This is a genomic window from Curtobacterium sp. VKM Ac-2865 (genome assembly GCF_015350905.1).
Taxonomy (GTDB): Bacteria; Actinomycetota; Actinomycetes; order Actinomycetales; family Microbacteriaceae; genus Curtobacterium.
This window is the reverse complement of sequence record NZ_JADKRZ010000006.1, coordinates 169,641-282,215: the sequence shown is the minus strand read 5'-3', so window position 1 is coordinate 282,215 and position 112,575 is coordinate 169,641. Positions and strand designations below refer to the sequence as shown.

Annotated in this window: 104 protein-coding genes and 1 riboswitch (1 of these 105 cut by a window edge); of the genes, 48 read left to right on the top strand and 56 right to left on the bottom strand. The window is 71.5% G+C overall.

The genetic code is table 11. The annotated features are described in order from the left end of the window. Positions 1–53 precede the first annotated feature (53 nt). Entirely contained in the window at positions 54–1,214 is a 1,161-nt protein-coding gene (locus ITJ54_RS15560; protein WP_194629785.1) for a peptidoglycan DD-metalloendopeptidase family protein, read from the bottom strand. Positions 1,215–1,485: 271 nt separating this feature from the next. On the opposite strand from ITJ54_RS15560, the gene ITJ54_RS15555 reads away from it, so the two are divergent. The 6 genes from ITJ54_RS15555 to ITJ54_RS15530 all read left to right on the top strand — a co-directional run bounded on the left by ITJ54_RS15555 (position 1,486) and on the right by ITJ54_RS15530 (position 9,275). Next, the gene (locus tag ITJ54_RS15555; protein ID WP_194629784.1) at positions 1,486–3,144 is read left to right on the top strand and encodes an ABC transporter substrate-binding protein; all 1,659 of its coding nucleotides are present in this window, start codon (positions 1,486–1,488) and stop codon (positions 3,142–3,144) included. Next, positions 3,141–4,094, top strand: a complete 954-nt coding sequence (locus tag ITJ54_RS15550) for an ABC transporter permease (protein ID WP_194629783.1) — start codon at positions 3,141–3,143, stop codon at positions 4,092–4,094. Before ITJ54_RS15555 ends, ITJ54_RS15550 begins: the two co-directional genes overlap by 4 nt. After that, positions 4,091–4,978 (top strand): ABC transporter permease, encoded by an 888-nt coding sequence (locus ITJ54_RS15545; RefSeq protein ID WP_194629782.1) that lies wholly within the window; start codon positions 4,091–4,093, stop codon positions 4,976–4,978. The genes ITJ54_RS15550 and ITJ54_RS15545 overlap by 4 nt, the downstream gene beginning before the upstream one ends. A 76-nt stretch (positions 4,979–5,054) precedes the next feature. Further along, the gene (locus ITJ54_RS15540; protein WP_194629899.1) at positions 5,055–6,881 is read left to right on the top strand and encodes a gamma-glutamyltransferase family protein; all 1,827 of its coding nucleotides are present in this window, start codon (positions 5,055–5,057) and stop codon (positions 6,879–6,881) included. After that, on the top strand, positions 6,865–8,538 hold the full coding sequence (locus ITJ54_RS15535; RefSeq protein WP_416354914.1) for a dipeptide ABC transporter ATP-binding protein: 1,674 nt from the start codon (positions 6,865–6,867) through the stop codon (positions 8,536–8,538). The genes ITJ54_RS15540 and ITJ54_RS15535 overlap by 17 nt, the downstream gene beginning before the upstream one ends. A 35-nt stretch (positions 8,539–8,573) precedes the next feature. Beyond that, positions 8,574–9,275 (top strand): GntR family transcriptional regulator, encoded by a 702-nt coding sequence (locus ITJ54_RS15530; protein ID WP_323741754.1) that lies wholly within the window; start codon positions 8,574–8,576, stop codon positions 9,273–9,275. Positions 9,276–9,321: 46 nt separating this feature from the next. Here ITJ54_RS15530 and ITJ54_RS15525 read toward each other — a convergent pair whose 3' ends face one another. Then, positions 9,322–10,365, bottom strand: coding sequence for an NAD(P)-dependent alcohol dehydrogenase (locus tag ITJ54_RS15525; RefSeq protein ID WP_194629781.1), 1,044 nt, complete (start codon positions 10,363–10,365; stop codon positions 9,322–9,324). A 159-nt stretch (positions 10,366–10,524) separates the two neighbouring features. Here ITJ54_RS15525 and ITJ54_RS15520 point away from each other — a divergent pair, with 159 nt between their 5' ends. The 3 genes from ITJ54_RS15520 to ITJ54_RS15510 all read left to right on the top strand — a co-directional run bounded on the left by ITJ54_RS15520 (position 10,525) and on the right by ITJ54_RS15510 (position 12,902). After that, positions 10,525–10,965, top strand: a complete 441-nt coding sequence (locus ITJ54_RS15520; RefSeq protein ID WP_194629779.1) for an OsmC family peroxiredoxin — start codon at positions 10,525–10,527, stop codon at positions 10,963–10,965. Positions 10,966–11,059: 94 nt separating this feature from the next. Continuing rightward, the gene (locus tag ITJ54_RS15515) at positions 11,060–11,314 is read left to right on the top strand and encodes a hypothetical protein (protein WP_194629777.1); all 255 of its coding nucleotides are present in this window, start codon (positions 11,060–11,062) and stop codon (positions 11,312–11,314) included. A gap of 70 nt (positions 11,315–11,384) precedes the next feature. Further along, entirely contained in the window at positions 11,385–12,902 is a 1,518-nt protein-coding gene (locus ITJ54_RS15510) for a threonine/serine ThrE exporter family protein (protein WP_194629775.1), read from the top strand. Positions 12,903–12,949: 47 nt separating this feature from the next. On the opposite strand, the gene ITJ54_RS15505 is transcribed toward ITJ54_RS15510, so the two are convergent. Further along, a complete protein-coding gene (locus ITJ54_RS15505) occupies positions 12,950–13,144 on the bottom strand; it encodes a DUF2795 domain-containing protein (protein ID WP_194629772.1) in 195 nt (64 codons plus the stop codon). Between the two features lie 96 nt (positions 13,145–13,240). After that, positions 13,241–13,918, bottom strand: coding sequence for a TetR/AcrR family transcriptional regulator (locus tag ITJ54_RS15500; RefSeq protein ID WP_194629770.1), 678 nt, complete (start codon positions 13,916–13,918; stop codon positions 13,241–13,243). Positions 13,919–14,147: 229 nt separating this feature from the next. On the opposite strand from ITJ54_RS15500, the gene ITJ54_RS15495 reads away from it, so the two are divergent. The 4 genes from ITJ54_RS15495 (at position 14,148) to ITJ54_RS15480 (ending at position 18,430) form a co-directional block, all read left to right on the top strand. Next, positions 14,148–14,471 (top strand): hypothetical protein, encoded by a 324-nt coding sequence (locus ITJ54_RS15495; protein ID WP_194629768.1) that lies wholly within the window; start codon positions 14,148–14,150, stop codon positions 14,469–14,471. A 63-nt stretch (positions 14,472–14,534) separates the two neighbouring features. Beyond that, positions 14,535–15,368, top strand: coding sequence for an ABC transporter ATP-binding protein (locus ITJ54_RS15490; RefSeq protein WP_194629766.1), 834 nt, complete (start codon positions 14,535–14,537; stop codon positions 15,366–15,368). Further along, complete coding sequence (locus ITJ54_RS15485; protein WP_194629764.1) at positions 15,365–16,339, top strand: iron-siderophore ABC transporter substrate-binding protein; 975 nt, start codon at positions 15,365–15,367, stop codon at positions 16,337–16,339. The genes ITJ54_RS15490 and ITJ54_RS15485 overlap by 4 nt, the downstream gene beginning before the upstream one ends. Positions 16,340–16,342: 3 nt before the next feature. Then, complete coding sequence (locus ITJ54_RS15480) at positions 16,343–18,430, top strand: iron ABC transporter permease (RefSeq protein ID WP_194629762.1); 2,088 nt, start codon at positions 16,343–16,345, stop codon at positions 18,428–18,430. Positions 18,431–18,578: 148 nt separating this feature from the next. Here ITJ54_RS15480 and ITJ54_RS15475 read toward each other — a convergent pair whose 3' ends face one another. After that, complete coding sequence (locus ITJ54_RS15475) at positions 18,579–19,490, bottom strand: SDR family oxidoreductase (protein WP_194629761.1); 912 nt, start codon at positions 19,488–19,490, stop codon at positions 18,579–18,581. A gap of 91 nt (positions 19,491–19,581) precedes the next feature. Continuing rightward, positions 19,582–20,460, bottom strand: a complete 879-nt coding sequence (locus tag ITJ54_RS15470; RefSeq protein ID WP_194629760.1) for a helix-turn-helix domain-containing protein — start codon at positions 20,458–20,460, stop codon at positions 19,582–19,584. Positions 20,461–20,619: 159 nt separating this feature from the next. Here ITJ54_RS15470 and ITJ54_RS15465 point away from each other — a divergent pair, with 159 nt between their 5' ends. Continuing rightward, the gene (locus tag ITJ54_RS15465) at positions 20,620–21,360 is read left to right on the top strand and encodes an SDR family oxidoreductase (protein ID WP_194629759.1); all 741 of its coding nucleotides are present in this window, start codon (positions 20,620–20,622) and stop codon (positions 21,358–21,360) included. A 35-nt stretch (positions 21,361–21,395) separates the two neighbouring features. Here the strand turns inward: ITJ54_RS15465 and ITJ54_RS15460 are convergent, their stop codons facing one another. From ITJ54_RS15460 to ITJ54_RS15445, 4 genes are all read right to left on the bottom strand, one after another. Further along, entirely contained in the window at positions 21,396–22,346 is a 951-nt protein-coding gene (locus ITJ54_RS15460; protein ID WP_194629758.1) for a PfkB family carbohydrate kinase, read from the bottom strand. Then, the gene (locus tag ITJ54_RS15455; RefSeq protein WP_228509492.1) at positions 22,346–23,839 is read right to left on the bottom strand and encodes a purine-cytosine permease family protein; all 1,494 of its coding nucleotides are present in this window, start codon (positions 23,837–23,839) and stop codon (positions 22,346–22,348) included. The genes ITJ54_RS15460 and ITJ54_RS15455 overlap by 1 nt, the downstream gene beginning before the upstream one ends. 120 nt (positions 23,840–23,959) lie before the next feature. Beyond that, positions 23,960–24,955 carry an ADP-ribosylglycohydrolase family protein gene (locus tag ITJ54_RS15450; RefSeq protein ID WP_194629756.1) on the bottom strand — a complete coding sequence of 332 codons (996 nt, stop codon included), beginning with the start codon at positions 24,953–24,955 and terminating at the stop codon, positions 23,960–23,962. After that, a complete protein-coding gene (locus ITJ54_RS15445; protein WP_194629754.1) occupies positions 24,952–25,692 on the bottom strand; it encodes a GntR family transcriptional regulator in 741 nt (246 codons plus the stop codon). The genes ITJ54_RS15450 and ITJ54_RS15445 overlap by 4 nt, the downstream gene beginning before the upstream one ends. Positions 25,693–25,860: 168 nt before the next feature. Here ITJ54_RS15445 and ITJ54_RS15440 point away from each other — a divergent pair, with 168 nt between their 5' ends. Next, positions 25,861–26,574, top strand: a complete 714-nt coding sequence (locus tag ITJ54_RS15440) for a hypothetical protein (RefSeq protein WP_194629752.1) — start codon at positions 25,861–25,863, stop codon at positions 26,572–26,574. Between the two features lie 70 nt (positions 26,575–26,644). Here the strand turns inward: ITJ54_RS15440 and ITJ54_RS15435 are convergent, their stop codons facing one another. From ITJ54_RS15435 to ITJ54_RS18160, 4 genes are all read right to left on the bottom strand, one after another. After that, positions 26,645–27,427 carry an endonuclease/exonuclease/phosphatase family protein gene (locus tag ITJ54_RS15435; protein WP_194629751.1) on the bottom strand — a complete coding sequence of 261 codons (783 nt, stop codon included), beginning with the start codon at positions 27,425–27,427 and terminating at the stop codon, positions 26,645–26,647. 16 nt (positions 27,428–27,443) lie between these two features. Then, a complete protein-coding gene (locus ITJ54_RS15430) occupies positions 27,444–28,934 on the bottom strand; it encodes an LCP family protein (RefSeq protein WP_194629750.1) in 1,491 nt (496 codons plus the stop codon). Between the two features lie 82 nt (positions 28,935–29,016). After that, on the bottom strand, positions 29,017–29,667 hold the full coding sequence (locus tag ITJ54_RS15425; protein WP_194629749.1) for a GntR family transcriptional regulator: 651 nt from the start codon (positions 29,665–29,667) through the stop codon (positions 29,017–29,019). Positions 29,668–29,679: 12 nt separating this feature from the next. After that, on the bottom strand, positions 29,680–31,821 hold the full coding sequence (locus ITJ54_RS18160; RefSeq protein ID WP_323741753.1) for an MMPL family transporter: 2,142 nt from the start codon (positions 31,819–31,821) through the stop codon (positions 29,680–29,682). 85 nt (positions 31,822–31,906) lie between these two features. On the opposite strand from ITJ54_RS18160, the gene ITJ54_RS15415 reads away from it, so the two are divergent. Together ITJ54_RS15415 and ITJ54_RS15410 are read left to right on the top strand one after the other, a co-directional pair. Continuing rightward, a complete protein-coding gene (locus ITJ54_RS15415; protein WP_194629747.1) occupies positions 31,907–32,305 on the top strand; it encodes a MarR family winged helix-turn-helix transcriptional regulator in 399 nt (132 codons plus the stop codon). 78 nt (positions 32,306–32,383) lie between these two features. Further along, positions 32,384–33,403, top strand: a complete 1,020-nt coding sequence (locus ITJ54_RS15410; protein WP_194629746.1) for an LCP family protein — start codon at positions 32,384–32,386, stop codon at positions 33,401–33,403. 70 nt (positions 33,404–33,473) lie between these two features. On the opposite strand, the gene ITJ54_RS15405 is transcribed toward ITJ54_RS15410, so the two are convergent. The 6 genes from ITJ54_RS15405 to ITJ54_RS15380 all read right to left on the bottom strand — a co-directional run bounded on the left by ITJ54_RS15405 (position 33,474) and on the right by ITJ54_RS15380 (position 39,476). Next, a complete protein-coding gene (locus tag ITJ54_RS15405; RefSeq protein ID WP_194629744.1) occupies positions 33,474–34,160 on the bottom strand; it encodes a transglycosylase family protein in 687 nt (228 codons plus the stop codon). A gap of 367 nt (positions 34,161–34,527) precedes the next feature. Next, complete coding sequence (gene rlmC / locus ITJ54_RS15400; protein WP_194629742.1) at positions 34,528–35,679, bottom strand: 23S rRNA (uracil(747)-C(5))-methyltransferase RlmC; 1,152 nt, start codon at positions 35,677–35,679, stop codon at positions 34,528–34,530. Between the two features lie 49 nt (positions 35,680–35,728). Then, complete coding sequence (locus ITJ54_RS15395) at positions 35,729–36,601, bottom strand: SMP-30/gluconolactonase/LRE family protein (RefSeq protein ID WP_194629740.1); 873 nt, start codon at positions 36,599–36,601, stop codon at positions 35,729–35,731. A gap of 2 nt (positions 36,602–36,603) precedes the next feature. Further along, complete coding sequence (locus ITJ54_RS15390) at positions 36,604–37,425, bottom strand: aldo/keto reductase (RefSeq protein WP_194629738.1); 822 nt, start codon at positions 37,423–37,425, stop codon at positions 36,604–36,606. 21 nt (positions 37,426–37,446) lie between these two features. After that, positions 37,447–38,568 (bottom strand): PQQ-dependent sugar dehydrogenase, encoded by a 1,122-nt coding sequence (locus ITJ54_RS15385; protein ID WP_194629735.1) that lies wholly within the window; start codon positions 38,566–38,568, stop codon positions 37,447–37,449. 110 nt (positions 38,569–38,678) lie between these two features. Beyond that, positions 38,679–39,476, bottom strand: coding sequence for an SDR family oxidoreductase (locus ITJ54_RS15380; protein ID WP_194629733.1), 798 nt, complete (start codon positions 39,474–39,476; stop codon positions 38,679–38,681). A 58-nt stretch (positions 39,477–39,534) separates the two neighbouring features. On the opposite strand from ITJ54_RS15380, the gene ITJ54_RS15375 reads away from it, so the two are divergent. The 9 genes from ITJ54_RS15375 to ITJ54_RS15335 all read left to right on the top strand — a co-directional run bounded on the left by ITJ54_RS15375 (position 39,535) and on the right by ITJ54_RS15335 (position 48,204). Next, entirely contained in the window at positions 39,535–40,284 is a 750-nt protein-coding gene (locus tag ITJ54_RS15375; RefSeq protein WP_194629731.1) for an SDR family NAD(P)-dependent oxidoreductase, read from the top strand. A 143-nt stretch (positions 40,285–40,427) separates the two neighbouring features. Then, a complete protein-coding gene (locus tag ITJ54_RS15370; RefSeq protein ID WP_194629729.1) occupies positions 40,428–43,310 on the top strand; it encodes a Na+/H+ antiporter subunit A in 2,883 nt (960 codons plus the stop codon). After that, positions 43,307–43,777: a Na(+)/H(+) antiporter subunit C gene (locus tag ITJ54_RS15365; protein ID WP_194629727.1), complete on the top strand. Its 471-nt coding sequence runs from the start codon at positions 43,307–43,309 to the stop codon at positions 43,775–43,777. Before ITJ54_RS15370 ends, ITJ54_RS15365 begins: the two co-directional genes overlap by 4 nt. Beyond that, the gene (locus ITJ54_RS15360; protein ID WP_194629725.1) at positions 43,774–45,441 is read left to right on the top strand and encodes a Na+/H+ antiporter subunit D; all 1,668 of its coding nucleotides are present in this window, start codon (positions 43,774–43,776) and stop codon (positions 45,439–45,441) included. Before ITJ54_RS15365 ends, ITJ54_RS15360 begins: the two co-directional genes overlap by 4 nt. Continuing rightward, positions 45,438–46,022 (top strand): Na+/H+ antiporter subunit E, encoded by a 585-nt coding sequence (locus ITJ54_RS15355; RefSeq protein WP_194629723.1) that lies wholly within the window; start codon positions 45,438–45,440, stop codon positions 46,020–46,022. Before ITJ54_RS15360 ends, ITJ54_RS15355 begins: the two co-directional genes overlap by 4 nt. Then, positions 46,019–46,354: a sodium:proton antiporter gene (locus ITJ54_RS15350; protein WP_194629721.1), complete on the top strand. Its 336-nt coding sequence runs from the start codon at positions 46,019–46,021 to the stop codon at positions 46,352–46,354. Before ITJ54_RS15355 ends, ITJ54_RS15350 begins: the two co-directional genes overlap by 4 nt. Next, positions 46,351–46,707 carry a monovalent cation/H(+) antiporter subunit G gene (gene mnhG, locus ITJ54_RS15345; protein WP_194629719.1) on the top strand — a complete coding sequence of 119 codons (357 nt, stop codon included), beginning with the start codon at positions 46,351–46,353 and terminating at the stop codon, positions 46,705–46,707. The genes ITJ54_RS15350 and mnhG overlap by 4 nt, the downstream gene beginning before the upstream one ends. A gap of 307 nt (positions 46,708–47,014) precedes the next feature. Beyond that, a complete protein-coding gene (locus ITJ54_RS15340; protein ID WP_194629716.1) occupies positions 47,015–47,575 on the top strand; it encodes a hypothetical protein in 561 nt (186 codons plus the stop codon). 467 nt (positions 47,576–48,042) lie between these two features. Further along, positions 48,043–48,204, top strand: coding sequence for a hypothetical protein (locus ITJ54_RS15335; RefSeq protein WP_228509491.1), 162 nt, complete (start codon positions 48,043–48,045; stop codon positions 48,202–48,204). Positions 48,205–48,286: 82 nt separating this feature from the next. On the opposite strand, the gene ITJ54_RS15330 is transcribed toward ITJ54_RS15335, so the two are convergent. Further along, positions 48,287–49,501, bottom strand: coding sequence for an MFS transporter (locus ITJ54_RS15330; protein ID WP_194629714.1), 1,215 nt, complete (start codon positions 49,499–49,501; stop codon positions 48,287–48,289). A gap of 304 nt (positions 49,502–49,805) precedes the next feature. Then, on the bottom strand, positions 49,806–50,849 hold the full coding sequence (gene mgrA, locus ITJ54_RS15325; protein ID WP_194629712.1) for an L-glyceraldehyde 3-phosphate reductase: 1,044 nt from the start codon (positions 50,847–50,849) through the stop codon (positions 49,806–49,808). A 106-nt stretch (positions 50,850–50,955) separates the two neighbouring features. Between mgrA and ITJ54_RS15320 the strand changes: the two genes are divergently transcribed. Together ITJ54_RS15320 and soxR are read left to right on the top strand one after the other, a co-directional pair. Continuing rightward, positions 50,956–52,002: a YdcF family protein gene (locus tag ITJ54_RS15320; protein ID WP_323741752.1), complete on the top strand. Its 1,047-nt coding sequence runs from the start codon at positions 50,956–50,958 to the stop codon at positions 52,000–52,002. A 74-nt stretch (positions 52,003–52,076) separates the two neighbouring features. After that, on the top strand, positions 52,077–52,577 hold the full coding sequence (gene soxR / locus ITJ54_RS15315; protein WP_194629710.1) for a redox-sensitive transcriptional activator SoxR: 501 nt from the start codon (positions 52,077–52,079) through the stop codon (positions 52,575–52,577). Here soxR and ITJ54_RS15310 read toward each other — a convergent pair. Then, positions 52,574–53,032 (bottom strand): MarR family winged helix-turn-helix transcriptional regulator, encoded by a 459-nt coding sequence (locus ITJ54_RS15310; protein WP_228509490.1) that lies wholly within the window; start codon positions 53,030–53,032, stop codon positions 52,574–52,576. The genes soxR and ITJ54_RS15310 overlap by 4 nt on opposite strands. Positions 53,033–53,100: 68 nt before the next feature. On the opposite strand from ITJ54_RS15310, the gene ITJ54_RS15305 reads away from it, so the two are divergent. Further along, a complete protein-coding gene (locus ITJ54_RS15305) occupies positions 53,101–54,345 on the top strand; it encodes a multidrug effflux MFS transporter (protein ID WP_194629708.1) in 1,245 nt (414 codons plus the stop codon). A gap of 105 nt (positions 54,346–54,450) precedes the next feature. Here ITJ54_RS15305 and ITJ54_RS15300 read toward each other — a convergent pair whose 3' ends face one another. Then, positions 54,451–55,167, bottom strand: a complete 717-nt coding sequence (locus tag ITJ54_RS15300; RefSeq protein ID WP_194629707.1) for a phosphatase PAP2 family protein — start codon at positions 55,165–55,167, stop codon at positions 54,451–54,453. Positions 55,168–55,294: 127 nt separating this feature from the next. Between ITJ54_RS15300 and poxB the strand changes: the two genes are divergently transcribed. Beyond that, on the top strand, positions 55,295–57,019 hold the full coding sequence (gene poxB / locus ITJ54_RS15295) for a ubiquinone-dependent pyruvate dehydrogenase (RefSeq protein WP_194629706.1): 1,725 nt from the start codon (positions 55,295–55,297) through the stop codon (positions 57,017–57,019). 134 nt (positions 57,020–57,153) lie between these two features. Here the strand turns inward: poxB and ITJ54_RS15290 are convergent, their stop codons facing one another. Then, the gene (locus ITJ54_RS15290; RefSeq protein WP_194629705.1) at positions 57,154–57,960 is read right to left on the bottom strand and encodes an SDR family NAD(P)-dependent oxidoreductase; all 807 of its coding nucleotides are present in this window, start codon (positions 57,958–57,960) and stop codon (positions 57,154–57,156) included. 87 nt (positions 57,961–58,047) lie between these two features. Here ITJ54_RS15290 and ITJ54_RS15285 point away from each other — a divergent pair, with 87 nt between their 5' ends. Genes ITJ54_RS15285 through ITJ54_RS15270 form a run of 4 tightly spaced genes read left to right on the top strand, consistent with a single transcriptional unit; the run spans position 58,048 to position 64,152 of the window. Continuing rightward, the gene (locus ITJ54_RS15285; protein ID WP_194629704.1) at positions 58,048–58,902 is read left to right on the top strand and encodes a helix-turn-helix transcriptional regulator; all 855 of its coding nucleotides are present in this window, start codon (positions 58,048–58,050) and stop codon (positions 58,900–58,902) included. A gap of 53 nt (positions 58,903–58,955) precedes the next feature. After that, positions 58,956–60,464, top strand: coding sequence for a pyridoxal phosphate-dependent decarboxylase family protein (locus ITJ54_RS15280; protein WP_323741751.1), 1,509 nt, complete (start codon positions 58,956–58,958; stop codon positions 60,462–60,464). Next, positions 60,461–61,813: a lysine N(6)-hydroxylase/L-ornithine N(5)-oxygenase family protein gene (locus ITJ54_RS15275; RefSeq protein WP_194629703.1), complete on the top strand. Its 1,353-nt coding sequence runs from the start codon at positions 60,461–60,463 to the stop codon at positions 61,811–61,813. Before ITJ54_RS15280 ends, ITJ54_RS15275 begins: the two co-directional genes overlap by 4 nt. Then, positions 61,810–64,152: a GNAT family N-acetyltransferase gene (locus ITJ54_RS15270; RefSeq protein ID WP_194629702.1), complete on the top strand. Its 2,343-nt coding sequence runs from the start codon at positions 61,810–61,812 to the stop codon at positions 64,150–64,152. The genes ITJ54_RS15275 and ITJ54_RS15270 overlap by 4 nt, the downstream gene beginning before the upstream one ends. Before the next feature lie 117 nt (positions 64,153–64,269). Here ITJ54_RS15270 and ITJ54_RS15265 read toward each other — a convergent pair whose 3' ends face one another. The 4 genes from ITJ54_RS15265 to ITJ54_RS15250 form a co-directional block, all read right to left on the bottom strand. Beyond that, complete coding sequence (locus ITJ54_RS15265; protein ID WP_194629701.1) at positions 64,270–65,157, bottom strand: SDR family oxidoreductase; 888 nt, start codon at positions 65,155–65,157, stop codon at positions 64,270–64,272. Positions 65,158–65,272: 115 nt separating this feature from the next. After that, positions 65,273–66,004, bottom strand: coding sequence for a S1 family peptidase (locus tag ITJ54_RS15260; RefSeq protein ID WP_194629700.1), 732 nt, complete (start codon positions 66,002–66,004; stop codon positions 65,273–65,275). A gap of 118 nt (positions 66,005–66,122) precedes the next feature. Then, positions 66,123–66,782, bottom strand: coding sequence for a response regulator transcription factor (locus ITJ54_RS15255; protein ID WP_194629698.1), 660 nt, complete (start codon positions 66,780–66,782; stop codon positions 66,123–66,125). Continuing rightward, entirely contained in the window at positions 66,779–67,765 is a 987-nt protein-coding gene (locus tag ITJ54_RS15250; RefSeq protein WP_194629696.1) for a sensor histidine kinase, read from the bottom strand. Before ITJ54_RS15250 ends, ITJ54_RS15255 begins: the two co-directional genes overlap by 4 nt. Positions 67,766–68,052: 287 nt before the next feature. Between ITJ54_RS15250 and ITJ54_RS15245 the strand changes: the two genes are divergently transcribed. The 3 genes from ITJ54_RS15245 to ITJ54_RS15235 are packed head-to-tail and all read left to right on the top strand — an operon-like array spanning position 68,053 to position 70,303. Then, positions 68,053–68,859 carry a hypothetical protein gene (locus ITJ54_RS15245; RefSeq protein ID WP_194629694.1) on the top strand — a complete coding sequence of 269 codons (807 nt, stop codon included), beginning with the start codon at positions 68,053–68,055 and terminating at the stop codon, positions 68,857–68,859. Further along, positions 68,856–69,536 carry a DedA family protein gene (locus ITJ54_RS15240; RefSeq protein WP_194629692.1) on the top strand — a complete coding sequence of 227 codons (681 nt, stop codon included), beginning with the start codon at positions 68,856–68,858 and terminating at the stop codon, positions 69,534–69,536. Before ITJ54_RS15245 ends, ITJ54_RS15240 begins: the two co-directional genes overlap by 4 nt. A 29-nt stretch (positions 69,537–69,565) precedes the next feature. Further along, the gene (locus ITJ54_RS15235; RefSeq protein ID WP_323741750.1) at positions 69,566–70,303 is read left to right on the top strand and encodes a hypothetical protein; all 738 of its coding nucleotides are present in this window, start codon (positions 69,566–69,568) and stop codon (positions 70,301–70,303) included. Positions 70,304–70,321: 18 nt separating this feature from the next. Here ITJ54_RS15235 and ITJ54_RS15230 read toward each other — a convergent pair whose 3' ends face one another. The 3 genes from ITJ54_RS15230 to pcp form a co-directional block, all read right to left on the bottom strand. Beyond that, complete coding sequence (locus ITJ54_RS15230; protein WP_228509488.1) at positions 70,322–70,600, bottom strand: PDDEXK nuclease domain-containing protein; 279 nt, start codon at positions 70,598–70,600, stop codon at positions 70,322–70,324. A gap of 179 nt (positions 70,601–70,779) precedes the next feature. Beyond that, positions 70,780–72,288 carry an AAA family ATPase gene (locus ITJ54_RS15225; RefSeq protein WP_194629688.1) on the bottom strand — a complete coding sequence of 503 codons (1,509 nt, stop codon included), beginning with the start codon at positions 72,286–72,288 and terminating at the stop codon, positions 70,780–70,782. 46 nt (positions 72,289–72,334) lie between these two features. Continuing rightward, positions 72,335–72,985 (bottom strand): pyroglutamyl-peptidase I, encoded by a 651-nt coding sequence (gene pcp / locus ITJ54_RS15220; RefSeq protein ID WP_323741749.1) that lies wholly within the window; start codon positions 72,983–72,985, stop codon positions 72,335–72,337. Positions 72,986–73,067: 82 nt separating this feature from the next. On the opposite strand from pcp, the gene ITJ54_RS15215 reads away from it, so the two are divergent. Continuing rightward, on the top strand, positions 73,068–74,522 hold the full coding sequence (locus tag ITJ54_RS15215) for a protein kinase domain-containing protein (protein ID WP_194629683.1): 1,455 nt from the start codon (positions 73,068–73,070) through the stop codon (positions 74,520–74,522). A 121-nt stretch (positions 74,523–74,643) separates the two neighbouring features. Here ITJ54_RS15215 and ITJ54_RS15210 read toward each other — a convergent pair whose 3' ends face one another. The 11 genes from ITJ54_RS15210 to typA form a co-directional block, all read right to left on the bottom strand. Next, positions 74,644–75,564, bottom strand: a complete 921-nt coding sequence (locus tag ITJ54_RS15210) for an ROK family protein (RefSeq protein WP_323741748.1) — start codon at positions 75,562–75,564, stop codon at positions 74,644–74,646. Beyond that, positions 75,561–77,264: a dipeptide ABC transporter ATP-binding protein gene (locus tag ITJ54_RS15205; protein ID WP_194629681.1), complete on the bottom strand. Its 1,704-nt coding sequence runs from the start codon at positions 77,262–77,264 to the stop codon at positions 75,561–75,563. Before ITJ54_RS15205 ends, ITJ54_RS15210 begins: the two co-directional genes overlap by 4 nt. Beyond that, positions 77,261–78,157: an ABC transporter permease gene (locus ITJ54_RS15200; protein ID WP_194629679.1), complete on the bottom strand. Its 897-nt coding sequence runs from the start codon at positions 78,155–78,157 to the stop codon at positions 77,261–77,263. Before ITJ54_RS15200 ends, ITJ54_RS15205 begins: the two co-directional genes overlap by 4 nt. Then, the gene (locus tag ITJ54_RS15195; RefSeq protein ID WP_194629677.1) at positions 78,154–79,113 is read right to left on the bottom strand and encodes an ABC transporter permease; all 960 of its coding nucleotides are present in this window, start codon (positions 79,111–79,113) and stop codon (positions 78,154–78,156) included. Before ITJ54_RS15195 ends, ITJ54_RS15200 begins: the two co-directional genes overlap by 4 nt. Before the next feature lie 913 nt (positions 79,114–80,026). Next, positions 80,027–81,325 carry a citrate synthase gene (locus ITJ54_RS15190; RefSeq protein ID WP_194629889.1) on the bottom strand — a complete coding sequence of 433 codons (1,299 nt, stop codon included), beginning with the start codon at positions 81,323–81,325 and terminating at the stop codon, positions 80,027–80,029. Between the two features lie 163 nt (positions 81,326–81,488). Beyond that, positions 81,489–82,607 carry a succinyldiaminopimelate transaminase gene (gene dapC / locus ITJ54_RS15185; protein WP_194629675.1) on the bottom strand — a complete coding sequence of 373 codons (1,119 nt, stop codon included), beginning with the start codon at positions 82,605–82,607 and terminating at the stop codon, positions 81,489–81,491. Between the two features lie 13 nt (positions 82,608–82,620). After that, a complete protein-coding gene (gene fdxA / locus ITJ54_RS15180; protein WP_194629673.1) occupies positions 82,621–82,938 on the bottom strand; it encodes a ferredoxin in 318 nt (105 codons plus the stop codon). A gap of 38 nt (positions 82,939–82,976) precedes the next feature. Next, positions 82,977–84,173: a PIG-L family deacetylase gene (locus tag ITJ54_RS15175; RefSeq protein ID WP_194629670.1), complete on the bottom strand. Its 1,197-nt coding sequence runs from the start codon at positions 84,171–84,173 to the stop codon at positions 82,977–82,979. Between the two features lie 31 nt (positions 84,174–84,204). Next, positions 84,205–84,750, bottom strand: a complete 546-nt coding sequence (locus tag ITJ54_RS15170) for a hypothetical protein (protein WP_194629668.1) — start codon at positions 84,748–84,750, stop codon at positions 84,205–84,207. Positions 84,751–84,850: 100 nt separating this feature from the next. Next, on the bottom strand, positions 84,851–86,041 hold the full coding sequence (locus ITJ54_RS15165; RefSeq protein ID WP_194629666.1) for an amidohydrolase: 1,191 nt from the start codon (positions 86,039–86,041) through the stop codon (positions 84,851–84,853). A 132-nt stretch (positions 86,042–86,173) separates the two neighbouring features. Next, complete coding sequence (gene typA, locus ITJ54_RS15160) at positions 86,174–88,096, bottom strand: translational GTPase TypA (RefSeq protein WP_194629664.1); 1,923 nt, start codon at positions 88,094–88,096, stop codon at positions 86,174–86,176. A 136-nt stretch (positions 88,097–88,232) separates the two neighbouring features. On the opposite strand from typA, the gene ITJ54_RS15155 reads away from it, so the two are divergent. Beyond that, positions 88,233–88,982, top strand: a complete 750-nt coding sequence (locus ITJ54_RS15155) for a CPBP family intramembrane glutamic endopeptidase (RefSeq protein ID WP_194629662.1) — start codon at positions 88,233–88,235, stop codon at positions 88,980–88,982. Between the two features lie 119 nt (positions 88,983–89,101). Here the strand turns inward: ITJ54_RS15155 and ITJ54_RS15150 are convergent, their stop codons facing one another. The 3 genes from ITJ54_RS15150 to ITJ54_RS15140 are packed head-to-tail and all read right to left on the bottom strand — an operon-like array spanning position 89,102 to position 93,300. Then, positions 89,102–91,276: an ABC transporter ATP-binding protein gene (locus tag ITJ54_RS15150; RefSeq protein ID WP_194629660.1), complete on the bottom strand. Its 2,175-nt coding sequence runs from the start codon at positions 91,274–91,276 to the stop codon at positions 89,102–89,104. Positions 91,277–91,304: 28 nt separating this feature from the next. Beyond that, positions 91,305–92,315, bottom strand: coding sequence for an ABC transporter permease (locus ITJ54_RS15145; protein WP_194629658.1), 1,011 nt, complete (start codon positions 92,313–92,315; stop codon positions 91,305–91,307). Position 92,316: 1 nt separating this feature from the next. Beyond that, positions 92,317–93,300: an ABC transporter permease gene (locus tag ITJ54_RS15140; protein ID WP_194629656.1), complete on the bottom strand. Its 984-nt coding sequence runs from the start codon at positions 93,298–93,300 to the stop codon at positions 92,317–92,319. Positions 93,301–93,444: 144 nt separating this feature from the next. On the opposite strand from ITJ54_RS15140, the gene ITJ54_RS15135 reads away from it, so the two are divergent. The 3 genes from ITJ54_RS15135 (at position 93,445) to ITJ54_RS15125 (ending at position 96,340) form a co-directional block, all read left to right on the top strand. Beyond that, positions 93,445–95,130, top strand: a complete 1,686-nt coding sequence (locus ITJ54_RS15135; protein WP_194629654.1) for an ABC transporter family substrate-binding protein — start codon at positions 93,445–93,447, stop codon at positions 95,128–95,130. A 139-nt stretch (positions 95,131–95,269) separates the two neighbouring features. Next, positions 95,270–95,749 (top strand): peroxiredoxin, encoded by a 480-nt coding sequence (locus tag ITJ54_RS15130; RefSeq protein WP_194629652.1) that lies wholly within the window; start codon positions 95,270–95,272, stop codon positions 95,747–95,749. A gap of 42 nt (positions 95,750–95,791) precedes the next feature. After that, on the top strand, positions 95,792–96,340 hold the full coding sequence (locus ITJ54_RS15125) for a PH domain-containing protein (protein ID WP_194629650.1): 549 nt from the start codon (positions 95,792–95,794) through the stop codon (positions 96,338–96,340). 162 nt (positions 96,341–96,502) lie between these two features. On the opposite strand, the gene ITJ54_RS15120 is transcribed toward ITJ54_RS15125, so the two are convergent. The 7 genes from ITJ54_RS15120 to gcvT all read right to left on the bottom strand — a co-directional run bounded on the left by ITJ54_RS15120 (position 96,503) and on the right by gcvT (position 106,798). After that, positions 96,503–98,245: a dipeptide ABC transporter ATP-binding protein gene (locus tag ITJ54_RS15120; protein WP_194629648.1), complete on the bottom strand. Its 1,743-nt coding sequence runs from the start codon at positions 98,243–98,245 to the stop codon at positions 96,503–96,505. After that, positions 98,242–99,192, bottom strand: a complete 951-nt coding sequence (locus ITJ54_RS15115) for an ABC transporter permease (RefSeq protein ID WP_194629646.1) — start codon at positions 99,190–99,192, stop codon at positions 98,242–98,244. Before ITJ54_RS15115 ends, ITJ54_RS15120 begins: the two co-directional genes overlap by 4 nt. Beyond that, a complete protein-coding gene (locus ITJ54_RS15110; protein ID WP_194629644.1) occupies positions 99,182–100,111 on the bottom strand; it encodes an ABC transporter permease in 930 nt (309 codons plus the stop codon). The genes ITJ54_RS15115 and ITJ54_RS15110 overlap by 11 nt, the downstream gene beginning before the upstream one ends. A 246-nt stretch (positions 100,112–100,357) precedes the next feature. Beyond that, positions 100,358–102,001, bottom strand: coding sequence for a peptide ABC transporter substrate-binding protein (locus ITJ54_RS15105; protein ID WP_194629642.1), 1,644 nt, complete (start codon positions 101,999–102,001; stop codon positions 100,358–100,360). A gap of 372 nt (positions 102,002–102,373) precedes the next feature. Beyond that, positions 102,374–105,301: an aminomethyl-transferring glycine dehydrogenase gene (gcvP, locus tag ITJ54_RS15100; protein WP_194629639.1), complete on the bottom strand. Its 2,928-nt coding sequence runs from the start codon at positions 105,299–105,301 to the stop codon at positions 102,374–102,376. Continuing rightward, a complete protein-coding gene (gcvH, locus tag ITJ54_RS15095) occupies positions 105,298–105,675 on the bottom strand; it encodes a glycine cleavage system protein GcvH (RefSeq protein WP_071272241.1) in 378 nt (125 codons plus the stop codon). The genes gcvP and gcvH overlap by 4 nt, the downstream gene beginning before the upstream one ends. A 4-nt stretch (positions 105,676–105,679) precedes the next feature. Then, complete coding sequence (gene gcvT / locus ITJ54_RS15090; RefSeq protein ID WP_194629887.1) at positions 105,680–106,798, bottom strand: glycine cleavage system aminomethyltransferase GcvT; 1,119 nt, start codon at positions 106,796–106,798, stop codon at positions 105,680–105,682. A gap of 70 nt (positions 106,799–106,868) precedes the next feature. Further along, a riboswitch (glycine riboswitch) is annotated at positions 106,869–106,992 on the bottom strand. 203 nt (positions 106,993–107,195) lie between these two features. Between gcvT and ITJ54_RS15085 the strand changes: the two genes are divergently transcribed. The 4 genes from ITJ54_RS15085 to ITJ54_RS15070 all read left to right on the top strand — a co-directional run bounded on the left by ITJ54_RS15085 (position 107,196) and on the right by ITJ54_RS15070 (position 109,147). Further along, complete coding sequence (locus ITJ54_RS15085; protein ID WP_194629637.1) at positions 107,196–107,570, top strand: BlaI/MecI/CopY family transcriptional regulator; 375 nt, start codon at positions 107,196–107,198, stop codon at positions 107,568–107,570. A gap of 13 nt (positions 107,571–107,583) precedes the next feature. After that, entirely contained in the window at positions 107,584–108,321 is a 738-nt protein-coding gene (locus tag ITJ54_RS15080) for a M56 family metallopeptidase (RefSeq protein ID WP_194629635.1), read from the top strand. Positions 108,322–108,410: 89 nt separating this feature from the next. Beyond that, positions 108,411–108,893: an FBP domain-containing protein gene (locus ITJ54_RS15075; protein ID WP_194629633.1), complete on the top strand. Its 483-nt coding sequence runs from the start codon at positions 108,411–108,413 to the stop codon at positions 108,891–108,893. After that, positions 108,890–109,147 (top strand): hypothetical protein, encoded by a 258-nt coding sequence (locus tag ITJ54_RS15070; RefSeq protein WP_194629631.1) that lies wholly within the window; start codon positions 108,890–108,892, stop codon positions 109,145–109,147. Before ITJ54_RS15075 ends, ITJ54_RS15070 begins: the two co-directional genes overlap by 4 nt. 63 nt (positions 109,148–109,210) lie before the next feature. Here the strand turns inward: ITJ54_RS15070 and ITJ54_RS15065 are convergent, their stop codons facing one another. Then, positions 109,211–110,092: a LysR substrate-binding domain-containing protein gene (locus ITJ54_RS15065; RefSeq protein WP_194629629.1), complete on the bottom strand. Its 882-nt coding sequence runs from the start codon at positions 110,090–110,092 to the stop codon at positions 109,211–109,213. Positions 110,093–110,160: 68 nt separating this feature from the next. Between ITJ54_RS15065 and ITJ54_RS15060 the strand changes: the two genes are divergently transcribed. Continuing rightward, the gene (locus tag ITJ54_RS15060) at positions 110,161–110,643 is read left to right on the top strand and encodes a GNAT family N-acetyltransferase (RefSeq protein WP_194629627.1); all 483 of its coding nucleotides are present in this window, start codon (positions 110,161–110,163) and stop codon (positions 110,641–110,643) included. Between the two features lie 60 nt (positions 110,644–110,703). Next, positions 110,704–110,907: a hypothetical protein gene (locus ITJ54_RS15055; protein ID WP_194629625.1), complete on the top strand. Its 204-nt coding sequence runs from the start codon at positions 110,704–110,706 to the stop codon at positions 110,905–110,907. Between the two features lie 3 nt (positions 110,908–110,910). Here ITJ54_RS15055 and ITJ54_RS15050 read toward each other — a convergent pair whose 3' ends face one another. After that, positions 110,911–111,288: a hypothetical protein gene (locus ITJ54_RS15050; RefSeq protein ID WP_194629624.1), complete on the bottom strand. Its 378-nt coding sequence runs from the start codon at positions 111,286–111,288 to the stop codon at positions 110,911–110,913. A gap of 394 nt (positions 111,289–111,682) precedes the next feature. Then, positions 111,683–112,575: the 3' portion of a MalY/PatB family protein gene (locus ITJ54_RS15045; RefSeq protein WP_194629623.1), read on the bottom strand. It continues 295 nt past the right edge of the window; the window shows 893 of its 1,188 coding nt (coding positions 296–1,188); the start codon falls outside the window, past its right edge; its stop codon occupies positions 111,683–111,685.

The following is a 112,575-nucleotide window of genomic DNA, read 5'->3' as shown; positions in this document are numbered from 1 at the left end:
CCTCCAGTTCTCCCGGGGCACGCTCTCGCTGGCCGGGCATCCGGACCCCAGCGTCAGCGGAAGTGCAGCAGCGAGATCGGGTCCTTGAGCGTCCCGTTCACGCGGGTCTCGACGTGCACGTGGGGTCCGGTGGACTGCCCGGTGTTGCCCGACTTCGCGATCTCGGTCGACTTCGCCACGTTCTGGCCCTTCTTGACCTCGATGACGCTGAGGTGCGCCGTCAGGACCGTGGTCAGGCCGTACTTCACGACGACGTAGTTGCCGTAGGACGGGTGGTTCGCGACGGCCTCGGTGACCGTGCCGCTGCCCGAGGCGTAGACCGCCGTGCCCGAGCCGACCGCGGCGTCCGTACCCTGGTGGTAGCGCGGTGTGTGGCCGGCCCCGCGGTCGTCGCCGTAGCGCCCCGAGATCTTGATGGAGGCGACGGGCCAGAGCAGGCCGGTGACCGCGCGCGTGGACCAGACGCGGGTGCTCTGGCCGCCGTAGAGCACGACGTTCGAGTCGAGCTGCACGAGGAGCTGCCCGGCGCCGGCCGTGCTGGTGCGCGAGGACCACAGCGCCCGCTTGTCGGTGCCGTAGACCACGAGGTTGCCGTCGGTCTGCAGCGCCGCCCACGCTCCCGGGTGGCCGCTGGTGCTCGACGACCACGCCGCCTTGCCGCTCAGGTACTGCACCAGGTTGCCGTCGGCCTGCATGGTGAACGTGCGGCCGTTGCCGTTGTCGGAGCGCAGCACGGTGCCGGGCAGGATGACGGCGCCCGCGGTGATGCGGTCCTGGTAGGAGTTGATCGCCCAGAGGACCTTCTTCGCGGTGCTCATCGACCGCATGGTGCCGTCGGGCCGGACGCCGAAGTCGAGCCCGCGCTGGCCGCCGGTGCCCCACTGCTTGAACGCCTTCCCCGCGAGCCGGAGCGTCAGGACGCCGTCGGTGCCGAAGACCGCGGTCGCGCCGGCCTTGCCAGCGGTGCCCGAGGCGTACATGACGGTGTTGCCGATCCCGTACTGCACGAGGTTGCCGTCGCCCTGCATCACCAGGCGGTACTGCCCGTTGTTGGAGGTCACCTGGTCACCGGCGACGAGCGTGGTGCCCGCCTTCATCGTGCCGACGTAGGTGGCGGCGGCGTGGGCCGGCGCGGCGAGGGCGATCCCGCCGCCGACGGCGACCGCAACCGCGGTGATGACGGCGGCGAGCCGGGTCCTGATGGAGCTGCGCAAGTGTGGTTCCCCTGGTCGGAGTGGTCCGTGGTCAGCGGTCCGCCCTGAACGTGCCGCCGAACGATGTTCGCCGGGCAGGTCGGCATGACACAACCCCAGTCGTGGGGGGTGTACGCGACGGCCGTCGTGTGCAGGAGAACAGCCTCGGTTTTACATGATCGAAACAGATTGTGTACAAGAACCGCCTGTCATCCGTGATTGTATGCAATCAACCCCGCTCCTGAGCGCGTTCTCACGAGGAACGCCACGACCTCCATCGCATCAGGAACACATGTCCTCGACCACTCCCCGACGTCGCCGCGTCCTCGTCGCCCTGCCCGCCATCGTCATCGCCGCCACGCTCGCGCTGACCGCCTGCGTGCCCGTCCAACGCTCGAAGGCCGGCGGCACGACCGCCGGCACCGTCACCACCGCACCGATCGGCGACCGGCAGGTCCGCGAGGGCGGTGACCTCGTGATGGCCCTCTCCGCGGAGCCGGACCGCCTCGACCCCACGACCTCGTCGTCGCTGTACACCCGGTACGTCATGGAGACGATGTGCCAGAAGCTCTACGACATCGACGACGAGGGGGCGATCGTCCCGATGCTCGCGACGGCGCTGCCGACGGTCTCCGACGGCGGGAAGACGGTCACGTTCCCCGTGCGCACCGGCGTCCGGTTCGCCGACGGCACCCCGTTCGACGCGGCGGCCGTCGTGACCACGCTCGACCGGAACCTCACCAAGGCCGACTCGAGCCGGAAGAGCGAGATGGGCCCGGTGTCCGACGTCACGGCGGTCGACGACCACACCGTGCGGCTGCGCTACGACACCCCGTTCGCGCCGATCACCGCAGCGCTCGCGGACCGTGCCGGCATGGTGATGTCGCCGACCGCGCTCGAGCGTGAGGGCGACGCGTTCGGGGACGCCCCGGTGTGCGTCGGCCCGTACAAGTTCGTCAAGCGCGTGCCGCAGACCTCGATCCAGGTCGAGAAGGACCCCGCCTACTACGACACCGAGTCCGCGCACTTCGACACGATCACCTACCGGATCATCACGGACGCCAGCATCCGCGCCGCGAACCTCCGGTCGGGCGACGTGCAGGTCGCGGACACGATCTCCACCCAGGACGTCGACGACCTGCGGAAGCGGGAGGACCTCACCGTCCTGCGCACCGGGTCGCTCGGGTACCAGGGCATCACGGTGAACATCGGCAACCAGGACGGCGTCGGCACCGACCCGCGGCAGATCGACACCCCGCTGGCGGAGCGCGCGGACGTCCGGCGAGCGCTGTCCATGTCGATCAACCGCGCCGAGCTCGTGCAGAGCGTGTTCCACGGCTGGGCGGACGTCGCGTGCTCCCCGGTGCCGGACACGAGCATCTTCGCGAGCGACGCCAGCAAGGCCTGCCCCGCCTACGATCCGGACGCCGCGAAGGAGATCCTGCGGAAGGCCGGCGTACAGCAGCCGTTCCCGATCGAGATGGAGGTGACGAACACCCCCGACACGGTCCGGTTCGCCCAGGCGCTGCAGGCGCAGACCCGGGCCGGCGGCTTCGCGATCACGATCACCCCGGTGGAGTACACGACGCTGCTCGACGACCAGACCCGCGGCGACTTCCAGGCGCTGCAGCTCGGCTGGTCGGGTCGTGTGGACCCGCACGGCAACATCGGCGGGTTCCTGGCGACCGGCGGCGGCAACAACTACGCCGGCTACAGCGACCCCGAGGTCGACGACCTGATCGACCGGGCCGCACAGGCCACCGACGAGCAGGAGCGCGCCGACCTGTACGGGCAGATGACCGAGCTGGTGCAGCGCGACGACCCGATCATCTACCTGTACCGGACCCGGAGCATCACCGGGGTCCGGGACGACGTCGCGGGCGTCTCGACGTACGCGGACGGCGTGGTCCGGCTCAGCCAGGCCGCGTTCGTGGAAGGGACCGACAAGTGATCCGCTACGTGACCACCCGCCTCTGGCAGGCGGTGCTCACCCTCGTGCTCGCGTCGATCGTGGTGTTCGTCGGCGTCCGGCAGCTGCCGGGCGACCCGGCACTCGCCCTCGCCGGGGAGGAGGCGAGCCCCGCCCGCCTCGCAGCGGTCCGGGCGTCCCTCGGCCTCGACGACTCGATCGTCGTGCAGTACTGGCGGTTCGTCGTCAACGCGCTGCAGGGCGACCTCGGCCGCTCGACCCGCACCGGCACCCCCGTCACCGAGCTCCTCGGGGCGACGCTCCCGGTCACGCTGTGGCTCGCGCTCTACGCGATCGTCGTCGCGGTCGTGGTCGGTGTCGCCCTCGGCACCCTGGCCGAGCGGTACCGCGGCCGCTGGCCCGAGTGGATGGCGAACGCCGCGGCACTCGTCGGCCTGTCGGTGCCGAACTTCTGGCTCGGCATCCTGGCGATCGTCTGGCTCGCGGCCGGGCTCGGGTGGTTCCCCGCCTCGGGCTACGTCGCGATGACGACGAACCCACTCAGTGCGCTGTACCACCTGACGCTCCCGGCGCTCATCCTCGGCACGTCCCTGGCGGCCGTGATCATGCGGCAGACCCGGGCGTCGATGATCGAGACGATGAAGACCGACTTCGTCCGGACCGCCCGGGCGAAGGGCCTCTCCCGTGGCCGGGTGCTGTTCCGGTACGGCCTGCGGAACTCGATGATCGTGGTCGTCACGATCGTCGGCCTGCAGCTCGGCGGGCTCATCTCGGGCGCCGTCGTCACCGAGCGCATCTTCGCCCTGCCCGGGTTCGGCAAGCTCACGCTCGACTCGGTGTTCACCCGCGACTACCCGGTGATCCAGGCCGTCGTCCTCGTCATCACGCTGGGCTACGTGCTCATCAACTTCGCCGTCGACGTCCTCTACTCCGTCATCAACCCGAAGATCCGCGTGGGAGGGACCGCATGACCACGCTCACCCCGACCGAGGCCGCCGCGTTCGACCTCGGCTCCAGCCGTGGCCGTGTCTGGCGGCAGGTCCGCGCGAACCGCCTGGGCCTGACCGGGGGCGTCATGCTCGCGGTCGTCGTCCTCGCCGCGGTCACCGCACCGCTCGTCGCCCCGCACGACCCCACCGCCACGCACTTCGACCTGCCGTTCCAGGTGCCGTTCACGGTCGGGTTCGGCCTGGGCACCGACGACCTGGGACGCGACATCCTGTCCCGCACGCTCTACGGCGTGCAGGTCTCGCTCGTCGTCGGCGCCCTGTCCGTCCTGGTGTCCGTCGTCATCGGCACGCCACTCGGCCTGCTCGCCGGGTACTGGAAGTGGCTCGACGCGGTCATCTCCCGCCTGACCGACGTGGCCCTCGCGTTCCCGTTCCTGATCATCGCCGTCGGGCTCGCCGCGATCAGCGGTCCGAGCCTGTCGAACGCCGTGATCGCGATCGGCGTCTCGCACGTGCCGGCGATGATCCGCATCGTCCGTGGCGAGACCCTCCGCATCACGAGCGCCGACTTCGTCACGAGCGCGAAGACGCTCGACGCCGGCGGCGCCCGGATCATCGCGCAGCACGTGCTGCCGAACTGCGTGTCGGCGATCATCGTGCAGGCGACGGTGATCATGCCGGTCGCCGTGATCGGCGAGGCGCTGCTGTCCTTCCTCGGCCTGGGCATCCAGCCGCCCACCCCGAGCCTCGGCATCATGCTCTCCGACGCGCAGCAGTACCTCGGCCAGGCGCCGTGGGCCGCCGTCGTCCCCGGCATCGCCATCGCCGTGATCTGCCTCGGCTTCAACCTGTTCGGGGACGCCCTGCGCGATGCCCTCGACCCCACCGCCTCCGACCGGAAGTGACACCGTGAGCACCAACCCCGCCTTCGTCGAACCGAGCGTCGAGACCACCCGCCCGGACCTCCTGGGCACGTTCGGCATGGCCGCGTCGACCCACTGGACCGCGACCGCCACCGCACAGTCCGTCCTGGAGCGCGGCGGCAACGCCTTCGACGCCGCCGTCGCCGGCGCGTTCGTCCTGCACGTCGTGGAACCGCACCTGAACGGTCCCGGCGGCGACATGACGGCGGTCTTCGCGACCGCGGACGACCCGACCCCCACCGTGCTGTCCGGTCAGGGTCCGGCACCTGCCGGCGCGACACCGGAGCACTTCCGTGCCGAGGGCCTCGACCTGGTCCCCGGCGCCGGGGCACTCGCCGCCGCCGTCCCGGGCGCCGTCGACGCCTGGCTCCTGCTGCTCCGCGACCACGGCACGTGGGAACTCGCCGACGTCCTCGCGCCGGCCGTCGGGTACGCCCGCGACGGCCACCCGGTCGCGCCGCGCGTGGCCGCGACGATCGCGACGGTGCAGAGCCTGTTCCGCGACCACTGGCCGTCCTCCGCCGACCGGTGGATGCCGGGAGGCTCGGTGCCGGTCGCCGGGGACGTCGTCCGGAACGAGACGTGGGCCGCCGTCCTCGACCGCCTCGTCGACGCCGGCTCCGGTCAGGACGGGGCAGACGCGGACGGACGCGTCCGCCGCATCGACGCCGCGCGGGTCGCCTGGGCGACCGGGTTCGTGGCCGAGGCGATCGACCGCTTCGTGCGGACCCCGCACCGCCACGCCTCGGGCACCGACCACGCCGGGGTCATCCGGGCCGACGACCTCGCCGCGTTCCGGGCCTCGTACGAACAGGCGACGACGGCCGAGTTCCGCGGCTGCACGATCGCGAAGACCGGACCGTGGGGGCAGGGGCCGGCGCTGCTCCAGACGCTGCGGCTGCTCGACCCGCTCGACGACGCCCTGCTCGACCCGTCCACCGTCGCCGGTGCTCACACGATCGTCGAGGCGCAGAAGCTCGCCATCGCCGACCGCGAGGCGTACTACGGCGACGGCGACGTCCCGATGGCCGAGCTGCTCTCCGACGCGTACTCCGACGAGCGCCGCGCCCTCATCGGCGAGCGCGCTTCGCACGAGCTCCGTCCAGGGTCGGTGTCCGTCCCCGCCGGGGCGCTCCCGCCGCTCCGCGAGACGTACACGCCGAGGGGCGAACCGGTCGCCGGCGTCGGGGAGCCGACCGTGCCGGGCGCACGTGGGACCGCGGTCGCGGCCCCGGCCGAGGACGACGCCCTGACCGAGGACCGCGGCGAGCCGATCGTGATGGAGACCGGTGAGACCCGGGGCGACACGGTCCACATCGACGTCGTCGACCGCTGGGGCAACATGATCAGCGCCACCCCGTCCGGCGGCTGGCTGCAGTCCTCGCCGACGATCCCCGAGCTCGGTTTCTGCCTCGGCACCCGCCTGCAGATGGTCTGGCTCGAGGAGGGCACCGCGTCGACGCTGCGCCCCGGCCAGCGTCCGCGGACGACCCTCACGCCGACCCTGGTGCTCCGCGACGGCGCACCCGTCATGGCGCTCGGCTCCCCGGGTGGTGACCAGCAGGACCAGTGGCAGCTGCTGTTCCTGCTCCGCACGATCGTCGGCGGGTACAGCCCGCAGCAGGCCATCGACGCCCCCGCGCTGCACACGACGTCGTTCCCGGGCTCGTTCTGGCCGCGCACGTGGACGCCCGGTGGCCTGGTGGTCGAGGACCGCCTCGGCGACGAGGTGATCGCCGGCCTCGAGGCGCTCGGCCACGTCGTCACCCGCGCCGGCGACTGGTCGCTCGGCCGCCTGTCCTGCGTGACGCGGGACCCCGCCACCGGCGTCCTCGGCGCCGCCGCCAACCCGAGAGGAGCCCAGGGACATGCCACGGGACGCTGACGCACCGATGACCGACCGGACGACGACCGACGGACGCGAGCCGAGCCTCCCGGCCGTCCCCGGTGACCCCCTGCTCTCCGTGCGCGACCTGCGGGTCGCGTTCGGCGGCACCGAGGTGCTGCACGGGGTCGACCTCGACGTCCGCCGCGGCGAGCGCGTCGCGATCGTCGGCCAGTCCGGCTCGGGCAAGTCGACGCTCATCGCAGCGGTGCTGCGGCTGCTGCCGGGCGCCGGACACGTCACGGGCGGGTCGATCCGGCTCGGGGACCTCGACGTGGCGGGTGCCGACGAGTCGGCGATGCGACGGGTGCGCGGCGGCCGGATCGGACTCGTGCCGCAGGACCCGTCGACGAACCTGAACCCCTCGATGCGGGTCGGGGCGCAGATCGCGGACACGCTGCGTGCCGGCGGGATGCGCGGGCGGTCCACGCTCCGCGAGCGCGTCGTGGCGCTGATGACCGAGGCCGGCATCCCGGAGGCGAGCCGGCGCGCGGACCAGTTCCCGCACGAGTTCTCCGGTGGCATGCGGCAGCGCATCCTCATCGCGATCGCGCTGGCCCGCCAGCCGGAGCTGCTCATCGCGGACGAGCCGACGAGCGCGCTCGACGTGACGGTGCAGCGGCAGATCCTCGACCACCTGCAGACGCTCGTCGACCAGCACGGCACGACGCTGCTGTTCGTCACGCACGACCTCGGGGTCGCAGCGGACCGGACCGACCGGGTGGTCGTGATGCTCGACGGCGAGGTCGTCGAGCAGGGCGCGCCGGGGGACATCCTGCGGAACCCGCAGCACGAGTACACCAAGCGGCTCATCGCGGCCGCACCGGCCCTGTCCGGGCTGCCGCCGGCGCCGACCGTGACCGGGGAGCCGATCCTCGTCGTGTCGGACCTGGTGAAGGAGTACCGGATCCGCGGTCGTGGCGCGGGGACGCTGCGGGCGGCGGACGGGGTGTCGTTCGCGGTCCGCCGTGGGACGACCACCGCCGTCGTCGGGGAGTCCGGGTCGGGGAAGACGACCGTGGCCCGGATCGTGCTCGGCCTGGAGGCACCGACGTCCGGCAGCGCCCTGGTCGACGGGCTGTCGATCGGCAGCGCTCGCGGGGCCGAGCGGCGGGGCGTCCGTCGTCGGGTGCAGCCCGTGTTCCAGGACCCGTACGGGTCGCTCGACCCGACGTCGACCATCGAGCGGGTCATCGACGAACCGCTGCGGGTGTTCGGCATCGGCGACCGGGCGGCGCGCACCGAACGCGTGGCCACCCTGCTGGACCAGGTCGCCCTGCCCCGCAGCGTCGCCCAGCTCCGGCCGAACGAGCTCTCCGGCGGGCAGCGGCAGCGTGTCGCGATCGCCCGGGCGCTGGCGCTCGAACCGGAGCTGCTCATCCTCGACGAGGCCGTGTCCGCGCTCGACGTGCTCGTGCAGGAGCAGATCCTCGCGCTGCTCGACGACCTGCAGGACCGACTCGGGCTGAGCTACCTGTTCATCACGCATGACCTCGGGGTGGTCCGACGGATCGCGGACGACGTCGTGGTGATGCGGCGCGGACAGGTCGTCGAACGGGGCTCGGTCGCCGCGGTGTTCGACGACCCGCAGCAGCAGTACACGAAGGACCTGCTCGACGCGATCCCGGGCCGGTCCCTCGCGGAGAGCGCGGTGTGACGAGCGTCCCGGCCGGTTGTGGGACGCTTGGCCCCGTGCTGAACGGAGCCGGGGTCCTCGACGCGATCCGCCGCGACATCGTGGCGGGCGACCTGCTGCCCGGCACCCGGGTGACCGAGGCGTTCCTGGCCGAGCGCTACGGCGTCTCCCGGGTGCCGGTGCGCGAGGCGCTGCGCGGGCTCGAGGGCGAGGGCTTCGTCGTGTCGCAGCCGAACGTGGGCTCGCGCATCGCCGCGATCCCCTTCGACGAGGCGGACGACCTGTTCGCGGTGCGGGAGTCACTCGAGGTCGCCACGGCCCGGCGTGCAGCGACCCGCGCCAGGACACTGTTCGACGGCGACGCCCTGCCCGAGGACTGGTGGCGGGTCCGCCGGGAGCTCGGCGAGGTGCTCGACGCCGGGGACGCCGCCGTGGAGCACGACGAGCTCGAGCTGCTCGTCGACCTCAACGAGCGCTTCCACCTGCTCGTCGCCGAGCTCTCCGGCAGCACGACGCTCGCCACCCTGCTGCGGCAGCTCTCGCGCAAGATCGAGTGGCTCTACGCGATGGACACGTTCTCGCGCGGGGCACGGCTCTGGCCCGAGCACCGACGGATCCTGTCCGCGATCGACGCCGGGGACGTGGACGCCGCCGCGGCCACGATGGCGTCGCACGTCCGGCAGAGCCGCGTCGGCTACGCGGCCCGGTCGTCGGACCGGGCCAGCGCGGTCGTCAGCAGCAGCGCTGCACCGTCCTGACGGGCGTCGCGCCGCTGACCCGAGCCGGGGCGCAGGGCGCGGGGCGTCAGAGCGTCGGCACGACCACCGCACGCCCAGACAGCTCTCCGGCCTCCAGCTTGCGGTACGCCTCGAGCGCGTCGTCGAGGGAGTACCGCTCGATGTCCGGCACGATCTGGCCCGCGCGGTACATCGCGACGACGTCGTGCAGGTCCTCGATCGTGCCCCAGTACGTGTTCGTGATCGTCGACTCGTAGGGCGTCGAGAAGAAGTTCCACTCGGTGGTGCCACCCGCGATGCCGACGACCGTGAACCGGCCACCGACGGCCATCGACGCCTGCGCGAGCTTGACGGTCGGGGTCGCACCGACGAAGTCGAACGCCGCGTCGACGCCCTTGCCGCCCGTGATCTCCCGGATCCGGTCCGCCTGGTCCGGACCGCCGGGGACCGTCACGGCGCCACGCTCGGCAGCGCGGGCCATCGCGTCCTCCTTCATGTCCGTCGCGATGACGGTCGCGCCGGTCAGCGCGGTGAGGATCTGGACGGCGATCTGCCCGAGGCCGCCGAGGCCGACGACCAGCGCGTGCTTCCCGCCGCCCGCCAGGTTCGGGAGCGCGTTCTTGATCGCGTGGTACGGCGTCAGGGCCGCGTCGCTGAGGGGGGCTGCGGCGACCGGGTCCGCTTCGCCGAGCGGCACGAGGTTCCGGGCCGGGACCGTCACGTACTCCGCCATGCCGCCGTCGCGACCAAGGCCGATGGCCATGTACGGGTTCGTCGCGGCGTTCTCGCAGTAGGTGTCCTGCCCCTTCGAGCAGTACCGGCAGTGCCCGCAGCCGACCGGGCCGTAGACCAGGTAGGCGTCGCCCGGGGTGAAGCCCGAGACGCCCTCGCCCACGGACTCGACCCAGCCGGAGTTCTCGTGGCCGAGCGTGAACGCGGGGGCCTGCGCGCCCGGTTGCCCCGCCTGGAACTCGCGGTACACGGCGACGTCGGAGTGACACGCGCCGGCTCCGGCGACCTTGAGCAACACCTCCCCCGGACCCGGCGTGGGCTTGGGGACGTCCTGCAGGGACGGGAAGGTCTGGTACTGCTCGAACACGACGGCGCGCATGATCCAAAGCTACACCTGTTGCTCATCTGCCTTCCCGCCCCCGTCGCACTCCTCCCGATGCTGCGTCTTCCCCGAGAACGGTTGCGAGAACGACCGTTCTCCGATTGACTCGGCTCCGGCGGGTCCGATCGGCCCCACCCCCACGACGAAAGGACTGCCATGCCCACGCGCACCGCTCGCACCGCCTGGAACGGCGGACTGAACGACGGCTCCGGCCAGGTCGAACTCTCCAGCTCCAAGGTCGGCACCTACGACGTCTCCTTCCCGAAGCGCGCCGCCGAGGACGCCGACGGCACCACCAGCCCCGAGGAGCTCATCGCCGCAGCGCACTCCGCCTGCTACGCGATGCAGTTCTCCGCGATCCTCGGCGAGGCCGGCGGCACCGTCGAGGCCCTCGACGTCAAGGCCGACGTCTCGCTCGGCCCGGACAGCGCCGGCGGCTTCAAGCTCACCGGCATCGTCCTCACCGTCAACGGCGAGATCTCCGGCGTCGACGAGGCCACCTTCCAGAAGGCAGCGCAGGACGCCAAGGCGACCTGCCCCGTCAGCAAGGCGCTGACCGGTGTCGAGATCACGCTGAACGCGACGCTCGAGCAGTAGTCCGCACCACCCCCACGGACTGGAGGCTCGGTGCCAGCTGGCACCGGGCCTCCAGTCCGTCCTGGGGTCGCCCCCGGCGGCTACGCTCGTGGCCGTGACTGGACCGCGGCAGACCTGGACGCACGTCGCACTGTGGCTCGGCCTGGTGACCACGGTCGTCGGGACCGTGGTGGCCGTCACGCATCGTCGGATCCCGACCGGGTGGTTCGCCTACGCCCCGCTGACCGACTACGCCTTCGTGGCCGGCACGACCAACTGGCCGGTCGTGATCGGGGTGACCGTCGCCGTGACGGGCGCGGTCGTCGCTGCCTTCGCGGCCGGCCGACTCAGCGTCCGTCGCCGACGCTGACGCAACCGGACTGCGCAGCCCGTCCAGCGGACGTGCGGACTCGCGTCCGTCGGCCAGGCACAATGGCGTGATGCCCGACCCGCTCCACCCTGCTCCCCGGACGGGCCGCCCTCCGCGTCCTCCGCACCGCCCCCGTGCCAGGAGCGTCGCCCAGCACGACCTCCGCGACATCCGCGCCCGGCTCCGTGGCTCGATCTACGAGCACGTCGAACCGGACCGCCAGGCCGCCGCGCAGTACACGGCCGTGCAGATCGTCGACTTCTGCCTCGACGTCGCCGAGGTGATGCTGGCCTCCGGCGCCGACACCAGGAGCGTCGAGATCGCGCTGGTCGCCGTCGCGACGAAGTGGAACCTCGCGCCGCTGGAGCTCGACTTCACCGGCAGCTCGGTGACGATCCAGTACGCACCGTCCGACGGCCCGGTGCTGGTCAAGATGCGCACCGTGCGGTCCGACGGCTCCGACCTGAACCGGCTGGCGTGGGCGAACCAGATCGTGGACGACGTCATCCACGACGAACGCGACATGACCTCGGCCGTGAGCGCGCTCGTCGCCGTGCTGCGGATGCCCTCGCGGTGGCCGACGTGGATCGCCGACGTCGGGCTGTCGATCCTCGGGACCTCGATCGCGATGCAGGCCGGCGGTGGCTGGCGTGCCGGCGTCGGGGCGTTCGTGCTGATGCTCGGCATCATCGTCTCCGGACGGTGGCTGACCGGCCGGGGCTACCCGCAGTTCTTCGTGTCCGGAGCGCAGGGCGCGGTCGCGTCGGTGATCGGCACGCTCGCCATCGGCGCCGGGGTCCTGCAGCCGACGGGCGCTGCCACGATGGTCGCGGCCCTCGTGGTGCTCCTGCTGCCGCACGTGTCGCTCGTGACCTGGGCGCAGGACGCGATCTCCGGCTTCCGGGCGATGGCCGTCGCCCGCGCGTTCTACATCGGGCTGGTCATCGCCGCGATCGTCGTGGGGGTGCCGGCGGGCATCGCGATGACGAAGTGGCTGCACCTCGAGGTGGACCCGTCGGGCATCGTCACGCAGACCCTGCCGCTCTGGGCGTCGCTGTCGCTGACCGTCGTGTCGGCAGCGGCGAACTGCTTCGTGCAGCAGGCGAGCGCGCGGGTGATCCCGGTCGCCGTCGTCTTCTCGGTGGCCGCGGCGGCGGCGCTGTGGGGGCTGCGCCAGCTCGGGCTGCCGCTGCTCGGGGCGACCTTCGTGGCGGCGGTGCTGCTCGGCGTGCTGTCGACGTACGCCGCGGTCCGGATGCGGACGGCGGTCTCCGCGATCTCCGTGCCGGCGTTCTGCGGGGCGCTGCTGCCCGGTGTCGCCGTGTCGAACGCCCTGCTGAACTTCATGTCCGGCACGTCGAGCGCCGCACTGGACTTCGTCGCGGCCGTCTCCGTCGCGCTCGGCATCGGCGCCGGACTCGTGCTCGGGTCGCTCTTCGCGACGCCCGGCGCACGACGGGCACTCCGGCGGTCGCGGCGGGTGCACGTGCAGTCGGTGCACAGCGACACCACGGCGATCCGGGTGCTGCGCGACACGGGCTACGACCCCGGGAACGGGACGGTCCCCCGGGGGTCCCGGACACCCTGACAGCGGGCGACGGGACCCGCGGAGGACCGTCCGTGGGGTGACGCTGGTCAGCCGGCGTCGGAGACGGCCTTCGACACGGCCGTCGGGCCGTCGTACTCCTGGTCCGGGAGCTGCTTGAGGGCGTCGAGGACGTCGGAGTCCGCACCCTCCTCCTCGGCCGTCGTGACGATGTCGTCCTTCGACGCCGGGTACTCGATGCCGCTCAGGAACTTCTGGACCTGGATCGGGTTCGGTGCTGCCATGGCGGTTCCTTCCGTTGGAGGTCCCGTCGTACCCGGCGCACCCTCGTCGCCCTGCCAGCAGCGCGTCCTGCGGCCAGTGGCGCTCGGGGTGTCGCGTCAGATGTCCCAGCCGTCGTCGGCCCAGGTCGACAGCCGGCGGGCGGCCTGGGGCTCGTACCGCTCCATCCACCCGCGTTCGAGCCGCGCCACGGAGCGGTCGAACGCCGGCACCAGGTCGAGGTCGGCACGCAGCAGGGCCTGCAGCTGCAGCCCCTCGTAGAGCGCGATGAGCTGTTCCGCCCCGCGGCGCGGGTCCATCGTGTGCGGCGCACGGCCGACGGCGATGTCGTGCTCGAGCCCGCGCTTGATCTGCAGGAAGAAGAGCTGGTAGCGGGAGCGCAGGTAGGTCGACATCGGGTGCGCGGGGTTGCCGGCGACCGAGAGCAGCGCGACGAGCAGGCGCATGAGCGCGGGGTCCTCGGCGTTCGACGCGACGATGGCGCGGAGGAGCTCGACGGTCGTGCCGTTCCTCCCGACGTCCTGGGTGACGTCGTCCATCCGCGTGCCGTTCCAGCGGTCGAGCGCGGCGAGCACGAGGCCGTCCCACGACGGGAAGTGCTGGCGCAGTTCGTCCACGCTGATCGCGAGCCGGTCGGCCACGTCGTCGGGACGGGCCTCGTGGAAGGGGACGTCCCGGAGCAGGTCGACGGTGGCACCCACGATCGTGATCCGCAGGTGCAGGGTCGCGGCCGCGGCGGCAGCTGCCGCGGTGTCCGCGCTGGTGTCTTCGAGCATCGTGCCCTCCGTCGATCCGGGACACCGAGCCGACGTCGTCGTGGCCCGTGTCCGATCCGCGGACGTCCTGTCCGCATGGCCGACCCAGGACGGGCGGCTGGGCAAGTCAACCGCGTTCCGGGGCCGAGCAGCATCCCCGGTCCGGGGGGCGTGCGGAAGGAGGACAGCACCGTGCACGACCCCGTCAGGGTCCTGGCGGGTCCCCGGACGGGTGTGTGAGCATGCCGACATGACCCCGATCGACCCCATCGCCCAGGGACTGGCCACCATGGCGTCCGCCGGCTTCGAGTTCGGCGGCGACTCCGACCAGGTCGCGCACGACGTCCGCACCATGTGGGAGCAGCTCGGCCGACCGCACGGTGCGTTCGAGGCCGCCGCCCACGCGATCGCCGTGCTGCCGCAGCGGCCCGAGGTGCCCGTGGCCGACCAGGCACGCCGCCGCGAGCTCGAGCGGGCGTTCGGGATCAACCCGGTCGAGATCGAGCTGGCTGCCGCGATGTCCGCCCGCGAACTGCTCGAGGCCATGGCGCGGACCTGCGGTGTCTCGGGCTGAGACCAGCACGTCCGAGCAGCCCGCGCTTGCGGGGCGGCGGGAAGGTTAGGCTAACCTTACTGCGTGGTCGATCTCCGAGCTGATGCCGTCACCGTGGCCTACCAGGGTGACGCGGTCGTGCACGGCGCGTCCCTGGAGCTCGTCGCCGGCCGCGTGACCGCCCTCGTCGGACCGAACGGGTCGGGCAAGTCCACCCTGCTGCGGACGATCGCACGACTGCAGTCGGCGCGGAGCGGCTCCGTGACGCTGCACGACGGCGCGACCGAGGCCGCCGTCGACTGCCTCGCGCTCTCGCCGAAGGCCTTCGCGCAGCGCGTCGCGCTCCTCACCCAGGGCCGGCCGACGCCCGGCGGCCTGCGCATCCGCGACGTCGTCGCGTTCGGCCGCCACCCCTACCGCTCGCGCTTCGGCGGGTCCGACCCCGACGGGGCGGCGGTCGTCGAGCACGCCCTCGACGTCACCGGCCTGCGCGACCTCGCCGACCGCCACGTCGACCAGCTCTCCGGCGGACAGCTGCAGCGCGTCTGGCTGGCGAGCTGCCTGGCGCAGGAGACCGGCGTCCTGCTGCTCGACGAGCCGACCACCTACCTCGACCTCCGCTACCAGGTGGAGCTCCTCGACCTGATCCGCGACCTGGCCGACGAGCGGCACATCGCCGTCGGCGTGGTCCTGCACGACCTCGACCAGGCCGCAGCCGTCGCTGACCGCGTCGTCCTGCTCGAGGCCGGGGTCGTCGTCGCCGAGGGCACCCCGGCGGAGGTCCTCACCTCCGACGGGCTGTCGGCCGTCTACGGCATCCGGATCGACGTCGACCACGACCCCTCCACCGGACGCCTGCGCACCCGCGCGGTCGGCCGGCACCACACCCGCACCGAAAGGCTCCACAGCAGCTCATGAAGCGCCTCCTCACCGCCACCGCCGTCGCCGTCTCCGTCGCGATCGGCCTGACCGCCTGCGGCGCGACCCAGGCTGCGACCGACCCGACCTCCGCGGCGTCGAAGATCACCGTCACCGACGCCACGGGCACGAAGGTGACGCTCGACGGCGCCGCGAAGAAGGTGGTCGGGACCGAGTGGAACGTCGTCGAGGACCTCGAGACCCTCGGTGTCGCACCGGCCGGGGTGGCCGACGTCAAGGGCTACTCGGCGTGGGACTCCGCCGTGCCGCTCACGGGTGACCCGGAGGACATCGGCACGCGCGGTGAGCCGAGCACGGACACCATCGCCTCGATCGCACCCGACCTCATCGTGGCGACGACCTCGCTGAAGTCCTCGGTCATCACGCAGCTCCGGAAGATCGCCCCGACGCTCGTGGTGGAGTCCGCCGAAGGCAAGGACCAGCTCGCGAACATGAAGAAGACGCTCGACCTCATCGCGACGGCGACCGGCACCACCGCGAAGGCGACGACGGTGTGGAAGGGGTTCGAGTCGAAGCTCGAGGACGCCAAGAAGAAGCTCGCCGACGCGGGCAAGGCCGACACGAAGGTGGCCTTCGCCGACGCGTACGTGCTCTCGAACCAGGTGACGATCCGTCCGTACACGAAGACCTCCGCGATCGGCGCCGTGAACACCGCGATCGGTCTCGAGAACGCGTGGACCATCACCGGCGACGCGGCGTACGGCCTCGGGTCGACCGACGTCGAGGGCCTCACCGCGCTGCCCGACGACACCACGTTCCTGTACATCGGCAACGACGTGGACGGTGACGACGTCTTCGCGAAGACCCTGGCGTCGAACGACGTGTGGAAGTCGCTGCCGTTCGTCGAGCGGGGCGCCGTCCACCGCCTGGACGACGGCATCTGGATGTTCGGCGGCCCCGGCTCGATGGAGGCCTACGTCGACGCCGCCGTCACCGCGGTCACGAAGTAGCGGGTGGTCGAGACCTCGGCGCCGGTCCGCGCCGTCCAGCGCGCCGGTCGTCCCGCAGGCGGCCCGACCCGGCGCGTCCCACTCGGTGTCGCGCTGCTGCTCGGCGGCCTCGTCGTCGTCGCGCTCCTCGCGGCGATCGACGTCACGCAGGGAACGGCGGACGTCGGGCCGGGTGCGCTGTGGAAGGCCGTCACGGGCAACGCCGACCGCGCAGACGCATCGGTCGTCGTGGCCTCCCGCCTGCCGCGGATGGTCGCGGGGCTCCTGGTCGGCGTGGCCCTCGGCGTGGCCGGCGCCGCGATGCAGGCCGTCACCCGGAACGTCCTCGCGTCCCCCGACACGCTGGCCGTCAACGCGGGCGCCTACCTCGCGCTCGGGCTCGGGTCCGTCTCCGGCATCGGGTTCGGCGTCCTGGCGCAGTCCGGCCTGGCGTTCCTCGGCGGCCTCGGCGCCGCGGCGGTCGTGCTCGCGCTCTCCGGGCTCGGCAGCGGGACCGTCCGGTTGGTCCTCGCCGGGTCGGCCCTGGCGCTCGGACTCGGTGCGGTGACGAACGCCCTCGTCCTGCTGTTCCCGCAGGAGACGCAGGGGATGTACGCGTGGAGCCAGGGCGGGATCGCGCAGAACGGCTTCGGCGGGCTCGTGCCCATGCTGCCGTTCCTGGCCGTCGGCGTCGCCGGCTTCGTCCTCGTGTCCCGCCGGGTGGACGCCCTGGCGCTCGGCGACGACACGGCGCGCGGACTCGGCGTCCCCGTGCACGGCACCCGCGTCGTCGCGATCGTGCTCGCCGTCGTGCTGTCGGCGGCGGCGGTCACCATCGCCGGCCCGATCGGCTTCGTCGGTCTCTCCGCCCCTGCGCTCGTCCGGCCGCTCGCCCGGCGCTTCCCGACCCTGCACCGGTCGTGGGCGGCGTTCCCGGTCGCCGGGCTCGTCGGCGCCGGCATCGTGCTCGCGTCCGACGTCCTGCTCCGGGCGGTGGTCCACGGCGACGCGGCGACCGCGGTGCCGACCGGCGTCGTGACGAGCGTCGTCGGTGCGGTCGTCCTGGTCGTGATGGCCCTCCGCACCCGCGACTCCGGTCAGTCCGGGCAGCTCGACGGCTCCCGCGTCCCCGGTCGGTGGACCGTGCCCGTCGTCATCGTGTCCCTCGTCGTGGTCCTGGTCGGGGTGGTCATCGCGTCGGTGCTGCTCGGCGACGCGAAGCTGCTCCTCGGCGACGTCACGAACTGGCTCACCGGGCGGGCGAACCAGGCGATCTCGTTCATCCTCGACACCCGGGTGCCACGGGTGTCGGCCGCGCTGCTGGCCGGAGCCGCCCTCGCGCTCGCCGGCACGGTCGTGCAGGCCGTCACACGGAACCCGCTGGCCGACCCCGGCGTGCTCGGGGTCTCGAGCGGCGCGGGCCTCGGCGCCGTCGTCGTCGTGACCGCGGTGCCCGTCGTCGGCACGTGGACCACGGCGGGCGGGGCGTTCCTCGGCGCCGCCGTCGCCGCCGCGGTCGTGTTCGGGCTCGCTGCCCGCGGCGGCTTCCGCCAGGACCGGCTGGTGCTCGTCGGCATCGGTGTCTCGTCCGGCCTCACCGCGATGATCAGCCTGGTCATCGTCCTGACGGACCCGTTCAACGCCACGAAGGCGCTGACGTGGCTCTCCGGATCGACCTACGGCCGCACCTGGGCGGACTGCCTGCCGGTCGCCGTCGTCCTCGTGGTGTCGCTCGTCGTCGTCGCCGTCCGCCGCCGGGAGCTCGACCTGGTCTCCCTCGACGAGGACACCCCGCGCCTGCTCGGCATCCGGCTGTCCCGCACCCGCTTCTGGTTCCTCGCGGTGTCGGTGCTGCTCACCGCGACGGCGATCGCCGCGGTCGGGACGATCGGCTTCGTGGGGCTCGTCGCACCGCACGCCGCCAGGGCTCTCGTCGGCCGGAAGCACGCCGCTGTGGTGCCGGTGGCCGTGCTGCTCGGCGCAGTGCTCGTCTGCGTCGGTGACGTCGTCGGGCGGACCGTCATCGCGCCGGCACAGCTCGGCGCGGGGATCCTCACCGCGGTCATCGGCACGCCGTACTTCATCTGGCTGCTCGTCCGCACCCCGCGCTGAGCGCCGCGGCGCCCCGAAACGCGAATGGTGCGAGGTTCCCCACCCCGTGCGGGCACAGAACCCAGCACGGCGAGTGGAACCTCGCACCATCGAGCGCCGCCGGCACGCAGCCGGCAAGCGCCGCCGGCACGCAGCCGGCGTGCGACCGCTACGGCGTCGGCATGCCGCCGTCGACGTGGAGCGTCTCCCCGACGACGTACGACGACTCGCCGCTCGCCAGGAACACGAACGCCGGCGCGAGCTCGGCGGGCTGGCCCCAGCGGCCCAGGTAGGTCTGCTCACCCGCGGACGGCAGCGCCTCCGGCGGCTGACCGCCAGCCGGCTGCAGCGGCGTCCAGATCGGCCCGGGCGCGACGGCGTTCACGCGGATGCCCTTCGGCGCGAGCTGCGCGGCGAGGCCCTTCGCGAGGTTGTTCACGGTGGCCTTCGTGGCCGCGTAGTGCACCAGGTGCGGCGACGGCGCGTAGGCCTGGATGGAGGTCGTGTTGATGATCGTCGAACCCGGCTTGAGGTGCGGGACGGCGGCCTTCGTGATGCGGAACGTCGCGTAGACGTTCGTCTTGAAGGTCTCGTCGAACTCGTCGTCGGAGATCTTCGTGATGTCGTCGACGTTCTGCTGCTTGCCGGCGTTGTTCACCAGGACGTCGAGTCCGCCGAGCTCCTGCACCGCGGTCGCGACGAGCTGCTCGCAGAACTCGAGCGACGTGATGTCGCCCGGGATCGCGACGGCCTTGCGACCGGCGGCCTCGATGAGCGAGACGATGCGGTCGGCGTCCTCCTGCTCCTCGGGGAGGTAGTTGATGGCGACGTCGGCACCCTCTCGGGCGAAGGCGATCGCGACAGCGGCTCCGATGCCGGAGTCCCCACCGGTGATGAGCGCCTTGCGGCCCTGGAGTCGGCCCGAGCCGCGGTAGGTGTCCTCACCGTGGTCGGCCGGGACGTTCTCCGCCATCTCGGCGTCCGTGCCGGCACCCTTGAGGTACTGCTCGTCGGGCGTCTTGTCGGCGTAGAGCTTCGTCGGGTCCTGCATCGTGTACTGGTCGATCTGCTGGTCCGTCATGCCGCTCACGCTACGCAGCGGGGCCGCCCCACCGCCCAGGAGGCTGTCCCCCGGTTGCGCACACCGGCCACGGTCCGTCAGGCGCGCGCCGTCACGAGCGGTCGCCGAGCGTCGTCCGTGGACCGCCGGCCCCGGCGGGTGCGTCCCCGGCACTGCCGCGCCCCGTCGTCAGCGCCGCCAGGAGGCGGACCTTCTCGGCGCTCTCGCTGTCGGTGTCCGGGTAGTACACGACGAACAGCAGCCCGTCGACCGGGAACTTCTCGCGGTGCATCCGCATGGTCCCCACCGAGGGGTGGTGGACGACGGTCGAGTTCCCCGTGAGCCGGCGGACGTCCTGACGAGCCCAGAGGGACCGGAACCGGGCGCTGGCCATCGACAGCTCCCCGACGATCTCGACCGCTCGGGCGTCGGTGACGTCGTCGCCGACCGTGTGCCGGAAGGACGCGACCGCATCGGCCGTCGCGGTCTCCCAGTCGTCGTGGAACTCGCGCTCCTGGGCGTCGAGGAGCAGGGAGCGCAACCGGTTCTCACCCGGGGTCAGGCGTGGCGAGAACGCCGTCGCGAGCGGGTTCACGGCCAGGACGTCGAAGTGGCGTCCCTCGACGAACGCCGGCACCTCGAGCGTGGCGAGCAGCTGGTGCAGGCGTGCCGGCACGCGTTCGGCCGAGTGCCGGCGTCGTGGCCGCGAGCGGGTCGCGCCGAGCCCGAGCAGGAACTCGGTCTCCACGTCGTCGAGCTGCAGCACCCGCGCCAGGGACTCCAGCACCTGCGCCGACGGGTTGCCGTCCCGCCCGCGTTCTAGGCGCAGGTAGTAGTCGAGGCTGATCCCGGCGAGCAGCGCGACCTCCTCGCGCCGGAGTCCGGTCACGCGTCGGTTCCCGCCGGGGGCGAGTCCGACCTGCTCCGGCGTGACGAGACCGCGCCGTGCGAGCAGGTACTCGCCGAGCCGGTTCGCCGTGGGTTCGTCCATGCCGCTCACGCTACTGAGCACTCCGGATGCCAGGGGTGCCCTGTCACTCCCCTGGACCACGGGGGACCTCCCGCGCTCGTGCTGACGCGCGCAGCATCGTCTCGTCCCACCACAGGAGCACCCACCACACGGGACCACCCACCAGAGGAGCACACCACCATGGACATCCACGACCGCACCGTCCTGATCGTCGGCGGCACGTCCGGCATCGGCCGCGGACTCGCAGGCCGGTTCGCCGACGCCCGCTCCACCGTCGTCGTCGGTGGCCGCGACACCAGCCGGGTCGACGACCTCGAGACCGTCTCCGTCGACGTCACCGACCCGGAGTCGGTCCTCCGTGCTCGCGACGAGGTGCTGGCGGCGCACCCCGACCTCGACCTCGTCGTGACGATGTCCGGCGTGATGCTGCTCGAGGACCTCCGCGACCCGGCGCACTCCGCGTCCACGGCGACCACGATCGACGTCAACCTGCTCGGCACGATCCGCGTGCTCGACGCCTTCACCCCGCACCTCGTCGCGCAGGGCCACGGGGACTTCATGACCGTGACCTCCGGCATCGCGTTCATGCCGTTCCCGCTCATGGCGTCCTACGGTGCCTCGAAGGCCGCGGTCCACGCCTACAGCGAGGCCCTCCGCGCCCAGCTCGCCGGCACGGGCGTCGGCGTCACCGAGCTCGTCCCACCGGCGGTCGCCACCGCCGGTCAGGAGCAGGTGAACCCGAACGCCCTGCCGCTCGACGCCTACCTCGACGAGGCCGTCGGGCTGCTCACGCAGACACCGACGCCGCACGAGGTCGTCGTCGAGCGCGCACAGGCACTGCGCTGGGCCGAGCGCGACGGCACGTACGCCGGACTGCTCGAACAGCGGTCGCAGTCGCTCGCCACCCTGCCCGGTCGCTGACGCGTCGAGCAGCGGTCACGCACGGGAGGCCCTGGTCACCCCCGGCGTTCGGCCTCTGTCCGGTGCGGGGCCAGGAACGCGTCGGTCTCGGTGCGGGTGGGCGCCGTCGCCGGCCCTGACCGCGTGACCGCGATCGCCGCGGCCGCGTTCGCGCGCCGGACCGCGCCGAGGATCCCTTCGCCACGGGCGAGCGCGGCGACGAGCACGCCACTGTGCGCGTCCCCGGCACCGTTCGTGTCGACGGCCGTCACCGGGAACCCCGGCATGAGGACGGGCCCGTCGGGCAGCGAGCGGTCGGCCACCCAGCACCCGGCACCGCCGTCGCGCACCAGCACCGTCCCTGGTGCTCCAGCGGCGATGGCGGTGACCGCCTGTCGGAGGTCGGCCGACCCCGGGGACAGCAGCCGAGCCTCCCGGGCGTTCGTGGACAGCACGTCCGCACGCGCCGTGACGGGGCCGAGCACCGCCGGGTCCAGCGTGTCGACGAGCGGCGACGGGTCGAAGACCACGCGCACCGAGGCAGGGACGGACCCGAGCCAGTCCGCGATCGCGCGCCCGTTCACGGGGTGTGCCATGCCGTAGCCGGAGACGAACAGCGTGTCGTCGTCGCGGAGCGTGACGCGGGCGAGCTCCTCGGCACCGAGCCGGCCCTCGGCGCCGACGCTCGTGACGAAGGTGCGCTCGGTGGAGGCGTCCACGAGCGCGACGCAGTACCCGCTGTCGACGTCGTCGAGGCCCGGTTGCAGGACCTCGACGTCGGCGTCGACGAGGGCGCGGCGGACGACGTCGCCGAACGGGCCGGTGCCGTACTGGCCGGCGAAGACGACCTGCATGCCGTCCCGGCGCGCGGCGACCATCGTGTTGAGCCCACCGCCGGCGGTGATGTCCGACGACGACGCGATGACGTCGCCGCCCGGCTCGGGCAGGGTGCCGATCCGCATCACGATGTCGACGATCACGTTGCCGACCGAGACGAGCCGGGGCATCAGGCGTGCTCGCGGACCGGCATCGGCGCGGACTCGTCCGCGGGCTCGTGCAGGACGCCCTTCGGGCCACCGCTGAATGCGTAGATCGCGGCGGCGACGATGAACGTGACGATCCAGCCGAGGCCGTTCGCACCGATCCACGTGGCGGAGAACGCCCCCACGAAGACCGGGTCCGCGTCGCCGACCTGTACGTTCGTGAACAGGAACCCGACGACGATCGCGACGGCCCAGGCGATGACGGCACGCCAGGCGATGCCGCCGGAGTACCAGTACCGGCCGCCTGCACGGAGGTCGAGCAGGGCCTCGGGGTCGTACCAGGTGCGCCGGACGATGTCGGCGATGAAGACGCCGAGCCAGGCGGTGATCGGGACGGCCAGCACCGAGATGAACGTGATGAACGGTGCGTAGAAGCCGTCGGCGACGAGCATGAAGTACATGGCGCCGAGCGTGGTCACGACGACGTCGACGGCCACGGCCCACACCCGGGGCACCTTGATGCCGAGGGTCAGCGTGGTGAGGCTCGCCGAGTACACGGACAGGTGGTTGGAGAGCAGGAGGCCACCGAACGCGGCGATCAGGTACGGCACGGCCATCCAGCCGGGCAGCAGGTCGCGGATCGCGGCCACCGGGTCGCCGGCCTGGGCGAGCGTCGGGTCGCCGGCGGACACGAGTGCGCCGAGCCCGACGAGCAGCACGAGCGGGATGCCGGCGCCGGCGGCGCTCGCGGCGACGAGCTTCGACGCACGGACGCTGCGCTTGGAGTACCGGGCGATGTCCGCGCCCGCGGTGGCCCAGCCGATGCCGGTGCCGGCGGCGATCGTGCCGATGCCGATCGCCATCGCGGCGAACGGCCCGGCGGGGGCGCTGCCGACGACCTGCCAGTCGACGCGGAGCACCAGGAACACGGCGACGAACAGGTTCAGCGCGCCGAACACCCACGTCGCCCACTTCTGCACGGCGACGATGAACGCGTGGCCGAGGCCGGAGATGAGCACGGTGGCGACGACGAACACCAGGATCGCGGCGATCGTCAGCAGCGGGGCGTGCTTGGCGTCGCCGTCCGTGCCGAACAGGATCGTGAAGAGCGACAGCAGCACGAACGCGGCCGTCGTCGTGTTCACCGTCTCCCAGCCGAGGCGCGAGAGCAGCGAGACGAACGTCGGGCCGATGTTCCCGCGCACGCCGAAGACCGCGCGGCTCAGGGTCAGCCCGGGCGCACCGCCGCGACGACCCGCGACCGAGATCACGCCGACGACGGCGAACGACCCGGCGGCACCGATCACGGCGACGAGCAGCGCCTGCCAGATGTTCAGGTGCTGGAAGGCCACCAGGGTCGCCCCGAGCGGCAGCCCGAGGATCGAGATGTTCGCGGCGAACCAGACCCAGAACAGCGCGCCGGCGTTCCCGGTGCGTTCGGCGGCGGGGACGGGCTCGATCCCGCGCTGTTCGATGCTGGTGAGCGTCCCGCTGGAGGGGGGAGCGGTGTCGGACATCATTCCTCTTACGTCGTCGGAAGGGCTTGCGAGGGGGTAGGGACCCGGTCGATGGCGTTGGGGGGACGCCACCGACCGGGGGCTTGGGGGGGTGGGCTGGGGGCTCTGGGGGCTTCGGGGCTACGCGGTGGGGCGCAGCGCGAGGAGCGGCGTCACGACGTCGGCGAAGCGCAGGTCGTTGACACGCTCGACCTGGTCGGGCGCGCCGTCCGGCCACGCGGACGGTCCGTGCACGGCGCCGAGCACCGCACCGGCCATCGCCGCGATCGTGTCCGTGTCGCCGCCCAGGCTGGCGGCGGTGCAGAGCGTCTCCCACGGGTCGAGGTCGAGCGACACGAGCGCGAGCGCCGCCACGACGGACTCCTGGCTCGCCACGCTGGTGCCGATGACGCCGTCCACGGTGCCGATGCGCTCGTCGGCCGGGATCGTCGGCAGGAACCCGCGCGCCCAGCTCGTCTTCGCCGCGATCGAGGCACCGGCGACCCAGTGGCCACGGCGCTCCCCGATCCGTGCGGCGGCGACCGCGACGTCGAGGGCCTCTGCCCGGGTCGCGCCGTCGATCCCGGCGCTCACCGCGGCGGCGACCGCGGCGGCACCGGCGATGCCGAGCCCGGTGTCGTGCGTGACCCGGCAGGCGTCCTGCACGGCGTCGACCAGGGCCTCGAGGTCGTCGGCTCGCGTGGTGATCCCGACCGGGGTGATCCGCATGGCGGCGCCGTTCGTGGTCCCGGTGGAGCCGGCCTCGGCCACGGGGACGCCGTCGAGGATGCGCTGCACGGCCGTCTTCGTGCTGGGGCCGAGCAGGTCGAGGGACCCCTTCGCCGCCATCTCCCGCTCCCAGGCGATCAGCGCCTCGGCGAACCGCGTCGGGTCGAGCCGCCCGCCGCCCTCGACGAGCAGCCGGGCGACGAGGACCGCCTGCTCGGTGTCGTCGGTCACGCTCGCGGCGGGCATGCCGTGCGCGATCCGCTGCCGGGGGCCGGCGTCGACGAAGCCCGTGATGCGCCCGTGGTCGGCGCGGATCTCGGCGAGGGACATCGACTGCGTGGGCATGCCGAGGGCGTCGCCGATCGCGAGGCCCTGGAAGGCGGCGAGCGCGTGGTCGTGGGGGGTCATCGGGTGGTGTCCTGTCGTGTCTTCGGGGCTGCGGACGGCTGGCCGAACCGCATGTGGATCCGGAACCGGTCGGGGTCGAGCAGGCTGTCGACGGCCTCGACGAACGCGCCCCCGGCCGACCTCGACACCCGTCGGCTGTGCAGGAAGGGCGTGCCGGCGTCGCGACCCAGCACGAGGGCCTCGGACTCGTCGAGCGGACGGACGTCGATCCACTGCTCGGCGCGGGCGGGGACGAGGCCGGCGGCGGCGATCGTGGCGCTGAGGGACCCGTCGACCAGGCCGTCCTCGACGGCTCGGTCCAGTCGGCCGACGCGTGGGACCAGGCTCCGCTCGTAGGAGACCGCCGGACCGTCGACGACCGACCGCACGCGGTCGACCGCGACCAGCTCGGGGTCGGCTCCGACGACGCTGGCGAGCTCCGGGTCGACGACCCGCTCGATCCGGAGCGTGACGGCCCGCACCTCGGCGCCGCTGCCGGCGATGGACCGCGCCCAGCCGGCACGCGGGTCGAGGGCTGCGCCGTCGAAGGTCACGACCGACCCGATGCCGCCGTGGGTGGCGATGTACTCGTCGTCGGCCAGGTCGGCGAGCGCCGCGCGGACGGTGCCTCGGCTGACCGAGAACCGCTCGGCCAGCTCGTGCTCACCCGGCAACCGCTCACCGGGGCCGTACTGACCGGTGCCGATCGCGTCGCGCAGGGCGTCGGCGACGAGGCGTCGCTTCGATGAGACGGGCATGGGGACAACGGTACATGTACAAGACCTGTCCAGTCCAGGAAGAGCCACTTCACGAGCGGTCGGGAGGCTCGTCCCGCCTCCGCCACGAAGGTCACGGTCCGGTGACGGCCCGGCTCCGATTCGGTAACACCCGTCGCGCAGTCGTCGCCCTGGTCGTACCGTCGACGGGTGACTCCTCGGACCCTGCTCGTGCTCGGCACCGCCGCGCTCGCCCTCGTGGCGGGCGTGACGTCGGCCGACCTCGCACGGGTGTCCGCCCCCGACGACCGTGCTGCCGCCGCCGAGCTCACGCCGTCGCCGAGCGCCACGTGGGTCCCCAGCAGCCGTCTCAAGCGGGTGGACGCCATCGAGCTCGACGCCGAGGCGATCACGCTCCGTGACGGCCGCCGGACCGTCGCGGTCGCCTCGATGCGAGACGCCGGCACGACGGTCCGGCTGCTCACGCGGCTGCTCGGCACACCGTCCCGCTCCCAGACCGCCGAGGGCGACGGTGGCCGCTGCTTCCCGGCCAGCACGACCTCCACGTGGGGCGGTGCCGTCCGCGTCGCCGCACTGGCCACGCCGTCACCGCTCGGCAACTCGGTGGAGGTCCGGGTCCTCCGCGACGAGGTCCGCACCCGCGCTGGCGACCTCGTGGAGCTCCGTGGCCCGCACGGCGTCCAGGTCGGCGACGACGCCGAGGACCGGATCCACGACACCGACGCCGACGCCCGCGAGTCACTCGGCTCCGACGACGCCGAGGCCTGGCAGGTCCTGCTCGAGGAGGGCTGGCACTCCGACCGCCGCGGTGCCGGCACGAACGGTGTCTCGGCACTCACCGACGGCACGACGGTCACGGTGATCGGCTCGCCGATGCCCGTGCACGCGACGCGGGGCTGCTGAGCCCACTGCCGCTCGGCGCAGGCCGAGGGGCGCGGGCCGTCAGGCGCAGGCCGTCAGGCCCGACCGTGGGTCACATGCGCAGGGTCGCGATGACCGGGAAGTGGTCGCTCGCGAACCAGGTCTCCGGCCCGTCGTGGTCGATGCGCACCCGGTCCACGCCGGCGACGTCCTTCGTCAGGACCCAGTCGATGCGCTCCCCGGAGTCCACCGGCGGCTCCCAGTCGTTGTAGGTCGCCGTCCGGTCGTCGGGGTCGCCCGCCACCGTCCAGGCGTCCGAGTACCCGGCGTCGGCGAACACGCGTGACGCGGTCCCCGTCCCGGCGGGCTCGTTGCAGTCCCCCGCGACGACGACGGGGCCGTTCACCCCGGCCAGACGTTCGACGATGAGGGCGGCGCTGCGGCCGCGGACCTCGTCGCCGTGCTGGTTCGGCTCGTGGTCGAGGTGCGTGGTCAGGAGCGTGAACGTCGGCCCCTCGGCGTCGAGGAAGCGCACGTGGTTGGCGATGCGCGGGTAGACGCTGCCCCAGGTGTTCGACGCCGGCTCGTCCGGGGTGTCGGAGAGCCAGAAGGAGCCGTCCTCGTCCGGGCGGAACCGGCTCGTGCGGAAGAAGACGGCCGCGTGCTCACCGCCCGTGCCGCCCTCGCGGCCTTGCCCGATGGCGGTGTACCCGGGCAGTCCCTGCCGCAGGTCGTCCATCTGGTGGTCGAAGGCCTCCTGCACGCACAGCAGGTCGGGGTCGTTGCGCCGGATCACGTCCAGCACCACGGGGACCCGGGCCGGCCAGTTCCGCGCCGGGTCGGGGTTCTTCACGTTGTAGGTCATCAGGGTGATCGGGCGGCCTGCGGTGTCCACCCGTCGACCGTACCCGTCAGTTGATGCAGACGCCGTCCTTGCCGTAGCTCTTGACGTCGGTCGACGACGGAGCGGGCTCGGAGGACTCCGACTGGGCGGGAGCCGGCTCGGCATCGGGCGCCGCACTGGCTGCGGGAGCCGGTGCCGCGGCGACCGGCTGCACGGTCTTGCCGTCCGTGCCGAGGACGAGCTGGACGCCGGTGACCGTCGTGGAGCGCACGGCGACCGCCCCGGGCACCACCGCGGCGACGGCCTTCGCCTGGGCCTCCATGCCCGCCGGGTACCGCACCAGGGTCGTCTTCGTGGTGTCCGACGAGCCCGGGGCCCCGACCTGGAAGCCGCGCGCGCTCAGCACGCCGCCGGCGTTCGTGGCCGCACCGGTGGTCCCGCTGCCGTTCAGCACGGTGACCGTCGTGGACGCGGGCTGCGCGGCGGCCGCCTTGGTGTAGGCCTCCGGCTCACCGACGAGGCCCTGCACGAACGCGGGGAGCCCGACGGTGTCCACCTCGACGATGGAGACGGCGTAGCCGTTCGGGTAGATGGTCGGGGTGCCGAGGGTCGGGATCGTGGCGGACTGGATGTTCGCCGGCCGCAGGTTCCGCAGCTGCGACGCCAGCGAGATGAGGTCGGTGTCCGTCTGGATGGAGCCCCCGACGGCACCGAGGATGTTCCCCATCTTCACCGGGTTGAGCAGGGTGCCGGCGGAGAGGACCTTGCGGGCCTCCTGGGACAGGAAGTACTGCTGACGGACGCTGCGGTCGAGGTCGCCGTTCGGCAGGCCCTTGCGCTGCCGGACGAAGGACAGTGCCTGCTTGGCGTCGAGCGTGGACAGACCCGCTGGCAGGTCGACGCCGGAGTCCTTGTCCTTCGCCGCCTGGTTCAGGCAGACCTGTACCGGGCCGAGTTCCTTGACCACCTGGTAGAAGCCGAGCAGCGAGACCCGGACGTAGTGGTCGATGGTCAGGCCGCTGAGGTCCTGGATCGTCTGGATGAGCAGCTTCGCCCCGCCGGTGTCGCCGCCGCCGTTGAGCGTGCCGTAGTGGAACGCGCTGTTGAGCTTGCCCTTGCCAACGCCCGGGATGTCGACCCACGAGTCCCGCGGGAAGGACATCATCGTCGCCTGCGTGCCGTCGGCGTTGATGTGCAGGACGATCATCGTGTCGGTGTTGGTCGCACCGCCGTCCGACTCCGTGCTGAGCTCCGCCATCTGCTCGGGCGTCGCGTTGTCGGGACGGTGGTCGTCGCCGACGAGCAGGATGTTCTGCGCGGTGCCGTCCACGTCGTCCTTGGCAGGCGTGTTGCCGGCGATCGCGTCGATCCGGGTCACGCCGCCCGACAGGCGGTTGTAGGCGTACGCCGCGTACCCGCCGCTGAGCAGCAGCGCCATGGTCAGCACGCCTGCGACGGCGGGGAAGACCACTCCTGCGCCACGCTTCTGGCGGCCGTGGCGGGGCGGCACGGCGCCACCACGGCGGCGCACGGTCGTCTCTCGGGGTTCGCTCGTCACTGCAGCACGATAACCGGTGACCGTGCGACGAGTGTGGGATCCGCCTGCGAACCACTCAGGCGCGGGTCCGGCGTCGGGTCGGTCAGCCGCGCGTCGGGAGCAGGTGCACGGCCTCCATGGCGAGCTCCGCTGCGATCGGGTCCTTCGCGCTCACCGCGGCCTTGAGCTTCGCCAGCTCAGGCAGGATGACCTCGGCCGGCACCAGGTCGGCGAGCTCGGGCACGCGCAGCTTGAACGCGAGCCCGTCCGTCGTGGACCGGCAGAGCTGCGCGAGCGACGGGTTGCCGCAGGCGTCGGCCCACATCGCGTAGATGTCCGTGCCGTTCTGGGCGACCGCGCCGATCTCGTCCCTGCTGATCCGCGTGGTCACGTCGTCGAGCATCCCGACGATCTTCTTCCGCTCGGAGTCGGTGAAGCGCGGCACCGCCAGGCGGACCACACCGCCGTAGATGACGCCGAGCGTCCGGTAGGCGTCGAGCAGCTCGGCGGAGGTGGGTGCTGCGACCCGGGTGTAGCGGTTCGGCGCCATCTCGATCAACCCGGCGCGTGCCAGCTCGGCGAGTGCTTCGCGGATGGGGGTGCGGGAGACGCCGAGCCAGGCGATCAGGTCGTCGTCGTTGAGCCGCTCCCCCGGCTCGAGCGTGCCGTCCATGATCGCGTCGCGGATCTTGTCCTGCACGGTGTCTCGGAGGAGCTTGCGCTCGGCTGCTGGCTGCGTCGAGGGAACTGGCATGGTCTCAGCGTGTCACATGTCACCCGGTCGGCGCGAGAGGCGCGATGGCCACCACGCGTGCCGACCGAGGTCGTGGACGATCGCCGGCACGAGCAGCGACCGGACCACCACGGTGTCGAGCAGGACGCCGAACGCGACCACGAACGCGATCTGCACGAGGAACAGGATCGGGATCACCCCGAGGGCGGCGAAGGTGGCGGCGAGCACCACCCCGGCCGAGGTGATGACACCGCCGGTGACGCCGAGCCCCCGCAGGACGCCTTCCCGCGGGCCGACGCGCAGGGACTCCTCGCGGACCCGGGTCATGAGGAAGATGTTGTAGTCCACCCCGAGCGCCACCAGGAAGACGAACGAGTACAGCGGCACGGCCGGGTCGGCCCCCGGGAAGTGGAAGACGTGGTCGAACACGAGCGCGCCGACCCCGAGCGCCGCGGCGAAGGACACGATCACGCTGCCGATGAGCACGAGCGGGGCCACCACGCTCCGGAGCAGCAGCATCAGGATGAGCAGGATCACGACCAGGACGACGGGGATGATCAACGTACGGTCACGGATGCCGGTGTCGTTCGTGTCGATCGCCGTCGCCGTCACGCCCCCGACGAGCGCTCCCGGGTCCGCCCGTTCGACCTCGGTGCGGAGGTCGCGGACGGTCTGCTCGGCGGCCGGGGAGTCCGCTGCGTCCGACAGCGTCGCCTGCAGGAGCACCTGCCCGTCGGACACCGTCGGCCGGGCATCGGCACCCGGCACCCCGGCGCCCTGGGTCCCCTGGGCCCCGTCGCCCACCGGCACCGTGCCCGTCGGCGAGTCCTTCGCGACCGCGACCACGTCGTCGACCCCGCGCACGCCCGCGACGGCCGTGGCGAGCGCGTCGAGCCGGTCCGCGTCGCCGAGCACCTGCGCCGGGCTGCCGGACCCCGCGGGGAAGTGGTCCGCGAGCACGGCCTGACCGTCGCGCGCCTGGGACTGCCCGATCACCAGGTCGCTCTGCGGGACCCCGTCGGCCCGGAGTCCGATCAGGCCGGCCCCCATCACCAACAGCCCGACCGTGCAGACGACCCACACGACCCGCGAGCGTCGTGCGACGAGGCGGCCGACCCGAGCCCAGAGCCCGCGGGCGTCGGGCCCGGTGACGACGGGGTGCTCGCTGCCGTACGCCGGTCGGAGCGGCCAGAACGCGGCCCGGCGGAACACGAGCAGGAGCGCCGGCAGCAGCGTCAGTGCGGCGAGCACGCTGAAGGCGACGCCGATCGCGGCGACCGGTCCGAGCGCCTTGTTCGAGTTGAGGTCGGACAGCAGCAGGCAGAGCACACCCACGATGACGGTGCCGCCGGACGCCAGGACCGGCTCGAGGCTGCCGCGGAGCGCTGCCTTCGTCGCGTCCCACCCGGTGCTGTGGTCGCGGAGGGCCTCCCGGTACCGGGACGTGTAGAGGAGCGCGTAGTCCGTCGCAGCGCCGATGACGAGGATCGACAGGATGCCCTGCACCTGCCCGTTGACCGTGACGACGTCGGCCTTCGCGAGCGCCCACACGACGAGGATCGACGCGGTCAGGGCGAACGTCGCCGTCCCGAGCACCAGGAAGGGCAGGAGCGGTGAGCGGTAGACGACGACCAGGATCACGAACACGGCGGCCAGTGCGACGCCGAGCAGGATGCCGTCGATGCCGGCGAAGGCCTCGGTGAGGTCGGCGGTGAAAACGGCAGGACCGGTCACGTACCCGCGCAGGCCGTCGGGCAGCGCGTCGTCCACGGTGGTCCGGATCGCCGTGACCGCGGTCCCCGTGTCGGCCGCGCTCGTCAGCGTCGCGACGATCTCGACGGCGTCCCCGTCCCTGCTCGGGATCGGTGGGCTGACCGCGTCGACGTCGGAGCGGTCGGCGAGGCGGTCGACCAGGGTCGTCGCGGCGGCGGAGTCACCGTCCCGCAGCCCGCCGTCGCGCTCGAGCACGATGACCGCGGGGGCTCCGGTCTCGTCGCGGAAGGCCGCGGCGCGTTCCTGCACCGCCGTCGCGTCCGCCGATGCCGGCAGGAACGAGGTCTGGTCGTTCGTGGAGACCTCGGAGACGCGGCCGAAGAAGGGGCCGCCGATCGCGGCCACGACGAGCCAGACGACGATCACGACTGCGGGGACCACGATGCGGAGGAAGCGGGACACGTCGGTGAGCGTACACGGATCGTCAGCATGCTGACTACTTGAGGGACGGCCCGGAACACCGACCGCGCGACCGTAGACTCCCCCCATGGACGACGCCCCCGCCGAGTGGCCCCTCGGGCGGCTGCTCGCCGCGGCAGCGCGGTCGGTCGAACGGGACTGGGACGAACGACTCCGGGCGATCGGCCTGCAGCACGCGGCGCTGATCGCGATCGACATCCTGATCCGGACCGGCCCCACCGGCGCCGACACCCTCGCCCGTGCAGCGCGGGTCCAGCCCCAGACGATGTCGCGCACCCTGGAACGGCTCGAGCGCGACGGGATGGTCGAGCGCACCGAGCACCCGGACGACCGGCGTCGTCGGGTGGTGACGGTGACGGACCACGGCCGCGCGATGTGGGACACCGCCAGGCACATCGAACGCGAGGTCCTGCCCGACGACCCGCAGCTCCGAGAAGCACTCGGGCGGATCCTCCACAGGTCCTGACCACATCACCGTTGAAATACCACATGCGATAGACTGGACTGAGTCGGCGCCAGGGCCGGCCCGAACCCAGGAGTCCGCATGTCCGGCCGCCGTTCCGCACGACCTGCCCGCCGTCGCCGTCCGTTCCTCGTCGCGCTCGTCGCCACGGTCGGGTCCCTCGTCGGGATCGCGGGCGTGATCGCCGTCGTCGCGAGCCTCTTCATCGGCGGCCTCGCCAGGAGCTACGACCGCGAGACCGAGACCATCACCGACGCCTTCCCCGGCGGCGCGCGCCCGGCCGCCACCGCGGGCGCGGAGAACGTCCTGCTCATCGGGTCCGACTCCCGCGCGGGTTCCGGAGCGGACGACGACGGGGCGCAGGGCGGTCGCTCCGACACGCTGATGCTCGCCCACGTGCCGGCGGACCGGAAGGCCGTGTACCTGATGTCGATCATGCGCGACTCGTGGGTCGACGTCCCCGGCCACGGCACGGCGAAGATCAACGCCGCCTACTCCTGGGGCGGGATCCCCCTCACGGTGCAGACCGTCGAGCAGCTCCTCGACATCCGGATCGACCACGTCGCCGAGATCGACTTCGCCGGGTTCCGGGGGATGACGGACGCGCTCGGGGGCGTCACCGTCGACTCCCCGCAGGCCTTCACGACCCGCGGACCGGACGCGCACCAGATCGTCGCCGGCCCGAACCACCTCGACGGCGAACAGGCACTGGCGTTCGTCCGGACGCGGTACGCCTTCGCAGATGCCGACCACACCCGGGTGCGCAACCAGCAGGCGTTCATGCGCGGCATCGTCGACGGGCTCCTGTCGAAGGACACCGCGACGAACCCGGGGCGGATCCAGGACTTCGTCAGCGCGACGAGCAAGTACCTGGCAGTCGACCCCGGCCTGACGTTCCGCACGCTGGTCGACCTCGGCTGGTCCCTGCGCGACGTCCGCGCCGACGACCTCCACACGTTCACGATGCCGACCGCCGGCGGCGGGACCTCGCCCGACGGCCAGTCCTACGTCACCGTCAACACCGGCGCCGTGCAGTCGCTGAGCGCGTCGCTGCGGTCCGACGACCTCGAACGCTGGCTCGCGAGCAACCCGCACGACTGACCGAGCGGACGACGAACGCCCCACGACTCACAGGAGTCGTGGGGCGTTCGTCATGGTCGATCGACCGGGATCAGGCCGGGAGCTGCAGGGTCTGCCCCGCGTAGATCAGGTTCGCGTCGTTGATCGTCGTCGTGTTGGCGGCCCAGAGCTGCATCCAGCCACCGTCGACACCGAGCTTCGTCGCGATGGTGTCGAGCGTGTCGCCCGACGCCACCGTGTAGGTCTTGCCACTGGTCTTCACCGCGGCGGGCTTCGACGGGCCAGCCGGAGCAGCCGTCGGTGCCGGCGCGGTCGCCTTCGGGGCGACCTGCTTCGCGGGCGCCGGAGCCGTGGCTGCCGGTGCGGCCGGGGCGGCAGCAGCAGGAGCCGGCGCGGGAGCCGCCTGCTGCGGGATGGCCGCCGGCGAAGCACCGGTGGTGCCGCTCAGCCCGAGCTTCGCCGAGCATGCGGGCCATGCGCCCCAGCCCTGCGACGCGAGGACGTGCTCCGCGACGGCGATCTGCGTCTCGCGGCTGGCGCTCGCCGGGCTGCCGACGCCGCCGTTCGCGGCCCAGGTGCCCTGCGTGAACTGCAGACCGCCGGAGTAGCCGTTGCCGGTGTTGATGGCCCAGTTGCCACCGGACTCGCACTGGGCGAGGGCGTCCCATGTGGAACCGGCAGCGGCGTTCGCGGGGGCCGAGAGCCCGACGCCCGCCGCAGCGATCCCAGCGAAGGCGAGACCACCGAGGACGGCGCGGGTACGGGTTTGCTTCTTCATCTGTTGCTCCACCGGGGCCGCTCGTCGGATCACGACACCCACTGCCCACCCCGACCGATCGCGGTCTGTTGAGGTGTCACCGGGGGCAGTGGTACGCGCCGGTGTCACGGTCGGCAACCATAGGAAGATCCCTGCCGTTATCAAACTGAGACCAAGCGTTCCACCCCGGGTGGATGCGCACTCCGCCGATTTCCTGTAAGCGTCGATCCCCATGCGCGCGCCGATCGCGCGGGGCGGGGTACGCCATCATGCGAGTTCCCTGGCAATGCCACCCGGTGGCCCCCAGGCGCACTGGAGGCGCGTGGCGGCGGCGCCACGGGCCTCCAGGCCGTACCGGGGTCGCCACCAGGGCGCGGTCAGCGAGCGGTCAGACGCGCGTCAGGAGGGTCACGGCTTCGAGGTGACCGGTCTGGGGGAACATGTCCAGGACGCGCGCGCGGCGCAGCCGCAGCGACGGCATCCGCGCCAGGTCCTTCGCCAGCGTCACCGGGTTGCAGCTCGAGTAGACGACGTACCGGACGTCGGAGGCCTCGAGCCAGTCGGCGTGGGCCGCGCCGATGCCCCGCCGCGGTGGGTTGACGACCACGAGTTCCGGGGTCTGCTCGGGACGCGACCGCAGCGCGTGCTCGGTCGCGTCGTCGGCTGCGAACCGGACGTCGACGAGGCCGGCCTCGCGGGCGGACTGCTTGGCGGAGCGGATGGCCTCGGCGCTCGTCTCGATCCCCGTCACGGCACGACCAGGACGGGCGGCGTGCAGGGCGAACCCGCCGACGCCGCAGTAGAGGTCCCACATCGAGGCCGGGTCCACCTCGTCGATCCACGCCGACGCCTGGGCGTAGAGGGCAGTGGCGACGGTCGTGTTCGTCTGGAAGAAGCTCTGCGGACGGAGGTGCATCGTCACGGAGCCCAGGCGCATCGGCAGGGTCTCCTGCTCGGTGAGGACGACCTCGCGCTCGCCCTCGGTGACGGCCTTGTGCTCGGGCAGCAGGTTCGCGGTCACGACGACGGCGGTCGGCAGCGCCAGGAGCAGGTCGCCGAGCCGGGAGCGCAGGCGGGTGAGCTGGCCCTCGGAGCGGAGCACGAACCGCACCATGAGCTCGCCGTCGGGCGACTCGGTGACGAGCACGTACTTCAGCTCGCCGCGGCGGGCCACGACGTCGTACGGGATCAGCCCGGCGGACGTGACGAAGTCGGCGAGGACCGGGAGCGCCCGCTGGATCCCTGGCGTGCAGATCCCGCAGTGCCGGATGTCGACCCCGCGCTGCCGGTGGTCGAGGATGCCGATCGTGGGGTGCTCGACCGATCCCCCGACGACCATCTTCGCGCGGTTGCGGTAGGCGGACTCGGGGCTGGTGATCGCCGGGGACCAGGCGACGGAGCCGGGTCCGCCCGCGGCCTCGACCGCGTCGTGGAGGAGCTCGCGGGTGCGGAGTTCCTTGTCGAGGACCTGGTCGGCGTACGGCTGCCCCATGAGCGTGCACGAGTGGCACACCCCGCGGTCGAAGTAGTCGCACTGCATGGCCGAGTCAGGATACGTCAGCGCGGGCCCGTCGTCAGTGGGCCCGCCGTCAGCGAGCGGCGGCGTCTCGCGCTGTCGTGGCGATGCGGTACACCGAGGTCGTCGCGGTCAGGAAGAGCGTCGTGCCGTCGTCGCCGCCGAAGCAGAGGTTCGACACCGTCTCCGGCACCGACACGTCCCCGATGCGGGACCCGTCCGGCGCGAACACGACGACACCGCGGCCGGACGACGACCAGACGTTGCCGTCGACGTCCACGCGGATGCCGTCGGGCACCCCTTCCCCGGGCTCGAGCGTCGCGAACACCCGGCCGTTCTTCACCCGGGCACCGTCGACGTCGTAGGCGCGGACGACCGGGCGCTCCCCGTCCGAGCTCGCCAGGTACAGCACGCGCTCTGACGGGTCGAACGCCAGGCCGTTGGGCTCGTCGACGTCGAGCACGACCGGCCGCAGGTCCGACCCGTCGGCAGCGCAGCGGAACACCCAGTGGTCGCCGTACTCGCGCTCCCCGAGGTGGCCCTCCCGCGGCTGCGTGATGCCGTAGGCGGGGTCGGTGAACCAGATCGTGCCGTCGCGGGTCACGACGACGTCGTTCGGCGAGTTCAGCCGGACGCCGTTCCACCCGTCGACGATCGCGGTCACGACGCCGTCCCGGTCGCGCTCGACCCGGCGGTTGCCGTGCGAGCACTGCACGACGCTGCCGTCAGCGTCGAGCGTGCGGCCGTTCGTGAACTCGACGGCCTCGGCGTACGCGTCGACCGCGCCCGTGTCGGCGTGCCACTGCAGGATGCGGTCGCCGGGGATGTCCGACCAGCGGAGCGTCCGCGACGCCGGGATCCAGCACGGCCCCTCGGCCCAGGTGCTGCCGGTCGCGATGCGCGCGAGCGCGGTCGGGTCGGGGACGAGGTCGGTGATCGACACCATCGTCAGTCGGTCGTGTCCTGCAGGGCGTCGAGCGCTGCGACGTCCTCGGACGCCAGCACGAAGTCGACGTCGGCGTTCTCGGCGATGCGCGACGGCGTGGTCGACTTCGGCAGCGGGAGCACGTCCTTCTCGAGCAGGTAGCGGATCGCGACCTGGGCGACGGTCTTGTCGTACTTCGCGGCGATGTCCGCGATGGCCGTGTTCGACAGCAGGCCACCGGTCGCGAGCGGCGAGTAGCCCTCGACGAGGATGTCCTGCTCGGCGCAGAACGCGGTCGTGTCGTCCTGCGTGTTGCCGATGAACCAGCGGATCTGGTCGGCGTGCGGCACGACGTCCGTCTGGCCGAGCAGGTGCTCGAGGTACGGGACGGCGAAGTTCGAGACGCCGATGGACTTCGTCTTGCCGGCGTCGTAGAGCTCCTCGAAGACCTTCCACACCTCGACGTTGCCCGCGCGGTGGTCGCTGCCCATGTCGCTCCAGGGCCACGGCGCGTGGATCAGGTACAGGTCGACGACGCCGAGGTCGAGGTTGCCCGCCGACTCCGCGAAGGCCTCGCGGGCGCCGGACGCGGTCTTGATCTCAGCCGGCAGCTTCGTGGTGATGAAGACCTCGTCGCGCGGGATGCCGCTGTCGCGGACGGCCTCGCCGACGCTGGCCTCGTTGCCGTAGGCGAGCGCGGTGTCGATGTGGCGGTACCCGGCGTCGAGCGCGGCGCGGGTGGCGTCGTACGCCTCGGACCCCGACGGGATCTGCCAGGTGCCGAAGCCGATCTGGGGGATGTGGAGTCCGTTGGACAGGGCGAAGGTGTCGGTGAGAGCGGGCATGCTGCGGACAGTACGCCCGCGTCAGTCGGACAGGCCCACGGAGAGGACCCGGTCGTCGCCGTCGCCCGGTGACCCGCGGCCGTCGGTGTTGTTCGTGACGAACCAGAGCGTGTCGTCGGGGCCCTCGAGCACGGTGCGGATCCGGCCGTAGTCGTCCGCGAACCACTCGCGCGAGGTCGACGGGTCGGACACGGGCACCGAGCGGAGCACCCGGCCCTGCAGGTTGGCGATGAAGACGGTGTCGTCGACGACGGCCAGGCCGCTCGGGCTCGCCTCGTCCGTCGACCACTGCTGCACCGGGTCGACGAAGCCCTGGTCGGTGCCGCCCCGCCCCTCGACCTCGGGCCAGCCGTAGTCGCTGCCCGGCTCGATGACGTTGAGCTCGTCGAACGTGTTCTCCCCGAACTCCGACGCGAACATCGTGCCGTCGTCCGCCCAGCCGAGTCCCTGCACGTTGCGGTGCCCGAGGGACCACACCGGGGAGCCGTCGAACGGGTTGTCGTCCGGCACGTCGCCGGTCGGCGTGACGCGCAGGATCTTCCCCGCGAGCGAGTCCCGGTCCTGCGCCTCGGACCGGTCACCGGCGTCGCCGACGGTCACGTAGAGCATGTCGTCGGGCCCGAAGGCGATCCGGCCGCCGTTGTGGAAGCTGTTCGCGGGCAGGTCGTCGATCACGGTCGTCGGGTCGCCGAGCCCGTACGAGCCGACGTCCCCGGTGAGCGGGTAGCGCTCGACGCGGTTGCCGTCCTCGCCGGTCGAGTAGACGTAGAGCTCGTCGTCGTCGTGCACCGCCAGGCCGAGCAGTCCGCCCTCGCCGCCGTGCCGGATGCCGTCGACCGTGCCGACGGTGCGCGGGGTGCCGTCCTCGGCGAGTTCGAGCACGTCACCGGAGTCGCGGAGGCTCACGAGCGGGGTGTCGTCGACGAGCACGACGGACCACGGTGCCTCGAGGTCGGTCGCGACGTCGGTCACGGCTCCCGTGGGGACGACCTCGCCGTTCGCCAGGTCGTCCGGGGCCGACGGCGCCGTCGCGCTGCCCCGCGAGGAGCGGTCGTCCTCCGCGTCGGGCCCGGCGGAACAGCCGGCGAGCGTCAGGACGAGCAGGGCGAGCGATGCGAGGGGTGCTGCGGTCCGGGTGCGCATGTCGCGGACGGTACGCGGGCGGTCAGGGGACGGACGGGAGGCTCGGCACCTGTCCGGCAGACACCCGGCGGGCCGTCAGGTGGCCGGTCGTCAGGTGGCCGGTCGGGGCGTCAGCGCTGCGCGACCGGGCTGATCACGAGCTCGTCGACGCGGACGTGCGCTGGGGCGTCGAGCACGAAGCCGATCGTGCGCCCGATGTCCTCCGGGGTGAGCATGACGGCGCGGGCCGCGGCGTCCGGCACCTGCGGGCGCTGGTCGAGGAAGTCCGTGGCGACGTCGCCCGGGCAGAGGTGGGTGGCGCGGATGCCGTGCGGCGCCTCCTGCTGGTTCAGGCTGCGGACGACGGAGGCGAGCGCGGTCTTCGACGCCGAGTAGGCGACGCCCGCCCCTGGCTGGAAGGACCACCCGGCGTACGAGGACACGACGACCACGACCCCGCCCGTCGCACTCGCACGGAGGGCCGGCAGGGCGGCATCGACGACCGAGAGCACCGCGGTGAGGTTCGTGTCGAGGACCGCGCGGACGTCGGCCATGGACTGGTCGTCCCAGCGTCGGGCCGGGGTGTTCAGCCCCGCGGCGAGCACGAGCCCGTCGAGGCGGCCGTGCCGGTCGGTGATCGTCGCGGCGGCACCCGTGACGGCGTCCGGGTCGCTCGCGTCGAGCGGCAGGACGTCGGCGATGCCGCCCGCGGACCGGACCTCGGCGGCGACCTGCTCCAGCCGGTCGACCCGGCGGCCGCTGAGGACGACGGTCCAGCCGGACGCCGCGGCGGTGCGTGCCGCGGCGGCGCCCATGCCGCTGCCGCCGCCGGTGACCCAGAGGACGCGTGCCGTGCCGGTCGCGTCCGTGCCGGTCGCGTGCCTGCCGGTCGCGTCGGTGCCGGTCGCGTCGGTGCCGCTGCTCGTCATGCCGCGATGGTATGCCTGGGGAGGTCGACGATGGCCGTCGGCCGAGAAGGAGCACCCCATGCACCTCGACCTCCGCGACCGCGTGGTCCTCATCACCGGGGCGGCGCGCGGCATCGGCCGGACCCTCGCCGACCGCTTCGCCGCCGAGGACGCCCGCGTCGTCGCCCTCGACCTGGCGTTCGACCCGGACTTCCCACTGGAGCACGTCGTGTGCAACGTCGCCGATCCCGCGTCCGTGCGGCAGGCGATCGCGTCGGTCGTGGAGTCCCACGGGACGATCGACGTGCTCGTGAACAACGCGGGCATCAACGTCGACGGGCTCGTCGCCGACCTGCAGTGGGACGCCTGGCAGCGGTGCATGGACGTCAACCTCGGTGGCACCTTCCTGATGAGCCAGGCGGTCGCACCGGTGATGCAGGCGGCGGGACGGGGGCGGATCATCAACGCGGCGTCGTTCGCGGCCATCGTGCCGAGCGTCGGGAGCGCCGCCTACGCCGCGTCGAAGTCGGCCGTCGTGGCCTTCACCCGGGTGCTCGCGTCGGAGCTCGGGCCGTGGGGCATCACCGTGAACGCGTACGCGCCGGGCATGGTGCCGACGGCCATGAACGGCTTCGCGACGATGCCGACCGAGGCGCAGGACCGGCTCCTCGACACCCTGTCGCTCCGGCGGTGGGAAACGGCCGACGACGTGGCCGACCTGCTCGTGTTCCTGGCGAGCGACGCGTCGTCGTACATCACGGGGACGCTGCTCGACGTGTCGGGCGGCAAGCTCGCGACGCAGATCCCCGCGCGGGCGTACGGGCGGTAGGGGTCGCGGGCAGAGTGGTGCTCGCAGTCTGATCCACGGCGTGCGCATCCTGTCCGGCCGCACAGGTTCTGTGCATCCGGCTCTCGGTAGCCTGTGAGCCACCCAGAGCCGGACTGTCACGCCCGACCCCGAGGAGGCGCCCCATGGTCACCGTCCTCGTCGCGTTCGCCGTCGTCGCCCTGCTGGTGCCGGCCCTCACGCCGCTCCTCGGTCGCCGGGTCTTCACCGTCGCGGCCCTCGCACCCGCCGCTGCGGCAGTGCTCACCGTCACGCAGACGGACCGCGCCCTGCACGGCGGGGTCACCGAGCGCTTCACCTGGGTGCCGGAACTCGACCTCGCCCTCGCCCTGCGCGTCGATGCCCTGTCGTGGGTGCTCGCGCTCGTGGTGTCGGTCGTCGGTGCGCTCGTGCTCGTCTACTGCGCGTCGTACTTCGGCCCGAAGGAACCGGGGCTCGGCCGGTTCGCGGGCGTCCTGACGGCGTTCGCCGGGTCGATGTACGGCCTGGTGATCGCCGACGACGTCATCGTGCTGTTCATCCTGTGGGAAGCCACCACCGTCTTCTCGTACCTGCTCATCGGCCACGACTCGGTCAAGCGGGCGAGCCGGGCTGCGGCGATGCAGGCCCTCGTCGTCACCACGGCCGGCGGCCTGGCGATGCTCGCGGGCCTGGTGATCCTGTCGGTGCGCACCGGCACCACGCAGCTCTCCGCGATCGTCGAACAGGCACCGTCGGGCACCGTCGTCACGGTCGCCGTCGTGCTCGTGCTCCTCGGGGCGCTGACGAAGTCCGCGATCGTCCCGTTCCACTTCTGGCTGCCTGCCGCGATGGCCGCGCCGACCCCGGTCAGCGCCTACCTGCACGCCGCGGCGATGGTGAAGGCCGGGATCTACCTCGTCGCCCGCCTCGCCCCGGCGTTCGCGATGCTCGAGGGCTGGCGCGAGACCATCACGGTGCTCGGCGTGCTCGGCATGCTCGTCGGCGGGTACCGGGCGCTCCGACAGACCGACCTCAAGCTCCTGCTCGCGTACGGCACCGTCGCCCAGCTCGGGTTCCTCGTGCTCGCCGCCGGCTGGGGCACGCCGGCGATCGCCCTCGGCGGGGTCGCGCTGCTCGTCGCGCACGCCACGTTCAAGTCCACGCTGTTCCTGGTCGTCGGCACGGTCGACCACGTCACCGGCACTCGCGAGCTCGGCCGGCTGAGCGGGCTCGGTCGGAGGATGCCGTGGCTCGCGACGGTCGCGGTGCTCGCCCTCGTGTCGATGGCCGGCATCCCCCCGACGATCGGCTTCGTCGCGAAGGAGGCCGTGCTCACCGGGTTCATCGAGGCCCTGCACGGTCCCGGTGCGGCCTGGGCGTGGGTGGCGCTCATCGGCGTCACGATCGGCTCGGTCCTCACCGTCGCGTACTCGCTCCGCTTCCTCTGGGGCACCTTCGGCCGCAAGCCCGGGGTCGAGCAGACCGAGCCGCACGCGCTGCACGGACTCGGCGTCGTGCCGTCGGTCCTCGGTCTCGCCGGGCTCGCACTCGGGCTGCTCACGCCGGTCGTCGCGCACGGCATCGAGCCGGCGGCAGCGGCCGCGTCACGCTCCGGGGAGCCCGTGCCGCACCTGGCGCTCTGGCACGGACTGGAGCCCGCGCTCGGCATCTCCGCCCTGACGCTCCTCGGCGGCGTCGCCCTCTTCCTCGCCCGCACCCGCGTCGAGGCCGTCCAGCACCGCCTGGCCGGTTCCCCGAGCGCCGCGGGCACGTACCGGCGGATCATGCGCGGGCTCGACCACGGTGCGACCGGTCTGACCGCGTTCGTGCAGCGCGGTTCGCTCCCCTACTACCTGACGGTCATCCTGTCGGTGTTCGTTGCCGGCGCCCTCGCCAACCTGGTGCTCGGCGGCCCGTGGGAGTTCCACGTCCGGTTCGCGGACTCGTGGGGCCAGGTGCCGGTCGTCATCGTCATGGCGATCGCCGCCGTCTCGGTCGTCACCGCGAAGACCCGGTTCGCCGCGGCGGTCCTGGTCGGCGTGACCGGGTACGGCATGTCCGTGCTGTTCGTCCTGCACGGCGCCGTCGACCTGGCACTGACCCAGCTGGTCGTCGAGACCGTCACGCTCATCGCCTTCGTGCTCGTGCTCCGTCGGCTCCCCCCGCGCATCGCCACCGCGAACCCCTCGCGCTTTCGGGTGCTCCGCGCCCTGTTCGCCGCACTGGCCGGCCTGACGCTGGCGATCGTCGTCATCGTCGCCGCCTCGGCCCGCACGGCGACGCCGATCTGGCCGGACCTGCCCGCGCTGACGAGCTCGTTCGGCCACGGCCTGAACGTCGTGAACGTCGCCCTCGTCGACCTGCGCGGCTGGGACACCCTCGGCGAGCTGACGGTCGTCGTCGCCGCGGCCACCGGCGTCGCGAGCCTGATCTTCGTGAACTCCCGCGAGGACACGCTGCCCCGCCTCCGCGACCGGCCCGAGTCCTCCGACGAACGCCGCGACGGGGAGCCCCGCGCGTGGCTGCCGACGAGCGCCGCGCTGCCGACCGGCCGGAGCGCCCTGCTCGACGTCGTCGTCCGCCTGCTGTTCCACGGCCTGATCGTGCTGTCCGTGTACCTGCTGTTCGCCGGGCACAACGCCGCGGGCGGCGGGTTCGCGGGCGGCCTCGTCGCGGGCATCGCGCTCGCGGCCCGCTACCTGGCCGGGGGCCCCGCCGAACTCGGTGCCGCCGCTCCCGTCCGGGCCGGTCGACTCCTGGGGCTCGGGGTGGCGACGGCCGCGGTCACGGCGATCGTCCCGATGTTCTTCGGCAAGGAAGCCCTGTACTCGGAGTTCTTCGAGGCCACGGTCCCGGTGCTCGGGCACGTCGAGTTCGTCACGGCGACCTTCTTCGACATCGGCGTGTACCTGGTGGTCGTCGGCCTGGTGCTCGACGTGCTGCGCAGCCTCGGCGCCGAGGTCGACCGCCAGCGCCTCGAGGACTCCCGGACGTCCACCCGCGACACCATCGAAGCCGACCGCGACCCCGAGGAGGTCTCCGCATGACCATCACACTCGTCCTCGTCATCGCGATGGCCGTGCTCTTCGCCTGCGGTGTCTACCTGCTGCTCGAACGCTCGCTCACGCGGATGCTGCTCGGGTTCCTGCTCCTCGGGAACGCGCTCAACCTGCTGCTGCTCGTGATGTCCGGCGCCGCCGGCGACCCGCCCATCGGGAAGTCCGCCGAGGGCATCACCGACCCGCTCCCCCAGGCCTTCGCCCTCACCGCGATCGTGATCACCTTCGCCGTCAGTGCCTTCCTGCTCGCCCTGATCCACCGCTCGTGGACGCTGTCCCGCGCGGACGAGGTCGAGGTCGACGAGGCCGACGTCGCCATCCGCCGCGCGCGGGGCGAGTCGACCGACGAGGACGACACCGAGACCGACACCGACCCGGACGCCGGAGTGACGCCCGACGACGGCCACGAGCGCCACCACGAAGCACCGTCCGACGAGCGCGAGGGATCCCGATGACCTTCCTCGTCCCGCTCCTCGTCCTCGTCCCGCTGCTCGGCGCGGCCGTCGCCCTCGGGCTGCTCCGGCACCAGCGCATCCAACGTGCGATCACCGTCGCCGTGCTCGTCATCGCGCTGGCCGTCGCCGCCACGCTCATGGTGCTCGTCGACCAGCACGGCACCATCGTGGTGCAGGTCGGCGGGTGGGAGGCCCCGTACGGCATCTCGCTCGTCGTGGACCGCCTGAGCGCCCTGCTGCTGACCGTGTCCGCGAGCGTGCTGCTCATCGTCCTGCTGTTCTCGATCGGGCAGGGCCTGGCCGCGGACGACAGCGAGGCCCCGGTCACGATCTTCTACCCGACGTACCTCGTGCTGGCCGCTGGCGTGCTCGACTCGTTCATCGCGGGCGACCTCTTCAACCTCTACGTCGCGTTCGAGATGCTCCTGGTGGCCAGCTACGTGCTGATCACCCTCGGCGGCAGCGAGCAGCGCGTGCGCGCCGGCACGACGTACATCGTGACGAGCCTCATCGCGTCGGCGATCTTCCTCTCCGCGATCGGCCTGGTCTACGGCGCCACGGGCACGGTCAACATCGCCCAGATCAGCGAACGCGTCGCGGGGTTGCCCGACCACGTGCAGCTGCTCCTGCACACGATGCTGCTGATCGGCTTCGGCATCAAGGCCGCCGTGTTCCCGCTGGCGTTCTGGCTGCCCGACTCGTACCCGACCGCCCCGGCGCCGGTCACCGCGGTGTTCGCCGGCCTGCTGACCAAGGTCGGCATCTACGCGATCATCCGGCTCGAGACGATCATCTTCCCGAGTCCCGACCTGAACGGGGTGCTGCTCGTCGTGGCCACCCTGACGATGGTGGTCGGTGTGCTCGGCGCGGTGTCGCAGACGGACGTGAAACGCCTGCTGTCGTTCACCCTCATCAGCCACATCGGGTTCATGGTGATGGGCGTCGGCCTGGGCTCCGTCGCGGGCACCGCCGCCGCGGTGTTCTACACGGTGCACCACATCGTCGTGCAGACCACCCTGTTCCTGGTCTCGGGCCTGATGGAGCGCATCGGCGGGACGACGTCCACGCGCTCGCTCGGCGGGCTGCTCAAGGCCGCACCCCTGCTGGCCGCGCTCTACCTGGTGCCCGCGTTCAACCTCGGGGGCATCCCGCCGTTCTCCGGCTTCATCGGCAAGCTCGGCCTGTTCCGCGCCGCCGCCATCGACGGGAGTCCCCTGGCGTACGTGACGATCGGCGCCGGGGTCGTCACCAGCCTCCTGACGCTCTACGCGCTGATGCGCGTCTGGGACGCCGCCTTCTGGCGACCGAAGCCCGCCGCCGAGCCCGCGGCCCCGCACGCCGCCGTCGCCGAGGCGCACGAGACACTCCGCGCGCCGGAACCGGCGCCGGTCACGATCTCGGAGACCGACGGCTCTGTCCTGACGGGAGGCTCGGTGACGGTCACCGACGCTGCCAGCGCAGGTGGAGCCTCCCGTCCGTCCGCCGACACCGGCGAGAAGGTGCGCCTGCCGCGCATGATGGTCGCCGTGACCACCGTCGCGGTGCTCGGCTCGGTGGCCCTGACCGTCGTCGCCGGACCGCTCTACGGCTACGCGACCCGCGCTGCCCAGTCGCTCGAGTCCCCCGTGCAGTACGTGCAGGCCGTCCTCGGGGAGCGCCCGTGAGGAACGACACCCGCCGCATCCAGAACGCCCGACGCATCGTCGTCGCGTGGCGCTACGACGTCCCCCTCGCCGCCGGGCTGACCGTCCTGTGGGCGCTGCTCTGGGGATCGTGGAGCCCGCTCACGCTGCTGTGCGGCATCGTCGTGGCGCTGCTCGTGACGCAGCTGCTGCCCCTGCCGCCGGTGCCGCTGTCCACGCGGTTCTCGCCGCTGCGGTTCCTCTGGTTCCTCGTCGTCTGGTCGGGGCTGGTGTTCCGGGCGTCGTTCCGGGTCGCCTGGGTGGCCGTCCGACCGCGCGGCGTCCGTCGCAGCTCGATCGTGCTCGTGCAGCTGCACACGACGTCGGAGATGACGTTCACGCTGGCGACGCTCGCCGTGTCGCTCGTGCCCGGGTCCTACGTCGCCGACGTCGACCTGAAGCGCCGTCGTCTGCTGCTCCACGTGCTCGACACCGAACGGGTCGAGCAGGTCGAGGCCGCCAGACAGGAAGCCCTGGGGATCGACGCCCTCGTCATCCGGGCGGTCGGGTCGAAGCAGGACGTGTCCGAACTGTCCGGCCCCCGACCGGAGGTGACCCGATGAGCGCTGCAGTCGTCGTCATGGGGATCGGCATCGCGCTGGTCCTGGCGCTCCTCGGGGCGACCCTCGCGATGGCGGTCTTCCGGATCGTCCGCGGTCCGACGATCCTCGACCGGATGATCGGCTCCGACATGGTGCTCACGACCGTGCTCGTCGTGATCGCCGCCGCGATGGTGATCCGGCAGGACCTCGCCGGCATCCCGGTGCTCGTGGTCATCGCGGCGACGAGCGTGTTCGCCACGATCGCCGTCGCCCGCGCCGTGACCCCGTCGTCCGACCCCTCCGACGAGGGCACCGACGCCACCACCCCCGAACGACGACAGGAGGGATCGTGATCGAGGTCCTCGAGTCCTTCATCGACGGTGCCGGCGTCCGCGCGTGGATCGCCCTCGGGCTGCTGCTCGTCGGGTCCCTGCTGTCGCTCGGCGCCGGCATCGGCATCGTGCGCTTCCCCGACCCGCTCGTCCGTCTGCACGCGATGTCGAAGCCGCAGGTGCTCGGGTTGGCGTTCGCCCTCGCGGCCATCGTGGTCGCCGTGTGGACCTGGACGGCGTTCTTCGTGGTGCTGCCGATCATGGTGTTCCAGTTGTTCCTGGTGCCGGTGTCGACGCACATGATCGCCCGCGCGGGGCTGCGGTCGAACGAGTACCGCCACGAGGACCTGCTGGTCGACGACACGGAGTCCTGAGGCGGGGCGTGGGGCGTGGGTGCTCGTTCCGCGCGTGGTGGGTCGTTCCGCGCGTGGTGGGTCGTTCCGCGCGTCGGGGGTCGTTCCGCGCGTAGGGGGTCGAATCGCGCGTCGGAGGTCGTTCTTTCCGACCACCTACGTGCGATCCCGCTTCCCAGCGCGGGCGTCATGGGAAAGAGTGTCCGGCCGGTTCAATCGCGGCGCGGAATCCGTGCGCATTTCACCCTTCACCGGTGATGGATCAGTCGGTAGAGTCAGACGCACCAGGTCTCCGGAGGTGGCGACCGCTCAACGACGAGGGGGAGACATGGCAGAACTTCGAACTGTGCTCACTGGGATTGCGCTCACCAGCGCACTCGTCACCGGAGGGATCGGCGCTGCTCCGCCCGCGAGCGCAGCGGAGCCCACGCACAACGTCGTCGACGGCACCCGAGCCCATCCGGAGATCACGGCCGAGACCATCCGTCAGGCGATCACTGAGGCGCGGGCAGCTGGCGCGGTGAACGAGGAGAAGGTCAACGCGGACGGCACGGAGGTCGTCGTGATCCGCGGACAGCGAGGGGTCACGCTCGAACTGCGCGACGTCAACTCCTCGTCACGCCTCGGAACCGGCTCTGACAGCTACGGCGGCATGTACGTCGCCTTCAACGCCTTCGACCAGAACCTCATCATCAGTGGTGCGATGACTGCGATCGCTGCCGGCATGTGCGCGCTCGGTCCGGCGGTCTGCGTCGTCGCCAACGTCGCGGCCGTGCTTGCGAGCACTGCGATCGGGAACGGCGGCGGCATCCGCTGCGGGACGAAGTCCCTACGCGTCTACCCGACGACGAACAAGGCTCCGCGGTGCGCGCGAGCAGTGACGTCCTGACGAAGGTCCTCACGAGCGTCACGTTCGCGGTCGTCGTCTCCGTCAGTTTGCTGGTTGCGGGCTCGGCCTACTTCGCCGCGACGCTGGGGACACCCGCGCAGTGGAGTGGGCCGCTGGCCTCGGGCCTGTCAGCCGGACTCAGCGGTGTCTACGTCGGCACGACGGCACGATGGCGTCACCGCCGCAGGACGCATCGACCACCTCAGTAGGGAGTGGAATCGCGCGTGGGAGGTCACTTCTTCCGACCACCAACGCGCGTTCCCGCTTCTCATCGCGGGCGTTGTGGGAAGGATCAGTCGCGGCGGGACAGCACGAGCTCGGCGGTACTGCGACAGGGTTTACATGTCTTATCCGACTTTTATGAGATCGAGATAAAGCGGGGAAAGGCGCCTGACATCGCGGAGCTCGGACCGGATCCTGCGAAGGCCTCTGACGTCGCACGCGTCCTGCGGCGAGAATCGACGCAGTTGGGCCCGACACGCGCAGAGCTCATCGACATGGGCCTGCTCTACACGCCAGATCACGGCTACGCGGCCTTCACCGTGCCGGACTTCGACGAGTTCATGAAGCGCGCCGTGCCAGAGCTCGTGATCCCGGAGGTCCGCCGCCGGGGGAACCAGACGGCGTAGGAGTCGAATCGCGCGTCGGAGGTTGGTTCTTCCGACCACCAACGCGCGTTCCCGCTTCTCATCGCGGGCGTTGTGGGAAGGATCAGTCGCGGCGGGACAGCACGAGGTTCACCACCGCGGCGAGCACGACGATCCCGGCCGAGATCGCGGGGAACAGCATCGCCGCCTGCGTGCCCGAGGTCTCAGCGACCTCGCCCACCACGGCAGACGTGAGCGACTGCCCGACGATGACCGCGGACCCGAGGATCGTCATCGTCGTCGCGGACCGCCCGACCGGGGAGCGGTCCGAGCCGAGGCTGTACTGCGCGACGAGCGTCGGGCCGATGCCGATGCCCATGACCGCGAGGATGATCCCGACGGCGAGGACGGAGTCTGCCGACGCGAACGCGATCGCCCCACCGAGCAGCACGACGCCGAAGACCAGCCAGCGCCAGCCGATGCCGAAGGCCCGCGGGAACGCCGCGGACCCGAGGGCCAGGCCCGCCGACCCGATGCCCATCAGGCCGTAGAGGAGCCCCGCCTGCGAGGACTCGCCGTGCGTCTCCATGAACGCGGTCAGGGACGTGAGCGTCGAGCCGAAGAAGAAGCCGATCCCGAGGATGCCGACGACGACCACGACGAGGCGCGGGCGGAGCAGCTGTCGGGCGGGCGCCTGCGCGACCTCGGTCTGCTGCCCCACGGCCAGGCGGCCGGTCGGGTGCAGGGCGAAGGCCGTGACGAAGACGAACGTCAGCACCGACGCCCCGGCGACGGCGACCCACGGCGCGATGGCGCTCGCGAGCAGTCCGACCAGGAACGGGCCGATGATGAACACCGTCTCGTCGGCCGCGGACTCGTAGGCCATCGTGCCGCTCAGGACCTTCTCCTGCCGGCCCACCGCCATGCGCTGCCGGATGATCGCGACCAACCGGGTGCGGGACATCGGGGCGACCTGCGGCGCACTGGCACCGACGAAGAACGACAGCGCCAGGACGGCGAGGTCCGGGGCACTGCTCTGCACGACGAGCACGAAGACCCCGAGCAGCACGGCGTTCGCCAGGCCGACGGGGACCAGGACCGTCCGCTGCCCGAACCGGTCGGCTGCTGCGCCGACCATCGGACCGACGATCGCCGAGCCGATGCCGACGAACGCGGAGTTGATGCCTCCGAGTGCGACCGAGTCACGGGAGGCGACGACGAGCGTCAGGACCCCGACCACCATCATCGCGAAGGGGAGCCTGGCGATGAACGCGATCGGGAAGTAGGAGCGCCCGGCGTGGGCGATCAGGGAAGCGTCTGCGGAGCGCGCCTGGAGCATGTCGTGGTGTGCCTTCTCGGCCCGCCGTGGAACTGCGGACCCATCGGGTGCCGCCGCTGTCCGCCGAGGTGCGGCGGCCGGTAGATACACACTTGCGGTCCCGAGGGTACCAGCGCGGCCGTTCCGCCCGTGGGGCGCGGACTCCCGCTCAGCGAGTCGAATCGCGCGTCGGGGGTCGTTCCATCCGACACGCAACGCGCGATCCGACCTGCCATCGCGGGTGACAGGGGTGGGAACGTGCGCCGGGACGGACTGGAGGCCCGGTGCCAGCTGGCACCGAACCTCCAGTCCGTGACGGGTCGGGTCAGGAGACGGCGCCGGAGCGCGCACCCGCCCACAGGTCGACGTCGGTGATGCCGACGGAGTGCTCGTCGATGGTGCGGAGCTCCTCGTCGGTGAAGGACAGGTTCGTCAGGGCGGCGACGTTGTCCTCGAGCTGGGACACCCGTGACGCGCCGATCACGAGCGAGGTGACGCGCTCGTCGCGGAGCGCCCACGCCAGTGCGAGCTGCGCGAGGGACTGACCGCGCGACTCGGCGAGCGCGTTCAGTGCGTTGAGGTGCTCGACGACCTCGGGCGTGATCGAGGACGGGTCGAGCGACTTGCCCGCGGCGGCACGGGAGTCGTCCGGCACCCCGTTGAGGTACTTGCCCGTGAGCAGCCCCTGCGCGAGGGCGGTGAAGCCGATCACGCCGAAGCCGAGCTCGCCGGCGGCATCGAGGAGCCCCTCGGTCTCGATCCAGCGGTTCAGCATCGAGTACGAGGGCTGGTGGATCAGGAGCGGGGTGCCGAGGTCGCGGAGGATCTCGACGGCCTCGCGGCTGCGGGCAGCGTCGTAGGAGGAGATGCCGACGTACAGCGCCTTGCCCTGCTGCACGGCGGTGTGCAGCGCGCCCATGGTCTCCTCGAGCGGCGTCGAGGAGTCGAGGCGGTGGGAGTAGAAGACGTCGACGTAGTCGAGTCCCATCCGGGTCAGGGACTGGTCGAGCGAGGCGAGGACGTACTTGCGCGAGCCGCCGCCCTGGCCGTACGGGCCGGGCCACATGTCCCAGCCGGCCTTCGTCGAGACGACCATCTCGTCGCGGTACGGGCGGAAGTCCTCGCGCATGAGGCGCCCGAAGTTGACCTCGGCGGCGCCGTAGGGCGGGCCGTAGTTGTTCGCGAGGTCGTGGTGCGTGATGCCGAGGTCGAACGCGCGACGGCTGATCGCCCGCTGGTCCTCGAAGGGCATGTCGTCCCCGAAGTTGTGCCAGTAGCCCAGGGAGAGCAGCGGCAGGTCGAGGCCGGAGCGGCCCGTCCGGCGGTACGTCATCGAGTCGTAGCGGTCGTCGCTGGCGATGTAGGTCATGCTCCGAGCCTGGCACGGGGCACCCGGGCGGGCATCGATCCGCCGTGCGAGATGTCACACGGAACCGGTACCGTGCTGGCATGACCGCGCTCCGAACGGCCACCCCGTGATCGCTGCCGCAGCGGGACTCGTCCCCGCGCTGGTGTTCCTGCTGCTCTACGTCCTGTGCCGTCGGCACGACCGGCGGATGCTGCGGAACGGGGTCTTCCTCACCGCCGCGGTCCTGTTCGGTGCTGCCGCGGTCGTGTCCATCCTGACCGCCGTCGTGCCGGGGTTCGGGGTCGTCGTCGGCCTCGTGGTGCTGCTCGTCCCGCTCGCCGTCATCGCCCTCGGGGTCGCCCTGATCGTGAACGGCGTGCAGATGCTCCGGCGCGAGGGCCGCAGCCTCGGGAACCTGCTCTCACTCGTCGCCGGCGTGCTCGTGTTCGTGCTGCCGACCGTCGCCGTCGTGGTGTTCGCGATCGCGACCGACGGGCAGCAGACCGCTGTGGGTTCCGTGGCGGTCTCCGCCGTCGTGCTGCTCGTGTTCCTCTGCGTCTACGTGGCGCTCGCCTTCGTCGCGTTCGCGGTGTACTCGGTCGTCTACGGGCGGATGCGGTTCCGCGAGGCACCGGACGCCATCGTGGTGCTCGGTTCGGGCCTGGTCCGCGGTGAGGTCCCCCCGCTGCTCCGGAGCCGACTCGACCGAGGACTCGCCCTGTACCGCAGCGAGGTCGCCGCCGGTCGCCGTCCGGTGCTGATCCCCTCGGGTGGGCAGGGCTCCGACGAGCCCCGGGCCGAGGGTGCGGCGATGGCCGAGTACCTGCTCGCGAACGGCGCCGAGGCCGGGGACGTCCTGCCCGAGACGGCGTCGCGGTCCACGCGGGAGAACCTCCGCTTCTCGCGCGCGGTGCAGACCGAGGCCGGGCGGGACGGCCACGTCGTCGTCGTGACGAACAACTACCACGTGCTCCGGGCCGCGGTGCTGGCGCGGCAGCTCGACCTGCCGGCGCAGGTGATCGGGTCACCGACGGCGCCGTACTACGTGCCGAGTGCGTTCCTGCGGGAGTTCATCGCGGTCATCGTGGAGCACCGGTGGTTGAACCTGGTGGCGTTCCTGCCGTTCGTGGCCTTCACCGGGTTCCTGCTCTGGGAGTCGTTCCAGCAGCGGTGACGGTGCGGGCGCTGCCGGCGCTGCCGCTGCCGCTGCTGCGCTCGCTCGCTTGCTCGCTCCGTAGGATCTCCACCATGGTCGAGATCCCGCAACCCAGGCCGACCGACCTGCTGACGATCGGCGAGGTCGTCGCGCGGACGGGCGTCGCCGCGTCGGCACTGCACTTCTACGAGCGCAAGGGCCTGATCCACCCCGAACGGACCGACGGCGGCACGCGGCTGTACCCACGGCACATGGAGCGGCGGATCGCCATCATCCAGGTCGCCAAGCGCCTCGGCATCCCCCTGAGCGAGGTCGCCGACCAGTTCGCGGCCCTGCCCGAGGACCGGATGCCGTCGCTGCGGGACTGGGCCCGGCTGAACGAGCGGTGGCGGGCGCGACTCCGTGCCCGGCAGCTCGAGCTCGCCCGGCTACAGGAGGAGATGACCCGGTGCATCGGCTGCGGGTGCGTCTCGCTCACCGCCTGCCTGGTCGTGAACCCCGGCGACGCGCTCAGCTCCGAGGGACACGGCGCCCGTCGGCTGCTGCCGATCGAGGACGACGAGGGCGCCGAGGGCGCGGAGGGCGCGGCCTAGGACCCGGCCGGTCGGAGCCCGTCGTCGAACCGCGTCAGCAGCGCGACGGCGTCCGTCACCCGGGTGGGGTCGTCCGTCGTCGCGTCACCCAGTGCCGCACGGAGCTTGCCGGCCCAGTGCGCGCGCAGCACCCGGATGTTGACGGCCGCCTGCTCGGTGGCGAACAGCTGCACGAGCCGGGCGTCGCGAGGGTCGGCGCGGCGGTCCACCATGCCCTTCGCGACGAGCGATCGGAGCGCTGCGCTGAGGTTGCTCCGCTGCAGTGCCGTCGCCTCGGCCGTGGCGCTCGGTGACGTGCCCGGGTGCAGGTCGACCCAGCGCAGGACGATGACCTCGGTGCCGGTGAGCGGCACGACGTCGAGGGCCGAGCTGCCGTTCGGGTCGATCTCGCGCGAGACCCGGAGCACGAGGTCCGCGAGGTCTGCGAGCGCCTCGTCGGTCACCGCGGAGTCCATGCCTGCACTGTAGCGCCGATGGGCAATGGTTATGCATTCATAACCCAATGAGTTATGGTTTCAGCATCATGACCACGGACACCGGCACCATCCGCGCGGACATCGCGACATCCACGACCCGGCAGCAGGGCATCACCACCGCCCTGCTGCTCGTGCTCGGCCTGCTCAGCGCCGTGGCACCCTTCGCCACCGACCTGTACCTGCCGGCATTCCCCGAGATGACGACCGAGCTGCAGACCTCGGCGACGACCGTGCAGCTCACCCTCACCGCGTTCCTGGTCGGTGTGACCGTCGGACAGCTCGTCTTCGGGCCGCTCTCCGACCGCTTCGGCCGCGTCCCGCCGCTCGTCGCCGGGGCTGTGCTGTGCGTCCTCGCGAGCGCGGCTGCGGTCTTCGCACCGAGCATCGGCGTGCTCATCGCTGCCCGACTGCTGCAGGGGCTCGGCGGCGCGGCCGGCATGGTCATCAGCCGTGCGGTCATCTCCGACCTGGCGACCGGCAAGCCCGCCGCCCGGGCGTTCTCGCTCATGATGATCGTCGGCGGCGTCGCCCCGGTCGTGGCACCGCTGCTCGGCGGACTGCTCACCGGTCCGATCGGCTGGCGCGGGCTGCTCACCATCGTGCTCGGCCTGTCGGTCGTCATGCTCGTGGCGGTGCTGGCCGTGATCCGCGAGACCCACCTGCGGTCCCGCCGCGACGAGCTCCGCGCGGAACGCCAGGCGACGGGATCGCCGCTGCGGGCCCTGCGCTCGCGCACGTTCCTCGGCTACACCGCGGTGTTCGGCTTCGCGTTCGCGGTGATGATGGCGTACATCTCGGCGTCGCCGTTCCTGTACCAGGAGATGATCGGCTTCGGCACGGTCGAGTACGGGATCGCGTTCGGCATCAACGCCCTGGCGTTGATGGGCGTCAGCATCCTGTCCGCCAAGCTGACCGAGCGGTACTCCGTGCGGGGCGTGCTGTCGCTCGGCATCGTGCTGGTGCTCGCGTCGACGGTGGCCTTCGCCCTGCTCGTCGCCACCAGCGCTCCCGTGGTCGCCCTGGCCGTGCCGCTCTTCACCGCAGTCGGCAGCCTCGGACTGGTGCTCGGCAACGCGACGGCGCTGGCGCTCGGAGCCGTGCCGTCCGCCGCGGGCAGTGCGTCGGCGGTGCTCGGCGCGCTGCAGTTCGGCCTCGCGGCGCTGGTCTCCCCGCTGGTGAGCATCGGCGGGTCCGCGACGGCCGCTCCCCTGGCGATCGTGATGCTCGCGGCGGCGGTCGTCGCGGTCATCGCGCTGCTGGCCGCGCGCGGCAGGTCCGTGCGCGCGGCCTGAACCGCCGAGGGGTCGGGGCGGGTACCGACTCAGAACGACACCGTGGAGGTCGTACGACAGCGACGTTGTCGTTCCGAGTCGGGCAGGCCGCCGCACCCGCACGCGTCAGCGCGCGACGGGCCTCGCCGGACGCAGCACCGGCAGCCGCGGCATCAGCCAGTCGACCCACACCAACCGCGCCGCCGGGGCCACGGCGAGTGCCCACGCCACCGAGGCCAGCGCGTCGGTCGGGTAGTGCACCGCGTCGATCGTCACCGAGAACCACACGACGACGACCGCCACCGTGCCCACGACGACGGCCACACGGTGCCACCGGGTGTCGCGCAGCACCCAGCACAGCGCGATCGTGAACGCCACCATGAACACGGTGTGCCCACTCGGGTAGCCCGGGTCCGGCTGCACGGGGAACGGGTGCGGCAGCACGCTGACGTCGGGCCGGGCGCGGTGCACGAGCTCCTTGACGATCGCCGACGGCACCCAGGTGATCGCGACCACCCCGGCGAACGCCGCCGCCGGTCGGATGTTCCGCTGCACCGCCCAGATCACGCCAGTGACGACGACGGTGACGATGATCGCCGGCACGGGGCTGATCGCGTGGTAGACGCCGTCCGTGAACGCCCGGAGCGCTCCCGTGTGCAGCTCGTTGAGGGCCTTCGCGAGGCCGATGTCGACGGTGCCCAGGAAGAACCCGACGACGGTCAGGACGAGCACCGCCGCGATGCCGATCACGAGCGTCGACAGCGGGTAGGCGGAGCGGACGAGGATGCCGTTCGCGTCGGGCTCTCGTCGGCGGGGGCGGAGCGGCGGCGCGTCGTCGATCATCCGCCCATCGTCCCAGTCCGACGGGCGAAGTCACGGCTCGGTCCGATCAGAGAACACACAGGACGCCAGAACACACAGGAGCGCGCCACCGACTAGACCGGGAGGAGTCCACCACGAGAGGAACCGCATGCCAACCGTCGCCGAGACCATCGTCGCCACCCTCCGCGAGAACGACGTCCACCGCGTCTACGGACTGCCCGGGGACTCCCTCAACGGCTTCACCGACGCCATCCGCAAGGACGGCACGATCAGCTGGGAGCACGTCCGTCACGAGGAGGCGGCCGCGTTCGCCGCGGCAGCCGAAGCCGACCTCACCGGGGACCTCGCGGTGTGCGCGGGCAGCTGCGGACCGGGCAACCTGCACCTGATCAACGGCCTCTACGACGCGAACCGATCCCGCGTGCCCGTCCTCGCGATCGCCGCGCACATCCCGACGGCGGAGATCGGCACCGGGTACTTCCAGGAGACCCACCCGCAGGAGCTCTTCCGCGAGTGCTCGGTCTACGTCGAGTACGTCGCCGACCCGGTGCAGATGCCTCGCCTGCTCGAGATCGCGATCCGCGAGGCCGTCGAGAAGCGTGGCGTCGCCGTGCTCGTCATCCCCGGCGACGTCCTGCTCGCCGAGGCGAAGGACGACCGCGCGGTCCGCATCGACCGCGCCGAACCGCGCATCATCCCCTCCGACGCGGAGCTCCGGCGCACGGCCGACCTGCTGAACGGCGCCGACAAGATCACGATCCTCGCCGGTGCCGGTGTCGCCGGCGCCCACGACGAGGTCGTCGCCCTCGCGGAGCGCCTGCAGGCCCCGATCGTGCACGCCATGCGCGGCAAGGAGCACATCGAGTGGGACAACCCCTACGACGTCGGGATGACCGGTCTGCTCGGGTTCGCGTCGGGCTACCGCGCGATGGAGGACGCCGACGTCGTCCTCATGCTCGGCACGGACTTCCCCTACCCGCAGTTCTTCCCCGCGAAGGCGAAGCACGTGCAGGTCGACATCCGCGGCGAACAGCTCGGCAAACGGCACCCGGTCGACATCGGACTGGTCGGCACCGTGAAGGACACCGCTGTCGGGCTCCTGCCGCTGCTGACCGCCTCGAAGCCGGCACACCACCTCGAGGACGCCCGGAAGCACTACCGGAAGACGCGGGAGAAGCTGGACGACCTGGCCGTGCCCGCGGGGAAGCACAAGCCCCTGCACCCGCAGTACGTCGCCCGGGTCCTCGACCAGCTCGCCGACGACGACGCCGTGTTCATCCCCGACGTCGGCTCCCCCGTGGTGTGGGCGTCGCGCTACCTGACGATGAACGGCAAGCGTCGGCTGATCGGGTCGTTCTGGCACGGCTCCATGGCGAACGCGATGCCGCAGGCAATCGGTGCGCAGACCGCGTTCCCGGACCGGCAGGTCATCGCCATGTCGGGTGACGGTGGCCTGACGATGCTGCTCGGTGAGCTCGTCACGATCGTGCAGAACAAGCTGCCGGTGAAGATCGTCGTGTTCGACAACTCCTCGCTGAACTTCGTCGAGCTCGAGATGAAGGCCGCCGGCTTCGTCAACTTCGGCACCGAGCTGACGAACCCGGACTTCGCCGCCGTGGCCGAGGCGATCGGGCTGAAGGGCTTCCGCGTCGACGAATCCGACCAGTTGGAGGATGCGCTCGCCGCCGCGCTCGCCCATGACGGGCCGGCCCTGGTGTCCGTCAAGGCGAACCGGCAGGAGCTGTCGATGCCGCCGGCGGTCACGCTCGAGCAGGCGAAGGGCTTCACGCTCTACGCGATCCGCACCGTCCTGAGCGGACGCGGAGACGAGCTGCTCGACCTGGCGTCGACCAACTTCCGGCAGTTCATCTGACGCGGGCGGGCTGGAGGACCCAGCCACAGGCGGACGGGAGGCTCGGTGCACGCTGGTACCGAGCCTCCCGTCCGCTGACGGTGCGGACCGCAGCCAGTGCGCTGCGTCAGCGGCGTCTCCGCCGCCGGCACGGATCAGGCGCCGGCACCGCCGTCGACGGGGATCATCGCGCCCGTCACCATCGCGGCACGGTCGCTCAGGAGCCATGCGGCGACCTCGGCGACCTCCTCCGGTTCCGCCATCCGCCCGAGCGGGATCGAGGCGTTGACCTGCTCGATGATCCCTGGGGTCGCCGCTTCCCAGGCGTCGATCATCTCCGTGGCGGTGCCACCCGGGGTGATCCCGTTCACCCGGATGCGGTCGGACGCCCAGGTCACGGCCGCGGTCTCGGTGATGCTGTTGAGCGCCCGCTTCATGGCACCGTACGCGGGGAGTGCCGGGTTCGCGCGCCGACTGCCGATGCTCGAGGTGTTCACGATGGCTCCGGCACCCGTCCGACGCATCAGAGCCGCCTCCGCGGTCATCGCGACCCAGTGGCCCCGGAAGTTCACGGCGAACTGCGCGTCGATGTCCTCGTCGCTCGTGGTGTCGAGCGGCCCGGGGTGCTGGATCGCCGCGCCGTTGTTGAACGCACCGTCGAGCCGTCCGTGGAGCTCGTCGACCCGTCCGACGGCAGCGCGGATGCTCTCCGGGTCGGCGAGGTCGAGCGGCACGGCATCGGCGACCCCGCCGGCAGCGCGCACCTGGGCCACGACGGCGTCGAGCGCGGCGGCGCTCCGGGCCGCGAGCACGACGGCCGCACCCTCCCGGGCGAAGAGCCGGGCCGCTGCGGCGCCGATGCCGCGGCTGGCGCCGGTGATGAACACGACCTTGCCGGTGAGCAGGCCGATCGGAGCGGTCGTGGACGTGTCGGGGGTGGACTGGATGCTGTTCTCGGTCATGGCGTCAGCGTCCCCTGGCGCCGATCGACGCAGCCAGGTACGACCGGTACCACGACGGCGGCGGCGCACCGGGCGCAGACTCCTGGCATGGACAAGCAGGAGTTGGCGGCGTTCCTCCGGTCGCGGCGGGAACGGTTGCAGCCGTCGGACGTCGGGCTGATGGCGGGTGCTCGACGGCGGACGCCCGGACTGCGGCGAGAAGAGGTGGCCGTCCTGGCCCACATCTCGACCGAGTACTACGTGCGACTCGAACAGGGCCGCGCACCACGGCCGTCCGCCGAGGTGCTCGCAGGCATCGCCGGGTCGCTCCGCCTCTCAGCCGTCGAGTCGGCGCACCTCCACACCCTGGCGGGCACGGCGCCGCTCCACCACGGACGGGTGCGCCGCGACGTCCGACCGAGCATCACCGCCCTCGTCGAGCGCCTGCCGCAGACGGCGGCGATCGTGCTGTCTGCCACGTTCGAGGTGCTCGCGTGGAACGCCCTGGCGGCCGCGCTCATGGAGGACTTCGGCGAGCGGCAACCGTCCGAGCGGAACCTCGCCCGGCGGGCGTTCCCACCCGGGTCGCACCCCGACGTCGACGTACCGCCCTACGGCATCTCCGACGGTGCCGAGTTCCGCCAGCACGTCGTCCGGCAGCTCCGTGCCGTCCGGGCGGAGTACCCGGAGGACCCGTCCGTGGTCGGGCTCGTCGAGGAGCTCCGCGCGGACAGCGGGGAGTTCGCGCGGCTGTGGGACCGTCACGACGTCCCGACGACGACCGTGCTGTCCAAGACGTTCGACCACCCCGTGGTCGGCCCGGTCACGGTCGACTGCGACAGTCTCGCCCTGGTCGACCGGGGCCAGTGGCTCGTGCTCTACACGGCGCCGACGGGATCCCCGGACGCCGACGCCCTCGCACTCCTCGGCGTTCTGGGGGTCGAGGGCGTCCGCGCCGGCTGATCGACCCGGCAGCGGGTGGCATCGAAAAAGCAGTTAGGTTAGCCTTACCTAACGTGACAGCCTCCATCGAACTGTTGACCAATGCCACTGCCGATCAGTACCGCCGGATGGTCCATGCGACCGTCGACCGGATCGCCGACCGGGTCCAACGCGTCGAGCACCCCACGACGTACACGCCAGCGGCCGAACTCCGCAGACGTGTCCGCGCGGTCGACCTCGACCAGGCACCGCTCGGCACCGACGCCGCCCTCGTCGAGCTCGACGACCTGTTCGTCCGCGAAGCGGTGTGGTTCCACGACCCCGGGTACCTCGCACACCTGAACTGCCCCGTGGCCCTGCCCGCCGTCGCCGCGGAGTCGGTGCTCGCGGCCGTGAACCCCTCGGTCGACACCTGGGACCAGTCGCGGATCGGCACCGAGATCGAGCGGCACGTCATCGAGTGGGTGGCGAGCCGGATCGGGTTCACGGGTGGCGACGGGGTCTTCACCTCCGGTGGCTCGCAGTCGAACCTGCAGGCGCTGCTGCTGGCCCGCGAAGCGACCGCCGCACAGCACGCGGGCGCCCAGCACGCGGCCGCACACCACACGGATGCCCCACATACGGACGGCCACCGCGCGCAGCCCCCGCTCCACCCCGTCGTCTTCGCCACCGCCGAGTCCCACTTCAGCGTCCGCAAATCCGCGCACGTCCTCGGCCTGCCCGCCGACGCCGTCGTGGACGTGGCCACCGACGCGTCCGGCCGCATGCTCCCCGACGCCCTGGCGACCGCCGTCGCCCGTGCACGTCGAGCGGGGCGCACCCCGATGGCCGTCGTCGCCACTGCGGGCACCACCGACCGCGGGGTGATCGACCCGCTCCAGGCGATCGCCGACGTGTGCGACCTCGAGGACGTCTGGCTGCACGTGGACGCGGCCTACGGCTGTGGCCTCCTCGTGTCGCCGACCCGGCGCCACCTGCTCGACGGGATCGAGCGTGCCAGGAGCGTGACGGCCGACTTCCACAAGTCGTTCTTCCAGCCGGTGTCGTCGAGCGCGCTCGTGGTGCGCGATCCACGCGACCTGCGCCGAGCCTCCTGGCATGCCGACTACCTGAACCCCGAGGACGCGACCGAGCCGAACCAGGTCGACAAGTCCCTCCAGACGACGCGGCGGTTCGACGCGCTGAAGCTCTGGGCGACCCTGCGCGCCACCGGCGCCGACGGGATCGGCCGGGCGTTCGACGCGGTCATCGACCTGACCGAGGCGACGCACGCCCTGGTCGCAGCGCAGCAGGACCTGGTGCTCGTCGCACCGACACAGCTCAGCACGGTGCTGTTCCGCTTCCAGCCGGAGGGCATGTCCGACGCCGAGGCGGACGCCCTGGTCGGTCCCCTCCGCGCTACGCTGCTCGCCGAGGGGCGCGTGCTCATCGCCAAGACCGTGATCGACGGCCGTCCGTGCAACAAGCTGACGATCCTCGATCCGGACACGACGACGACGCAGATGCAGGCGGCACTGGCCCACGTGGTCGCGACGGCCGAGCAGCTGGCCAGGACCACCAGCTCGACGGGAGCAGCCCGATGAGCACAGCACCCCGCACGACACCCCGCACAGCGACCCGAACGACACCCCACGACCAGCCCGTCCACGACCTCGTGGGCATCGGCATCGGCCCGTTCAACCTCGGTCTCGCCTGCCTCAGCGACCCCCTGGACGACGTCGACGCGGTCTTCCTCGACGCGGCCGACGGCTTCGCCTGGCACCACGGCATGATGCTCGACGACGCCACGATCCAGGTCCCGTTCCTAGCGGACCTGGTCACGATGGCCGACCCGACGTCGCCGTTCTCGTTCCTCGCCTGGCTCAAGGAGACCGGACGGCTCTACCCCTTCTACATCCGCGAGGACTTCCACCCCCTGCGCCGCGAGTACGACGCCTACTGCCGGTGGGCGGCGGACCGGCTCGACACCCTGCGCTGGGGTCGCCACGTCACAGCCGTCGAGCACGACGACGCCGCGGACCTGTTCACCGTGCACGCCGACACCGACCACGGTCCTGAGACCTACCTCGCCCGTCACGTCGTGCTCGGGATCGGCACGGAGCCGTCGGTGCCGGACGCACTCCGGGGGCTCGACGGTCCGGTCGTCCACTCGGCCGAGTACCTGCCGAACCGCGATGCCCTGCGCGGTGCAGCGTCGGTGGCGGTCGTCGGCAGCGGGCAGTCCGCCGCCGAGGTCTACCGCGACCTGCTCGAGGACGTCCGGCAGCGCGGCTCCCGCCTGGACTGGATCACGCGGTCGCCCCGCTTCTTCCCGATGGAGGACACCAAGCTCACGCTCGAGATGACCTCACCGGAGTACACGGACCACTTCCACGCCCTGCCGGAGGACGTCCGCGACCGCCTCGGCCGCGAGCAGCGCGGGCTCTACAAGGGCATCAGCGCCGACCTGGTCGACGACCTCTACGACACGCTCTACCGGATCAGCGCGAGCGGACCGGTCCCGGCGACGCTCCGCACCGAGACCAGCGTGGTCGACGCCACCTGGCTCGCCGACCGGCGCACGTACCGGCTGACGCTCCGGCACGAGCAGCTCGGGACGACGTACGAGCACGAGGTCGAACGCCTCGTCCTCGCGACCGGCTACACCGCTCGCCCGCCGCGGTTCCTCGACCCCGTCGAGCACCTGGTCGGACGCGACGCACGTGGTCGCCTGGCGGTCGCCCGCGACCACCACGTCGACTCGCTGGGCGGCCGGATCTGGGTGCAGAACGCCGAGGAACACACGCACGGGCTCACCGCCCCGGACCTCGGCATGGGCGCGTGGCGGAACGCGTCGATCCTGCGGTCCGTCACGGGTCGGTCCGCATACGGCCTGGAGGACCGGATCGCCTTCCAGGAGTTCGGCCTGCCCCTCTCGGGGGCGCGCCGATGAGCGCGGGCACGGATCTGCGGGACGCTGGCAGCCCGGCGGACGCGACCGCGAGCCTCCTGTCCGTCGAACCGGTGGACCCGGATCGCGACGCCGCCGTCGTGCAGTCCTGGCTCGCGCACCCCGCGTCCGCGTGCTGGGCGATGGGCGACCTCGACGTGCCGGCGGTACGCGAGTACCTGGCGTCCGTGCAGGCCGACCCGGCGCAGGCCGCGTGGCTCGGACGGCGCGACGGCGTCCCCTGCTTCCTGGTCGAGACGTACGACCCGGCGACCGTGCTGCTCACCGACGTGTGGGCGGCGGAGCCCGGCGACGTCGGCATGCACCTGCTCGTCGCCCCACCGCCCGACACCGGCCGCGTCCACGGGCTCACGAGCGCCGTCATGCGCGCCACGGTCGAGCACTGCCGGGACACGCTCGGTGCCCGGCGCGTGGTCGTCGAGCCCGACGTGCGGAACACCACCGTGCAGGCGAAGAACGCGGAGGTCGGGTTCCGCGCCCTCCGCGAGGTGGACGTCGACGGCAAGCGGGCGCTGCTGTCCGTGCTCGAGACCGACCGGATCGGCGTGCCGGACGACGACGGCCCGGCAGCGCACCTGCGACCGGAGCACCTCGAGCCGGCGCAGCGGCACCTCGTCGCGAAGGCGATCGCCGAGTTCACGCACGAGCGGCTCATCGCGCCGACCGCCGACGGTGACGCCTGGCAGGTCCGAGCCGGGGCGTCGACGTACCGGTTCCGGTCGCGGCGCCACGAGCTCGAGCACTGGTCGGTCGACGAGGCCTCGCTGACCCGGACGCACACCGCCGACGGGCTCCCCGTCCCGCTCGACGCGCAGGAGCTCGTCCTCGAGCTGGTCGACGTGCTCGGGATCCCGGAGCACCTGCTCGGCACCTACCTGGAGGAGATCGCCTCGACGCTCGCCAGCGCTGCCGCGAAGCACCGGCGCGGTGGACCGTCCGCCAGACAGCTCGCCGAGGGCCGCTCCGACGGCGACGTGGTGGCCGCGTTCCAGGACGTCGAGGCAGCGATGACCGAGGGGCACCCGGCGTTCGTCGCGGCGAACGGTCGGATCGGCTTCGGGCTCGACGAGTACCGCGCGTACGCACCGGAGCTCGGCGGTCGGTTCCGGTACCGCTGGCTCGCCGCCCGCCGTGCCCGCACGCACCTCGCGCTGGCAGCGGACCGGACCGAGGACGCCCACTGGGCCGCCGAGCTCGACCCCGCGACGGTCGCCACGTTCCGGGACACCCTGGCCCGGCGAGGGCTCGACCCGTCGGAGTACACCTGGCTGCCGGTGCACCCGTGGCAGTGGCAGCACCGCATCGCGGTGACCTTCGCGCCGGACCTCGGCCGGCAGGACCTCGTCGACCTCGGGGAGGGACCGGACCTCCACCAGCCGCAGCAGTCCATCCGCACGGCGTTCAACCGCTCCGCACCCGGGCGGTCCTACGTCAAGACGGCGCTGGCGGTGCAGAACATGGGGTTCCTGCGCGGGATGTCCCCCGCGTACATGCGTGCGACCCCCGCGGTCAACGACTGGGTGGCGGCGATCGTGTCCGAGGACGCGACGCTCCAGGCGTGCGGGTTCTCGGTGCTCCGCGAGCACGCCGCGATCGGGTACACCGGTGACGCGTACCACCGGGCGGACGTGCCGTCGCCGCAGCGGAAGATGCTCGCGGCACTCTGGCGCGAGAGCCCCGTCCCCCAGCTGGCCGCCGGGGAGCGACTCGTCACGATGGCGTCACTGCTGCACCGGGACGCCGCCGGACGGTCCGTCGTCAGCGCCCTCGTGTCGACGTCGGGCCTGGGCGCCGAGGAGTGGGTGCGACGGTACCTCGACGCCTACCTGCTGCCCGTCGTGCACTGTCTGACCGTCCACGACGTCGCCTTCATGCCGCACGGCGAGAACCTGGTGCTCGTGCTCCGGGACGGCGCCGTCGTCCGGGCGGTGATGAAGGACATCGGCGAGGAGGTCGTCGTCGTCGCGCCACGAGCGGTCCCCGCGGGGATCGAGCGCATCGTGCAACCGGTCGACGACGACGAGGCGGCGCTGTCCGTGTTCACCGACGTGTTCGACGGCGTGCTGCGGTTCGTGGCGGCGGTCCTGGACGACGACGGGGTCCTGCCGGCGTCCCGGTTCTGGGCGCTCGTCGGTGCCTGCGTCGACGCGCACGCCGACGCGCACCCGGACCGCCGGCCCCTGGACCTCCGGGCACCCGCGTTCCGGCACTCCTGCCTGAACCGGCTCCAGCTGCGGAACACCGTGTCGATGGTGGACCTGGCGGACCAGTCGGCGTCGCTGATCCACGCGGGGACGATGCCGAACCCGATCGCGCGCTGACGAACGACGATCCCGAACGCGGACGCGACGGATCCGGTCGGCGGGACACCTGTCCCGCCGACCGGATCCGTCATCGCCCGAACGCGCGATCGTCGTCGGCCGCGCGCGGGTGGTCGATCAGAAGGCGGGGGTCCCGCCGGCGATCGTGATGGTCGAGCCCGACTGGTAGCTCGACTCCGGGCTGACCAGGTGCACGTACGCGGCACCGAGCTCCGCCGGCTGGCCGGGGCGACCGAACGGCGAGTCGCCGCCGAACTGCGAGACCTTCTCGGCGTCGTCCGAACCGGGCTGCAGCGGAGTCCACACGGGGCCGGGCGCGATCGAGTTCACGCGGATGCCCTTCGGCGCGAGCTGCTGCGCGACGGCCTCGGTGAAGACCTTGATCGCACCCTTCGACACGGCGTAGTCGACCTTGTCGGGCGTCGGCGACGAGGCCTGGATCGACCCGGTCGTGACGATCGTGGACCCGGGCTCGAGGTGCGGCACGGCGGCCTTCGTCAGCCAGAACAGGGAGTAGATGTTCGTCTTGAACGTCGAGTCGAACATCTCGGTGTCGAGCGTGAGGATGTCCTCGTTGCTCTCCATGCGCCCGGCGACCATCACGAGGGTGTCGAGGCCACCGAGCTCGTCGACGGCCTTCTGGACGAGGTCCTTGCAGTACTGCTCGTCGGAGATGTCCCCGGGGACGAGCACCGCACGACGGCCTTCGCCCTCGAGCAGGTCGCGGACCTGTTCGGCGTCCTCCTGCTCGTCGGGGAGGTACGACAGCACGAGGTCAGCGCCTTCACGCGACATCGCGATCGCGGCGGCACGGCCGATGCCGGAGTCGGCGCCGGTGACGATGCCGCGGAAGCCGGTCAGCCGCTCGCGGCCGACGTAGCTCTCCTCGCCGTGGTCCGGCTTCGGGTCCATCTTCCAGGCGGCTCCCGGGAGCGACTGCTCCTGCTTCGGGAACGGCGGGGCGGGGTAGAGGCTGTTCGGGTCACGCTTGTCGTACTGGCTCATGGGCCCAGTGTCCTCACTGGTGCCGGAGCGCCCGTTCAGCCAGCGTGGTCGCGACCAGACGACGGACTGGAGGCTCGGATCCAGCTGGCACCGAGCCTCCAGTCCGTCAGGTGGTTCAGATGCCGGCCGTGGACCGGATCCAGGAGGCGGACTGCGAGAGCAGCGCGTAGTTCGAACCGGCCGACGTGTTCGCACCGGGGTCGGCGCTGTCGCCGGTCGAGCAGACGGCGACGACCTTGCCGCCGACCAGCAGCGGGCCGCCGGAGTCCCCGTGGTTGGACGCGCCGCTCACGCCCCTGACGTGCTGCGCGCGACCGCCGAAGGCGTCGGTGCTGGCGCCCGTGAGCGCGACGCTCGCCTGGTACAGGCCGTCGGACTGCACGGCGTTCGCCCGCAGACCGTAGCCCTGGATCGTGCCCGTGCCGCTCGACTTCGCCGTCGCCGTCAGGTCGAGCGGCGCGTACGAGGACAGGGCGGAGGTGCTCCGCAGGTGCACGAGGGCGATGTCCCCGGTCGGGGCCGCGCTGACCCGGTCGACCGCGACGGGGGTGCCGCGGTTCGCGGTGGAGTTGGAGTGGTAGACGTTCATCGCGCCGATGCCGTCGATGCAGTGGCGGGCGGTGAGCACCCACGAGCCGGAGACCTGTTCGCCGGTGCAGGTGCTGACGTACCCGGCGGGGATGGAGCCGCCGGAGGCCTCGAGCTGGACGGCCCAGGCGGTGGACGGGGCCTTCTCCCCGCCGACGACGTGGGGGCTGGCGGTCAGCGCCGAGGCGGGGGTGGCGGCGAACACGCCACCGGTGACGACGACGACCGCGGCGAACGCGGCTGCGATGGACTTCTTCATGTCGACTCCTCTGTCGGACGAAGCAGGGTCGTTGCAGTGTGCAACTGGTTGCATCCTGACCCTGGTCGGCACGGGGCGCCAGTCCGCACTTCGACGGACGGAGGCCGGCCAGCCGTGGTCAGGCCGGGGTGCCGAGCCGGTAGCCGACGCCGCGGATGGTGGTGATCAGGTCCCGGTCGGTCTTGCGCCGGATGTAGTGCACGTACGTGTCGACGGTGCCGACCTGCTCGCCGCGCTCGAAGACCGCGGAGAGCAGGTGCTGGCGGGTGAACGCGCGTGCTGGTTCGCTCGCGAGCACCCGGAGCATCGCGGTCTCCTTCTCCGTCAGCATCACCCTGCCCGTGTACGGGGACGTGATGCTCTGGTCGTCGGGGTGGAAGGCCCACCCGCCGATCTCGATCGTGTCCCCCGTGCCGGAGTAGTCCCGGGTCAGCGCTCGCAGTCGTGCGGTGAGCTCGTCGAAGTCGAACGGCTTCACCAGGTAGTCGTTCGCGCCGGCGTCGAGACCCGACACCCGGTCCCTGACCGCCCCGAGTGCCGTGAGCATGAGCACCGGCGTGCTGATGCGACGCTTCCGCAGGGTGGCGACCACCTCGGTGCCGTCGATGCCGGGCAGCCGCCGGTCGACGACCATCACGTCGAAGTACTGCTGGGCGGCGGCCTCCAGCGCGCTCTCCCCGTCGGCACGGAGTGTCACGTCCCACTCGTCACCCAGGACCTCGGCGACCAGGGGGCCGAGTCGCGGGTCGTCCTCGACGAGCAGCAGTCGGAGGGTCACGAGCGGTCTCCCTGGTCGTCGGCGGGTCCGCCCGGTCGCACGGGCAACCGGAGCGCGAACACGGTGCCGTCCGCGCCGGTGCGTTCCACGGTGACGTCGCCGCCGGCACGGACGGCGACCTCGCGCACCAGCGCCAGCCCGATGCCGTACCCCGTGCGCGGAGCGGCAGCGCCCGCCGGCCCCGTCGGCGTGCCGTGGGCGAACCGGTCGAACACGCGGGCGCGAGGGATCCCGGTGATGCCGGGTCCGTCGTCCGTGACACGGACCACGGCGGCGGAGCCGCTCGCACTCGTCGAGACCCGGACGTGCCCACCGGCGGGTGTGTGACCGATCGCGTTGTCCGTCAGGGCGACCAGGCACCGGTGCAACTGCGTCGCCGACACCGCCAGGGTCGCCCCGGCGAGTGCCGCGTCGACCGGCATGACCTCGAGGTGCACCTCCCGCTCCACCGCGAGGACGGTCATGTCCCGCCGCAGGGTCTCCAGGGCAACGGCGAGGTCGGCCGTCCCGCCCGCTTCGCTGTTCCCTGCAGCAGCGTCCAGCAGGTCGTTGACGATGTCGATCAGCACACGGGTGTCCCCGCGGAGCTCGTCCACGACGGCGTGCCGCGGGTCGTCCGCCGGTGTCATCATGTGCAGCCGTTGCACGCGAGCATGCAGCACCGTCAGCGGTGTCCGGAGCTCGTGGCTCGCGTCGGCGACGAACGTTCGCTGGACCCGGGCGGCCTCGGCGATGGGTCGCACCGCACGGCGCGCGATCACCCAGGACGCGATGCCGGCGAGGACGATCGAGAACCCGCCGACGCCGACCACCGCGATGCTCAGGTCGACCGTGTCGAGGGAGATGCGGACGTCGGTCGCACCCGGAGCCTCGTGCAGCTGTCCCGGGGTGAGCTGCCAGAGGACGTACCCGACCACCAGCGCGATGATCGCGATGACGAGTGCCGCGGAGACGACGGCGACCTGGAGCGCGATCCCGATCACGGACCGGCGGTACGCCAACCCGTCCGGGTCAGGCTCCTGTCCGGAACGGAACGACCACCTGACCGCCGCGTCAGCGATCGATGACCACCACGGTGACCTCACCTGTGCTCCCTCCACGGCACCGACACCGGGACACGGGGTGTCCCCACACGGGTGCATCGGCACCGATCCTGCCGCACGTCGGCTCCGATCCCGATTCTTGGTGGACTCTTGGAAGCGCGTTCCTACCGTCGAGTCATCGCCGCTCCCGCACCCGCGGTCCGGCTCGTCCCGACGAGGAGAACGCCATGTCCCACGCGCCTGCAGCACCGCTGCGGACCCGGGTCCGCTCGAACAAGGTGCCGGACCCGACCGTGTCGTTCTGGGTCATCAAGGTCCTCGCCACCACCGTCGGCGAGACCGCAGCGGACCTCCTCAGCGACACGGTCGGTCTCGGCCTGCCGCTGACGACCCTGGTCATGGCCGTCGCGCTCGTCGTGTTCCTGGTCCTGCAGTTCCGGACCCGCTCCTACCGGCCGCCGCTGTACTGGGTCACCGTGGTCCTGATCAGCGTCGTCGGCACGTGCATCACGGACAACCTGACGGACGGGCTCGGCGTCCCGCTGGCCCTCAGCACGACCGTCTTCGCCGTGGCCCTGGCAGCCGTGTTCGTCATCTGGTACCGATCCGAGGGCACCATCTCGATCCACAGCATCGACACGGTCCGCCGGGAAGCGTTCTACTGGCTGGCGATCCTGTTCACGTTCGCCCTCGGCACCGCCGCCGGTGACCTGATCGCGGAGCAGACCGGGCTCGGGTACTTCCCGTCGCTGCTGCTGTTCGCCGGGGCGATCGCCCTGACCGCGGCCGTCTGGTTCATCGGGCACCGCGGCCCGGTCGTGTGCTTCTGGATCGCCTACGTCCTCACCCGCCCGCTCGGCGCGTCCACCGGTGACCTGCTCTCGTCGCCGGTCGAGGACGGTGGCCTGGGCATCGGCACCATCACCACCAGCATCGTGTTCCTGGTCCTCATCGCCGCGGTCATCAGCTGGCTCTCGATCCGCCTCCGGCGCGATGCCATCGCTCCGCAGGCGCAGCTGGGTGTCTCCTCGTGACCGTCACCGTCCCCTTCGCCGTGCACCTCCTCGACGCAGCATCCGTGCTGCACGCCTTCGGTCCGTACGTCCTCGTGGGCATCGCCGTGCTCATCTTCATCGAGTCCGGGGTGCTGTTCCCGTTCCTGCCCGGTGACTCCCTGCTCGTCACCGCCGCGATCATCAGCAGCGCCCTGGGCGTCACGCCGTGGCAGGTCGCACTCGTCGCCTCCCTCGCGGCGATCGCCGGTGACCAGGTCGGGTACTGGCTCGGCAAGCGCTTCGGGCGTCGCTGGTTCCGTGACGACGCACGTCTGCTCACCACCGCTCGACTCAACGAGGCAGAGGCGTTCTTCACCCGGTGGGGTGGGCTCTCACTCGTCCTCGGCCGGTTCGTCCCCGTCGTCCGGACCTACGTCCCCCTGGCAGCCGGCACCGCCGGGATGCACTACCGCCGGTTCCTGCTGTTCAACCTCATCGGGGCGATCGCATGGGCTGCGGGCCTGACCGCTGTCGGGGTGCTGCTCGGCGGGATCCCGTTCGTCGCCCACAACATCGACGTCCTCATGATCGTGATCGTCCTGGTCTCGGTGCTCCCGATCGTCATCGGCGCGCTCCGCCGTCGGGCCGGCCGCCGGTCAGCCACGGACGACCCGGTGGACCAGCCCGCCGCGGCCGGTCGGGACCGACGAGGATGACCACGACGGCGCAGGTCACACCGAATCGTGTGCCCGACCCGACGACGTCGTTCTGGGTCATCAAGGTGCTCACCACGGCGATGGGCGAGGCGCTGTCGGACTTCCTCGTCACGCGGTTCGATCCCGCCCCGACGGTGCTGGTCACGGCGGCGCTCTTCGCGGCGGTCCTCGTCGTGCAGCTGGCCGCGACGCGGTACGTGCCATGGCGGTACTGGGCGACCGTGTCGATGGTCGGGGTGTTCGGCACGATGATCGCCGACGTCGTGCACGTCGCACTCGGCGTGCCCTACCTGGTCTCCACGCCGGTGTTCCTGGCTGCCCTGATTGCTGTGTTCGTGGTGTGGCGTCGCACCGAAGGGACCCTCGACGTGCACACGATCACCAGCCGGCGCCGGCAGTGCTGCTACTGGGCGGCAGTCATCGCCACGTTCGCGATGGGCACCGCTGCCGGCGACCTGCTCGCCAGCACCTTCCACCTCGGGTACTTCGCCGGTGGGATGGTCTTCGTCGCCGCGATGGCCGTCGTGGTCCTCTGCCGCATCGGCGGCGTCCTCGGCCCTGTCGCGGCGTTCTGGACGGCGTACGTGCTCACGCGGCCGGTGGGGGCGTCCTTCGCGGACTGGGTCGCGGTCCCGCACGCGCGGGGCGGTCTCGCTGTCGGCACCGGGCTGGTCAGTGCCGTCCTGCTGATCGTGATCGCCGTGGCGGTGGCATGGTCCGCGCAGTTCCGACGCAGTGCGCAGTCGTCGGCCGCCGTCGCGCGCTGAAACGGTTGCTCTCAGCGCTCACTGACGGGTTTCCGTCTGCAGAGCGGAGGCCAGGTCGGCTTCTGAGGGCAAGGCTGCTCGGATCGCGGGGGGAAGCAGGTCGTAGCTGGCGACGCCCATCGGGGTCTGGTGGGCTCCGAGGGAGTACCGGACGACGGCGTCGTTCTTGTCCTTGACCAGGAGCAGGAGCAGGAGCAGCCCGACAGTGTCGGCGTGCTGGGGGCGGCGCATCTCGTCATCGACGAGTGCGACGGAGAAGCCGAGCTGACCGAGGTACTCGGTTGTCGAGGCGATCAAGGCGATCAAGGCGATCGAGGCGATCGAGGCGATCGAGGCGATCGAGGCGATCGAGGACGACCGTGATGTGGCCCCAGGGCAGTTGCGCAACGGCTTGTTGCAGAATCTGCTCGTCGCCCTGGCGCCGCTGGATCGTCGAGCCGCTGCGGCGGCGATCAACGAGTCGGAAGGGCCGGGTCTCAGCGGACCGGGCTGTCGTCGTCGTCCTCTTCGAGGGCGTCGAGGGCCCCCGCGGGCACGATCACGGGGAACCCGGGCTCGCCCTGGCCTGCGACGAACGCGAAGTCGACCACGTCCTCGGGCTCGATGCCGTCGTCGTCGCCGCGGCGGGTACCGAGCAGCTTGCGCGTGAGCGCCGAGCGTGCCGTGAGCAGGGACTCGAGCGCGTCGAGCAGGTCGGCGTCCGAGGGCTCTCCGCCCCGCATGGCCGCGCCGAGGACGCTCCGCCGCATGAGCTCCTTCGCGAAGGAGCCCGTCGTGCCCTCGGCGCGCTCGGCCGCCTGCGCGAGGACTTCGTCGGAGAACGGCAGCGCGCCCGCGTAGCGACGGAACAACCGCGTCCGCTCGGGCAGGCCGGGCAGCGGGACCTCCACGGCGAGGTCGACTCGTCCTGGCCGGTCGGCGAGTGCCCGTTCGAGCACCGACACCCGGTTCGTCGTCATCACGAAGGCCACGTCGGCGTCCCCGTCGAGACCGTCGAGCGCGTCGAGCGCGTCGAGCAGCAGCGGCTGGGGCGTCATGTCCCGCTCCATGGCGACGATGTCGATGTCCTCCAGCACGACGATGGACGGCTGGAAGGTGCGGGCGACCTCGGCCGCGGCACCGATCGCGGCGATGCTCGACCCGGTCAGGAGCACCGCGGTGACGCCCTCGGTCCGGTGCAGCAGGTGTCGGATCGTCAGGGTCTTGCCGGTGCCGGGCGGGCCGTAGAGCAGGACCCCACGCTTCAGGTGCTGCCCGGCAGCGAGCAGTGCCTCGCGCTGTTCGCCGATCCCGACGACGTGCGCGACGACCTCGTCGAGCACCCCGTCGGCCAGCACCACGTCGTCCGCGGTGGTGTCCGGGCGCCGCAGGAAGGTCGCTCCGGCGTCGGCGCCGTACTGCGACTGGACGAACGAGAGCACCTGGCCGCGCAGCACGCTCCGCTCGATCATCAGCGCGCGGACCCGGGTCAGGAAGGTCGTGGCGAGGTCCTGGTCGACGGCGAGCACCTCGAGCGTGGCGCTCGACCGGCCGTACTCCGGCTTCGCGCCGCGCTGCAGCACGACGACGGGCGCACCCTCGAAGGTGATCAGGCGCAGCCCGAACGACACCACCCGCCGTGTGGTGTCCGGGCCGGTGGCACGGGCGGCGTAGCTCACGGGGCCGAGGGACCACCGCGTGTGGGCGTGCGCGACGAACTCGCTGATCGAGCTGTGGAAGCGGCCGTCGTCCCCGGCGATGCCGACGAGCGCGTCCGGGTCGGAGCCGGTCAGTTCGTCGAGCGCGATGTCGGCGTCGACCAGTCGGTGGTCGGCCAGCTCCTCGGTCACCACGGGGATGGTCTGCGGGTCGGCGCCGAGGTGGTCGCGGAGCCGCTCGCCGATCGGGGTCAGCGTGGCACGCTGCTCCGTCGCCGCGAGGTCGTTCGCGTGGTCGAGGAAGCGTGCGAAGGCACGCATGAGGTCCCGGTCTGCATCGTCGAGCACGAGTGCATCCTGGCACTGCCCGCTGACCCTGACCAGGGCCGGTCGACTAGTGCTCGGCGCCCCCGACCAGCACCGCGTCTGGCGCCGGGTCGAGGCTCTCGCGCACGGCGACCTCGAGCGCGGTGACGATTTCGGACAGCGGCAGCGTCGGGACGTCTCCGGTCGCCGACTCCGGCGTCGCGGGGACGTGCACGAACCCGGCGCGGAAGGACTCGTTCGCCGCGATCGACATGAGCTCGTAGAAGGCGTGGTTGCAGGTGAAGGTGCCCGCCGTGTTCGAGACGGCTGCGCTGACGCCGGCCTCGGTCGCGGCACGGACGATGCGCTTGATGGGCAGGGTCGTCAGGAAGCCGTCCGGCCCGCGCTGGTCGATGGGCTCGTCGATCGGCTGCGCGCCGGAGTTGTCCGGGATGCGGGCGTCGTCGACGTTCACCGCGACGCGCTCGGGTGTGACGGCGTCTCGTCCCTCGGCGACGCCGGTCGCGATGACCAGATCGGGGCGGTGCTCGGTGATCGCGGCGACGAGGGCCGCGCGGACCTCGGCGAAGACGACGGGGAGCTGCTCAACGACGACGGTGCCGGGGCCGTCCCACGACTCGGCGACGGCCTGGACGGCGTCCCACGAGGGGTTCCGCTCGGCACCGCCGAACGGCTCGAACGCGGTCAGGAGGACGACAGGTGCTGCGCTGGTGGCCACGTCCCCGATGCTACGGGCATCGCTCGACGCGTGCTCGGGACGAACGCGCGCCCAGTCAAGACGCAGATGGGATGATGCACGCATGATGACGGAAGGTCAGGAGGCGCCAGCCGCACTCCTTGGCGGGCGCTACCGGCTGCGAACGGTCATCGGCCGCGGCGGGATGTCGGTCGTGTACGACGCCCTCGACGAGAGCCTCGACCGGCCCGTCGCCGTGAAGGTCTTCCACCCGGGCCTCGTCGACATCGCGCGACAGGAGGCCGAGCAGGGCGTGCTGGCGTCCCTCGACCACCACAACCTGGTCAGCCTGCTCGACGCCGGCGTGGTCGAGGACGAGCACGGCACCCCGCAGCGGTTCATCGTGATGGCGCTCGTGCACGGGCAGGACCTCGAGGAGCGCCTGGGGCTCGGTCCACTGGCCTCGCGGCACATCGCCGAGGTCGGGTACGACATGGCCGAGGCGCTCCACTACATCCACGACCGGGGCGTCGTCCACCGTGACATCAAGCCGTCGAACATCCTGCTCGTCGACTACGGCAACCGGGCCGACCGCGCCCGGGCTCGGCTGACGGACTTCGGCATCGCGCTGGCCGACGGCGTCGAACGAATGACCGCCGACGGCGTGACGACGGGGACGGCCGCCTACCTCAGCCCCGAGCAGGCTCGCGGCGGTGACGTCGGTCCGGCGAGCGACGTCTACTCGCTCGGCCTGGTGCTGCTGCAGTGCTTCACCCGCCGGCGGGAGTTCCCCGGCTCGCTCGTCGAGTCCGCGGTCGCCCGGCTGTCGCGGGACCCCGTCGTGCCGGAACCGCTGCCGACGCACTGGCAGCGCGCCCTGACCGCGATGACGGCCAGGGAGCCGGCGCAGCGACCGACCGGGGAGGCCCTGGTCGCCCTGCTCCGCGACGTCGTCATCGCGGACACCACGGCCGAGGACCGCGTGGTCGACACGGAGGCGTCGGGCGCTGCGGCCCCCGCGACGGCGACGGACACGACGCGCAGCACGGGCCCGAGCGCCGGCACCGGCCAGCGCCCCGCCACGGGCTCGCACCCGGCCACGCTCGACGTCCTGCCGGAGGAGGCACTGCAGCGGACCACGGCGATGGCCGCGCGCCTGTTCGACGCCCCGATCGCCCTGGTCGAGGTGCTCGACGAGGACCGTGAGTGGTCGCAGTCCCACCTGGCTGAGGGCGTCGACGAGTCCGCGCGCCACATCAGCTTCCGGAACGGCTTCGCCCCGGTCCCCGTCCCCGTGGTGATCCCCGACGGCTCGGCGCACCCGGAGATGCGGAACAGCCCGCTCGTCACCGGCCCCCTCGGCATCCGGTTCTACGTCAGCGTGCCGCTGGTCCGCCACGACGGCACCGCGATCGGCACCCTCGCCGTGCTCGACACCCGTCCGCGCACGGCGACCGAGGACGACCTGGCGAACCTCCGCGACCTGGCGGCGCTGGCGGTCTCGCAGCTCGAACTGCGCCAGGAGTCGCTGCGCTCGACGAGTGACTCGCTCCCCCTGCCGCCGCCGACCGCCGGCTGACCCGCGGCAGGGCCCGCCGAGTCTCGTCTCCGCGGACAGAACTCGCGACGCCGGCCGCGAGTTGTGTCCGGGACGCCGAGACTCGGCTCGTCGTCGTCGGCGGGCTGGCCGGCATGCGCGCCTAAGCGACGGCCGCCAGCACCCGCGCCCGCACCTGCGCCGCCGCCCCGAGGGCGACCGCGTCGGAGCCGAGCGTCGACGGCTCGACCCGGATCGACGCCCCGCTGACGGGCGGCTCGGCAGCGATGGCCGCCGCGATCGCCGGGGACAGCAGGTCCCAGGCCCGGGCGACCCCGCCCCCGATGACGACCGTCGTCACGTCGAGGATCCCCGCCGTGAGCAGGATGCCCCGGGCGATCCCCCACCCGGCGGTGTCGAAGACGGAGAGCGCGTCGGCGTCACCCGCACGCGCGGCGTCGGCGATCGTGTGCACCGGCAGGCGTCGTCCGGTCGCGGCCTCGTAGCGGGCGGCCATGCCCCGCGCCGCCGCGATCGTCTCGAGGTGCCCGTGCTGCCCGCAGGTGCAGAGCCCGTCGCCGAAGCCCGGCACGTGGCCGATCTCCCCGGCGGCACCGCGGGGTCCGGCGAAGAGCGAGCCCCCGAGCACGAGGGCCCCGCCGACCCCGGTGCCGAGGGTCATCCCGAGCACGTCACGCTCCCCCACGACGGCGCCGGCAGCGACCTCGCCGAGCAGGAACGCGTTGACGTCGTTGTCCAGGGTCGCGGGCACACCGAGCCGCTCGGACACGTGCGCGGTCACGCCGTGCCCGGCCCAGCCGGTGAACGAGTTGCCGGTGACGAGCACGGTGCCGGTGGTCGCGTCGACCACGCCGGCCGCGCCCACCCCGACACCCGCCAAGGAGGCTCGGTGCACCTCGAGCAGGTCCGTCACCACCCCGAGTGCCGCGTCCACGATCGCCGCGCCGCCCGCATGGGCGGGCGTCGGCAGGTCGCGGCGGTCGATCACCTCGAGCTCGGTGGTCGCCAGGACCACCTTCGTGTTCGTCCCGCCGACGTCGATGCCGGCGAGCACCGGGGTCACGAGGTCACCGCCGCGAGGGTGGCGAGCCGCTCGGCCCGCCGCTGCCGCTGCAGCACGGGGTCGGGCACGGGCACGGCCGCGAGCAGCCGACGCGTGTAGTCGGTCGTCGGGTGCAGCAGCGTCGTGCCGGTGGTGCCCTGCTCCTCGACGACACCGCGGCGCATCACGACGACCCGCTCGGCGAAGTGCTGCACGACGGCCAGGTCGTGCGAGACGAACAGGCACGCGAACCCGAACTCGGCCTGCAGCTCGGTGAGGACGTCGAGCACAGCCTCCTGCACGCTGACGTCGAGCGCCGAGGTGGGTTCGTCGGCGACGAGCAGTCGGGGCTCGAGCACCAGAGCCCGCGCCAGACTGACGCGCTGCCGCTGCCCACCGGAGAGCTCACGCGGCGCCCGGGACGCCAGCGCCCGGGGCAGCCGCACGGCGTCGAGGACCTCGTCCACGCGCTTCCGCCGGTCCGCGGCGGACGTCCCCCGGCGGTGCACGGCGAGCGGTTCGGCGATGCACTCGGCCACGGACATCCGGGCGTCGAGCGAGGCCACGGGGTCCTGCAGCACGACGCCGATGCCTGACCGCAGCGAGCGTCGGTCGCGCCGAGGGATCCGGCGGAGGTCCTGCCCGAACAGGTGCACGGAACCGCCGCTCGGCTTGATCAGCCCGAGGGCGACGCGCGCCGCCGTGGACTTGCCGGAGCCGGACTCACCGACCAGGCCGACGGTCTCCCCGGCGTGCACGGCGACGTCGATCCCGCTCAGCGCGTGGACCGCCCGCGCCCCGCGCCCGAAGGTCACCGAGACGTCCCGCAGGTCGACCACCGGGGCCGTGTCGGGCCTCCCGTCCGGGTCGGACGCGACCACGGGTGCGACGGGAGCCGCCGCACGGTCGCGCGCGGCCACGGACTCGGCGGTGTCGAGCCGCGGCACCGCGGCGAGCAGACGCTTCGTGTACTCGTGCTGCGGGCGGAGCAGGACGTCCTCGACGCTGCCGGTCTCGACGATCTCGCCCTGGAGCATCACCGCGACCCGGTCGGCGAAGTCGGCGACGACGCCCATGTTGTGGGTGACGAGCAGCACACCGGTGCCGCTGTCCACGGCGAGCGCGCGGAGCAACTCGAGGATCTCTGCCTGCACCGTGACGTCGAGTGCGGTCGTGGGCTCGTCGGCGATGAGCAGCGCGGGGCTGTTCGCGATGGCCATGGCGATGACGACGCGCTGGCGCTGGCCGCCGGAGAGCTGGAACGGGAACGCCTTCGCGCGCTCGGCCGGGTCGGGGATGCCGACGCGGTCGAGCAGGTCGACGGCGGCTGCCGCGGCCTCGGACGCGGAGACCGAGCGGTGGTTCCGGACGACCTCGGCGATCTGCGCACCGACCCGGGTGAGGGGGTCGAGCGCGGTCGCGGGCTCCTGGAAGACCATGGAGACCGTCTGCCCACGGAGTCCACGGAGGGCGGGTTCGGCGGCGCCGACGACCTCGTGTCCGTCGACGACGGCGCTGCCGCTGGCCGTGGCGTTGCCGGAGAGCAGGCCCATCGCGGCGAGCGCCACCGTGGACTTGCCCGAGCCGGACTCGCCGACGAGCGCGAGGGTCTCGCCTGGGGCAACGCTCAGTGAGACGCCGCGGACGGCGTCGACCGTGCCGGACTCGGTGCTGAAGGTGACCCCGAGGTCGGTCATCCGGAGGATCTGGTCGGCGGTCATCCGCGGCCCCTCACGTCGAAGGCGTCCCGCAGTCCGTCGCCCACGGCGTTGAACGCGCAGACGATGAGGATCACGGCGAGACCCGGTGGCACGATCAGCCACCAGCGTCCCGAGTAGGCGGCGGTGAGGCCCGCCGAGAGCATGCCGCCCCAGTCCGTCGCCGGCGGCTGGACGCCCAGGCCGAGGTACGAGACGTAGGCGACCAGGAGGATCGCGTCGGCGACCTGGAACGTCGCGGCGACCACGATCGTGGACACCGAGTTCGGCAGCAGGTGCTTGCCGATGGCGCGGGCGTGGGAGCCGCCGATCGCGCGCAGGGTGAGCACGTAGTCGCGGTTCTTCAGCGTCAGGGTCTCGGCGCGGATCAGGCGGGACGGCACCAGCCACGACACCAGGCCGAGGATGAGGATGAGCCCGGCGACCCCCGGCGTCGTGATCGCGGAGATGACGAGCAGGATGAAGAGCGCGGGGATCGCGATGCCGGCGTCGACGATGCGCATCATCACGGCGTCGACCCAGCCGCCGACGTACCCGGCGATCGAGCCCCACAGCGTGCCGACGACGGTCGCCAGGACCCCGGCGGCGATGCCGACCAGGAGCGAGACCTTGCCGCCGTACATCAGGCGGCCGAGGACGTCGTGCCCGACGGCGTCGGTGCCGAGCCAGTGCAATCCGCTCGGGCGCTGGTTGGCCTGCTCGAGGAGCGTGTGCGTCTGGTCGGTCGGGTAGAGGAAGGGGCCGACGAAGCAGAACAGCACGATGACGACGATCACGACGAGGCCGATCACCGCCAGGGTGTTGTGCGAGAAGCGACGGGCAGCCAGGCGGAACCCGGTCGCGGCGACCGGCTCGATGAGCGGGGCGCCAGGGGCTGACGGGGCAAGTTGGGTCATGCGCGGTCCGCCTTCACACGAGGGTCGATGAGCGACTGTGCGACGTCGGCGACCAGGGTGCCTACGACGGTCGCGATCGAGATGACGAGGACGCAGCCGAGCAGCGTCGGGTAGTCCGAGGACTGCGCCGCGTTCCAGAACAGCAGGCCCATGCCGGGGTAGTTGAACAGCTGCTCGGTGACGAGCGCGCCGCCGAACAGCACGGGCAGGTAGTACCCGAGCATCGCGACGACGGGCGTCAGCGAGTTCCGGAACACGTGCCGCCGCAGGATCGTGGCGGTGGAGGCCCCGCCGGCACGGGCGGTGCGGACGTAGTCCTCCTGCAGGTTCTCCAGCGTCGAGGCCCGCATGTACCGGCTGAACACGGCGATCATCGCGAGCGCGCCGGTCAGCACGGGGAGCACCAGGCCGGCCGGGTCCTGGAAGACCTCGGCGAGGGTGGTGCCGCTCGGCGCCTGCGACGGCAGCCACGGCAGCTGCTGGCTGAACACGACGATGAGCACCAGGCCGAGGAAGAACGCCGGCGTCGAGTAGAAGACGAAGGCGAGCGCCGTGACCGTGTAGTCCACCGCACCGTTGCGGCGGGCCGCCTGCCACATCCCGATCGGGATCGCGACGACGAGCCCGAGGACCGCGGACAGGCCGGTCAGCACGAGGGTCTTCGGGAGCCGCTCCTGGATGAGCTGCGAGACCGGCTCGTTGAGCGTGTACGACGTGCCGAGGTCACCGCTGAGCAGACGCCCGAGGAACCGGACGTACTGCACGGGGAGCGGCTGGTCGAGGCCCTGCGCCTGGTTGAACGCCGCGATCTGCACCGGCGTCGCGGAGACGCCGAGCACGCCGCGGGCGGGACCGCCCGGCAGGGCGTGCAGCAGGCAGAACACGACGATCGTGACGATGAGGATCACCACGAGCGCTTGGAGCACCCGCCGGGTGAGGTAGAGGACTGTGGTCATGCGGCTTCCGTTGGTCGGTTTGTTGCCTGAGCCGATCGGGAGGCGGGGGGGGGGGGGGGGCCCCCCCCCCCCCCCCCGCCCCCCGGGCCTCCAGTCCGTCATGCCTGCCATCCGCCTGCGCTCCGTGCGCTGCGGACGAGCGGGCGGAATGCCGCAGTGCGCTCCTGACGTGACCCACCGTTCCCGCCCGCTCGACGCCGGGTCGGCAGCGCGCACGGCCCGGCCAGCGCCCGCACGGACCAGCGGGCGGAATGCCAGCGTGCGCGAGACCGAGCACCGCTTCCTTCCGCCCGCTCGACCACCGCGGGCGACCGCAGGAGGTCCTGTGGCGTTCCGCGGGGCCGGCACCGCGCCTCCCGGCACCCACCGCCGCCGAACGGGCGGAACACCGTGGTGCGTCGCTACGCCACCCCGCGACTTCGCCCGCTCGACGGACGGGCGGTCGGTCGCGTACTCGGCCGGCCGTCGTGCTTCTGGCCGAGCGGGCTGAATCGGAGGGTGCCAGGACGTAAAGGCTCGGCATCCCGCCCGCTCGCTGAGCGCCGCGTCGGCTCGGACCGGGCCGGTGCGGACGGGAGGCTCGGTGCGAGCCCGGCGGACCGGCGCAGCGCCTCCTGGCGCGAGCGGGCACGAGCGAGCGGGCGAATTCGTTGGGTGCGCGGGCGAGGCGACCACGGCATTCCGCCCGCTCATCCGGGAGGCACGGCCAGCGCTCGGCGTGCGTGCCTGCGTGCGCGAGCGGGCGGGCGGAAGTGTCGGGTGCGGACGCCAGGTGACCACGGCATTTCGCCCGTTCGACTTCGTGAGCGCGAGCACGCGCGCGGACCCGCCCTCAGCAGGGGAAGGGCAGCACGACGACGGACGGCCCGGGCCACGAGTGCGTCGTGGGCCGGGCCGTCCGGGTGGGGCTGTGTCAGCGCTGCGGGAGGTCGCGCTCTGGCGAGCCGACGTAGAGCTGCTGCGGGCGCCCGATCTTGTTCAGCGGGTCGTTGTTGAGCTCGCGCCACTGGGCGATCCAGCCGGGCAGGCGGCCGATGGCGAACAGCACCGTGAACATCCGCGGCGGGAAGCCCATCGCCTTGTAGATGATGCCGGTGTAGAAGTCGACGTTCGGGTAGAGCTTGCGGTCGATGAAGTACTGGTCCGAGAGCGCGATCTGCTCGAGCTCCTTCGCGATGTCGAGCAGGTCGTCCTGCACGCCGAGCGACTCGAGGACCTCGTCGGCGGACTCCTTCACGAGCTTCGCGCGGGGGTCGTAGTTCTTGTAGACGCGGTGCCCGAAGCCCATGAGCTTCACGCCGCGCTCCTTGTTCTTCACCCGCTCGACGAAGCGCTGCACGGGCTCGCCGGAGTCCTTGATCTGCTGGAGCATCTCGAGGACGGCCTCGTTCGCCCCACCGTGGAGCGGGCCGTACAGGGCGTTGATGCCGGCGGAGATCGACGCGAACATGTTCGCCTTCGTCGACCCGACCAGGCGGACCGTGGCGGTGGAGGCGTTCTGCTCGTGGTCCTCGTGCAGGATCAGCAGGCGGTCGAGGGCCTTCGAGAGGACCGGGTTCGGCTGGTACGGCTCGGCCATGGTGCCGAAGTTCAGCCGCAGGAAGTTGTCGACGAACGACAGCGAGTTGTCCGGGTAGAGGAAGGCCTGCCCGATCGCCTTCTTGTGCGCGTACGCGGCGATCACCGGGAGCTTGGCGAGGAGCCGGACGGTCTGGAGCTCGACCTTCTCGGGGTCGTCGACGTCCATGTCGTCCTCGTAGTACGTCGACAGGGCACTGACGGCGCTCGAGAGCACGGACATCGGGTGCGCCGAGTGCGGGAGGGCGTCGAACAGGCGACGGAGGTCCTCGTGCAGCAGCGTGTGGCGACGGATGCGGGCGTCGAAGTCGGCGAGCTCGGTCTCCGAGGGCAGCTCGCCGTAGATGAGGAGCCAGGCGACCTCGAGGAAGGTGCAGTTCGAGGCGACCTGGTCGATCGGGTACCCGCGGTAGCGCAGGATCCCCTGGTCGCCGTCGATGTACGTGATCGCGCTCTTCGTCGAGCCGGTGTTCACGAAGCCGTAGTCGAGGGTGTTCATCCCCGTCTGCTTCTTGAACGTGGAGATGTCCACGGTGGAGGCACCGTCGACGCTCGGGAGGATCGGGAACTCCGCACTGCCACCCGGGTACGTCAGCGTCGCGGTCTCGCCGTGCTGGTCCTCGGCGGGACTCACGGGGACGGGCGTCGTCGGCGGTGTGGCCGTCTTCTGAGCGTCATTGGCAGTGTCAGTCACGCTGACAGCCTAATCGCGCCGTCTGTCGATCGTGCACACCCGGCAGCTCGGGATCCGGTGGGAACCCACGATTGCGGAAGACGCCGGGTGAACAGTCGGGATGTCAGTCGGCGCCGAGGCGGTGCCCGCTGGTCAGGCGCTGGGCGGCTGCGGCGATGCGTTCGTCGGTCGCGGTGAGGGCCACGCGGACGTGCTCGCCCCCGGCCGTGCCGTAGAACGTGCCGGGTGCGACGAGGATCCCCCGGTCCGCCAGCCACGCCACGGTGTCGAGCGCCGGTTCGCCGCGCGTCACCCAGAGGTAGAGCCCGGCCTCGCTGTGGTCGACCCGGAAGCCGGCGCCCTCGAGCGCCCGGCGGAGCATGCCGCGACGGGCACGGTACCGCGCCTTCTGCTGCTGCACGTGCGTGGTGTCCTGCAGCGCGACGACCATGGCCTGCTGCACGGGCAGCGGCGGCATCATGCCGGTGTGCTTGCGGACGGCGAGAACCTCGGCCAGGACGGCTGCGTCCCCGGCGACGAACGCGGCGCGGTACCCGGCCAGGTTCGACTGCTTGGAGAGCGAGTACACGCTGAGCACGCCCTCGACCGAGTCCCCCACGACCCGCGGGTCGAGGATGGTCGGCGTCGGTGTGGTGTCGTACGGCGGTTCCCAGCCGAGTTCGGCGTAGCACTCGTCGCCGACGATGACGGCACCGAGTTCGCGAGCGCGGGCGACAGCCTCGCGGAGCTCCTCGATGGTGAGCACGCGGCCATCGGGGTTGCCGGGCGAGTTCAGCCAGACGAGCTTGGTGCCCACTGGCCAGGCGGCGGGGTCGTCCGACGCCAGGGCCGTGGCACCGACGAGGGCCGCCCCGAGCTCGTACGTCGGGTACGCGGCCGCGGGGAACACGACGGTGTCGCCGCGGCCGATGCCGAGCCAGAGCGCGAGGCCCGCGATGAACTCCTTCGAGCCGATCGTCGGCAGGGTCTGGTCCTCGGTCAGCTGCACGCCGTGCCGACGGCCGTACCAGTCGGCGATGGCCTGGCGGAGCGCCGGGGTGCCGGCGACCTGCGGGTAGGCGTGGGCGTCGGTGGCCTCGGCCAGTGCGGTGCGGACGACCGCGGGCGTCGGGTCCACCGGCGAGCCGACGCTCAGGTCGACGATGCCGCCCTCGTGCTCGACGGCGCGCTGCTTGAACGGGACGAGCTGGTCCCAGGGGAAGTCGGGGAGGTCGAGCGCCACGAGGGGTCTCGGCTCAGCCGCGGACGGGCTCGGCCATGATGACCGCGTGGTCCTGGTGGATCACACCGACCTTCGCGGCGCCGCCGGGCGAACCGATCTCCTCGAAGAACTCGACGTTGGCCTTGTAGTAGTCGGCCCACTGGTCGGGGAGGTCGTCCTCGTAGTAGATGGCCTCGACCGGGCAGACGGGCTCACACGCACCGCAGTCGACGCATTCGTCGGGGTGGATGTAGAGCGACCGGTCGCCTTCGTAGATGCAGTCGACGGGGCATTCGTCGATGCACGCACGGTCCTTGACGTCGACACAGGGCTGGGCGATCACGTAGGTCACGGTCGGGGTGCTCCCTTCGGAAACGAGCGGCTCTGAGTCTACCCGCGAGGCGCGGAGGACCCTGACCGTCCAGCGGCACGCGCTGCGGACAGGTCGGGCCACGCCAGCGCCAGCATCGCGACGACTGCCGGGCCGAACGTCCACACGTACCCGGCGGTGTTCGCGAGCACGAGCGGCGAGCTCTGTCCGCCGACGGACACGAGGACCTGTGTGGCGACGATGACGCCGATGCCGATCGCGGCCACCATGGCCCGCGAGCGGTACAGCAGCCGCACGCCGACGGTCAGCCCGACGACGATGAGCGTGGTCAGCACGAGGCCGATCGGGAACGCCCCGATCGTCTGCTGGTGCGTCACCGTGCCGAGGCCACCGGCGAGCAGCCCGAGCACCAGGGCGACGACGACCGCGGCCGCCTTGCCCGCCGGCGTCATCTCCGCGTACGTCTCCGGCGCGGGGGCCGTGGGCGGTGCGTCGTGGCGGAAGGCCTCGACCGCCGGCGCGTGCTGACGGACACCGTGCGGCATCACCCAGGAGAGCGCCGTCGGGTCGGCCGGGTCGGCGGGGTCGACCGTGACCTGCGACCGGTACTGCTCGATCGCCGCGCGCACCTTCGCCCGGACGGGCTGCACGTCGACGGTGACGTCCTGCTCGCCGGAGCTGGGGTCGACGATCATCGAGAAGGGGACGTCCTCGGCACGGGCGGCGTACCGGGCGGCGTTGTGCACGCGCACGTGGTCCGGGTGACCGTAGCCGCCGTCGTCCGCGTAGCTGACCACCGCGTCGGCCATCGTCGACCGGATGGCGGCGCGCACGTCGTCCACGACCTCGCCGAGGTCGGCCGCGGTGAGCGAGTCGGCAGGGGCGTCGTCGGCGGCGACCGCACGGCCGTCGGGGCCCCACTGCATGCCGGAGTCGGAGTACCGACGCGCCGGCAGGTCGGTCGGACGGGCACCGGCTCCCCCGAGCCAGAGGTGCGCCGGCCCACCGAGGGCCGCCAGTGCGGCAGCGATCTCCCGCTCGCGGTGCGCAGCCACCCGTGGCCCGTCCCCCGCCAGCGGCGCGAGCGCCGGGGTCAGCATCTCGCCGCGTTCGCCACGGGTCGCGGTGAGCACCGTCACCTCGGCGCCGAGCTCGAGCAGCGTGGCGATGGTGCCGCCGGACGCCAGGGTCTCGTCGTCGGGGTGGGCGTGCACGAAGAGGACGCGCTCAGGGCGGGTCACGGGGGCGTTCGACATCAGTGCAAGGGTACGGGACGGCCCCGCGCGGCTAGCGCGGCGTGACGATGTACGTGGCCGTCGCGCCGCCGTCGGACTTCGAGAACGTCAGCACCAGCCGGTGGTCGTCGCTCCGGAAGATCCCGAAGGCGCTCGAGCTGTCCGCACGCTTGGCCGACTCGGTGAACCCAGCGTCCGTCAACTGCTGCGCCGCAGCACCGAAGTCGTCCACGCTCGGGGTCTCGACCTGCACGACCCAGCCGGAGCCGTTCGGACCGGTGCCACCACCGAGCACCGTGCCGTCCACGAGCGGCACGGCCGACGCCGGGAAGCCGTCCGGCACCTTGCCGTCGGACGTCACGTTCGCACCCTTGAGCGCGGTGTCGAGGGCGCCGTCGATACCGCCGGCGACGTTCGCCATGCCCTGCTCGATCGAGGACCCGTCGATGTTCCGCACGCCCTCGCTGACGTCGGACGCGACCGAGGACCCGAGGTCGGTGGCCTGCTTCACAGAGTCCGCGGAGCAGCCCGTCAGGCCGGCCAGGGCGATGCCGGCCGTCACGGCGGCCACGATGGGAGTCGTCATCCGGTTGCGCATGCGCTGACCGTAATCCATCGGGTGGGAGGCTCGGCCTGAGTTCCCTGGGAGTGTCACGTCACTGCATGGGCCGACCAGGGCCTCCAGTCCGGTGCAGTCGTCAGCGCAGGTTCGCGCGCGTGGCCGCGACCAACGCGTCGACACCCACCGGGATGGCGGTCTCCGCCTGCGGCGCGTAGAACGGCGAGTGGTTGCTCGGGATGTCCTCGCCACGCTCGAACAGCCCGGGGTCGGTGATCCCGGTGAACCAGTACACGAGGGGCACGCCGGCTGCGGTGGCGAGCTGGCCGACGTCCTCGGACGCCATGGCGAGCCCGGACTCCAGGTCGAGGGCCCTCGGCACGACGGCTGTGACGGCTTCGAGGACGCGGGCGGCCTGCTCGGCGTCGTTGACGAGCACGTCAGCGCCCGGAGCCCGCTCGATGGTCGGTGCCGACAGCCCGCCGGCCTCGCTCTCGGCGCGGACGATGCGCTCGATCGAGGCGACGATCCGCGCGCGGGTGTCCTCGTTGCGGGCGCGGGTGGAGATCTCGATGACGGCCGTGTCGGGGATGATGTTCGGCCGGGTACCGGCGTGGAAGCTGCCGACGGTGACGACACCGGCGTCGTTCGGGCCGACCTCTCGCGAGACGACGGTCTGCAGGCGGACCACTGCCGACGCCGCGGTGACGATCGGGTCGAGCGAGGCCTGCGGGGCGGACCCGTGTGCACCACGCCCGTTGAACGTCACCGTGAAGCGGTCACTCGACGCCATCACCGCGCCGGAGCCGACCGCGACCGTGCCGACCGGGATCGGCGCCGAGTGCTGGCCGAGGACCACGTCGGGCGTGGAGAAGCGCTCGACCAGACCGTCCTCGAGCATCGCGCGGGCACCCGAGATGACCTCCTCGGCCGGCTGGAACACCGCCACGACCGTGCCCGACCACTCCCCGCGCGTGTCCACGAGCCGCTCGAGCGCCCCGAGCAGCCACGTGACGTGGATGTCGTGACCGCAGGCGTGCATCGTCGGGACCTCGGCGCCGGTCTCGTCGACACCGCGGTGGGTGCTGGCGTACGACAGCCCCGTGCGTTCCTCGACCGGCAGGCCGTCCATGTCGGCGCGGAGCCAGACGACCGGGCCCTCGCCGTTCGCCAGGACCCCGACGACACCCGTGCCACCGACGCCGGTGGTGACGTCGAGCCCGAGCTGCTCCAGCTCGGACGCGACGATGCCGGCGGTGCGGTGCTCCTGGAAGCCGAGCTCGGGGTGGGCGTGCAGGTCCTGGTACAGGGAGAGGAGGTCGAGGGTCACCCGTCCACCGTATCTCCCGGCGCCGACGCCCAGACCGACACCGACGTGGCGGACATGCCGACGGCCCGGCCACCTCGTTCGAGGTGACCGGGCCGTCGGACGGAGGGCGGGCCTCCTGAGGGTGCTGTCCCGCTACGCGTCCTGGCGCTTGAGCTTCGCGTAGGAGCGCTGGCGCGCACCCGCTTCGAGCTCGACCTTGCGGATGCGGATGGCACCCGGGGTGACCTCGACGCACTCGTCCTCGCGGGCGAACTCGAGGCACTCCTCGAGTGACAGCTGACGGGGCGGCGTCATCGACTCGAAGGTGTCCGAGGTCGACTGACGCATGTTGGTCAGCTTCTTCTCCTTCGTGATGTTGACGTCCATGTCGTCGGCGCGCGAGTTCTCGCCGACGACCATGCCCTCGTAGACCTCTTCGGTCGGGGCGGCGAAGAACGTCATGCGCTCCTGCAGGTTCGTGATCGCGAACGGCGTCACGACACCCGACCGGTCGGAGACGATCGACCCGTTGATGCGGGTCTGGATCGGGCCGGCCCAGTCGCCGTAGCCGTGTGAGATGCCGTTGGCGATGCCGGTGCCGCGGGTCTCGGTCAGGAACGAGGTCCGGAAACCGATCAGGCCGCGAGCCGGGACGATGAACTCCATGCGCACCCAGCCGGTGCCGTGGTTCGTCATGTTCTCCATGCGGCCCTTGCGTGCGGCCATGAGCTGCGTGACGGCGCCGAGGTACTCTTCCGGCACGTCGATGGTCATGTGCTCGAACGGCTCCTGGAGCTTGCCGTTCTCGTCGCGACGGGTGACCACCTGGGGCTTGCCGACGGTGAGCTCGAAGCCCTCGCGACGCATCTGCTCGACCAGGATGGCGAGCGCGAGCTCACCACGGCCCTGGACCTCCCACGCGTCGGGACGGCCGATGTCGACGACCTTGAGCGAGACGTTGCCGACGAGCTCGCGGTCCAGGCGGTCCTTGACCATGCGGGCGGTCAGCTTGTGGCCCTTGACCTTGCCGACGAGCGGGCTGGTGTTCGTGCCGATCGTCATCGAGATCGCCGGGTCGTCGACCGTGATGGTCGGCAGCGGCCGGACGTCCTCGGGGTCGGTCAGGGTCTCACCGATGGTGATCGTGTCGAAGCCAGCGACGGCGACGATGTCACCGGGGCCCGCGGACTCAGCCGGGTAGCGGTCGAGCGCCTTGGTGATGAGGAGCTCGGTGATGCGGGCGTTGACGACGGTGCCGTCGTGCTTGACCCAGGCGACCGTCTGCCCCTTCTTCATCTCGCCGTGGAAGATGCGCAGCAGCGCCAGGCGGCCGAGGAACGGGGACGCGTCGAGGTTCGTGACGTGTGCCTGCAGCGGGTGCTCGTCGTCGTACTTCGGCGCCGGGACGTGCTGCAGGATCGCCTGGAACAGCGGCTCGAGGTCGTCGTTGTCGGGCAGCGTGCCGTCGGCCGGCTTGTTGCGCGACGCGGCGCCGTTGCGCCCGGAGGCGTAGACGACGGGGACGTCGAGGATGGCGTCGAGGTCGAGGTCGTCGACCTCGTCCGACAGGTCGGAGGCCAGGCCGAGCAGCAGGTCCTGCGACTCGGACACGACGTCGTCGATGCGGGAGTCGGGCCGGTCCGTCTTGTTGACGAGCAGGATCACCGGGAGCTTGGCGGCGAGCGCCTTGCGGAGCACGAAGCGGGTCTGGGGCAGGGGACCTTCGGAGGCGTCGACGAGCAGCACGACACCGTCGACCATGGAGAGGCCGCGCTCGACCTCACCACCGAAGTCGGCGTGGCCCGGGGTGTCGATCACGTTGATCGTGATGGGACCCTCGGAGCCGAACTCGCTCGCGTGCTTGCCGTTGTAGAGCACCGACGTGTTCTTCGCGAGGATCGTGATGCCCTTCTCGCGCTCGAGGTCGTTCGAGTCCATCATGCGGTCTTCGCCCTCGAAGTGGGCGTCGAACGAGTTGGTCTGCGTGAGCATCGCGTCGACGAGGGTGGTCTTGCCGTGGTCGACGTGTGCCACGATGGCGACGTTGCGCAGGTCGGACCGGGTGGCGAGCGCCATACAGGACATCCTTCAATTGCTGGGAGAGTGTCGGGCCAGCTGGTGACCAGACTCTGTCTGGTCGGCACCGCGCCCGTGGGCAGAACGCCCGACACGCCAGTCTACCGGTAGTTCGCAACCGACAGGAGTACCCCAGATGAGCCGACGGCGAACGTGGATCGAGATCACGATCGTCCTGATGCTCTCGTTGGGCGGCAGCGCGCTGTACTCGGTGCTCCAGATCATCGACGACCTGTCGCAGACGACCCCGCTCGGACAGCAGTCCACGGCGCTCAACTCGTCGACGACCACCGTGCAGTACGTCGACCTGGCGCGGCAGCTCGTCGGCATCGCGGTGGACCTGGCCCCGGTCGCGCTGGTCTGCTACCTCCTCTGGAGTGCGCGGCGCCCGCACCTGTCCCGCCTGGGCATCGACCGCTTCCGGGTGAAGCCCGACCTCGGCGGCCCGGTGCTCATCGCGCTGTGCATCGGGATCCCGGGGCTCGCGCTCTACTTCACCGGTCGCGCGCTCGGGTTCACGGTGGACGTCGACCCGGCGGCGCTCGGCTCGTACTGGTGGACGGTCCCCGTCCTGCTGCTCTCGGCGATCCGGTCCGGGCTGCAGGAGGAGGTCATCGTGATCGGGTACCTCTACGCCCGCCTCGGCGAGATCGGCTGGGGCCGCTGGCAGGTCATCCTGTCCACGGCCGTCCTCCGTGGGAGCTACCACCTGTACCAGGGCTTCGGCGCGTTCGTCGGGAACGCCGTGATGGGCGTCGTGTTCGGCTGGATCTACACGAAGTGGGGCCGGTTGATGCCGCTCATCGTCACGCACTGCCTGCTCGACGCCGCCGTGTTCGTCGGGTACCCGTGGGTCGCGCACGCGTTCCCCGCGCTCTTCTCCTGACGCCCCGTCCGCGCCGACTGTCGGTCCTCGCGCACGCCGGGCCCGGTGGGCCACCGGACCAGGGACGGATAGGAGGCTGTGCGCACGTCGTGCGCACAGCCTCCTGTGGCGATGCGTGGCTAGGCCGCGATCGACGCGACCTTCTCCGGGTAGTGGCAGGCCGCCCGGTGGTCGACGTCCTCGCCGCGACGCGGCGCCTTCTCCGGTGTGTCCTCCTCGCAGCGGCGGCGTTCCGCCTCGGGCAGGACCGCGTACAGCGGGCAGCGCGAGCGGAACCGGCAGCCGGTGGGACGCTCGGTCGGGCTGGGCGGGTCGCCCGGCAGCAGGATCGTCGTGCGCGACCGCTCCACGACCGGGTCCGGCACGGGCACCGCCGACATGAGCGCCGCCGTGTAGGGGTGCATCGGGCGTTCGAACACCTCGTCGACGGCGCCCTCCTCGACCGTGCGACCGAGGTACATGACGCTGACGCGGTCGGCGACGTGACGGATCACCGACAGGTCGTGTGACACGAACAGGTACGAGAGCCCGAGGCGCGCCTTGAGCTCGGCGAGCAGGTTGAGCACCCCGGCCTGGATCGACACGTCGAGGGCGGAGACGGGCTCGTCGAGCACGACGAGGTCGGGCTCCACCGCGAGTGCGCGCGCGATGGAGATGCGCTGCCGCTGACCGCCGGAGAACTCGTGCGGGTAGCGGTCGGCCTCAGCGGCCTGCAGGCCGACGAGTCCGAGCAGTTCCGGCACCCGCTCCTCGATGCGCGATGCCGGGGCGCCGATCGCGCGGAGCGGTTCCGCGACGACGTCGTAGACGGACATGCGCGGGTCGAGGCTGGCGGAGGGGTCCTGGAAGACCATCGAGATGCGCTGCCGCAGCGCCCGCGTGCCAGCAGCCCCACGGGCCGTGGCGTCCGCGAGCGATTCGCCGAACAGCTCGACGGTGCCGGCCTCGGGCCGTTCGAGGTCCATCAGCTGGTGCAGCGTGGTCGACTTGCCGGAGCCGGACTCCCCCACGAGCCCGAGGGTCTCGCCACGGCGGATGTCGAGGTCGACCCCGTCGACGGCGTAGACGTCACCGACCTTCCGACGGAAGACGGCCCCCTTGACGAGCGGGAACGTCTTCGTCAGGCCCTCGACGTGCACGACGGGTTCGCGGTCGGTGCGGGCGGCGTCGGTCGATGCGGCGTGCTCGGGGATGACGGGCAGCGTGAAGATCCGGCCGGCGTCCGCGTGCGCGGCGGCGACCTCGGCGGTGCGGTGGCACGCGGCGGTGTGCCCCGCCGAGTGTCCGCCGGCGTGCGAGGGGTGCGCCGGGTCGTCGATGCCCGCCGGGGGTTCGAGGACCGGCTCGGTCGACCGGCAGACCTCGCTGACGAGCGGGCAGCGCGCCGCGAAGGGGCAGGCGTCCGCCAGGCCGATGAGCGACGGCGGCGACCCGGGGATCGGCACGAGCGGCGACCGGTCGGTGGCGTCGAGCCGCGGGAGCGCGCCGATGAGCCCGATCGTGTACGGCATGCGCGGACGGGCGAACAGTTCCTCGGCGGTGGCCGTCTCGACGATCCGACCGGCGTACATGACGGCGATCCGGTCGGCGATGCCCGCGATGACACCGAGGTCGTGGCTGACGAACACCAGCGCGGCACCGGTCTCGCGCTGCGCGGTCCGCAGCACCTCGATGATCTGCGCCTGGATCGTGACGTCGAGCGCCGTGGTGGGCTCGTCCGCCAGGATCACGTCGGGGTCGTTCGCCATCGCCATCGCGATCATCGCGCGCTGCCGCATGCCGCCGGAGAACTCGTGCGGGAAGGCGTCGACGCGGCGGGCGGGTTCGGGGATCCCCACGAGTCCGAGGAGCTCGATCGCGCGGGCCCGGGCCTCCGCCTTCGAGGCGCCGCGGTGCAGCCGGACGGTCTCGGCGATCTGGTCGCCGATCGTGTACACGGGCGTGAAGGCGGACAGCGGGTCTTGGAAGACCATCGCCACCTTGTCGCCCCGGAGCCGGCTCATCTGCTTGTCCGAACGGCCGATCAGCTCCTCGCCGTCGAGCTCGACGGAGCCGGTGACCTTCGTGGTGTCCGGCAGCAGTCCGAGGACGGCCAGGCTCGTCACCGACTTGCCGGACCCGGACTCGCCGACGATGCCGAGGACCTCGCCGCGTCGGAGTTCGAGGTCGAGACCGCGCACCGCGTGCACCGTCCCTCGCGGCGTCGGGAAGCGGACGTGCAGGTCGCGCACCCGCAGGATCGGCTCGGCGGTGGTGGTCGACCCCGTGGCCGACCCGTTCGTGATGGTGCTCATGCTGCTTCCCCGGTCGTCAGTTCGGCGGTCATGCGCCGGAGCCGGCCTGTGTGTTCAACGCGGCCACGTCCACGGCCGCCTGGTTCTGGTCACGACGGCGGTTGCGCTTCTCGCGCTTGCCGGTCGTCGAGGTCGGGTCGAGCGCGTCACGGAGACCGTCGCCGATCAGGTTCGCCGCGATCGCGAAGACGACCAGCGCGCCGGCTGCGAAGTAGAACAGCCACGGGCTGGTCAGGGCGCTGTCCTGGTTCTGCGCGATCAGGGTGCCGAGCGAGACGTCGGGTGCCTGCACGCCGAAGCCGAAGTAGCTCAGCGTCGTCTCACCGAGCACCGCGGTCGCGACCTGGATCGTGCCGTCGATGATGAGGAAGGAGGCCACGTTCGGCAGGATGTGCCGGAAGATGATCCGGAAGGGCCCGATCCCCATGTAGCGGGCCGCCCGCACGAACTCGCGCTCCTTGACCGACAGGGTCATCGCACGGACGACGCGGGCCGTGATCATCCAGCCGAAGACCGTGATGAGGACCACCAGGACGATCCACCCGGCGTTCTGGATGCGAGGGCTGATGATGGCGATGATGAGGAACGACGGCAGCACGAGCAGCATGTCGACGAAGAACATCACGAGGCGGTCGACCCAGCCGCCGAAGTAGCCGGCGGCCGCACCCGTGATCGCTGCGATCGCGGTCGAGAACACGGCGACGAGCAGCCCGATGAGCAGGCTCTTCTGCATGCCGCGGGCGGTCTGCGCGAAGACGTCCTGGCCGATGCCGTTCGTGCCGAACCAGTGCGCGGCGCTCGGCGGTCGGGTGAACGACGTGTAGTCGATCTGGGAGTACTGCCACGGGCTCACCAGCGGGCCGATGAAGGCGAACGCGAAGAGCACGAGGACGACGACGACGCCGATGCCCGCGCCGCGGTTCATGAAGAGCCGTCGCGTGGTCTGCAGGAAGCGGTTGCCCTGCCGCGTCGGTCGGGCCGGCGTGTCGCTCCGCGCGACGAGCGACGGGTCGACGGGTTCGATCCGGGTGTCGGTCATGTCAAGCCCTCCTGACGCGCGGGTCCAGCGCAGCGGTGGCGATGTCGGCGAGGAACCCGGCGATCAGCACCACCACCGCGGCGAACAGCGTGTACGCCGTCACGACGTTCACGTCGTTGTTGTTGACCGCGTCGATGAACCACGAGCCGAGCCCGTTCCACGCGAAGATCTTCTCGGTCAGGGTCGCCCCGGTCAGGATGCCGAGGAACCCGTACGCGAACAACGTCGTCATCGGGATCAAGGCGGTGCGCAGGCCGTGCCGGAACGTGGCGCGACCCCGCGTGAGCCCCTTCGCCCGCGCCGTCCGGAGGAAGTCCGAACCGAGCACGTCGAGCATCGTCGCCCGTTGGTACCGGCTGTAGATGGCGATGAGCCCCACGGCGATGGAGATGGTCGGCAGCAGCAGGTGCGCGCCGCGGTCCACCAGCAGCGTCCAGGCGGAGCCGTCCAGTCCGGGCGTCGCCTCCCCGGTGAAGTTGATGAGCTGGCTGCCCGCGTCCTGGTTGAGCTTCGTCGCACCGATCTTCAGGAAGACGGCGGTCAGGAAGACAGGGGTGGAGAACAGCACGATCGAGATCGCCGCGCTCACCCGGTCGGAGATCTTGTACTGCCGGATCGCGTTCCAGACACCGACGAGCACACCGAGCACGATCCCCGCGACCGACCCGACGAGCAGCAGCCGCAGACTCACCCCGAGGCGCGGGAAGAACTGTTCGTTCACCGAGCGGTCCTGGATCGTCTGGCCGAGGTCGCCGTGCGCGACGCCGTCGAGCCAGTGCGTGTAGCGGATCACCACGGGGGTCTTGTCGTTGACGCCGATGTCGTCGAGCTTGGCGTCGATGACCTGCGCCGACGGCGCGGGGTTCCGCTGCGCGTAGACGGAACGGGGGCTGAACGTCGCTGACGCCAGGAAGTAGGTCAGCGAGGTCGCGAGGAACACGAGCACGACGTAGTACACGAATCGACGCGCCAGGAAGCGGATCATGGAGGCCACCATAGAGCCTCGTTTGTTTCCGGCACATGTCATGTCCCAGCCGGCCTGGTAACGAAAGTACTTCGGATACGGGAAATGCCCACCACCCCCGCTGGAGGGCCTTAGGCTCAACGACAACTTCCAGAGGGGAACCACATGAAGCACAGGAAATTCCTCGCGGTGACGGCGGCCCTCGCCGGGATCGCACTCGCCGTGACCGGTTGTTCCGGCGGGTCGGGTGGGTCCGGCTCGAGCTCCGGCTCCGACGACTCCGGCAAGAAGACACTGCCGACCTCGGCCCAGATCAACGCGAAGCCCGCCTCGGACCTCGAGGACGGCGGCACGCTCCGTCTGCCGATCTCGCAGTGGATCTCGCAGTGGAACTACAACGAGGTCGATGGTCCTCTCGTGGACGCGAACACCATCGAGCAGGCCACGATGCCGTACATCTACACGATCGACGGCAAGGGCGCTCCGACGCTGAACACCGACTACGTGTCGAAGGCCGAGGTGACCAGCGACGACCCGCTGACGATCGCGTACACGATCAACGACGCGGCCAAGTGGAGCGACGGCTCGGAGATCACCTGGCGTGACTTCGAGAACGAGTGGAAGACCACCAACGGCACGGACAAGTCCTACCTGATCGCCGGCTCGACCGGCTACGAGGACATCGACTCCGTGACCAAGGGCGCCACCGACAAGGACGTCGTGGTCAAGTTCGGCACCCCGTTCTCGGACTGGAAGTCGCTCTTCAGCCCGCTGTACCCGGCCAGCCAGACCAGCACGCCTGAGCAGTTCAACAACGGCTACAAGGGCAAGGTCCCGGTGTCGTCCGGCCCGTACAAGATCACGGACCTCAACGAGACCGCCGGCACCGTCACGATGAAGCCGGACGACAACTGGTGGGGCGACAAGCCGAAGCTCGACCAGGTGATCTTCCGCTCCCTGGACGGCAACGCCGACGTGGACGCGTACCTCAACAAGGAGATCGACTCCGTCCTCACGACGACGTCGGAGCGCTTCGACCGGGTGAAGAACGCGAAGAACACGAAGATCCTCGCCTCGACGTCCGCGCAGTACACGCACGTCGACTTCTCGACGAACGGCCTGCTCAAGGACAAGCAGCTCCGGCTCGCGATCCAGCACGCGGTGAACCGCAGCGCCCTGGCCCAGGTCATCGGCGGCACGCTGCCGTACAAGCTCGGCACGCTCGACAACCACCTGTTCCTGTCCACCGACAAGGGCTACAAGTCGAACGTCAACCCGAACGCCGACTTCGACGTCGCCAAGGCGAAGAAGCTGCTCGACGACGACGGGTGGAAGACCGACGGCACCTACCGCACCAAGGGCGGCAAGCAGCTGGCGATCGCCATCACGATCCCGTCCGGTGCCCCCACCTCGCAGCAGCTGGCGCAGGTCATGCAGCAGCAGCTGAAGGAGATCGGCGTCAAGCTCACCCTGAAGTCGGTCGCCACCGACGACTTCTTCGAGCAGTACGTCACCCCCGGCAACTACGACATGACGATCTTCGTCTGGGGCGGCACCGGCTTCCACTCCAGCTCGGCGACGATCTACACGTCGGGTGCCACCGGCCAGAACTACGGCCGCGTCAGCTCGAGTGCGATCGACACCCTGACGAAGCAGGCCCTGTCCGAGCCGGACTCCGACAAGGCCAACGTCATCTGGAACAAGATCGACAAGCAGGTCTGGGCGATCGGACACTCGATGCCGATCACCGCGAAGCCCGCGCTCGTCGCGCAGAACCCGAAGCTCGCCAACTACGGCGCGTTCGCGGGGGCGCAGAACATCGACTGGACGAAGGTCGGCTTCACCAAGTAGCCACCGACGGACACCAGGAGGGGCCGGGCGCACTGCGTCCGGCCCCTCTCGTCGTCCCGGCCGGACCGGTGTGCGCCCTCGCAGCACTTCCACAGTGCGGTCCACGCTCCGCCACCAGCCCGGACCGTACTGTTGCCGGATGGCCATCCCCGAGACCGGTTCCGCGGCACCGGGCTTCACCCTGCCCGGCATGATCGTCCGCGACGGTCTCCGCACCGACGGCGAGTACACGCTCGCTGCCGAGGTCGGCCGTCCCGTCGTCCTCGCCTTCTACCCCGGCGACGCCACCCCCGTCTGCACCGCGCAGCTCTGCTCGTACCAGCAGGAGCTCGACGACTTCCGCGACCTCGGCGCCGTGGTGTGGGGCATCAGCCCGCAGGGACTCGACTCGCACGAGGACTTCGCTCGCGACGCGTCCCTCACCTTCCCGCTCCTCTCCGACGTCAGCGGTGACGTGATCCGCGCCTACGGCGTGCGCGTCCCCGGTCTCGGCCTCCGCCGCTCGGTGTTCGTGATCGGTCAGGACGGCCTGCTGCGCTGGCGACACGTCGGCCTGGTCGGCGTCCGGTTCCCGCGTGCCGAGACCATCCGCGCCCAGATCGAGCAGCTCGTCGAATGAGGCGTTGACCTCCGCTGACCGGTGGTCTCCTACGCTGGACCCATGCCCACCCGGATCGTCGCGACGAACATGCGCCGCCTCGCCCTCGTCCTCTGGGCCGTCGCCGTCGCCCTCGTCGTCATCGGCCTGGTCGCGAACGGCCTGCGTGCCGCGTGGCTGGTCCCGGTGCCGTCCCTCTTCACCGCCTGGTTCGCCTGGGTCGTGCTCTGGCGACCGCGCATCGAGCTCACCGAGGACGAGCTCGTCGTCGTCGACGTCCGACGCACCACCCGCTTCGCGTGGCGGCGCGTGCAAGACGTTCGGTCGAAGTACGGACTCGAGATCGTCACCGACCAGGGTGAACAGCGGGTCTGGATCGCACCGCGCCCGACGGCACGGCTCGCGATCGACCAGCCAGGAGGCCCGGTGCCGGTCAGCGTCGCCGCTGCGGCCGACGAGATCCGCGCGCGGGTACCCGCACCGGTCGAGCACGTCGGTGCTCCCCCGGCGACCGTGACCGCGGCGCCGATCGTGCACCGGGTCCACGGCTGGGCGATCGTCGCCCTCGTCGTGCTCGGCATCGCGGGCAGCATGGCCGGCGCACGGCTCTGACCCTGGCCTGACTGCCAGCGCCCGGTACCGGGCGTGGGCCGACACCGGTCCGGCCCCGGTCTGCGCGACGGAGGGCGGGCCTCCCGTCCGGTGCCTTGGAACGATGGAACGCGCCGTCCCGGAGCCGGGGCGGCGCGTTCCGTGTGTCGCAGGAGGTGCGGGTCAGCGACCGAACTCGAACCCGGCGCCGGGGATGGCCTCCAGGAGGTCCTGCGTGTACTTTTCGCGGGGGTTGGCGAAGACCTCGTCGGTCGTCGCCGTCTCCACGATCCGGCCCTGGCGCATGACACAGACGTTGTCCGCGACGAGGCGGACGACCGCGAGGTCGTGCGTGATGAACAGGTAGGTCAGCCCGAGCTCCGACTGCAGCTCGGTGAGCAGGTCGAGGATCTGGCCCTGCACGAGCACGTCGAGCGCCGAGACCGCCTCGTCGAGGACGATGACCTCGGGCTTCAGCGCCAGCGCACGGGCGACGGCGATGCGCTGCCGCTGTCCACCGGAGAGCTCGTTCGGGTAGCGGTTCACCATGGACGCCGGCAGGGCGACCTGGTCGAGGAGCTCACGGACCCGGGCACGGCGCGAGGCCTTGTCCCCGATGCTGTGTGTCACGAGCGGCTCCGCGATGGTGTTCCCGACGTTGTACATCGGGTCGAGGGAGCCGTAGGGGTCCTGGAACACCGGCTGCACGCGGCGGCGGAAGTCGAAGAGCTCCTTGCCCTTCAGCGCGCCGATGTCGATGCCGTCGAACTGCACCGTGCCGCTCGTGATGCCCTCGAGCTGCAGGACCAGCTTGGCGACGGTCGACTTGCCCGAACCGGACTCGCCGACGAGCGCCGTGGTGGTGCCCTTCGGGATCGAGAACGACACGTCGTCGACGGCCTTGAGCTCGCGCGTGGCACGGCTCTTGCCGCGCAGCTTGTAGACCTTCTCGAGGTTCTTCACCACGATGAGGTCCCGCGTGGGCTGGTGCTCGCGCTGCTGGGCGCGGGCGATCAGCTCGGCGTCGTCGCTGCCGGCGTCGGCGATGTCGACCCGCTGGTGCTGCACCTTCGACTGGATGCGACGGCTCGCGAGCGAGGGCGCCGCGGCGACGAGGCGCTGCGTGTACGGGTGCTGCGGGTTGCCGAGGATCTCCTTCGACGGACCCGCCTCGACGACCTGGCCCTTGTACATCACGACGAGCTTCTCGGCGCGCTCGGCGGCGAGGCCGAGGTCGTGCGTGATGAAGAGCACGCTGGTGCCGAAGTCGCGCGTCAGGGTCTCGAGGTGGTCGAGGATCACGCGCTGCACGGTGACGTCGAGCGCACTGGTGGGCTCGTCGGCGATGAGCAGCTGCGGACGGCTCGACAGGCCGATGCCGATGAGCACGCGCTGGCGCATGCCGCCGGAGAACTCGTGCGGGTACTGCTTCAGGCGGGTCGCGGCGTCACCGAGACCGGCCTCCTGCAGGACCTCGATCGCGCGCTCGCGCACGGCCTTCTTGCCGGTGGCCATGCCGTTCGCACGGATCGCCTCCTCGACCTGGAACCCGATGGTCCACAGCGGGTTGAGGTTCGACATCGGGTCCTGCGGGACGTAGCCGATCTCCTTGCCGCGGATCTCGGACATCTCCTTGTCGGAGAGCCCGACGAGCTCGCGACCGTTGAACTTGATCGACCCAGCGGTCACCTGCCCGGCGCCGGGGAGCAGCTTGATGATCGCCTGCGCGCTGGTGGACTTGCCGGAACCGGACTCACCCACGATCGCCAGGCGCTCGCCCTGCTCGAGGGTGAGGTCGACGCCGCGGACGGCCTGGACGAAGCCGCCCTGGGTCTTGAAGCCGATCTCCAGTCCGGAGATCTCGAGGAGCGGGGCGCCGTCGCCGCGGGTACGGCGGGCGGCCGGCTCGGTCAGCGTCTCGCTCATCGGCGGGCCCTCGCCTTCGGGTCGAGTGCGTCGCGGACCACGTCTCCGAGGAGCAGGAACGCGAGCACGGTGATGGACAGGGCTGCCGACGGCCAGAAGATGGTCGCCGGGTTGGTGCGGATCGACGTCTGCGCGGTGCCGATGTCGAGGCCCCAGCTGAGGGACGACGGCGGCAGACCGATGCCGAGGAACGACAGCGTGGCCTCGGCCACGATGAACGTGCCGAGCGAGACCGTCGCGACGACGATGACCGGTGCGAGCGAGTTCGGGACCACGTGCCGCACGAGGACCTTCATGCGGCTGACGCCGAGTGCCTCGGACGCGGTCACGTAGTCGGCCTGCTTGGCGCTGAGGACCGCGCCGCGCATGATGCGGGCGATCTGCGGCCAGGCGAAGGCCGCCAGCACCAGTGACACGGTGATGGGGTTGCGGGCCGGGATGACCGACATGATGACGATCGCGCCGAGGACCGTCGGGATCGAGAAGAAGATGTCACCGATGCGGGACACGATCGTGTCGAGCCAGCCGCCGAAGAACCCGGCCAGGGCACCGATCACGACGCCGACGATCGTCACCAGGACGGTGGCCACGATGCCGACGATGAGCGAGTTCCGGGCGCCCCAGATCACGCGGGCGTACGTGTCGTAGCCCTGGCGTGTGAAGCCGAGGAGGTGTCCGGCACGCGGACCCTCGTCGCTGTTGTTGAGGTTGGACGCCCGCGGGTCGACGTGCGTGAAGAGTCCGGGGAACACCGCCACGACGATGATCAGGACGATCAGGACCGAGGAGATCCAGAACGTCGGTCGGCTGCGCATGGACTCCCAGGCGTCGGTCCACAGGGACCGGGCCTTCTCGTCCTCGTTGACGTTGTCGATCGCCTGGAGCGGCGTCTCCTCGAGCGGGGCGACGAAGTGCGTCGCCGAGCGCGATTCCGTGTTACTTGGCATAGCGGATCCTCGGGTCCAGGACGGCGTAGAGCAGGTCCACCAGGAGGTTGGCGAGCATGAAGATGATGACCATCACGGCCACGAAGGACACCACGGTGGGGCCCTGGCCGAGCTTGACGGCCTGGTAGACCGTGCCGCCGACGCCGTGGATGTTGAAGATGCCCTCGGTCACGATCGCGCCGACCATCAGGTTGCCGATGTCGATGCCGAGGTACGTCACCACGGGGATGAGCGAGTTGCGGAAGATGTGCACCCCGATCACCCGACGACGCGGCAGGCCCTTGGCCGTCGCGGTGCGGACGAAGTCGGCGCTCATGTTCTCCGCGACGCTGGCACGGGTCAGGCGCACGATGTACGCGAACGACACCGACGCGAGCACGAGTGCCGGCAGCACGAGCTCCGACCACGGGGCCTCTCCGGACACCGTTACGCGGAACAGCGCGAGCTTGATGCCGAAGGCGTACTGCAGCACGAAGCCGACGACGAAGGTCGGCACCGAGATGAGCAGCAGCGATACGACGAGGGCGGTGGCGTCGAACCACTTGCCCTTCTTCAGCCCGGCGATGACACCGACGACGATGCCGGCGACGGCCTCGAAGACGAGGGCGAGGATCGCGAGCCGCGCCGTGATCGGGAACGCCTGCGCGAGCTGCTGGCTGACGGGCAGACCGGAGTAGGTCAGTCCGAGGTCGCCGCGGAACACGCCGCCGATCCAGAGCAGGTACTGCACGATGAACGGCTTGTCGAGGTTGTACTGCTGACGCAGCTGCTCGATCACCTGCGGAGAGGGCTGGCGGTCCCCGAAGAGCGCGGCGATCGGGTCGCCGGGCAGGGAGAACACCATGAAGTAGATGAGGAACGTCGCCCCGAAGAACACGGGGATCAGTTGGAGGAGGCGCTTGCCGAGGTACCAGAGCATCAGATCCCTGCCTGGTTCCGAGCGGTCGTGATCAGGTTCATGTCGTGGAGGGGTGGACGGTCCGAGGGTCGGCACGGGTGTCCGGTGCGGGCGGCGGCGCCCGCGGTGTGGGGGAAGGTGTTGCCGCCGAGGTACGGGGGCTCGGGGACCGTGGTCCCCGAACCCCCGTCCGGTGGTCGCGAGGCAGGATATACCTGCCGGCGGTGGGTCGTCAGCGAAGACCCTGGGTCACGTTGGTGACCGGTGTTACTTCTTCTTGACCTCGATGTTGTAGTACTGCGGCACCGAGTCCCAGCCGAACTTGACGTTCGTCACGTTGTCGGCAGACCAGACACCGGTCACGTTGGAGTACCAGAGCGGGATCTCGGGCAGGTCCTTGAGCAGGAGCTCCTGGGCCTGGTCGAAGATCTTGTTGCCGGCCTCGACGTTCTCGGCGGACTGACCCTGCTTGAGCAGCGAGTTGTACTCGGCCGAGTCGTAGCGCGAGTAGTTGTTCGACGAACCGTCGCCCATGGTCGGGCCGAGGAAGTTGTACAGCGACGGATAGTCGGCCTGCCAACCGGTGCGGCTTCCGCCCTTGAGCTTGTCGCCCGTCTGCAGGTCCAGGGCTTCCTGGAACGTCGGGATCGCGTTGCCCTCGGCCTTGATGCCCAGCGTGTTCGAGATGCTGTTCGTGACCGCGGTCACCCAGGCCTCGTGGCCACCGTCAGCGTTGTACGTGATGGTGAGGGTGTCGTTGTAGGGCGAGATGTCGTTGGCCTGGGCCCACAGCTTCTTCGCCTCGGACTTGTCGTACTGCAGGACGTCCGAGCCCTTGAGGTCGCCGGTCCAGCCAGCGATCACCGGGGAGGTGAAGTCCTTGGCCGGGGTGCGCGTGCCGTCGAAGATCTTGTTCGTGATCTGCTTGCGGTTGATCGACAGCGAGATCGCCTCGCGACGCAGCTTGCCCTCTTCACCCTTCCAGTGGTCGAGGTAGTAGGGCAGGTAGATCGCCTGGAAGATGGCGGCCGGCTGGTTGACGTTCGAGTCGGGGAAGTCCGACTTGTACGTCTGGAAGGCGCTGTCCGGCACGGCGTCGAGGACGTCGAGGTTGCCGCCCTGGGCGTCGGAGTACGCGGTTGCCTGGGAGGTGTAGAACGTGATCGTCAGACCACCGTTCTTCGGCTTGCGCTTGCCCTCGTAGTCCTTGTTCGTGACGAGCTTGATGTTCTGGTTGTGCGTCCAGGCCGTCTTGCTCGCGAGCTTGTACGGACCGTTGCCGATCGGGTTCTCACCGAACGCCTTGGTGTCGTCGTAGAAGACCGACGGCAGCGGCACGAAGGCCGAGTAGCCGAGCGAGAGCGGGAAGTCCGACTGCGCCGCCTTGAGCGTCACGGTGAACTCGTCGTCGCTCTTGACCTTGAGGCCCGTGAGCTCGGCGTCCTTGTCGGCGTCGAAGCCCTCGATGTTCTCGAAGAAGTAGCTCGCGCCCTGGGCGTTCGACTTCTGCGCCGCCCAGTTCCACGCCTTCGTGAAGGACTCGGCGGTGATCTTCTCGCCGTTGGTGAAGGTCCAGCCCGTGTTGAGCTTGATGTCGAACGTCTTCGAGTCGTCGGTGGTGATGCTCTTCGCGACCTCGTTCACCGGCTTGCCGTCGGCGTCGTAGGAGCGGAGTCCCTCGAAGATCGAGTTGATGATCTTGCCACCACCGGTCTCGGTGGAGTTCGAGGGGATGAGCGGGTTCTGGGGCTCACTGCCGTTGGTGGTGACGATGCCGGCCGAGTCCGAGGACCCGGAGTCGGAGCCACCGCCGTTGCCGGAGCCACCGCCGTTGCTGGAGCATCCGGCCAGGGCGATTGCTGTGGCCCCGAGCACGGCGAGGGCTGCGAGCCCAGCGCGCTTCTTGATCAAGAGTTCCTCCTGGTGCATGGGACGCGCCGGGCACAGAGGTGTCGCCAGGCACGTTTGACATCTGCACTGTAGGCAGTGCGCTGAGGACCCACCAAATGCTGGAACGAACGGTTACACGCTGGTAACCAACTTGCATGATCGTTGCGAACGTGTGCAAGATGTGCGCGTTTCACGGTACAACATGCCGGTTCGTTGCGTCTGCATCGTTCTCACCGCATGTCCAGGGTGGACGGCCGGGGCGGAGGGTGCGGGCAGCGATCCACCAGCCCCCACGCAGACGACGACGGCCCGGAGCCGTGGGGCTCCGGGCCGTCGTCGTCGTGCAGGTGCGCAGGTGCGCAGGTGCGCAGCCGTGCAGGTGTCAGCGCAGGATCACGCGAAGGCCTCGATCGGCGGGCAGGCACACACCAGGTTGCGGTCCCCGTACGCCTGGTCGATGCGGCGCACCGGCGGCCAGTACTTCTTCTCCGCCATGCCCGGCAGCGGGTAGACGGCCTGCTCCCGCGTGTAGGCGTGCTCCCACTCCCCCGAGATCACGGAGGAGGCGGTGTGCGGCGCCCCGACGAGCGGGTTGTCGTCAGCGGGCCACTCGCCCCGCTGGACGGCGTCGGCCTCGGCACGGATCGCGAGCATGGCGTCGACGAAGCGGTCGAGCTCGGCCAGGTCCTCGCTCTCCGTCGGCTCGACCATGAGCGTGCCCGCGACGGGGAACGACATGGTCGGGGCGTGGAAGCCGTAGTCGACCAGGCGCTTGGCGACGTCGTCCACGGTGATGCCCGTGGCGTCGCGGAGGGGTCGGAGGTCGAGGATGCACTCGTGCGCGACCAGGCCGGACTCGCCCGTGTAGAGCACCGGGAAGGCGTCACGGAGTCGTGCCGCGATGTAGTTCGCCCCGAGGACCGCCACCTCGGTCGCCCGGGTGAGCCCCTCGACGCCCATCATGCGGACGTACGACCACGTGATCGGCAGGATGCTCGGGCTGCCGTACGGCGCTGCCGACACGGGGCCGCCAGCGTGCGCCAGCCGGTCCTCCGACGACGCGACGGACGCGCCGGTACGCCGGTCCTGCTGTTGGGCCATCGGGTGACCGGGCAGGAACGCCGCCAGGTGCGCCTTCGCCGCGACGGGGCCCACGCCGGGCCCACCGCCGCCGTGCGGGATGCAGAAGGTCTTGTGCAGGTTCAGGTGCGAGACGTCGCCGCCGAAGTCGCCGAAGCGGGCGTGCCCGAGCAGCGCGTTGAGGTTGGCGCCGTCGACGTAGACCTGGCCGCCGGCGTCGTGCACGGCGTCGCAGATGTCGCGGATGTCGTGCTCGTAGACGCCGTGGGTGGACGGGTACGTGATCATCAGCGCCGCGAGGGTGTCGGCGTGCTCGGCCGTCTTCGCGCGGAGGTCGTCGAGGTCGACGTTGCCGTTCTCGTCGCACGCGACGACGACGACGCGCATGCCGGCGAGGACCGCCGACGCCGCGTTCGTGCCGTGCGCGCTGGACGGGATCAGGCAGACCGTGCGGGCGTCGTCGCCGTGGGACCGGTGGTACCCGCGGATCGCGAGCAGCCCGGCGAGCTCGCCCTGGCTGCCGGCGTTCGGCTGCATGGAGACGGCGTCGTACCCGGTGACCTCGGCCAGCCAGGTCTCGAGGTCGTTGATCATGCCGAGGTAGCCCTCGACGTCGGAGCGCGGCGCGAACGGGTGGACGTTCGCGAACTCCGGCCACGTGACGGCGGCCATCTCGGTGGCGGCGTTGAGCTTCATCGTGCAGCTGCCGAGCGGGATCATGCCGCGGTCGAGCGCGTAGTCCTTGTCGGCGAGGTGCTTGAGGTAGCGCATCATCCGGGTCTCGCTGCGGTACGAGCTGAACACCGGGTGCGTCAGGTACTCGCTCGCGCGAGCAAGACCGGACGGGAGGCTCGTGGCGGCGTCCCGCACGGCCGTCTCGACGGCGCGCTGGTCCGGCCCGGCACCACCGGCCAGGACGTCGGCGAGCACGCGGACGTCGTCGGCCGTGGTGGTCTCGTCGACCGCCACGGAGACGGTGTCCTCGTCCACCTGGTGCAGCAGGTACCCGCGCTCGGCGGCTGCGGCCACGATTGCCTCGGCGCCACCGGCACGGCGGAGCGCGACGGTGTCGAAGAAGGCGTCGTGCAGGACCTCGACCCCGGCGGTGCGGGCGGCGTCGGCGAGCGCCGTGGCCGTCCGGGCGACGCGGTTCGCGATGAAGCGCAGGCCTTCTGGTCCGTGGTAGACGGCGTACATCGAGGCCATCACGGCGAGCAGCACCTGCGCGGTGCAGATGTTCGAGGTCGCCTTCTCGCGGCGGATGTGCTGCTCGCGGGTCTGCAGGCTGAGGCGGTAGGCCATGCTGCCGGCGGCGTCGAACGACACCCCGACGAGCCGGCCGGGCAGCTGGCGCTCCAGGCCCGCGCGGACGGCGAGGTACCCGGCGTGCGGCCCCCCGAACCCGAGCGGGACGCCGAAGCGCTGGGACGTGCCGACGGCGACGTCCGCGCCGAGGTCACCCGGGCTGGCGAGCAGGGTCATCGCGAGCAGGTCGGCCGCGACGACGGCGATGCCGCCACCCGCGTGCACGCGCTCGATGGCGGCGCTCGGGTCGATGACACGGCCGGAGGCGCCCGGGTACTGCAGGACGATGCCGAAGGCCCCGTCGACCTCGTCGTCGGTCAGCTCGCGGGTCGGGTCGACGACGCGGAGGGTGATGCCGACGGCGTCCGACCGGTTCTCGAGCAGCGCCATGGTCTGCGGGAGGACGTCCTGGTCGACCAGGAACGCGTCGCCCTTGACCTTCGAGGCCCGGCGGGCGAGGAGCATGCCCTCGACCACGGCGGTGCCCTCGTCGAGCATCGACGCCCCGGCGGTGGCCATCCCCGTCAGGTCGGCGACCATCGTCTGGAAGTTGATGAGGGCCTCCAGGCGGCCCTGCGAGATCTCCGGCTGGTACGGCGTGTACGCCGTGTACCAGCTCGGGTTCTCGAGCACGTTGCGCTGGATCACCGCTGGCGTGTGCGTGCCGTGGTAGCCGAGGCCGATCATCGGTCGGCGGACGGTGTTCTGCGACGCGAGCGCGCGGAGCTCGGCGAGCGCCTCGGTCTCGCCGACGGCGGCCGGGATCGAGGACGAGGCGACGGGCTCGGCGTGGATCGACGCCGGGATCGCGGCACGGACGAGGGCGTCGAGCGACGGCTGGCCGACGGTCTCGAGCATGACGCGCTGGTCGGCCGCGGTGGTGCCGATGTGGCGGTCGGCGAACGTGGTCTGCAGGTTCTGGTCGTCGGTCGTCATGCGATGGACGCCCGGTACGTGTCGTGGTCCATCAAGTCCTCGGGGAAGGAGGTGCCCTCCACCTTGAGCTTCACGAGCCAGCCGGCGCCGAAGGGGTCCTGGTTGACGGTGTCGGGGGCGGCGACGACGGCCTCGTTGACCTCGACGACCTCGCCCTCGATCGGGGCGAACAGCTCCCCGACGCTCTTGGTGGACTCGATCTCCCCGATCTGGTGCCCGGCGGTGGCCGTGGTGCCGACGGCGGGCAGTTCGACGAAGACGACGTCACCGAGCTGCTCGGCGGCGTGGTCCGTGATGCCGACGGTGACGACGTCGCCCTCGACGAGGAGCCACTCGTGGTCCTTGGTGTACTGCAGTGCGGTCTGGTCGGTCATGGCCTCAGCCTTTCGATGCGCGGCGGTAGAAGGGGAACGCGGAGACCGTTGCGGGGATGGCCGTACCGCGGACGTCGATGTGGAGGACTTGTCCCCCGGCTGCGGCGGACGGCGCGACGAACGCCATCGCGACCGGGTGGCCGAGGGTCGGGGAGAGTGCGCCGGAGGTGACGGTGCCGACGACGACCCCGTCGTGCAGGACCGAGTAGCCGGCGCGAGCGGCGCGGCGGCCCTCCATCACGAGGCCGACGAGCACGGGTGCGTCGTCGGCCGGCTGCACGCCGGACGACCCGACGAAGGTGCCGTCCGCGGCGACGACACGACCGAGTCCGGCCTGGGCGGGACGGGTGTCGACGTTCAGCTCGTGGCCGTAGAGGGGCATGCCGGCCTCGAGCCGCAGGGTGTCCCTGGCGGCGAGTCCGGCGGGCACGACCCCGCGGGACGCCCCCGCCTCGAGCAGGGCGTCCCAGATCACCGGCGCGATCTCGGGGTCGCTGTAGATCTCGAAGCCGTCCTCGCCGGTGTAGCCGGTGCGGGCGATGAGCACCTCGGCGTCGTCGAACGTGGCGTGCAGGACCCGGTAGTAGCGGAGCTCGTCGAGCGGGGTCTCCGGCTGCAGGCGGTCCTCGACGACGAGGGCGTCGAGCGTGCCGGCCGCGGCGGGGCCCTGGATCGCGACGAGCGCCGTCGTGTCGGAGTCGTCGGTGACCACGACGTCGAAGCCCGCGGCGCGGTCCTGCAGCGCGTCGACGGCGACCTCGCGGTTCGCGGCGTTCGCGACCACGAGGTACGAGTCCTCGGCCACCCGGTAGACGACCAGGTCGTCGAGGATCCCGCCGTGCTCGGCGAGCAGGAGCGAGTACTTCGCACGTCCGACGGTCATCGCCCCGAAGGCACCGGCGAGCGCGTGGTCGAGGAAGGTGACCGAGCCGGGCCCGGAGACGCCGATCTCGGCCATGTGCGACAGGTCGAACACCCCGGCCGCCTGGCGCACGGCGTGGTGCTCGGCGAGGTCGGACGAGTAGCGCACGGGCATGCGGTACCCGGCGAAGTCGGTGAACGAGGCACCGGCGGCCACGTGTGCCGCGTCGAGCGGGGACGAGCGCAGGTCGGACAGGGACATGGCGGAGTTCTCCTGGCATGGGCCGGGCCCGACGGACGTCGGGCGGCACCCGACGACGATCGCCGGGTGGAACTCCCCCTCTGTCATGTGCCTGAGAGTTTCACCGCGGCCCGTGAGGTCCGGCGGCTTTCACCGTGGGCGAGACGTCCGGACCCGGTGGGTCACGGGAGCGTCTGCTTTTCAGAGTGGCCTGTCCGCTGCGGTGTTGGACCTGAGAGATTGACGGGGAGGATGCTCCTTCGGTGTCGCGCGTCCGCCGGTGTGAACGGCAGGGCGGGCGACGTCTCCCGCGGCGGGTGGTCGGCCTCGGTGTTCAGTTGTCCGTCGCGAGCATACCGACCCCGCGTTACGGGCATGTGACGCGCACGGGGCCTTCGACATCTCGTAGAGTGCTCGGGTGGCAGGACAACGACAGCGCCCCCGTGGGCAGCTCGAGCAGGCGGTGCTGGACACCCTCTGGTCGGCCGACGGCGCGATGACCGCCCGCCAGGTGCTCGACGCCGTGCCCGAGCCCCGGCCCGCACTGACGACCGTGCTCACCGTGCTCGACCGCCTCGGCCGCAAGGGGGCCGTGGAACGGGAGCAGCGCTCGGACGCGCCGTTGGCCTTCCGCGCCACGAACAGCCGCGACGAGCAGACCGCGTCCATGATGTCGACCGCCCTCGCCGCCGCCTCCGACCGCGAGGCCGCCCTGCTGCAGTTCACGGGGTCCCTCGCCTCGGACGACCTCGACGTCCTCCGACGCGCACTCGACGCCCGCGCCCGCTCCTGACGGACCCCCGCCCGTGGTCGTGACCGGTGTCGTCCTCGTCGTGCTGGCACTCGCGGTCGTCGTCGTGGCACCGCGCGTCCTGACCCGCTCCGCGTGGACGATCGACCGGCCCCGCACCGCCTTGGTCGCGTGGTCGGTCGCCGTGCTGCTGGGGGCGCTCGGCTTCGTCGTCGGCATCGCGCTCGTGGTGCTCGCGAACCGGCCGATCACCGACCCGTTCGGCCTCGCCGACTCCCCCACCCGCGGGCTCAACGTCGGGGTCGCCGTGCTCGCGGTCATCGCCTTCGTCATCGCCGTCCGGGTCCGGCCCGGCGCGGAACACCGGGCCGTCCGCGAGGCCATGCGCTCCGGCGCCGCCCCACACCGCGAGATCGACGGCACCATCGTCGCCGTCGTCGAGGCCGACCACGCCCTCGCCTGCGCGGTCCCGGGCCGCAGCGGCGGGGTCCTCGTGAGCACCGGCCTGGCCGACCGGCTCCGCACCGACGAGCTGGAGGCCGTGGTCGCCCACGAACGCGCCCACCTGCGACAGCGTCACGCGGCAGCCGTCGCGGTCGCGGAGTCCATCGAACGCGCCGTCCCGTGGATCCCCGGCGCGCGCGCCATGGCGCGCTCGACGCGCGTCCTCGTCGAGTTCGCCGCCGACGACGCAGCCGCCCGCCGCACCGGACGCGACGCGGTGCGCCGGGCCGTCCTGGTGGCGGACGCGACGAGCGCGCTCGCGGCGATCCGAGCCTCCAGGCTGTCCTGAACCGGACCCGCCGGACGGGAGGCCCTGGCTCGGTCCGGACGTCGGTGGCCGGGCGTACTGTGGTCGAGTCCACAGCCTGAAGGGGGACCGTGCAGCCGCTCACCGAAGCCGACATCCGATCGTCGTTCGTCAACGCCACGCCCGAGGAACTCGCCCAGCTCCCGATCCCGGGACTGCACGAGATGCTCTGGAACGAACGCGAGTTCCTGGGCTGGCGCGACCCGCAGGCCGCGCGTCGGGGCTACATCGTCTCGTGGATCGATGGCCGCGCCGTGGGCATCGTCGTGCGCTCCGCAGGCGGGTCGCTCCGCCCCGGGATCGCCGCGATGTGCTCGTTCTGCCACTCGCCGCAGCCGGCCACGCAGGTGCGCCTGTTCTCGGCTGCCCGCGCGGGTGAAGCCGGCCGGAACGGCAACACCATCGGCACCTACATCTGCGAGGACCTCGGCTGCCCGCTGCTCATCCGCATCGCGCCGCCGCACCTGAACCCACCGGCGACCATCCGGACGCGTGGAGAGGCCCTGCTGCAGCGCATGCAGAACTTCACGGCGGACATCCTCAAGACCGCGTGACCGGACGGTTCGCCACCGCGCGGTGGGCGGTCGTGTCCGAGCAGGGTGACGGACGGTGGCGGTTGTCGGTGCACGACGAGGCCGACGACGAACTCGGCGCACTCGGCCTCGGGGTCGAAGGCGCATGGGACCCGGACGTCGAACCGCACGTGGCGTTCGTGCTCGTGCAGCTCGGGTTGACGCTGCGCGGGTCAGACCCATGGCGCGAGGACGAGCTCGGCGACCAGCGGGCGCCGGTGCTGCCGCTGGGGTGAGGGCTGTGCTGGTGCGGCGGTGCTGGGTGCTGCGGTGCTGGGCCCGCGGTTCTGGGGCGGGCGTCAGTCGGTCGCGGCCATGAAGTTGCGCAGCACCTCGCGGTCGTCGTCTGCCCGTGATGCCCAGCACAGTTCACTGCGGTGGTCCCCCGTGACCGGCAGCAGGACGACCGTGTCCGGCGCCGCGAGCGTCGCACTCGCCGGGGCCACCGTCACGCCCAGCCCGACGCCGACCAGGTGCAGGACGGTCGCCCACGTGGTCGCCTCCTGCACGACGACCGGGCGCCGACCGTCCGACACGACGGGGGCTAGGTTGCGCTCGGTCGCGACGGCACCGGCCTCGGGCGGGAAGAACACGAACGGGTCGTCGAGGAGCTCTGACCCGGCGATCTCCGTCCGCTCGGCGAAGCGGTGTGTCCGGGGCACCGCGGCGACGAACGGCTCGCTCCGGAACAGCGTGGTGCGGAGGCCCTCGGTCGGGTCGGGGTCCCGCACGATCGCCAGGTCGAGCTCACCGCGGACGATGCGGGCGAGCAGCCTGGACGTGTAGCCCTCGGTGAGTTCGACGCGGACGAGCGGGTGGCGCTCCCGGAAGCGCTGGACGCGTTCGATCGGGCCGAGCGGCAGCGCCGACACGACGAACCCGACGTCCAGCCGACCGACCTCGCCACGCCCCACCCGCACCGTCTCGTCGAGGTCCCGGGCGGCCTGGGCCAGGAGCGACCGGGCACGGCCGTGCAGCACGCGTCCGGCCGGGGTCAACGCGACGCTCCGCGACGTCCGGACGAACAAGTCGACGCCGAGCGCCCGCTCCGTCCGGCGGATCTGCTGCGACAGCGCCGGCTGGGCCATGTGCAACGCCGTGGCTGCCCGACCGAAGTGCAGCTCGTCGGCGACCGCCAAGAACGCACGGAGCTGTCGCAGGTCGACGTCGAGGTGATCCATGCACCAAGCGTATCGATCAGCGCGAACGAGTATTGGACGTGACTTCCTCAGCGGCCGAGGATGAGTGCATGCCCGACACCGTCTCCGTCATCATCGACGACCTCAGGACCCCCGCCGACGCCGACGCGTTCCGCACGCTCAACGAGGCCTGGATCACCCGGTTCTTCACGCTCGAGGATGCAGACCGCGCGATCCTCGGCGACCCGGCCGGCCGCATCATCGAGCCCGGCGGGGCGGTGTTCGTCGCGCGGCTCGGCGACGAGGTGGTCGGCTGCGTGGGGATCGCGCCCGAGGGCGAGGGCGTGTTCGACCTCGTCAAGATGGCCGTCTCCCCCGACCACCAGGGGCACGGCACCGGCCGTCGGCTCATCCGTGCGGCGATCGACCGGGCACGCGCGCTCGGAGCACAGCGCATCACCCTCGAGACGAACTCCGCGCTCGCCAGTGCCGTGCACCTCTACGAGACGTCGGGCTTCCGGCACCTGACCGACGAGGAACGGCACCCGAGCCCCTACGTACGGGCCGACGTCGCGATGGTGCTCGACCTCTGAGGCCGGCGTCGGGCGTCACGACGGGCTCGGGCCCGGGCCCGGCGTTGCTACGCTCGCCGCATGACGACGCACGAGGTCCAGGCCGTCCGCGAACAGGGCATGTGGCAGGTGTTCATCGACGGGTTCCTCGTCACCGAGGTCTCGCGGTGGTCGTCCGTCGGGTTCGCCGCCCGGCAGTGGGTGTCGCGCACCGACGAGGTGCCCGCCAGCGAGGTCGACCTGCACGTCCGCGTCCTCGGTCGGAACCACTACATCGACGGCTGAGCCTCACCGTCCCGCGGCCACCAGCTGCTGCGCCCGCTGATGGGACACGTGGAGCAACGGACCGATCTCCCGCACCGTCATGCCGGAGTCATGCAGCACGACAGCGGCTGCCACCGTCTCCTTCGTCGCTGCTGCTCGTGCGCGTTCCGACTCCTCGCGAAGCACCGCGGCGCGGTCGAGGTGCGCCTGCGCGGTCTTCGGCATGACCACCTCGACGTCGAGGTCGAACGTGTCCGGCTCACGCTCGTGCATCAGCGAGAGCCAGTCACGCGCCATCAGCTCGATGTCACGGACACGCTTCGCCTGCGTGCGCGGATCGCCGTCGATCCAGATCACCCAGTACTGCTTGCTGCGCTCGGCCCGCACGACGTGTCGGCTCATCTCCGCTCATCTCCTTCTCGTTCGCAGTCGCGGAGGATCCAGCGAGCAGTCCGCTCGTCGATCTCGCGGTGCCGCGGAACGACGACGGTCAGCTGACCGAACCGGTACACGTCATGCCGTCCCCCGTGCCGCCACAACACGAACTCGACACCCTGTCGCCGTGCCAGTTGGACCAACTCGCCGATCAGCGCTCTCCGCTTCACGGTAGATGCCCAACCTGCAATTGGCAAGACTGTCTACTCGTACTAGTCAGACAGGTGTGGCGTTGCATGCCTCGACAATGGCCGAGGCAGGGACGTCGACGACGTCCTGGTGCAGGTCGGTGGACGGAGCGTGGTCAGCCAGTGTCTGTGGAGGACCGAGCAGCGGCCAGCGGTCTGCAGGACAGGGCGCGTCAGGCCACGTGCCAGACCACACCCTCCTGCGCGCTCGACGGGTAGGCCGCAGCGATCCGCAGCACCGCCTCGCGCAGGGTGTCCGGCGAGCACGCCAGGTTGATGCGTGCGAAGCCCCGGCCCTCGGTGCCGAAGGGCAGCCCGGAGTTCAAGGCGACGAACGCGTGCTCACGGAGCTGGACGGCCGGGTCGTCCCCGAGACCGAGCCCGCGGAAGTCCAGCCACGCCAGGTAGCCAGCACGCGGCCGGGCGTAGACGACCCCGGGCAGATGTTCGGCCAGCAGCTTCGCGAGCAGCCGGTCGTTGGCGACGATCCGGTCGATGACGTCGTCGAGCCACCCGACCGCCAGCGTGAACGCGGCGAGGTTCGCGTGCAGGCCGAGGATGCTCGTCCGACAGGCGACCTCCTCCCACAACGTGTCGAGGAGCTGGGCGGTCCGAGCGTCCCCGGCGACGATGACCGAGCACTTCACGCCCGCGAGGTTCCACCCCTTGCTCGCCGACGTCACGCACACGCTCCGCGCACCGAGCGGTTCGGCGATCGCGGCGAACGGGGTGAACTGCACGCCCGGGTGGGTGAGCGGGGCGTGGATCTCGTCGCTGATGACGAGCACGTCGTACCGGGCGGCCAGCGCCGCGAGAGCCTGGAGGTCGGCGCGGTCGTGCACGAGCCCGACGGGGTTGTGCGGGTTGCAGAGCAGGAAGACGCGGACGCCGTCGGCGAAGGCCCGCTCGAGGCCGTCGAGGTCGAGCCGGTACACACCCCACCGCTCGGTGAGGGGGACCTCCTCGACCTGACATCGGGCTTCCTCGACGAGCTCGAAGAACGGCGGGTACACCGGCGGGGTGATCGCGACACGGCCACCGTCGGGCAGTGCGAGGCGCAGGGTCT

What these genes read in the sequence shown, in the direction of transcription:
- ITJ54_RS15555 (WP_194629784.1), top strand. Translation starts at nt 1,486, where the DNA reads ATGTCCTCGACCACTCCCCGACGTCGCCGCGTCCTCGTCGCCCTGCCC.
- ITJ54_RS15545 (WP_194629782.1), top strand. Translation starts at nt 4,091, where the DNA reads ATGACCACGCTCACCCCGACCGAGGCCGCCGCGTTCGACCTCGGCTCC.
- ITJ54_RS15540 (WP_194629899.1), top strand. Translation starts at nt 5,055, where the DNA reads ATGGCCGCGTCGACCCACTGGACCGCGACCGCCACCGCACAGTCCGTC.
- ITJ54_RS15535 (WP_416354914.1), top strand. Translation starts at nt 6,865, where the DNA reads ATGCCACGGGACGCTGACGCACCGATGACCGACCGGACGACGACCGAC.
- ITJ54_RS15525 (WP_194629781.1), bottom strand. Translation starts at nt 10,365, where the DNA reads ATGCGCGCCGTCGTGTTCGAGCAGTACCAGACCTTCCCGTCCCTGCAG.
- ITJ54_RS15520 (WP_194629779.1), top strand. Translation starts at nt 10,525, where the DNA reads ATGCCCACGCGCACCGCTCGCACCGCCTGGAACGGCGGACTGAACGAC.
- ITJ54_RS15510 (WP_194629775.1), top strand. Translation starts at nt 11,385, where the DNA reads ATGCCCGACCCGCTCCACCCTGCTCCCCGGACGGGCCGCCCTCCGCGT.
- ITJ54_RS15505 (WP_194629772.1), bottom strand. Translation starts at nt 13,144, where the DNA reads ATGGCAGCACCGAACCCGATCCAGGTCCAGAAGTTCCTGAGCGGCATC.
- ITJ54_RS15500 (WP_194629770.1), bottom strand. Translation starts at nt 13,918, where the DNA reads ATGCTCGAAGACACCAGCGCGGACACCGCGGCAGCTGCCGCCGCGGCC.
- ITJ54_RS15495 (WP_194629768.1), top strand. Translation starts at nt 14,148, where the DNA reads ATGACCCCGATCGACCCCATCGCCCAGGGACTGGCCACCATGGCGTCC.
- ITJ54_RS15485 (WP_194629764.1), top strand. Translation starts at nt 15,365, where the DNA reads ATGAAGCGCCTCCTCACCGCCACCGCCGTCGCCGTCTCCGTCGCGATC.
- ITJ54_RS15475 (WP_194629761.1), bottom strand. Translation starts at nt 19,490, where the DNA reads ATGACGGACCAGCAGATCGACCAGTACACGATGCAGGACCCGACGAAG.
- ITJ54_RS15470 (WP_194629760.1), bottom strand. Translation starts at nt 20,460, where the DNA reads ATGGACGAACCCACGGCGAACCGGCTCGGCGAGTACCTGCTCGCACGG.
- ITJ54_RS15465 (WP_194629759.1), top strand. Translation starts at nt 20,620, where the DNA reads ATGGACATCCACGACCGCACCGTCCTGATCGTCGGCGGCACGTCCGGC.
- ITJ54_RS15460 (WP_194629758.1), bottom strand. Translation starts at nt 22,346, where the DNA reads ATGCCCCGGCTCGTCTCGGTCGGCAACGTGATCGTCGACATCGTGATG.
- ITJ54_RS15455 (WP_228509492.1), bottom strand. Translation starts at nt 23,839, where the DNA reads ATGTCCGACACCGCTCCCCCCTCCAGCGGGACGCTCACCAGCATCGAA.
- ITJ54_RS15450 (WP_194629756.1), bottom strand. Translation starts at nt 24,955, where the DNA reads ATGACCCCCCACGACCACGCGCTCGCCGCCTTCCAGGGCCTCGCGATC.
- ITJ54_RS15445 (WP_194629754.1), bottom strand. Translation starts at nt 25,692, where the DNA reads ATGCCCGTCTCATCGAAGCGACGCCTCGTCGCCGACGCCCTGCGCGAC.
- ITJ54_RS15425 (WP_194629749.1), bottom strand. Translation starts at nt 29,667, where the DNA reads ATGCCAGTTCCCTCGACGCAGCCAGCAGCCGAGCGCAAGCTCCTCCGA.
- ITJ54_RS15415 (WP_194629747.1), top strand. Translation starts at nt 31,907, where the DNA reads ATGGACGACGCCCCCGCCGAGTGGCCCCTCGGGCGGCTGCTCGCCGCG.
- ITJ54_RS15410 (WP_194629746.1), top strand. Translation starts at nt 32,384, where the DNA reads ATGTCCGGCCGCCGTTCCGCACGACCTGCCCGCCGTCGCCGTCCGTTC.
- ITJ54_RS15405 (WP_194629744.1), bottom strand. Translation starts at nt 34,160, where the DNA reads ATGAAGAAGCAAACCCGTACCCGCGCCGTCCTCGGTGGTCTCGCCTTC.
- rlmC (WP_194629742.1), bottom strand. Translation starts at nt 35,679, where the DNA reads ATGCAGTGCGACTACTTCGACCGCGGGGTGTGCCACTCGTGCACGCTC.
- ITJ54_RS15395 (WP_194629740.1), bottom strand. Translation starts at nt 36,601, where the DNA reads ATGGTGTCGATCACCGACCTCGTCCCCGACCCGACCGCGCTCGCGCGC.
- ITJ54_RS15390 (WP_194629738.1), bottom strand. Translation starts at nt 37,425, where the DNA reads ATGCCCGCTCTCACCGACACCTTCGCCCTGTCCAACGGACTCCACATC.
- ITJ54_RS15385 (WP_194629735.1), bottom strand. Translation starts at nt 38,568, where the DNA reads ATGCGCACCCGGACCGCAGCACCCCTCGCATCGCTCGCCCTGCTCGTC.
- ITJ54_RS15380 (WP_194629733.1), bottom strand. Translation starts at nt 39,476, where the DNA reads ATGACGAGCAGCGGCACCGACGCGACCGGCACCGACGCGACCGGCAGG.
- ITJ54_RS15375 (WP_194629731.1), top strand. Translation starts at nt 39,535, where the DNA reads ATGCACCTCGACCTCCGCGACCGCGTGGTCCTCATCACCGGGGCGGCG.
- ITJ54_RS15370 (WP_194629729.1), top strand. Translation starts at nt 40,428, where the DNA reads ATGGTCACCGTCCTCGTCGCGTTCGCCGTCGTCGCCCTGCTGGTGCCG.
- ITJ54_RS15365 (WP_194629727.1), top strand. Translation starts at nt 43,307, where the DNA reads ATGACCATCACACTCGTCCTCGTCATCGCGATGGCCGTGCTCTTCGCC.
- ITJ54_RS15360 (WP_194629725.1), top strand. Translation starts at nt 43,774, where the DNA reads ATGACCTTCCTCGTCCCGCTCCTCGTCCTCGTCCCGCTGCTCGGCGCG.
- ITJ54_RS15350 (WP_194629721.1), top strand. Translation starts at nt 46,019, where the DNA reads ATGAGCGCTGCAGTCGTCGTCATGGGGATCGGCATCGCGCTGGTCCTG.
- ITJ54_RS15340 (WP_194629716.1), top strand. Translation starts at nt 47,015, where the DNA reads ATGGCAGAACTTCGAACTGTGCTCACTGGGATTGCGCTCACCAGCGCA.
- ITJ54_RS15330 (WP_194629714.1), bottom strand. Translation starts at nt 49,501, where the DNA reads ATGCTCCAGGCGCGCTCCGCAGACGCTTCCCTGATCGCCCACGCCGGG.
- mgrA (WP_194629712.1), bottom strand. Translation starts at nt 50,849, where the DNA reads ATGACCTACATCGCCAGCGACGACCGCTACGACTCGATGACGTACCGC.
- soxR (WP_194629710.1), top strand. Translation starts at nt 52,077, where the DNA reads ATGGTCGAGATCCCGCAACCCAGGCCGACCGACCTGCTGACGATCGGC.
- ITJ54_RS15310 (WP_228509490.1), bottom strand. Translation starts at nt 53,032, where the DNA reads ATGGACTCCGCGGTGACCGACGAGGCGCTCGCAGACCTCGCGGACCTC.
- ITJ54_RS15305 (WP_194629708.1), top strand. Translation starts at nt 53,101, where the DNA reads ATGACCACGGACACCGGCACCATCCGCGCGGACATCGCGACATCCACG.
- ITJ54_RS15300 (WP_194629707.1), bottom strand. Translation starts at nt 55,167, where the DNA reads ATGATCGACGACGCGCCGCCGCTCCGCCCCCGCCGACGAGAGCCCGAC.
- poxB (WP_194629706.1), top strand. Translation starts at nt 55,295, where the DNA reads ATGCCAACCGTCGCCGAGACCATCGTCGCCACCCTCCGCGAGAACGAC.
- ITJ54_RS15290 (WP_194629705.1), bottom strand. Translation starts at nt 57,960, where the DNA reads ATGACCGAGAACAGCATCCAGTCCACCCCCGACACGTCCACGACCGCT.
- ITJ54_RS15285 (WP_194629704.1), top strand. Translation starts at nt 58,048, where the DNA reads ATGGACAAGCAGGAGTTGGCGGCGTTCCTCCGGTCGCGGCGGGAACGG.
- ITJ54_RS15275 (WP_194629703.1), top strand. Translation starts at nt 60,461, where the DNA reads ATGAGCACAGCACCCCGCACGACACCCCGCACAGCGACCCGAACGACA.
- ITJ54_RS15270 (WP_194629702.1), top strand. Translation starts at nt 61,810, where the DNA reads ATGAGCGCGGGCACGGATCTGCGGGACGCTGGCAGCCCGGCGGACGCG.
- ITJ54_RS15265 (WP_194629701.1), bottom strand. Translation starts at nt 65,157, where the DNA reads ATGAGCCAGTACGACAAGCGTGACCCGAACAGCCTCTACCCCGCCCCG.
- ITJ54_RS15260 (WP_194629700.1), bottom strand. Translation starts at nt 66,004, where the DNA reads ATGAAGAAGTCCATCGCAGCCGCGTTCGCCGCGGTCGTCGTCGTCACC.
- ITJ54_RS15245 (WP_194629694.1), top strand. Translation starts at nt 68,053, where the DNA reads ATGTCCCACGCGCCTGCAGCACCGCTGCGGACCCGGGTCCGCTCGAAC.
- ITJ54_RS15215 (WP_194629683.1), top strand. Translation starts at nt 73,068, where the DNA reads ATGATGACGGAAGGTCAGGAGGCGCCAGCCGCACTCCTTGGCGGGCGC.
- ITJ54_RS15205 (WP_194629681.1), bottom strand. Translation starts at nt 77,264, where the DNA reads ATGACCGCCGACCAGATCCTCCGGATGACCGACCTCGGGGTCACCTTC.
- ITJ54_RS15200 (WP_194629679.1), bottom strand. Translation starts at nt 78,157, where the DNA reads ATGACCCAACTTGCCCCGTCAGCCCCTGGCGCCCCGCTCATCGAGCCG.
- ITJ54_RS15195 (WP_194629677.1), bottom strand. Translation starts at nt 79,113, where the DNA reads ATGACCACAGTCCTCTACCTCACCCGGCGGGTGCTCCAAGCGCTCGTG.
- ITJ54_RS15175 (WP_194629670.1), bottom strand. Translation starts at nt 84,173, where the DNA reads ATGTCGAACGCCCCCGTGACCCGCCCTGAGCGCGTCCTCTTCGTGCAC.
- ITJ54_RS15170 (WP_194629668.1), bottom strand. Translation starts at nt 84,750, where the DNA reads ATGCGCAACCGGATGACGACTCCCATCGTGGCCGCCGTGACGGCCGGC.
- typA (WP_194629664.1), bottom strand. Translation starts at nt 88,096, where the DNA reads ATGGCGCTCGCCACCCGGTCCGACCTGCGCAACGTCGCCATCGTGGCA.
- ITJ54_RS15155 (WP_194629662.1), top strand. Translation starts at nt 88,233, where the DNA reads ATGAGCCGACGGCGAACGTGGATCGAGATCACGATCGTCCTGATGCTC.
- ITJ54_RS15150 (WP_194629660.1), bottom strand. Translation starts at nt 91,276, where the DNA reads ATGAGCACCATCACGAACGGGTCGGCCACGGGGTCGACCACCACCGCC.
- ITJ54_RS15145 (WP_194629658.1), bottom strand. Translation starts at nt 92,315, where the DNA reads ATGACCGACACCCGGATCGAACCCGTCGACCCGTCGCTCGTCGCGCGG.
- ITJ54_RS15140 (WP_194629656.1), bottom strand. Translation starts at nt 93,300, where the DNA reads ATGATCCGCTTCCTGGCGCGTCGATTCGTGTACTACGTCGTGCTCGTG.
- ITJ54_RS15135 (WP_194629654.1), top strand. Translation starts at nt 93,445, where the DNA reads ATGAAGCACAGGAAATTCCTCGCGGTGACGGCGGCCCTCGCCGGGATC.
- ITJ54_RS15130 (WP_194629652.1), top strand. Translation starts at nt 95,270, where the DNA reads ATGGCCATCCCCGAGACCGGTTCCGCGGCACCGGGCTTCACCCTGCCC.
- ITJ54_RS15125 (WP_194629650.1), top strand. Translation starts at nt 95,792, where the DNA reads ATGCCCACCCGGATCGTCGCGACGAACATGCGCCGCCTCGCCCTCGTC.
- ITJ54_RS15120 (WP_194629648.1), bottom strand. Translation starts at nt 98,245, where the DNA reads ATGAGCGAGACGCTGACCGAGCCGGCCGCCCGCCGTACCCGCGGCGAC.
- ITJ54_RS15115 (WP_194629646.1), bottom strand. Translation starts at nt 99,192, where the DNA reads ATGCCAAGTAACACGGAATCGCGCTCGGCGACGCACTTCGTCGCCCCG.
- ITJ54_RS15110 (WP_194629644.1), bottom strand. Translation starts at nt 100,111, where the DNA reads ATGCTCTGGTACCTCGGCAAGCGCCTCCTCCAACTGATCCCCGTGTTC.
- gcvP (WP_194629639.1), bottom strand. Translation starts at nt 105,301, where the DNA reads ATGACGACCGACGACCAGAACCTGCAGACCACGTTCGCCGACCGCCAC.
- gcvH (WP_071272241.1), bottom strand. Translation starts at nt 105,675, where the DNA reads ATGACCGACCAGACCGCACTGCAGTACACCAAGGACCACGAGTGGCTC.
- gcvT (WP_194629887.1), bottom strand. Translation starts at nt 106,798, where the DNA reads ATGTCCCTGTCCGACCTGCGCTCGTCCCCGCTCGACGCGGCACACGTG.
- ITJ54_RS15065 (WP_194629629.1), bottom strand. Translation starts at nt 110,092, where the DNA reads ATGGATCACCTCGACGTCGACCTGCGACAGCTCCGTGCGTTCTTGGCG.
- ITJ54_RS15060 (WP_194629627.1), top strand. Translation starts at nt 110,161, where the DNA reads ATGCCCGACACCGTCTCCGTCATCATCGACGACCTCAGGACCCCCGCC.
- ITJ54_RS15055 (WP_194629625.1), top strand. Translation starts at nt 110,704, where the DNA reads ATGACGACGCACGAGGTCCAGGCCGTCCGCGAACAGGGCATGTGGCAG.
- ITJ54_RS15050 (WP_194629624.1), bottom strand. Translation starts at nt 111,288, where the DNA reads ATGAGCCGACACGTCGTGCGGGCCGAGCGCAGCAAGCAGTACTGGGTG.